Below are 115343 nucleotides of genomic sequence, written 5' to 3' on the forward strand. Positions count from 1 at the left end.
GTTGAAGTGCGGGCATGCGGGCGCCGAGGAGGGGGTGCCGGCCGCCGCCGGACGCGTACCGGATCTCCAGGCCGCTGACCATGGCGGCCAGATGGCGGGCGACCTCCGGGTACTGGGTGAGTTCGCCGAGCACGTGGCGCAGCGGCGCCACCTCGTCCCCGCCGAGGAAGATCAGCCCCTGGGCCCGGGTGTTCATCAGCAGCCGTTCGCCGACGGCGTGGCGTTCGGTGTGGTACGTGTCCAGGAGCGTTCCGGGGGCGGTGCCGCGTACGGTGCCGGCCAGTTTCCAGCCGAGGTTGACGGCGTCCTGGATGCTGGTGTTCATGCCCTGGCCGCCGGCGGGGAGGTGGATGTGGGCGGCGTCGCCCGCCAGCAGCACCCGGCCGCGGCGGTACTCGGTGACCTGTCGGGTGGCGTCGCCGAAGGCGCTGACCCAGACGGGTTCGGCGTGCGAGATGTCGATTCCGGTGAGGCGCTTCCAGGCGTCCGCGACCTCGCCGAAGGCGGGAGGCCGGGTGCGGCGCTGGGGCGGGGTGCCGCGCTCGCACACGATGATGCGGGTGATGCCGCCGGGCATCGGGCCGACCATGACCATGCCGCCGGGGAGGTTCTGGCCGATCATGCGGGGTTCGAGTTCGACGCCGCGCAGGTCGGCCAGGTACATCTCCATGGTGGCGGCGGTGCCGGGGAAGTCGAAGCCGGCGGCCTTGCGTACGGTGCTCCGTCCGCCGTCGCAGCCGACCAGCCAGCCGGTGCGCAGTTCCTCCTCGCCGTCGGGGCCGCGCACCGTGAGGGTGACGCCGGCGCCGTCGTCGTGGAGCGCGAGCAGTTCGCAGCCGCGGCGGATGTCGGCGCCGAGGCCGGCCGCCCACTCCTCCAGGACGGTCTCGGTCGTCGACTGCGGGATGGTCTTGGCGGCCTGGGCCGCGCCTTCCAGAACGCCGAAATCGATGGGTATTCCGCCGAAGTGGCCCTGGTCGCTGGTCTCCACATCGCCGAATCTGGCCAGCAGGCCACGCTGGTCGAACACTTCCATGGTGCGGGCGGTGAATCCCAGTCCCCGGGATTCTCCGGTGCGCTCGGTGAGTTTTTCCAGAACGGTGACGCCAACCCCCGCGATGCGCAGTTCGGCGGCGAGCATGAGGCCGGCGGGGCCAGCGCCCACGACGATGACGGAAGCGTCCATATACCTCTCCTCACAGGAGGGGGAACGGGCTGGTGGGGGAATCGGAGAAGCGGTGGAGGAAACGGTGTTCGGGCGGGCCGGCCGGTGTTGCGGGCAGGCGGGTGCTCTCATCCCGGGGAATGCCGGGCGGATGCGGTGTCAGCTCTCCGGAAATCCGGCGACGGTGCCGGGATCTGCGGGTGATAATCCTCGACGGGCAGCCTGTCGGGCACACCTCTGCGGAAGCTAGTGAAAATCTTCTTCGCGATGGTGCGGCGGCGTCAAGTGGCAATCTTCAAGAGATTGAAAACTTCTTGTCAGCGGCCTGAAATTCTGGGTCATGAGTTCAAGCACTCTGTGGTGCGGCACAAGGGAGTGAAAGTGCTCTTGAACGCTTCCGTCCGCGTCTCCTAGCGTCCAACGGTCGGTCAGATCGCCACTCCGTCCCCAGGGAGAACGCATGGCAAGGGTGAGGCTCTGTACGGGTTCCGGCTGCACGGCGCGGGAGAAGGGCGGGCATGGACGGCGGCGCGCGGTGGGCGGTGTGCTGCTGTGCCGCCCGTGCCGGGACGGGCTCGCCACGGATGTCGGGGAGTTGCCGGCGCTGCATGCCGCGTGCGGTCAGGTGCTGGGGGGCGGCCGGGCCGGGGACGGGGTGCGGGTCACCGGCGGCGGCCCCGGTGATCTGCCGTTCAACGAGGCCGCGAGCCGGGTGCGGGCGGACATCGTCACCACGCTCAGCTCCTGGACCGCGCTGCTCGCCGACGAACGGGGGCTGACGCCGCCGCGCCGCACGGTGCGGGCGATGACGGCCTTCGTCCTCCCGCACATCGACTGGCTGGCCGGCCACCGGGCCGCCGCCGAACTCACCGACGAGTTCGCCCGGCTGGCGCGCCGGGCCCGCCGGGTGTGCGACCCGGAGCCGACCCGGTGGGTGCCGGCCGGCTCGTGTCTCCATCCGCAGTGCACCGGGGCGCTGGCCGCCGCCGTACGCCCCGGGGAGCCGCGGCGGGAGACCGAGCTGCGGTGCGGGAGCGAACCGGCGCACCGCTGGGCCGGGGAGGAGTGGGGAAAGCTGATCCGGCGCGCGATGGGCCTGACCGACGCCGCGCCCGAGGAGGACGAGCGCCGGCCGATGTGGCTGTCCCCGTCGGACGTGGCGGCGTTGTGGAACGTACCGCTGGGCAGCGTCTACCGGACCGCCTGCCGCAGCGGCTGGCGCCGCCGCAGGCAGGGGCGGCTGACCTTCTATCACGGCCTGGACGTGGCCAAGGACCTGCGCGGGCGGGCGGCCGGTGCCGCCGGGGCGCGCGGGTGAGGCGGTTCAGCCCCGGTTGTCGTCCGTGCAGGCGAAGACGAACCCGATGCCCCGCACGGTGCGGATGCCACAGCTCTCGCCCAGCTTTCTGCGGAGCAGGCTCACATGGGTGTCGATGGTCCGGCTGGCCTGGAGCCCCCGCGAGCCCCCGTTGGCCACGGGGTGGCCCCAGATCTCCACCAGGAGCCGCTGCCGGGAGAGCACCACCCCGGGCCGGCCGGCCAGGTAGTGCAGCAGGTCGAACTCCCGCCGGCTCAGCTCGACGGGCACATCGTGGAGCCGCACCTCCCGGCACGAGCTGTCGATCCGCAGCGGCCCGTATTCCATGACGTCGGACGCGCCAGGACGCTTCTGTCCGGTGCGCCGCATCACCGTTTCAATCCGCGCCATCAGTTCCCGGAAACCGTAGGGCTTGTTCAGGCAGTCGTCCGCGCCCGCTTGCAGACAAAGGACCCGGTCTAATTCCGTGGCCCGCCCGGTGAAGGCGATGATCGGGGTATTGGAATTCTCCCTGATATTGCGGCACACCTGAAGGCCGTCCATATCGGGCAATTCCAGATCAAGCAGTATAAAATCCGCCGTGAAATGATCTCGCAGCGCCTGGAGCCCCGTGGCCACCGCCATGACCTCGAAGTTGCACCTTTGAAGGCCGGTGGCCAATGAATCGACTGCACCCTGCTCATGTCCGACTATGAGGATATGCATGATTCCCGCCCGCTTTCCTGTCCATATCGGTCGGTTGGCAGTGCATGATTAAGACGTCACCCCCCGTAACTCCCCAAGCCACTATAAACTCCGGATCGGCTTCCCGGAAGATTGATCGACTTCGCTGCCCGGCTGGTCAGCTGCCTTGCCCGTGGCAGACATGTCGAGGACATTGCAAAAATCCGTGACTCGGCCGAATCACCTTTATCAGCCGGAACCGACCGGCGGACCGCACGGAATGTAAACAGCAGGTGTCGCGGGACGGACGGGGTATCGCCGACACGACGGGGGCCGGGCACGGCGCCCTCGCGGCGCCGCCCCGGCCCCTCGGGGGTGTCTTCACCGTCCCGCCCGCCGGCCCTTCGGGCGGACGGCGCTACGGTGAAGACACCCCTCGGCCCTGCCGCTACTGCCCCGTGACCTCCGCCAGCAGTTCGTCCGCCGCCGCGTACGGGTCCAGGTCGCCGGTGACGATGCGGGCGGACAGGGCGGCCAGCCGGCGGTCGCCGCTCAGGTCGGCGATCCGGGCGCGCAGCGCCGTCAGGGCGATGGTCTCGATCTCCTTCGCGGCGCGGCGGGTGCGTCGGGCGGCGAGTTCGCCGTGTTCCTCCATCCAGGCGCGGTGCTTCTCCAGCGCCGCCACCATGTCATCGACGCCCTCGCCGCGCGCCGCGACGGTCTTGGTGACGGTGGGGCGCCAGTCGCCGGGGCCGCGCGGCGCGCCCAGGCCCAGCATGTGGTTCAGCTCCCGCACGGTGGCGTCGGCGCCGTCCCGGTCGGCCTTGTTGACGACGAACATGTCGCCGATCTCCAGGATCCCGGCCTTGGCGGCCTGGATGCCGTCGCCCATGCCGGGGGCGAGCAGCACCACGGTGGTGTCGGCCTGGGAAGCGATCTCCACCTCCGACTGGCCGACGCCGACCGTCTCCACCAGCACGATGTCGCAGCCCGCCGCGTCCAGCACCCGGACCGCCTGCGGCGCGGCCTCGGCGAGGCCGCCGAGCCGGCCGCGGGTGGCCATGGAGCGGATGTAGACGCCGGGGTCGGAGGCGTGGTCGTTCATCCGCACCCGGTCGCCCAGCAGCGCGCCGCCGGAGAACGGGGAGGAGGGGTCGACGGCGAGCACCCCGACGCGTTTGCCGGCCCGCCGGTACGCGCTGGTGAGCGCCGAGGTGCAGGTGGATTTGCCGACGCCGGGGGATCCGGTGAGGCCGATGACGTACGCCCCGCCGCTGTGCGGGGCGAGCGCCGCCATCACCTCCCGCAGCTGCGGGGCGCCGCCTTCCACCAGGGAGATCAGCCGGGCCACGGCCCGTGGCTCCCCGCGCCGGGCGCGGGCCACCAGGTCGGGCACGTCCACCCGCCGGGTCACGGGGGCGGGGACCGGTGCGCCCCGCCCGCCGGGTGGCGCCTGCGTGCCGTCCGTACCCTCCGTGCCGCTCATCAGCTGTCCTTCCGCGCCCCGGTCGTCCGTCCGGGCCGTCGTCCCTGCCGTCTTCGACGCGGGGTCCGTGTCCTCGTCGCCGGTCATCTCCCGGCCGTGCTCCGTACGATCGTTCGCGCCGCGGCCCCGCGTCCAGCGGGATGCGGCGCGGCCGGCGGTCAGCGGCGCGGTGAGCGCAGGATGAGTGCGTCGCCCTGGCCGCCGCCGCCGCACAGGGCCGCGGCACCCGTACCACCCCCGCGTCGGGCGAGTTCCAGGGCGAGGTGGAGGACGATCCGCGCCCCGGATGCCCCGATCGGGTGACCCAGGGCAATCGCCCCGCCATTCACATTCACTCGTTCGTGGCCAATTCCCAGATCCTTCATTGACTGGACCGCGACCGCCGCGAACGCCTCGTTGATCTCCACCAGGTCCAGGTCCGCCGCCTCAAGCGACTCCTTGCGCAGCGCGTGCAGGATCGCGTTCGAGGGCTGGGAGTGCAGCGAGTTGTCGGGCCCGGCCACATTCCCGTGGGCGCCGATCTCCGCGATCCACTCCAGGCCGAGCTGCTCCGCCTTCGCCCTGGACATGACCACCACCGCCGCCGCGCCGTCCGAGATCTGCGACGCCGAACCGGCCGTGATGGTGCCGTCCGGGCGGAACGCCGGCCGCAGCCGCCCCAGCGACTCCACCGTGGTCTCGGGGCGGATGCCCTCGTCCTCCGCCACGATCACCGGCTCGCCCTTGCGCTGCGGGACCGGGACCGGGGTGATCTCCGCCGCGAACAGGCCGTCCTTGCGCGCCCGCGCCGCCCGCAGATGGGAGGCGGCGGCGATCTCGTCCTGCTCCGCGCGCCCGATGCCCAGCCGGATGTTGTGCTGCTCGGTGGACTCCCCCATCGCGATGCCCTCGAAGGCGTCGGTCAGCCCGTCGTGCGCCATCGCGTCCAGCATCTCGATCGCGCCGTACTTGTAGCCGGCCCGCGACTTCGGCAGCAGGTGCGGGGCGTTCGTCATCGACTCCTGGCCGCCCGCCACGATCACGTCGAACTCTCCGGCCCGGATCAGCTGATCGGCCAGCGCGATGGCGTCCAGCCCGGACAGGCACACCTTGTTGACGGTCAGCGCGGGCACGCTCATCGGGATCCCGGCGTGCACGGCGGCCTGCCGCGCCGGGATCTGTCCGGCCCCGGCCTGGAGCACCTGGCCCATGATCACGTACTCCACCTGGTCACCCGTGATCCCGGCCCGCTCCAGCGCCGCCCGGATCGCGAAGCCGCCCAGCCGGGCGCCGCTGAAGTCCTTGAGCGAGCCGAGCAGCCGGCCCATCGGGGTACGCGCCCCCGCGACGATCACGGACGTGACGGGAGAGGCGTTGGCAGACATCATGGGGCTCCTTTGCCCGGGAACATGTGCTCGCGAACCTGCCGTGGTGAACGACCGTTCACATCACGGTGTAGTCAATGTACGCAGCGCGAGCCCGCAGGTCACCGTCACGGAAATGTGACGGTGCGCACGTTGCGCGGTCACCGCGCGTGGCGGTCCACTGATCCCATGCTGACGCGCATCGATCACATCGGAATCGCCTGCACCGACCTGGACGCCACCGTCGGGTTCTACCGGGCCACGTACGGCTTCGAGGTCTTCCACACCGAGATCAACGAGGAGCAGGGGGTACGCGAGGCGATGCTGCGGATCAACGGCACCGACGACGGCGGGGCCTCCTACCTCCAGCTTCTCCAGCCGCTGACTCCGGACACCCCGGTCGGTAAATGGCTGGCGAAGAACGGTGAAGGAGTGCATCACATCGCCTTCGGCACCGCCGACGTCGAGGCCGACGCCGAAACCGCCAGGCAGGCCGGGGTACGGGTGCTCTACGACACCCCCCGTACCGGCTCCATGGGCTCCCGGATCACCTTCCTGCACCCGAAGGACTGTCACGGAGTGCTCACAGAACTGGTCACCGCCGCGCCCTCCAAGGGTGTTGAAGGGCCCTCGGGCCACTGACGCAAGCTTCCCCGGCCGGTAGAGTGGCCGGGCCGGGGCATGGGACTCACTCCTTTGACCCCTGCCCGGCGACGAACTCCGACCGGCGGCAGCCCGTACTGGTGCTCCACTCCACGCGCCACACCACGGACGGCGGCCGGACCGGATCACCCTTAACCACGACCAGGGGACGGATGGGACCGCGCGGTGCGGGGCTACGACAGCGTGCAGGCTGACGACCACCTCTCTCGTTTCGAAGCCGAGATGGAACGGCTGAAGAAGGAGCGGGAGAAGGCGGTCGACCATGCCGACGACCTCGGCTACCAGGTCGAGGTGCTGCGCGCCAAGCTGCACGAGGTACGCCGCGTGCTCGCCGTGCGCCCCGCCTACGCCGACCCGGGCGGCCACGCCGAGCAGGTGCTGCGCAACGCCCAGCACCAGGCCGACGCCATGCGGGTGGACGCCGAACGCGAGCTGCGCGAGGCGCGCGGCCGGTCCCAGCGCGTCCAGCAGGAGCAGTCCGAGGCCCGGGCCCGGATGGAGGGCGAGCTGCACGCCGAGGCGGTCTCCCGCCGGCAGCGGCTCGACGAGGAGCTGGCCCAGCGCCGTTCCACCGTCGAATCCCACGTCAACGAGAACGTCGCCTGGGCCGAGCAGCTGCGCGCCCGCAGCGAGTCCCAGGCCCGCCGGCTCATGGAGGAGACCCGGGCCGAGCACGAGCGCACCATCGCGCAGGCCCGCGCCGAGGCGCACCGGCTGTCCGAGGAGACCCGGCAGCGCGCCGTCATGGAGGAGCGCACCGCCCGCGCCGAGGCCGAGGACCTGCTGCGCCGGTCCCGTGCCGACGCCGAGCGGATGCTGGCCCAGGCCACCACGCAGGCGCAGGAGGCGGCCGAGCACGCCGAGCGGCTGCGGACCGCCACCGCCCAGGAGGCGGAGACCGGCCGCCGCGAGACCACCGCGCTGGTCCGCAAGGCCGAGGAGCGCCTGGACCAGGCCAAGTCGGTGCTGCGCACCGCCAAGGAGGACGCCGAGCAGTTGCTCGCCGAGGCCACCGAGGAGGCCGACAAGCGGCGCGCGGCCGGCGAGAGCGAGTACGAGCAGCGCTCGGCCACCGCCAAGGCCGAGGTGGCCCGGATGGTCTCCGAGGCCACCCGGGACGCCGAGCGGCGCCGCACTGAGGCCGAGCAGGTGCTGGCCGACGCGCGGGCCAAGGCCGAGCAGCTGACGTCGGAGGCCGCGGAGGAGGCGCGTTCCAAGGCCGCCGAGGAGTACGCCGCCCAGCTGGCCGACGCCGCGCGCAGCGCGGAGGAGGTGCTGAACAAGGCCGCCAAGGAGGCCCAGGACACCACCAAGGCCGCCACCGAGGAGGCCGAGCGGCTGCGCGAGAGCGCCGAGGCCGAGGCCGACCGGCTGCGCGCCGAGGCGCACGATGTCGCCGAGCAGCTCAAGGGCGCCGCGCAGGACGACACCAAGGAGTACCGGGCCAAGACCGTCGAGCTCCAGGAGGAGGCGCGGCGGCTGCGCGGCGAGGCCGAGCAGCTGCGCGCCGAGGCGGTCGAGGAGGGCGAGGCGATCCGGGCCGAGGCCCGCCGGGACGCCGCGTCCAAGATCGAGGAGGCTGCCGCCCGCGCCGAGGAGCTGCTGGCGCAGGCCAAGTCGGATGCCGAGGAGACCCGGTCCGGCGCCACCGCCGAGAGCGAGCGGGTCCGTACCGAGGCCATCGAGCGCGCCACCACGCTGCGCAACCAGGCCGAGCAGTCGCTGGCCCGGGCCCGTACCGAGGCCGAGACGCTGGTGGCCGACGCGACCGCGCAGGCCGAACGCACCACCACCGACGCCGAGGACGCCGCCCGCCGGCTGCGCGAGGAGACCAAGGACGCCACCCGCGCCGAGCGGGAGGCCGCCCAGGCCGACCTCGACCGGCTGCGCGAGGAGGCCGAGAGCCGGGTCACCGCCGCCGAGGAGGCGCTGGGCGAGGCCAGGTCCGAGGCGGAGCGGCTGCGGATCGAGGCCACCTCGGAGGCGGAGCGGCTGCGGGCCGAGGCCGCCGAGCGGATCCGGCAGCTCACCGAGCAGGCCGAGGAGGCCGCCCAGCAGTTGCGGGACGCCGCCGCCGGCGACGCCGCCCGGGCCCGCGCCGAGGGCGAGGACTACGCGGTACGGCTGCGCGGCGAGGCCACCGCCGAGGGCGAGCGGCTGCGCCAGGAGGCCGAGACGGCCGCCGACCGGGTACGGGAGCGGGCCGCCGCCGCGGCGGAGCGCACCGCCGCCGAGGCGGGGCAGGCGCTGGCCGCCGCGCAGGAGGAGGCGGCCCGGCTGCGCGCCGAGGCCGATCAGCTGCTGGCCGAGGCGCACGACGCCGCGCACCGCGAGCGGGCCACCGCGCGCGAGCAGAGCGAGGGGCTGCTGGCCGCCGCCCGCGCCAAGGTGGACGACGCCGAGCGGCGCGCCGAGACGCTGGTGGCCGCGGCCGAGCACAAGGCCCAGCAGGAGCGCGACTCGGTCGCCGGGCTGCGCGAGTCCGCCGAGGCGGAGATGGCCACCCACCGGGCGGAGGCCGAGCGGGAGGCCGCCCGGGTGCTGCGCGAGTCCGCCGAGGAGAAGGAGGCCGCCTCGGCGCTGGCCGAGCACACCGTCAAGGAGGCGATCGCGGAGGCCGACCGGCGGCGTTCGGAGGCGGAGGCCGCGGCCGAGCGTACCCGCGCGGACGCCGACGCGATCGCCGACAACGCGCGCCGCGAGGCGTCCCGCAAACGCAACGAGGCCGCCGCGCAGGCCGACGAACTGCTGTCCAAGGCGCAGGAGGAGGCGCTGCGGATCGGCGCCACCGCCGAGGAGCAGTCCGACACCATGGTGGCCGCCGCCCGCAAGGAGGCCAACCGGCTGATCTCGGACGCCCAGGACGCCGGCGGCGAGCTGGTGGAGACCGCGCGCGCGGACGCCAACACGCTGCTGGAGGAGGCCCGCCGGGACGCGGCGGCGATCCGTGAGCGCACCGAGGAGCTGCGGACCCGGGTGGAGTCGGAGGTCGAGGCGCTGCACGACCGGGCCCGCCGGGAGTCCGCCGAGCAGACCCGGGCCGCCGGTGAGCGGGTGGACAAGCTCATGCGGGCCGCCGACGAGCAGCGCACCGAGGCGCGCCGGGCGGCGGAGAAACTGGTGGCCGACGCCAACTCCGAGGCGAGTAAGGTACGGATCGCCGCGGTGAAGAAGGCCGAGGGGCTGCTGAAGGACGCCGAGCGCAAGCGCTCCGAAGTGCTGCGCGAGGCGCAGAAGGTACGCGCCGACGCCGACCGCGACGCCAAACGGACCGTCGAGGAGAGCACGCGTGAGCTGGAGAAGCTCAATCGCCGGCGGGAGGACATCAACGCCGAGATCTCCCGGGTCCAGGATGTGCTGGCGGCGCTCGATTCCTTCGGGGAGCCCAAGGGCGCCGCGAAGCCGGGCGCCAAGGGCGGCGCTGGGGTCGGCAAGGGCGGCAAGGGGCCGGGGAGTTCCGGTGGTCCCGGCCCGCTCGGTACGGTCACGGCGGGCGCCGGTTCCGCACCGCGGCCCGGCGGAAAACCCTCACGGGGCTGACCCGTTATGAATTGCTCACCACTCGATCGAGCGTTTGGGGCGAACATTCTCCCTACGAAAGCGCGGATCGACTCGAAGACACGCCGCTTCGCCCCCTAGGATTGCTGAACGCCCAGGCCCATTCCCCAACTGACGCCCCCCGTCTGAATCGACAGGAACCCCATGAGCGAAACATCCTCCCCGTTCGGCTTCGAGCTTGTGCGGCGCGGCTACGACCGCGGGCAGGTGGACGACCGGATCACCAAGCTCGTATCGGACCGCGACAGCGCGCTGGCCCGTATCACTTCCCTGGAAAAGCGGATCGAGGAGCTTCACCTCGAAACGCAGAATGCCCAGGCCCAGATCACGGATTCCGAGCCGTCGTACGCCGGGCTCGGCGCGCGGGTCGAGAAGATCCTGCGCCTCGCCGAGGAAGAGGCGAAGGATCTGCGCGAGGAGGCCCGCCGGGCCGCCGAGCAGCACCGTGAGCTGGCCGAGGCCGCCGCCCAGCAGGTCCGCAACGACGCCGAGTCCTACGCCCAGGAGCGCAAGGCCAAGGCCGAGGACGACGGCGCCCGGATCATCGAGAAGGCCGAGGACGACGCGGCGGCCACCCGCGCCGAGGCCGACAAGAACGCGGCGGCGAAGCGGGAGGAGGCGGACGCCCTCTTCGAGGACACCCGCGCCAAGGCCGCGCAGGCCGCCACCGACTTCGAGACCAACCTGGCCAAGCGCCGCGAGCAGTCCGAGCGTGACCTGGCCTCCCGCCAGGCGAAGGCGGAGAAGCGGCTGGCGGAGATCGAGCACCGCGCCGAGCAGCTGCGCCTTGAGGCGGAGAAGCTGCGCACCGACGCGGACCGCCGGGCCCGTCAGACGGTGGAGACGGCCTCTCGCCAGGCCGACGACATCGTGGCGGACGCGAACGCGAAGGCCGAGCGGATCCGTACCGAGTCCGAGCGTGAGCTGGCGGCGCTGACCAACCGCCGCGACAGCATCAACGCCCAGCTGACCAACGTCCGCGAGATGCTGGCCACCCTGACCGGTGCCCAGATCGCGGCGGTCTCGCTGGACGACGACGAGGACGACGGCCTGAGCAAGGGCGTGCCGGCGCAGCAGTCCCGCTGACCGCGGTCCTTCCGCGCGGCACCGCACGGCGTTTCACCTGAACGGCGCAGCCGTCGCCGCCCCACCGGGCGGCGGCGGCTGCGCCGTTCTCCGGGGTTGTCTTCTCAGGAGCGCCGTCCGCCCGAAGGGCGGGCCGGGCGGCGTCCGGTGCGGTGCGTCGCAAGGCGGAGGGGCGTCCCCGCAGTGGGCTGCTCGGACGTCTCGACAACGCGGCGAGGTGCCGCGCCAGGCGTCGCCCGGCAGGCGGGACGGTGCAGACACCCGTAGCGTCGATCCATGATCGAGCTGGCGGGGCTGACCAAGCGGTACGGCGCGAAGACGGCCGTGGACGATCTGACGTTCGCGGTGCGGCCGGGCATCGTCACCGGGTTTCTGGGCCCGAACGGCGCCGGCAAGTCGACCACCATGCGGATGATGCTGGGGCTCGACCATCCGACCAGCGGTGCGGTGCTCATCGACGGCAAGCGCTACGACCAGTTGCGGGATCCGCTGCTGGCGATCGGGGCGCTGCTGGAGGCGAAGGCGGTGCACCCGGGCCGTACCGCGTACAACCATCTGCTGTGTCTGGCGCAGAGCAACGGCATCGCGCTGGAGCGGATCGACGCGGTGCTGGATCTGGTGGGGCTGAGCGCGGTGGCCCGTAAGCGGCCCAAGGGGTTCTCGCTGGGCATGGGGCAGCGGCTCGGTATCGCCAGCGCGCTGCTGGGCGATCCACGGATCCTGATGTTCGACGAGCCGGTGAACGGTCTGGACCCGGAGGGCATCCACTGGATTCGCAATCTGATGAAACGGCTGGCGGCGGACGGCCGCACCGTCTTCGTCTCCAGCCATCTGATGAGCGAGATGGCGCTGACCGCCGAGCATCTGGTGGTGATCGGGCAGGGCAGGCTGCTGGCGGACACCTCGATGGCGGCGTTCATCCGGGAGAACTCCCGCAGCTTTGTGCGGGTGCGCGGGCCGGAGCCGGGGCGGCTGCGGGCGGCGGTGGAGGCGGCCGGCGGGGCGGTGACGGTGACGGAGGCGGCGGACGGGGCGCTGGAGGTGGAGGGCGCGGAGCGGGCCCGGGTGGGTGAGCTGGTGGCCGGTCAGGGGCTGGTGCTGCATGAGCTGAGTTCGCAGCAGGCGTCGCTGGAGGAGGCGTTCATGCGGCTCACGCACGGCTCGGTGGAGTACGAGGCGCACCCGGACGGCGGTACGGGGGCCCCTCCCGGCACGTCCGGCGGCGGAGGCAGCGGCGGCGGCGAGGGCTGGGGTGCGGGCTGGAACTCCCGGCGCGACGGAAAGGGCGAGTGAGCGATGGCACAGACGGCCCGGGTGGTGCGCTCGGAGTGGACCAAGATCCGCTCGGTGCGGTCCACGGTGTGGACCCTGATGGCGGCCGTGGTGGTCACGGTGGCGCTGGGGATGCTGATCAGCCTGGTGGTGCGCAACACCTTCGCCGATCTGTCGGTGCAGGATCAGCTCACCTTCGATCCGACGCTGACCAGCTTCGCCGGGATGATCCTGGGTCAGCTGGCGATGATCGCGTTCGGCATCCTGGTGGTCTCCAACGAGTACAGCACCGGCATGATCCGCGCCTCGCTGGCCGCCGTGCCGCAGCGCGGTGTCTTCATGGCGGCGAAGCTGGCGGTGGCGACCGTGCTGGCGCTGGTGGTCGGGATGATCACGAGCTTTCTGGCATTCTTCCTGGGTCAGGCGGTGCTGGGCCAGTACCGTACGACGATCGGCTCGCACGATGTGCTGCGGGCGGTGATCGGCGGCGGGTTGTACATGGGGCTGATCGCGCTGTTCGCGATGGGCGTCACCTGGATTCTGCGCAGCCCGATGCTGTCGTTCGGGATTCTGATCCCGTTCTTCTTCATGATCTCCAGCATTCTCTCCAGCGTGCACGCCACGAAGAAGGTCGGCGACTATCTGCCGGATGTGGCGGGGCAGCGGATCATGGCGGTGGTGAACACCGGGGACCGCCCGTACGGCCCGTGGGGCGGGATGTTCATCATGCTGCTGTGGGTGGTGGCGGCGCTGCTGGCCGGCTATTGGGTGCTGAAGAGGCGCGACGCCTGATCCGATCGGTCCGGGAACCGAAACCACCCCGGCGCGGTCTTAGGTCGGAGCAACCGACCGAGCAGGGGCAGTCAGCATGATCGAGGCCATCGGCCTGACGAAGAGCTATGGCTCGAAGACAGCCGTATACAACCTTAGTTTCCAGGTGCAGCCGGGGAAGGTCACCGGGTTTCTGGGCCCGAACGGTGCCGGCAAGTCGACCACCATGCGGATGATGCTGGGCCTTGACCGGCCGACCAGCGGCACGGTGACCATCGCCGGACTGCCCTACCAGCGGCTGCCGAACGCGCCGCGCCAGGTCGGCGCGCTGCTGGACGCCAACGCCAAGCACGGCGGTCGCAGCGCCCGCTCCCATCTGCTGTGCCTGGCGCAGCTGTCCGGGATACCCGCGCGGCGGGTGGACGAGGTGCTGGGCATCGTCGGCCTCCAGGAGGTGGCGGGCAAGCGCTCGAAGAACTTCTCACTGGGCATGGGGCAGCGGCTCGGCATCGCCGGGGCGCTGCTGGGCGATCCGCAGGTGCTGCTGTTCGACGAGCCGGTCAACGGTCTGGACCCGGAGGGCATTCTGTGGGTCCGCAATCTGATGAAGCGGCTGGCGTCCGAGGGCCGTACGGTCTTCGTCTCCAGCCATCTGATGAGCGAGATGGCGCAGACCGCCGATCATCTGATCGTGATCGGGCGCGGCCAGCTGATGGCCGATCAGCCGGTGCGGGACTTCATCACCCACAACTCCACCGGCTTCGCCCGGGTGCGCACCCCCGAGGGTGACGCGGGGGCGCGGGAGAAGCTGGTACGGGTGCTGGCGGAGGCCGGCGGCCAGGTACTGCCGGAGGCGGACGGCGCGCTGAAGGTGATCGGCGTCGAGCTGCCGCGGATCAGCGAGCTGGCACACGGGGCGGATGTGCGGCTGTGGGAGCTGTCGCCGCACTCGGCCTCGCTGGAGGAGGCGTACATGCGGATGACGCAGGGCGCGGTGGACTACCGCTCGACCCAGGATCCGCGCGCCGCCGTACCGCAGCAGCACCCGCACCCCCAGCCGCACCCGCAGCAGTACTTCGCCGCTCCGGCCCAGCCCGCGTACACCCCCGAGGACGCCCGATGACCACCCCTCCCCCGCCGCAGCAACTCCCCTACCAGGCGCCGCAGCCGCAGCCGCAGCCGTACCAGGCCCCGCCGCAGCCGCAGCCGCCCGCGCAGCAGCCCGGATTCGCCTCCCCCATCCCGGTGCGCCGCGCGCATCTGGGCGACGCCCTGCTGTCGGAGTGGACCAAGATCCGCACCGTGCGCTCCACCATGTGGACGCTGGCCATCATGTTCGTGCTCACCGTCGGCATCGGGGCGCTGTACGGGCTCGCGCTCGGCGGGGAGGAGTACATCGGGGCGCCGCTGCTGTCCGGCACCTTCTTCGGGCTGATGCTCGGCCAGATCTGCGTGATCACCCTCGGCGTGCTGGTGATCAGCTCCGAGTACGGCACCGGCATGATGCGCACCACCCTCACCGCCAGCCCGCAGCGGGGCCGGGTGCTGCTGGCGAAGGTGCTGGTGTTCTTCAGCGTCTCCTTCACCGTGACGCTGCTGGCCACCGCGCTGAGCGGGCTGATCCAGTCGAGCCTGCTGGGCAGCCAGACGCTCGGCGACCACTACCTCGACCCGTACATGGAGAGTTCGATCGAGAACGGCGCCGTGGTGGCCACCGGCTCGCACTGGCTGGCCGCCACGGTCGGCGCCGCGCTGTACGTCTCGCTGCTCGGTGTGCTGGCGCTGGCGGTCGGTGCCCTGCTGCGGCACTCGGCGGGCGCCATCACCGCCATGATCGCGGTGATCCTGGTGCCGCTGCTGGCCGCGATGTTCATGTTCAGCAGCAGCATGGAGTCGATGCGCGACTTCCTGATCGACTACTCGGCGCTGAACGGCCTGGCGACGCTCTTCGGTCTGCCGATGGGCGCCGAGGACGGCATGTCGGGGTGGGGCCTGCTGGGGTTGCTGGCGGCGGTGACAGCGGCGGCGCTGACCGGCGCGTACGCGAAGCTCACCGGCACCGACGCCTGAGCGCGCGCGCCGTGCTCAGTGGCGCGGCGCGTTACGGGACCGCTGGGGCCGCACGCCCCGGCGGTCCCGCGCTTCCCAGCAGGACCGGTGCCAGTGCCGCCGGTCGTCCACCGCGCCCTCGCGCGGCCAGCTCACCACGTGCGGCACCCCGGGCGGGATCTCCTGGTCGCAGCCGGGGCACCGGTAGTGCTTGACGGCGGCCCCGCCGCTGATCCGGCGCACCACCCACTCCTCGCCGCGCCAGTCCTCGGTGCTCTCCAGCCCGTACCGGTCCCGGCTCTCGTCCTCGCCTGACCGGCGGGCGGGCTGCTGCTGGCCGCGAAAGCGGTTGCGACGCGGGGACACTTTCAACTCCTCGGAGTGGATCGGCACCGTCCTGGGGACAGACAAAAGTCTACGCATGCCAACCGGCCGGGAGATCATCGGAAAAACTTCTCGCTGGACCGTGCCTTTGGCACGTGTCAGGCGTTAATGCCGTCAGGGACGGAGTACCCGGACGAAGGGCAGAACCATGCGGATAGGCACTTTCGTACTCGCCGGCCAGTACCCCGAGCAGTCGGAGAGCGAGGCGTTGCGGCGCGCGGTGCGCTCCGCCGAGGTCGCCGAGGAGACCGGCCTCGACGCGGTCTGGCTGGCCGAACATCACTTCGTGCCGTACGGGCTGTGCCCCTCGGCGGTCACCCTGGCCGCGCTGTTGCTGGGCCGCACCCGGCGGATCGGCGTGGGTACCGCCATCGCCGTCCTGCCGACCGCCCACCCGGTGGCGCTCGGCGAACAGAGCGCGCTGCTGCATCTGCTCACCGGCGGCCGGTTCACCCTCGGGGTGGGGCGCGGCGGGCCGTGGGTGGATCTGGAGGTGTTCGGCGCCGGGGCACACGCGTACGAGCACGGCTTCCCCGAGTCGCTGGACCTGCTGCTGCGCTGGCTGCGCGAGCGCGAGGTCGGCGCGGACAGCGAGCGGTACCGCTTCCGCGAGGTCCCGGTGGTGCCGGCGGTCTGCGGCGCGGGGCCGCCGGTGGTGGTGGCGTGTACGTCGCCGGGCACCGTGCGGCTGGCGGCGGCGCGCGGGCTGCCGATGCTGCTGGGCATGCACATCGGGGACGGGGAGAAGGCCGAGATGGTGCGGCTGTGGCGCACCGCGGCGCGGGAGGCGGGGGTGGCCGGCGAGGTCATCGCCGGCGTGGACCATGTGTCGGCGGGCGTGGCACAGATCGGCGACAGCCACACCGAGGCCGTGCAGACGCTGCGCCGTTCGCTGCCGGGCTGGCTGCGGCAGGGCCTGGCCGCGCACCGCACCCTGGACGGCGGCCCGCGCCGGATGCGCGACCCGCTGGCGTACACCGAATTGCTGTGCGAGCTGCACCCGGTGGGCACCGCGCAGCTGTGCGCCGACCGGCTGGCGGCCACGGCGGAGCGCACCGGCATCACCCGGTTCGCCCTCATGGTGGAGGGCTCGGGGGGCGTGGAGTCGACGGAGCACAACGTGCGGCGGCTGGCCGCTGAGGTGGTGCCGCTCCTCCCGGCACCTCCGGGAGGAGCGGCAGCACCGGGGCCTGACGCTGCCTCAGCGGCGCCACGGGTGGCGCCGGCCGTCAGCAATCACGCAGCTCCGGCGACTGGTTGAGCAGCTGACCGCGTACGGAGGTGAACTTCTCCAGCCGGTCGTCGGAGGAGGCGTCCAGCGGGAACACCGCGACCCGGTGACAGTTCTGGAAGGCGAGCCTGACCCCGAAGTGACGCTCCAGGGCGCCACGGATGGCGTCGGAGGCGAGGGCCCGCAGCAGCTGACCACGGGCCTGCTCATCGGGCGGCGGCGTGGTGTTGTCCGCGAACTCACCGCCGTCCACCTTGAGCTGGGCCACCAGGGAGCTGATCATCTGCCAGGCGAAGGGGAGGGAGGTGCGGACGCAGTCGACGAAGTCGGCCTCGTCGACCTCGCCTCGCTCGGCCTGCGCAAGCAGTGCCGGTGAGACGTCGAGCGACATGGGACTCTCCTTTCGCGACCCCCGCGAAGGGGCCGGGCGAACGGGACACGGGGGCCCCGCCACCGCCGCCACCGCGTCTTCTCCGAGGTGTACCCGGACGGCGACGCCCCCTGAGGACCACCGTATGCCTGCTGACTCGCACACGTCAGTGGAATGAGCACATAACCGGCCACTCACCGGATCCCATGAATCCCTCCCATACCGCCAGCCATCGACTGCCCCGGGGACCACGTCGCGTGCGGCCCGTCAGGACGGGTAGCGTGAGTGACCATGCGCCTCGTCATTGCCCGCTGTTCCGTCGACTACGCCGGCCGGCTCACCGCACACCTCCCGTCCGCGCCCCGGCTGATCCTCGTCAAAGCGGACCAGTCCGTATCGATCCACGCCGACGACCGGGCCTACAAACCCCTGAACTGGATGTCGCCGCCGTGCACCCTGAAGGAGAGTGACGGCGCCGGTCAGGCCGTGTGGACCGTGGAGAACAAAGCAGGCGAAAAACTCATCATCACCATGGAGGAGATCCTGCACGACTCCTCCCACGAACTGGGCGTGGATCCGGGCCTGATCAAGGACGGGGTGGAGGCGCACCTCCAGGAGCTGCTGGCGGACCGGATGGAGACGCTGGGCGAGGGCTGGAGCCTCATCCGGCGCGAGTACCCGACGGCGATCGGCCCGGTGGACATCCTGGGCCGGGACGCGGACGGTACGACGGTGGCCGTGGAGATCAAGCGGCGCGGTGAGATCGACGGGGTGGAGCAGCTGACCCGGTATCTGGAGCTGCTGAACCGCGATCCGCGGCTGGCCCCGGTGAAGGGGGTGTTCGCGGCGCAGGAGATCAAGCCGCAGGCGCGGGTGCTGGCCACCGACCGCGACATCCGCTGCGTGACGCTGGACTACAACGGGCTGCGCGGTATTGAGGACGACAAGCTGCGGCTGTTCTGAGCCGAGCGGCACGGGGCGGGGCGGGGCGGGACCGTACGCGGTCCGCCCCGCCCCGCTCGCTGCTCAGGCCGGGCTGGTGGTGGCGGTCCCGGTGGCCGAGGGGTCGGGGTCGTCGGTGGGCGGCGGGGCGGCGGTGGTGTTGCTGTCACCGGCGGCGGCCCCTTCGCTGACGCCTCCCTCGTCGCCCCCGTCGTCGCCGCCGGGGTCCCCGTCCGCACCGCCGCCGCCGTTGTCCGCACCCGCGTCGGTCTCTCCCGAGCCGGCGTCCGCGCCGCCGTCCGGACTGCCGTTGCCGGGGCCGGGGCCGTTGTTACCACCCGTCGCGGTGTTGCCGCCGTTGGCGCCGCCGTTGCCACCGTTGCCGCCGTTGCCACCCGTGACCGGACCGCCGGTGGTCGGGTCCTGGCTGGTGGGCGGGGGCGCTTCCGTGGTGCCGGTGGTGCCGGAGCCGGCCGTGCCGGAGGTGGCCGGGTCGACCGGTTCGCCGGTCTCCGGGTCGGTGGGCGTCTCCTGGGACGGCTGCCCGGTCTCCGGGTCCGTGTCGGCGGTGGGGGTGGACGGGTCCGTCGAGGGCTCACCCGTCTCCTCGGCCGGCTCCCGGTCCCGGTCGGTGACCACGGGGCGGGTGGTGCGCTCCTCCTCGGGCCCGGCGGGGTCCTCGTCGGAGTTCATGCCCAGGGCCACCACGGTGCCCAGCACCCCGATCAGCAGTACCCCGGCGCCGGCCGCCGCCAGCGTGCGGCGCCCGGAGCGTTCGCCGCCGGCCCGGCCGCCGCCGCGCGGCTCGTCGTGCGGGGACAGGGACGGCAGTACGGCGGTCAGTTCACCGGTGGTGGCGGGGTCGATGTGCCGGGGGATGGCCTGGGTGCGGGCCTCGGACGCCGCGTCCCGTACCGGCGCGGCGGGCAGTCCCAGCGGCGGGGTGGCGGCGGTCAGCGGGGCGGGGGCGGGCGCGGCGGGCAGCGCGGGCGGCCCGGACAGGTCGCGGACCAGGGCGAGGGCACGGCGCCCGGCGGTCACGCCGCCCGCGTCGGCCAGCACGCCGCGCAGCGCTATCGACGCCTCCAGTTCGGCGCGGGCACGGTCCAGGCGGCCCTCGCACAGGGCGAGGATGCCGAGTTCGTGGTGGAAGTACGCCTGCTGGTTGACCTCGCCCGCCGCCCGGGAGGCTTCCTGTCCCGACCGCAGCACCCGTTCCCACACCGACCAGCGGCCGGCGGTGGCGATCAGCGGGGCGGCGCTGTGCGCGAGGTTGGCGGCGGCGGCCGAGTGGCCGGCCCGGTGGGTGGCCTGGATGACGGCCAGCAGTACGTCGCTCTCGGCGGCGACGCGGGCGGCGTCGACGGCCGGGTCCACCAGCCACCAGGTGTAGTGCTGGGCGGTGGCCAGGGCGCGGGCGCCGGCGCCTTCCTCGAAGCCGATGGCGGCCAGCGCGGGCACCACGGTGTCGGCGGCGCGCAGCCGGCCGCCGGCGGTGGTGAGCAGCCCGGATTCGGCGAGTTGTTCGTGGCCGGTGACGGCGCCGCCGGTGAGCGCGGGCAGTTGTTCGGCGCCGGGCAGTTCACCGCCGAGGGTGACGGCGAAGCGCAGCGTGTCCCGGTCGGCGTCGGGCAGGGCGGCGGCGAGGGAGGCGGTGAGCATCTCCTCGTCCGGCAGCGGCCCGGTGGGGGCGCCGGTGGCGGCGCCGGTGGCGGCGGTGACATCGCGGGCCCGCAGCAGGGCGGCGGCCTGCACGAAGCGGCGCGGGCGGCCCTCGGAGGCGATCCACAGGTCGGCGGCCCAGTCCGTCTCGGCGTCGGTGAGCGGGCGGGCGGCGGCGAACTCCAGGAGTTCCAGGGCGCCGGTGCGGCTGAGCCCGGAGAGGAAGACCTCTTCGATCCGGGAGGTGGGGGCGGGGGCGGCGGTGCCGGGGTGGGCGGAGAGCAGGAACGCGCACTCGGGGGTGGCGTCCAGCAGCTCGTCGAGGGCGGCGCCGCCGAATTCGAGGTCGTCGACGATGACGACGGCGCCGATCTCGCGGAGTCCGGCGTGCAGTTCGGTGGGTCCCGGCCGGTAGCCGGGGGTGTGCCGTACGGCGGCGTACAGCTCGTGCTGGAGGTCGGAGGGGGTACGGCGGTGGCCGGTGAGCCTGATCACGCCGTCCGGGGCGAGTTCGGCGCAGTCCTCGGCGACGGCGGCCAGCAGGGCGGTGCGGCCGGTGCCGGTGGGTGCGGTGAGCCGCACCGAACGGCCCCGGGCCAGCAGCCGGTGCAGCCGGCGCCGTTCCTCCTCGCGCTCCAGCAGCGGCGGGGCGAGCGGGTCGCGGGCGGGGTCCGCGCCGGTGCCCCTGGGTGCTTTGCGCGGGGATATGGGGCGCCGGCCGGGCGGGCAGGAGGCGATCTCGCTGCCGTCCACCGGGTTGATGGTCAGCAGAAAGTCGCCCGCGACCAACTCGGCGGTCCGTCCGGTGCCTGCGGGCTGCCGGGGCTGGTCACCGTGCGGGGCCGGCTGGCTGGAGTCCATCAAGGTGTCCTCTGGGTGCGGCGGGCTGATGCGGTGGGTGCGGCGCGGAGGCCGGGCTGGTTCCACGCTACTGGCCCGGCTCCCTGGGCATGGTAGGCGGCCCGGCGCTCCCGCCCCACCGGTCACCGGCGGCACAGTGGCCCGGCGGCCTCCTCCCGGGGTCCGGGAGGAGGCTCAGGAGGCGATGGTGAGGATGCGGTGCAGCCGGGTGGCCACCAGGACCCGCTGCATTTGCGGGGGCACATCGCGCAGGACGAGGCGGCGTCCGCACCGGCCGGCCCTGCGGTGCACCCCCATGATGACTCCGAGTCCGGTCGCGTCCCAGGAGTGGAGGTCTTTCAGATCGAGCACGAGATCCCCCTGCCCGGAGTCGACGGCGTCGTGCAACGCCGTACGGGCGTCCGCGGCGCTGCGGACGTCCAGGCGGCCTTCGACGACCAGCTCAGCGTGGTCGCCTTTGATGTGCATATAACACTCCCCGGAATTGCTTTCGTGTTGACTTCAACTGTCTCTCCACCTGACGGCTTCTATCCCCCGTCCGGTTGCCGTACGTAAGGGATCTGAAGCGAATTCACCCATGGGGGTGAGTGTGCGAATACGGCGGCCCGGATCAGTAGGAGTGGAAGCCGCGTCCGCTCTTGCGGCCCAGGTCACCGGCGTCGACCATGCGGCGCATCGACTCCGGCGGGGCGAACTTCTCGTCGCGGGATTCGGTGTAGATGTTCTCGGTGGCGTGGGTGAGCACATCGACGCCGGTGAGGTCGGCGGTGGCGAGCGGGCCCATGGCGTGGCCGAAGCCCAGTTTGCAGGCGAGGTCGATGTCCTCGGCGCTGGCCACTCCGGACTCGTGCAGCTTGGCGGCCTCCACGATCAGCGCGGAGATCAGCCGGGTGGTGACGAAGCCGGCCACGTCGCGGTTGACGACGATGCAGGTCTTGCCGGCGGACTCGGCGAACTCGCGGGCGGTGGCCAGGGTCTCGTCGCTGGTGTGCCGGCCGCGCACCAGTTCGCACAGCGCCATCATCGGCACCGGGGAGAAGAAGTGGGTGCCCACCACGCGCTCGGGGCGGGCGGTGGCGGCGGCGAGCTTGGTGATGGGGATGGCGGAGGTGTTGGAGGCGAGCACGGTGGTGTCCTTCACCAGGCCGTCGAGGGTGGCGAAGATGCCGGCCTTGATGTCGGCCTGCTCGAAGACGGCTTCGACGACGAGGTCGGCGTCGGCGGCGGCGTCGAGTTCGGTGCCGGTGCTGATCCGGCCGAGCGCGGCCCCGGCCTCCTCGGCGCCCAGTCTGCCCTTGCCGACGAACTTCTCCAGGGATGCCTCGATGCCGCCGCGGCCCCGGGCCAGTGCCTGCTCGGTGGTGTCCACCAGCGTCACGGTCCAGCCGCCGACGGCGGCGACCTGTGCGATGCCGGAGCCCATGAGTCCGGCGCCGACGACGGCGAGGTTCCTGGCCACGTGTGATCTCCTTTGATCCTTTACGGCGACCCCGAAGGGTCATGTCCCGGGGACCCTAGACCTTAGTGTCCGTCAGGTACCCCGTGGGGGTGAAGAGACGCGCATCACGCCGCTGCCCCCGGTGCGGCGGGTGCCGTACCGGGGGCAGCGGTGCTGCGGGTGGTGCGAATGGTGCCGATGGGGTGGGCGTGGCGGTGGCTAGGTCCTGTCTGACAAATGGCGCCGGTCAGGCCCGCGTTGTCTGGTGCAGGGGGGCACCTCCCGGCCGAAGGCTGGGGGCGCATCGCAAGGCGGAGGGACGGCCTCGTAGTGGGCTACTTGGGCGTCTCGACAACGCAGCGAGGTTCCCCCAGGCCCTTGGGGGCCCGGGAGGTGCCCCCTGTGCCAGGCGACGCGGGCCAGGCGGGATTTGTCAGACAGGACCTAGGTGCGGCTCAGGGAGACGTCGGCGAGACAGAAGGTGTACGGCTGTGCCTGTCCGCCGAGCTGGAAGCGCAGCCGGGCCGCGTCCAGTGAGCCGGTCGGGGTGAAGACGTAGGTGTGGCGCTGGTGCTCCCCGGTGATGCGGGGGAAGACGTTCAGCTGGGCGGGATGCGGATAGTCCGGGCTCTCCACGACGGCGCGGATGGTGTGCGCCGCCGTGGCGGTGGTGGCCGCGGTGAAACTCAGGGTGTAGCGGTCGCCGCTGGTCAGCGGGAGGTCGTCCTGGCCGATCAGGGCGTCCCAGGGCTGGCTGGTGCCACCCGCCACGGCCGTGCACAGCTCGCCGCCGGCGGGGGTGCCGGGGGTGGCCGAGCCGATCGGGTACCAGGGGGCGAGGCCGGCCGTGAAGTCGCCGTTGGTCAGCAGCTCCGTTCCGGTGCCCGGGCCGCTGTCGCCGGCCGGCTCGAAGAGTACGGCGTCGGCGATGGTGTAGCCGGGGCTGTCGGCCGAGATGGTCAGATTGTGGCCGGCGCCGGCGGTGAAGTCGTACGTGCCGAGCAGGCCCCAGTCACAGCCGCCGGTGCGCTGGTCCACCGTCAGGGCGGCGGTGCCGCCGGCGTGCTTGATGCTGATGGGTGCGGCGGCGGTGCGGTTGCTGTGGGGCGACCACCACAGATAGACGTTGTAGCGGCCCGAGGCGGGCAGGTCGGGGGTGAAGGTCGCGGTCTTGTCGGACGCGGTGCCGCTGCCGTCGTGCTTGTAGTCGGCGCCGTAGAAGCCGTGCGCGCTGGTGGCGGTGGCCCAGCCGCCGCTGTCGGAGTAGCCGGGTGAGGCGTTGTCGACCACGGTGCCGGTGCGGGACGGCGGGACGCCGAGGTTGTCCTCGACCCCGTCGGGGTTGTCGGCGCCGGGCTGGTTGTGGTCCTTGAGCTGTCCCAGCCAGTCCTTGATGAACTGGCCCTGGTGGGCGCCGCCCAGCAGGTTCCAGTTCTTGTCGAACATCTGGGGCTTCCAGTAGTTGTCGAAGACCCAGGCGGTCCAGCTGATCTCCGGCCGGGCGTCCAGGTAGTTGCGCAGCCCGTTGCCCCAGCACAGGGTGGTGCCCTGGGTGACGGCCGGGTCGGTGAACTCACCGGCCGGGTTCCAGCCGAACTCGGTGAGGATCACCGGGATGGTCCGCGCCGCGTTGCCGAACCGCTGGTCGAGGTTGGCGGTGCTGGAGGGACCCTGGTTGGGGTAGAGGTGGTAGACGTACGCCATGTTGGGGTCGGCGATGGGGTCGGCGGCTGCCTCGTTGACCATGGTGGACCAGTTGGGGCTGCCCATCAGGATCAGGTTGTCCGGGGCCACCTGGCGGATGGAGTCGACCACGGGGGTGATGTAGCTCTTCCAGGTCGCCCAGTTGTTGGGGGCCAGCGGCTCGTTGTACACCTCGAAGATCACATTGGGGATCCCGGCGTACTTGGGGGCCACGAAGTCCCAGAACTCCTTGACGATGGACTGCGGTACGCCGCCGGCCGTGTCGCCGTAGTTCTGCACCCGGTGGAAGTCGACGATCACGTAGATGCCGAGGTCGATGGCCTGCTGGACGTACGGGTCGATGTGCCGGGCGAAGTTCTCCGCCAGCGGCAGGGAGTCGTTCGGCGCCCATTCGGTGACCGGCAGCCGCAGCACCCGGCTGTTCCAGCCGGCCGTGGCGTCCGCCGACATGTCGATGAGTTCGGAGATCGGCTTGGGGTTGCAGTCGCCGCACTCGGCGTTGTGGCGTGGGGCCAGCACCGAGACGCCGCGCAGGGTGACGGGGCGGCCGGCCTCGTCCCGTATCTGGTTGCCGTCGACCTTCAGTTGCTGGATCTGGGCGGCGGCGGCCGGCGCGGTGGGGTGGTCGGCGCGGGCGGTGGTGGCGGGCAGGGCGAGGAGGGTGAGCGGGACGGCGAGGGCGGTCAGGGTTCTCAGAAGCTTCTTCGCTGTACTGAGCACGCGGCTCTCCTTGGACTGACGCTGCTGTTTCGGTGGGGGGTGGTGCCGTGCGGTGCGGTTATGCCTCCTTCGCGATCGTCAGGTCGACGGCCAGGGGGAGGTCCCGGCTGTCGAAGCCGAGGTGGGCCCGGAAGGTGCCGGGTTCGGTGTGCCAGCCGCCGTCGGCCCAGTGCTGGAAGGCGCGGTCGGGCAGCGGCAGGGTCACGGTGATCTCCTCGCCGGCCGCGGCGCGTACCGGTGCGAAGCCGGCCAGCCAGCGCACCGGGCGGTCGATGGCCGACCCGGGCCGGGCGAGATAGACCTGGAGGACCTGCTTGCCGGGGCGCTGCCCGGTGTTGCGTACGGTCGCGGTCAGCTCGGTGCCGGTGGCGGTGCCGGTGGCGGTGACGCCGGTCAGCTCCCAGTCGGTGTAGCCCAGGCCGAACCCGAAGGGGTACGCGGGTTCGGTGCCGGCCTTGAGCCAGGCGCGGTAGCCGATGTGGATGCCCTCGCCGTACACCAGTCGGCCGTCCGCCGGGGTGGTGGAGAGCACCGGGACGTCCGCCTCGGCGGCCGGCCAGGTGGTGGGGAGCCGGCCGCCGGGCTCGCGCAGCCCGAGCAGCACGTCGGCGAGGGCGTGGCCGTACTCCTGGCCGCCGAACCAGGTGAGCAGGATCGCGGCGACCTCCTCGCGCCAGGGCAGCAGCACGGGGGCACCGGAGTTGACGACCACGACGGTACGGGGGTTGGCGGCGGCGACGGCGCGGACGAGTTCGTCCTGGCGGCCCTGGAGGGCGAGGGTGGTGCGGTCGAAGCCCTCGCTCTCCACCTCGGCGCTGGTGCCGACCACGACGACGGCCACGTCGGCGGCGCGGGCCGCGGCCACCGCGTCGGCGATCAGCCGGTCTCCGTCCGCGGTGACCAGGTCGAAGCCGGCCACCAGGGTGACGCCGGACTCGGGGCCCTCGCGGTCGGGGATGGTCAGCTCGACGGTGAGGTCGAGCGCGGTCCCGGCGATCAGGTCCACGGCGGCGGAGGCGATCGGCGGGGCGACCAGGCCGCCGCCGAACTCCTCCCCGTGGTGGGTGAGTTCCTCGGCGATGGCCTCGGTGCCGTCGATCAGCACGCGCAGCGCACCGGCGGTGGCGACGCCGATCCGGGCCGGGCCGCTGTGCGCGGGGGTGTAGCGGGTACGCAGTTCGACGCGGGTGGCGTCGGCGAGCCGGGCGGTGCCCAGACGTACCAGGTTGGCGTCCCGGCGGCGTTCGTCGATGAGGACGGTGCCGTCCGCGCGGCGGGCGATGAGCCGTACGCCGCGCTCGCCGCTGACCGGGTCGGTCAGCTCGGTGCCGGGGAACGGGGCGATGCCGCGCTGCGCCTCGGCGCCCAGGTGCCAGCTGATGTCGGCGCCGGGCAGCGCGGCGCGCAGGCCGTCCAGCGGGGAGATCACGTGGTCGGGCTCCACGGAGGCACTGCCGCCGCCCTGGGTGCGGGCCAGGTAGGCGTTGTGCCCGATGACGGCGACCGAGCCCAGGGCCGCGGGCACCCAGGGGAGTTCGGCGGCCTCGTTGCGGACCAGGACCATGCCCTCGGCGGCGGCCTCGCGGGCGAGCGCCGGGCCGTCCTCGGCGGGCGGCGGGTCGGTGACGGCGGGCGCGAAGCCCTCCAGGGCACCGACCCGGGCGGCCAGCCGCAGCAGCCGCTCGATCTTCTCGTCGATCGCCGCCTGGGGTACCCGGCCGGCGCGTACGGCGTCCACCAGCTTCTCACCCCACGGCCCGTCGGGTCCCGGCATCACCAGGTCCTGCCGGGCGAGGGCGGCCGGCTCGGTGGTGCGGGCGGCCCACCAGTCGGAGACGACGACGCCGTCGAAGCCCCATGCGCCGCACAGTGGCTCGGCGAGCAGCGGGTTCTCCGTCATGGTGTGGCCGTTGACGGAGTTGTAGGCGGACATCACCAGCCACGGCCGCTCCCGCACGACGGTGTCCTCGAACGCGGCGAGATACAGCTCGCGCAGGGTGCGTTCGTCGATGCGGGCGTCGTAGGTGAAGCGGTCGGTCTCGGAGTCGTTGGCGACGTAGTGCTTGGGGGTGGCGCCGACCCCGCCGGCCTGCACGGCGCGCACATAGGCGGCGCACAGCCGGGAGGTGAGGAGCGGGTCCTCGGAGTACGCCTCGAAGTGCCGGCCGCCCAGCGGGCTGCGGTGCAGGTTGATGGTGGGGCCGAGGACGACGTCGGCGCCCATCCGGCGGGCCTCGACGGCCAGGACGGCGCCGTAGCGGTGCGCCAGGGACGGGTCCCAGGAGGCGGACAGGGCGGAGGCGGAGGGCAGGTTGAGGGCGGAGAACCGGCCGTCCCAGCTTTCGCCGCGGATGCCGCTGGGGCCGTCGGAGACGACGATGCGGCGCAGTCCGATGGCGGGTTCGGGGTGCAGGCTCCAGCTGTCGGCGCCGGTGAGCAGCCGTACCTTCTGCTCCAGGGTGAGCCGGTCGGCGAGGGTGCGCAGCGCTTCGCCGGTGGCGGCGGTCGCTTCGGTGGTGGCGGCGGCGGTGGTGGCGGTGGGGCGGGGCGTCATGGTGTCGGGGCTCCTGTCGGTTCGACGCCGGTCAGTTCGAGTTCGGTGCGGCGGTGGCAGGCCGTGAGCCTGCCGTCCTCGCCGCTGAGTTCGGGGGGTGCTCCGGCCACGTCGCAGACGCCGGGGACGGCGTAGCCGCACCGGGTGTGGAAGGAGCAGCCGTTCGGCGGGTGGGCGGGGTCGGGCAGATCGTCGGTGAGCCGGACGCGGCGTCCGGTGTCGCGCAGCCGGGGGTCGGGCCGGGGCACGGCGGACAGCAGCGCCTCGGTGTACGGGTGGTGCGGGCGGCCGTAGAGCTGTGCGGTGTCGGCCACTTCGGCGATCTTTCCCAGGTACATGACGGCGACGCGGTCGCAGACGCTTTCCACCACGGACAGGTCGTGGGAGATGAAGAGGTAGGTGAGGCCCAGCTCCTCCTGGAGGTCGCGGAGCAGGTTGAGGATCTGGGCGCGGACGGAGACGTCGAGCGCGGAGACGGGCTCGTCGGCGATGACCAGGCGGGGGCGGACGATGAGGGCGCGGGCGATGTTGACGCGCTGCCGTTCGCCGCCGGAGAAGGCGTGCGGGTAGCGGTGCAGATAGCGCGGGGAGAGGCCGACGCGGCGCAGCATGGCCGCGACCCGGTCCTCCAGTTCGCTGCCGGTGGCGATGCCGTACGAGCGCAGCGGGTCGCCGATGATCTGGAGCAGCGTCATGCGGGGGTTGAGGGAGGAGAAGGGGTCCTGGAAGACGACCCGGACCTCGCGCCGGTAGGCGCGCAGCGCGTTGCCCGACAGGGTGGCCACGTCCACGACGGTGCCGTCCGCGCGCCGGTAGGCGACGCGCCCGGCGGTGGGGTCGAGGACGCGGGCGAGTGAGCGGCCCAGCGTCGTCTTGCCGCAGCCGGACTCGCCGACCAGGCCGAGCGTCTCACCCTCCCGCACGGCCAGGTTGATGCCGTCGACGGCACGGAGGTGGCCGACGGTGCGCCCCAGCAGGCCGCGCTTGACCGGGAAGTGGACCCGTACTCCTTGGATGTCGAGCAGCGGCGGGGCGGTCGGGGGCGGCGGCGCGGTCATGCGGGGGCTCCTTCCGGCTGCGGGGCGTGCAGCACGCAGCGCACCCGGCGGTCGGGGGCGGTACGGATCTCGGGCGGCTCGGTGGTGTCGCACACCCCGGGGCGGGCGCGGTCGCAGCGTGGGTGGAAGGGGCAGCCGGCGGGGCGTTCGGAGGGGTGCGGGACGTTGCCGGGGATGGTGGTGAGGCGCTGTCCGGTGCCGGCGCCCATCCGGGGTACGGAGCCGAGCAGGGCGCGGGTGTACGGGTGCTGGGGGTCGTGGAAGATCGCGTCGACGGGGCCCTGTTCGGCGACCTTGCCGAGGTACATGACGACGACCTCGTCGGCGATCTCGGCGACCACGCCGAGGTCGTGGGTGATGAACAGCACGGACATGCCGGTCTCGGCCTGGAGTTCGCGCAGCAGGTCGATGATGCGGGCCTGGGTGGTGACGTCGAGGGCGGTGGTGGGTTCGTCGGCGATGAGCAGGGCGGGGTCGCAGGCGAGCGCGATGGCGATCATGGCGCGCTGGCACATGCCGCCGGAGAGCTGGAAGGAGTAGGCGTCCATGCGCTGTTCGGGGCGGGGGATGCCGACCCGGCGCAGCAGTCGCACGGCGCGTTCGCGGGCGGCGGCGCGGCTGAGCGGGAGGTGCAGTTCGATGGCCTCGGTGAGCTGGTCGCCGATGGTGTACATCGGGGAGAGCGCGGCCATCGGTTCCTGGAAGACCATGGCGATCTCGCCGCCGCGGATCGCGCGCAGTTCCTCGCCCCTGGGGTCGAGGGCGGCGAGGTCGAGGGGGGTTTCGCGGTGCGGCGGGTGCCAGTTGATGGTGCCGCCCTCGATGCGCCCGGGTTCGTCGACGAGGCCGAGGACGGAGCGGGCGGTCATGCTCTTGCCGCAGCCGGATTCGCCGACGACGCAGACGATCTTGCCGCGCGGCACGGTGAAGCTGACGCCGTCGACGGCGCGTACGGTGCCGTCCTGGGTGTGGAAGTGGGTGGTGAGGCCGGCGATGTCCAGCAGGGGGGCGTTGGCGTTCATGGGCGTGGCACCCGCTATTTCTTGTAGGGGTCGGCGGCGTCGCGCAGTCCGTCGCCCGCGAAGTTCAGGGCGAGGACGGCGAGGATGACGGCGAGGCCGGGGATCATCAGCCAGGGGGCGGTGGACAGGACGCGGATGTTCTGGGCGTCCTGGAGGAGTACGCCCCAGCTGACGACGGGGGCCTGGAGGCCGAGCCCCAGGAAGGACAGGGCGGTCTCGGCGAGGATCATCCCGGGGATGGACAGCGACAGGGACGCGATGAGGTGGCTGGAGAAGGACGGCAGCAGGTGCCGGAAGATCACCCGGGGCTGCCGGCAGCCGTCAAGACGGGCCGAGGTGACGAAGTCCTCGCCGCGCAGGGAGAGGAACCGGCCGCGTACGACGCGGGCGAGGTCGGTCCAGCCGATGATGGCGAGGATGACGGTGATGGCGAAGTACCGCTGGACGGGGCCCCAGTCGTAGGGCAGGGCGGCGGCCAGGCCCAGCCACAGCGGCAGGGTGGGGATGGACATGAAGAACTCGACGAGCCGCTGGATGACGGTGTCGGTCCTGCCGCCGAAGTAGCCGGAGACGCCCCCGAGTACCACGCCGAGGGCGAAGGCGAGGGCGACGCCGACCAGGCCGATGGTCATGGAGACCCGGGTGCCGTGGATGAGCAGCGACAGCAGGTCGTGGCCGGTGCGGTCGGCGCCGAGCAGATAGAACGGGGCGCCGGGTTCGGTGGGGCCGATGAGGTGGCGGTCGAAGGGGATGAGGCCGAGGATCTTGTAGTCCTCGCCCTTGACGAAGAAGCCGAGGGAGACGCGCTGTCCGGGGTCCTCGGTGTAGGTCTGCTCGTAGGTGTCGTTGTCGATGGTGGCGGTGTAGCCGTTGACGTAGAGGCCGTCGCCGTCGAGGTGGAGGGTCTGGGGCGGGGCGTAGGTGTAGTCGCCGTTGAAGTGTTCGGTGCCGAAGGGGGCGAGGAATTCGGCGAACAGCGCGACGAGGTAGAAGGCGAGGGTGACGACGGCGCCGGCCATGGCGAGCTTGTGGCGGCGGAACTTCCACCGGATGAGCTGCCACTGGGAGGCGGTGTAGCGCTTGTCGGTGTCCGGGCGTTCGGTCGTGGTTTCGGCTGACATGGTGGCGGCCCCCTACCGCTGTCCGAGCCGGACCCGCGGGTCGAGCCAGGCGAGCAGGATGTCGGACAGGAGTGTGCCGATCACGGTCAGCACACTGATGATGAGGATGATCGAGGCGGCCAGGTACATGTCCTGGCTGCGGAGCGCGCCGAGCAGCAGCGGCCCGGTGGTGGGCAGGGACAGCACCTGGGAGACGATGACCTCGCCGGAGACCAGCCCCGGCAGCACCCAGCCCACGGTGGACACGAACGGGTTGAGGGCGACCCGCAGCGGATATTTGCGGACCAGCCGGGCCTCGCTCATGCCGCGGGCGCGGGCGGCCACCACGTACGGCTTGCGGAGTTCGTCGAGCAGGTTGGCGCGCAGGATCCGGATGAGGCCGGCGGTGCCGGCGGTGCCGAGCACCACGATCGGCACCCACAGATGGCCGAGCAGATCGAGGAATTTGCCGAGGTTCCAGGCGGCGTCCTCGAATTCGGGTGAGAAGAGGCCGCCGACGCTCATGCCGAACACGCTGTGGCCGAGATACATCAGCAGCAGGGCGATCATGAAGTTGGGGATGGCGAGCCCGAGGAATCCGAGGGTGGTCGCCAGGTAGTCGCCGGCCGAGTACTGGCGGATCGCGGAGTAGATCCCGATGGGGAAGGCGATGAGCCAGCCGGCGAGGAGGGTGGTGAGGGCCAGCAGGATCGTCATCGGCAGCCGGTCCATCACCAAGGAGGAGACGGTCTTGCTGTATTCGAAGGACTGACCGAAGTCACCGTGGAAGAGGATGTTGCCGATCCATTTCAGGTACTGCTCGTGGATCGGATCGCCGAGGCCGTACCGTTCGCGCAGGGCGCTCATCTGGGCGACGTCCATGCGTTCGCCCTGGTTCTCCATCCGGGCGACCATGGTGGTCAGGAAGTCGCCCGGCGGCAGTTGGATGATGGCGAAGGCCACCACCGATATCCCGAAGAGGGTCGGGATCATGTAGAGGCACCGTCGTGCCACGTAGCTCAGCACCGCAGACCGTCCCGTTCAGCTTTCGGATGTCAGGCGTCGAAGAAGTACTGCTCGGGGTTGGTGACGCCCGGGTAGGGGAATTTCCCGGCGAAGTAGGTCTGCTGGACCATGTTGCGTACGTGCTCGCCGACGATGCCGTAGCCGGGCAGGGCGGTGGAGACGCCGATGGTCCAGAACTGTTCCTTGGCGATGGCCAGGACGTCCCGCATCAGGGCGTTGCGGCGGTCGCGGTCGGGTTCGGCGGCGATCCGGTCGTGGTAGATGCGGTACTGCTCCTTGGCGGGCTCGGGCGGCTCCTGGCCCTGGGCGCCGTCGCTCGACAGCCAGCTGAACCATTCGGGGCAGAATGCTGAATTGTCGCCCCATTCCGGCATGAAGAAACCGGGGGTGTTGACGGTGTCGAGGCCGCCGTCGCCGTCCCAGACCAGGGCCTGGTGCTCGTTGGCCTGGATGAGCTGGATGCGCAGCGTCTCGTCCTCGTTCTGCACCCGCATGTCGACGCCCACGGAGCGCCAGCCGGGGCGGATCAGCTCCAGGGCGTCGGCGAGTTCCGGCTTGCCGGCGCCGGTGCCCACCAGCACCCGGAAGGAGATGGGCTTGCCGTCCGGGCCCAGCCGGAAGCCGTCACCGTTGCGCCGGGTCCAGCCGGTGCGGTCGAGGTATTCGTTGGCGAGGTCGAGGTCGAACTCGGTGTACTGCTTGGCCATCTCCTCGTCGAACAGTTCGGATTCGCGCAGCGGCGCCACCTGCCAGGGCTCGCCCTGCCGGGCGTGCACGGTGGTGATGAGCTCGGGCCGGTTGATGGCGTGCGACAGCCCGATCCGGAAGTCGCGGTTCTGGAACACCTCCCGCTTGGCCGGGTCCTGGCAGGTGAGGTTGAACATGATGGTGAGCGTGTTGAGTTTGTCGGGGACGAGGTCGAAGAAGCGGTAGCCGCCGGCCTCGCGTTCGGCGGCCAGCACCGGCTTGTTGCGGGTGGTGTTGACGTGCCGGTCGAGCAGGTCGATCTCGCCCCGGAGGACGTTGAGCAGCAGCACCTCGGCGTCCTGCACCATGCCGAAGTCGATGCCGTTCAGGTACGGCAGCTGGTTGCCCTCCGTATCCACCTTCCAGTAGTAGGGATTGCGGGTGAAGCGCATGGTGGTGCCGTCGCCGACCGCCGAGGTGGGCAGCCAGGCGTGCAGCCGGGGCAGCCGCGGGTTGGTCCACAGGGCGCCGGCGTACATGGCGTCCTGGAGCAGTTCCATGGCGCCGGAGTAGTCCAGGTCCTTGGCGGCCTGTTCGGCGTCGTCGGCGTAGTCGGGGTGGAACCGGCTCAGGTAGTGCTTGGGCAGCCGGGTGAGGATGTCGGTGGGCCCGCCGGCCAGTTGCTCCAGGAACAGGGCGCGGGGCGCGGGGAAGACGAACGCGACGGTGAGATCGTCGATCCGCTCCAGGCGGGCCGGTTCGCCGTCCACGGCGAAGTGTCCCGGGGTGTCGGGGACGATGCTCTTGTTCATGGCGATGTCGTGGAAGGCGAACAGCACGTCGTCCACCGTGAACGGCTCGCCGTCCGACCACTTCATGCCCTCCCGCAGCACGAAGGTGAAGCGGGTGGCGTCCTCGTTGACCGTCACCGATTCGGCGACGTTGGGCACGGTGGTGGACCAGTCCAGGTCCCAGCGCACCATGTTCTCGTAGCCGAGGGTGTACTGGAGCCGGAAGGTGTCGCCGGCGCCGATCAGCGCGTTGCGCCAGGTGCCGCCGTACCGGCCGATCCCGTCCACCGGGGTGACCACCATGGGCGTGGCGGGGAGGCGTTCGGCCAGCGGCGGCAGCTTGCCCTCGTCGACGAGCCGCTTCAGCTCGGGGGCCTCGCCCTCGGCGTCCCCGGCGTGCCCGCCGCCGTCCTTGTCGCCGCCCGCCGGGGAGAGGCTGCACGCGCTGAGCGCGCCCAGCGCCGCGGCGCCCAGGGTGACGGCGCCGCCGGCGGCGAGGAATCTTCTTCGGTCGATGGGCCAGGACTTACGCGTCATTGCGTTCATGTCGGTTCTCCCAGTGGAACGGCGGGGGTGGTCAGTACCCCTGGACGTCGGGCCAGGCGAGTTCCACGCCGTGGCCGCTCAGCAGGGCGCGGTAGTCCGCGAGAAGCGTGGCGTCGGCGCGCACCTGGTGCGGGGTGGCGCGCTCACGCAGGCAGTGGGCGGCGAGCAGTCCGGCGGCCTCGCCGATGTTCCACTCGACGGGGTGCAGCCGGTAGCAGCCATTGGTGATGTGGGTGGTGCCGATGTTCTTGGCGGCCGGCAGCAGATTGGTGATCCGCTGCGGCAGCAGCGCCCCGAGCGGGATCTGGAAGGGGCAGGAGCCGACGTCGATGTAGTTGTCGCCGCCGGTGGAAGGGTGCAGGTCGATGCGGTACGAGCCGATGCCGATGGAGTCGGGGTGCCGGACGGCGCCCCGCTCGCCGCGTACCGCGAGCGAGACCTCCTGCTCGGTGATGGTGTGCAGGGCCTTGATGCGGCGCGATTCGCGGTGGTAGGGGCCCATGGTGAGGCCGTCGCGGGTGCCCACCACATCGGGGCGGGTGCGCAGCCCGGGCAGCCCCGTACCGCCGTCGGCGCGCGGCAGTTCGGTCTGCATCCAGTACAGGAAGGAGCGGGACATGGCGCGGGCGCCGGCCAGGTGGCGGGCGTCCTCCTCGGCGCCGCCGCCGAACAGCGGGCCCTCGACGTAGTCGATCATCGGCCAGTTGACGATGATGACGTCGGATTCCAGGGCTCCTGGGGTGAAGTTCTCCCGGGCGAGGATGCGGCGGAACGCCCACAGGTCGAGGTCGCCGGCGACGGGCGGCGGCGGGAGGGCGGGGTCGGGGTTGGGCTCCAGGATGCGGCGCATGGGTGCCAGACCCTGCGGCTTGGGGGCGAGCAGGCCGAAGAACGGGCCGGGCCAGTACGGGGGCTGGTAGTCGCGCCAGAATCCGTAGTCGTCGGGCTTGTCGATGGTGTGGTCCTCGCCGGCCCGGTGTTCCAGGGCCAGGCACCAGGAGGCGGCCTGGATGTTGCGCGGCTGGGCGGCTGCGGGGGCGCTGGGTTCGCCGGTGTCGGCCCGCGACTCGAAGCCGGTGACGTGCTCGGTGCCGGTGAGCGGCAGCAGTTCGCCGGTCTCGGTGGCGTCGAGGATGTACGGGGCGGTGACGGTGAACGGCTCGCCGTCGCCGTTGTGGCCGCCGACGGGGCGCAGGGTGACGCTGGTGACGGTGTCCCCGTCGGTGGTGGCGGACAGCGGGCGGTAGCCGGTGCGCAGGTCGAGGCGGCCGGCCGCCTGGTGCGGGGCGAGCATGGCGCGCAGCACGTCGTGGGCGACGCGCGGTTCGGCGCACAGCGCGGAGACCCGGCCGTTGCCGGGGTTGAGCGCCCGGTCGGCGCGGGCGGCGGCGGTGAGCGGGTACCAGCGCCGGTAGTAGTCGCGGATGCCCTCGCGCAGGGCGCGGTAGGAGGCGGTGGCGCCGAACTGCTCGATCCACGGGTGCTCGTCGGGCGGGGTGCCCTGCACGGTGAGCTGGCCGCCGACCCACGGGTACTCCTCGGTGAGCAGCACCCGCAGTCCGCTGCGGGCGGCGGCGAGGGCGGCGGCGACGCCGCCGAGGCCGCCGCCGATGATGGCGATGTCGGCGCTGGTGTCGGCGCTGGTGTCGGTCATGACTCTCCCCGGCGGTGGCTGGTGCCGCCGGCGCCGCCGGTGGGCGGCGCCGCGATGGTGGTGGGCGCGGGCGGCGTGCAGGGCAGCAGCAGCTGCCGGGCGCGCGGGGGCTCGGGTGCGGTGAGCATTTCGACGAGCAGGCGTACGGCGCCGCGGCCGATCTCGTTGCGCGGGATGCCGAGCGAGCTCCACCCGGTGCCGGGGCGCGGGCCGCCGGTGGTGTCGCGCAGCGTGATGATGGAGAGGTCGGCGGGGATGGTGAGGCCGCGGTGCGCGGCGAACTCGGCGAGCCGGTCGGTGAGCGACTCCTCCTCGGTGACGAAGGCGGTGATGCCGGAGCCGGTGGCGAGGTCGAACCACTCCTGGCGCAGCTCGTACGGGTTCATCAGTACGGGCAGCGGCGGGAGTCCGGCGGCGGCGCAGGCGGCGCGGTAGCCGGCCTCGCGGTCGGTGAGCGGCTCGGTGCGGTCGGTGAGGCCGAGGTAGCCGATCCGGGTGTGGCCGGCGTCGATGAGGGTGCGTACGGCGTCGTGGGTGCCGGCGGTGTAGTCGGCGCTGACCCAGGCGAGGTCGCCGGCGTCGGAGACCTCGCGGCGGCCGATGTGGACGAAGGGGTAGCCGTCGCGGCTGAGCCGGGCCACGTCGGAGTGGTCGTGGGTGATACCGAGCAGCACGCTGCCGTCGGCGACGTTGAGCCGGTTGCTGCCGTCGCGGTAGAGGCGGCGTTCGCCGTTCACGTCCTCGGTGGAGGTGAAGAGCACCAGGTCGTAGCCCTCGGCGACGGCCTGTTCCTCCACCCCGATGAGGAACTCGTGGTAGAAGTCGCGGCTGCTGATCGGGAAGACCGCTTCGAAGGTGTGCACGCCCAGGAGGCGGTTGCCCTTGCCCTTGAGGGAACGGGCGGCGGGGTTTGCCGTATAGCCCAATGCGCGGATGGCGTCCCTGACGGTCCGTTCGGTTTCGGCCGGAATCCGGCTGCTGGCCGCCCGGCCGTTGACCACGGCCGAGACCGTCGCCTGGGACACCCCTGCGCGGCGCGCGACATCCGACTGGGTCGGCGCCTGCCGGTGGCGGTTGACTGGCACTGCATCCCCTCGCTGTTTCGTATCAGCAACTGATAAGCAGGAACGATGTGTTGTCTGCTGATTCGTTGCAGCGACGGTAGGTACTGCGGGAAAGAGCGTCAAGGGAGCGGACCGGAAAAGTTTCGGGCGGATGATGAGAGGGATACCGGTGTCAGCCGGCCGGCCGATCGCGACCGACCGGAACCAGCCGACCGTGTACCCCGGAGGAACCCATGACCGCGCCAAGGGAATTGACGAAAGCGAACGCCCAGAGGGTGGATCTCTTCCATGACTTCCCCTTCGACCCGACCTACGGCTACGACCTGGCCACCCTGTTGACGGTGGGCGCCCCCACCGCCCCGGAGGGCTTCGCCGCGTTCTGGCGCGCGCGGTACGCCGCCGCCAGGCGCACGCAGGTCGCGCCGCGTCTGGGCCCGGTGGAGCGGGAGACGGACGGGGTACGCGTCCACCGGCTCGACTACGGCTCGGTGGGCGGCCGGCGGATCGGCGGCTGGCTGACGCTGCCCGCCGACGGACGCGTCACCCGGGGCTGTGTGGCCACTCACGGCTATGGCGGTCGCGAATTCCCGGAACTGCGGCTGCCACCGCCCGGCACCGCCACCATCTGGCCGGTGCTGCGCGGCCTCGGGGCGCTCAGCCGCTTCCCCGACCTCCCCGAGCGGGGCGGGGAACACGTGCTGCACGGCATCGGCTCCCGCGACACCTATGTGCACGGGGAGTGCGCGGCGGACATCTGGTGCGCGGCCACCGCGCTGCTGGAACTGGTGCCGGGCGCGGCGCGCGGGCTGACGTACCACGGGGCGAGCTTCGGCGGCGGGATCGGCCCGCTCGCGCTGCCCTGGGACGACCGCTTCACGGCGGCGACCCTGGTGGTGCCGAGCTTCGGCAACCATCCGCTGCGGCTGACGCTGCCGTGCGCGGGCAGCGGGGAGCCGGTACGGCTGCGGCACGCCCAGGACCCGCGGGTGGCGGGGGTGCTCAGCTGGTACGACGCGGCGACGGCGGCGGCGCACCTGCGGATTCCGGTGCATGTCGGGGCCGCGATGTTCGACCCGGTGGTGCCGCCGCCGGGGCAGTTCGCGGTGTACAACGCGCTGGCCGGGCGGCGGGAGCTCTTCGTGCTGACCGCCGGGCACTTCGACCACCCGGCGGCGCCGATGGAGGAGACGGCGCTGATCGGCGCCCAGCACCGCTTCCTCGCCTCGTTGGGCTAGCGCAGATGTGCAATGGCTCCCCCGTGCGGGCGACTTACACCCACACGGGGAGGGGCGGGCGGGAAGCGCAGGGTACATCTGTCGCTGTCTTCTCAACCCCACCTCGGAGAAACCGGAGAACCCCATGACCCACGTCAGCATCCGCGCCGGAGTCCTGGGGGCGGTCGCCGCCGCCGCCCTGACCCTCACCGCCGTCCCGGCCCTGGCCAGCGCCCCGGTCGCCGCTGACGCCCCCCGCACCCTGCCGATCGCCGACCCGGGCATCGTCCAGCCGGCGGACGGCACGGCGCAGGAGGTGGCCGCGCAGCCGCAGCACTGGAACTCCGGCTCGCCGATGGCGGACCGGCTGGCCCGGCTCGCCCAGCGCGGCACGGCCGTCGCCCCGCACGAGGCGCCGTCGGCGGTCGGTGCCCCCCACGACGCCACGACGGCGCAGACCGTCTCCGGCGCCCCCTTCCTCCCGGTCCACTAATCCGCGCCGTGGCCGCTTCCCGCGGGGAGCGGCCACGGGCCGGCCGTGAAGCCGATCCAGCTGTCGGGCGGGGCCTGCGGGCGGCCGGGCACCGGGCGGTGCTCCTCGGTCCACCCGCCGGGGCCGCCCAGTTCGGCGGCCACGGTGCGCCAGAACCGCACGGCCGTGGGGTTGTTGTCCTGGAAGGCGACCTCCCAGCGTCCCGGATGCCGGGCCACCACCTGTCGTACGGCGGCCATCCCCACCCCGGCCCGGCGGGCGCCGCGCACGACGAAGAAGGCGTTGAGCACCCGGACCGGGGTGTCCAGGGCCCGGACGAGGGCGAAGCCGGCCGGGCGGTCCCCGCTGAGCGTCAGATAGGCGGCCCAGCCCGGGTCGCGGAGCGCCGACGCGAGCCGGTCGCTGCGGAAGGTGCCGTCGGGGGCGGGCAGTTCGCCCCGGAACCCGGACAGATCGTGGCGGAACATCAGCCACAGCCGTGCCAGCACGGGATGGTCATCGGCGCCGGCCCGGCGCACGGTCACTGCGGACAGCTCGGTGTCGGTCATGAAACAAAGCCTCCCGGCCGGAGATCTCCGGCCGGGAGGCTTTGTACGCGTTGCGATGATTCTACCGGGTGCCGATGATGACCGTGGCGTCGGCCTCCTCGTCGGTCACCACCCGGGTGGCCAGCCCGTACCCGGCGAACACCCCGGCCGCCCGCGCCGCCTGCCGCCCGGTGGTCTCCACCAGCAGCCGCCCGCCCGGCGCCAGCCAGCGCCCGGCCCCGGCGGCGACCCGGCGCAGCACGTCCAGCCCGTCGGCGCCGCCGTCCAGCGCCACCAGCGGCTCATGCTCGCGCGCCTCGGCCGGCAGCAGGCCGACCTCACCACTGGGTACGTAGGGCACGTTCGCGGTCAGCACCGCCACGACGCCGCGCAGCGCGGGCGGCAGCGGCGCGTACAGGTCGCCCTCGTACACCCGCCCGCCCGCCGGGGTCACATTGCGCCGGGCGCACCGTACCGCCGCCGGGTCGATATCGGCGGCGTGCAGGGCCACCCCCGGTACGGCGGCGGCGATCGCGGCGCCCACCGCGCCGGAGCCACAGCACAGATCCAGCACCACCTGCCCGCGCCGGGCGCCGGCGACGGCCTCCCGTACCAGGAGTTCGGTACGCCGCCGGGGGACGAACACCCCCGGCTCGACGGCGATCCGCAGCCCGCCGAACGCGGCCCACCCCACCACCTGCTCCAGCGGCAGCCCGGCGACCCGCCGCGCCACCATGGCGCCCAGCTCGGCGCCGCTGCCTGCGGCGCCCGTGATCAGCCGCGCCTCATCCTCGGCGAACACACATCCGGCGGCGCGCAGCCGCTCGACCACTTCCAAATCCATCGACAGACGACCTCTCGGAACACCCCGGGGCCACCCACGGCGGCACCCCACCAACACCAGCGGTAATGGGTCCCACCTCCTTCGTCCGTCACTCCGGCCCTCACTGTAACGGGAGCCGGGGCTGTACCGCCGAGGGCCGGCCCTGTCAGCCGGTGAGGCGGCGCAGGACCGTGCGGGCCAGTTCTCCGGGGTCCTCGCCGGGCTCTTTCGCCAGGGCGCCGTTCAGCCACAGGGCGGCGAAGCCGTGCACGATGGACCAGGCGGCGAGCCGGGCCGGACGGCCCTCGCCGCCGGGGTCAGGGAGGGTGCCGAGCGCGTCGGTGAGGGCCTGGTCGGAGCGGGTGCGGGCGGCGGCGGCCTCGGGGTCGTCGGGGTGGTAGAGGCCGGGCTGGAACATCACCTCGAAGTGCGCCGGGTGCCCGATGGCGAACCGGACGTAGGCCACCCCGGCCTCCAGCAGATCGCCGCCGGCCGCGTCGATGGCGTCCGCGAGCAGGTCGAAGCCCTCGGCGGCCAGGGCCGTCAGCAGTCCGGGCTTGTCGCCGAAGTGGTGGGCGGGCGCGGCGTGCGAGACGCCCGCGCGCCGGGCCAGGCCGCGCAGGCTGAGGGCGGCGGTGCCGTGCTGCTCGATGGCCTCGGCGGCGGCGGACAGCAGGGTGCGGCGGAGGTCTCCGTGGTGATACGGCCGGTCGGTCATGGGACCAGCCTATCTTTGCGTTGACAAGATGTACCGCCATGGGCTTATCTTGCTAGTGACAAGTTTCCGTCCCGGAGGTCCCCGTGGAACCCCTCATCGCCTTGATCATCGGCACTCTCGCGGCCCGCCTCGCCGGAGTGGCCGGCGTGGACGCCCTCGACGCCTGGCACCCGGCCGTCCGCGTGGGCGTGGCGGTGATGTTCCTGCTGACCACCTTCGCGCACTTCCAGCCCAAGCTGCGGGCCGATCTCGTCGCCATGGTCCCGCCGGCGCTGCCCCGCCCGCATCTGCTGGTCACTCTCACCGGCATCCTGGAACTGGCCGGCGCGATCGGCCTGCTGATCCCGGCCACCTCCCGCTGGGCGGCGGCGTGCCTGATCCTGCTGATGCTCGCCATGTTCCCGGCCAATGTCTCGGCCGCCCGCCGCAAGACCGCCCAGGGCACCCCGCTGCTGCCCCGCACCGCCCTCCAGGTGCTCTTCATCGCCGCCACGGCCGTGGCGCTGCTGTGAGCGGTGCCGCCCGCCCTCAGCGGGGGCGGCGGGCGTAGTCGAGCAGCCGCGGGCTCATCAGGGACTGTGCCGTCGCCAGTTTCACCAGGACGTCCGCGGCCACCTTCTCCACGGGCAGGTGCTGGAGCGAGCCGACCACCGCCGTCCGGAAAACCAGCCCCTGGACGCCGGAGAGATGCACCGAGACGGCCTCCGGCATCGGGTCCCCGGGATCGGCACCGGTCTCCCCGCGCAGCGTGTCGGCCAGCCGCTCCGCGGACTCGTACTGCATGTTCATCGTCCGCGCGAGCAGGGTGGGAGCGCCGTGCACCACCCGCATGAACGCGTCGATCCCCCCGGCCAGTCCGGCCGCCGGGCTGCGCCGCTCGATGTCCTCGCGCAGCCCGCGCAGGATCGCCTCGGCGGCCGACTCCCCCGGCAGCCGCTCGCGCACCCGCCGGGAGGGACGGTCGATCATCTCCGCCGACCGGTCCAGGAAGAGATCCTCCTTGGCCGGGAAGTAGTTGTAGACGGTGTTCACCGAGACGTCCGCCGCCTCCGCGACCTCCGCCACCGTCACCGCGTCGAAGCCCCGTTCCAGGAACAGCCCGGTGGCCACGTCGGAGATGTGCTGCCTGGTCTGCTGCTTCTTGCGTTCCCTGAGCCCGGCCATGGCGTCATCCTAGAGCGTCCTTGACCAACTTAAAACTTGGGGCGATTGCATTTTTTCAGCGACCCTGGTTCGCTGTCCGGCATGGCACCGATCCTCACCACCCACGACCTGGCCCACACCTTCACCACCAAACGCGGCACCGTCGAAGCCGTGCGCGGCATCGACATGAGCGTCGAACCCGGCGAGATCCTCGGGTTCCTGGGCCCCAACGGCGCGGGCAAGTCCACCACCCTGCGCATGCTCACCACCCTGCTCGTCCCCACCCGGGGCACCGCCACCGTCGCCGGGCACGACCTGGCCACCGAGCAGGCCGCCGTACGCCGCGCCATCGGGTACGTCGCCCAGTCCGGCGGCACCGACCCGGGCGAGACGGTCCGCGACGAGCTCACCCTCCAGGCCCGGCTCTACCGGCTCTCCAAGAACGAGGCGACAGCCCGGGTCGGCGAACTCGCCGCCGAACTCGACCTCACCGACCTGCTGGACCGCAAGTGCGCCGCCCTCTCCGGCGGCCAGCGGCGCCGCATGGACATTGCCATGGCGCTCACCCACCGCCCGCGCGTCCTCTTCCTCGACGAGCCCACCACCGGCCTCGACCCGGGCAGCCGCGCCGACCTGTGGGACCTCATCCGCCGCATCCGGGCCGAGGACGGCACCACGATCTTCCTCACCACCCACTACCTGGACGAGGCGGACGCCCTCTCCGACCGGCTGATCGTCGTCGACGACGGCCGGATCGCCGCCGAGGGCACCCCGGCGGAGCTGAAGCTCCGGTACGGCGGCGCCCCGGACGCCTCCCTCCAGGACACCTTCATCGCCATCACCGGCCGCGGCCCGCAGCCCGACGCGGACCGCGCCCCCATCGCCGTATGACCCGCCCCGTCCCCACCCGATCCCACCCGGACAGACAGACAGGAACCACTCCCACCATGTCCACCGTGCTCTCGGACACCGGACTGATATTCCAGCGCCATCTGCGCCAGACACTGCGCTCCCGGGTCAGTGTCGTCTTCGGGCTCATGCAGCCCCTGCTCTTCCTCGCCTTCTTCGGCCCCCTGCTGAAGGACATGCCGCTCGGCGGAAAGGGCGACTCCTGGCAGACCCTGGTGCCCGGGCTGCTGATCCAGCTCGGACTGTTCTCGGCCGCGTTCGCCGGCTTCGGCATCATTATGGAGAAGCAGTTCGGCGTCGTCGAACGGATGCGGGTCACCCCCGTCAGCCGGCTCGCCCTGCTCCTCGGCCGCATCCTGCGCGACGCCCTGCAACTCCTCGTCCAGTCCATCCTGGTGGTGCTGGCCGGCCTCGCCTTCGGACTGCGCGCCCCCGTACTCGGCGTCCTCATCGGCTTCCTCATCGTCGGCCTGCTGGGCGCCTCGCTCGCCTCGCTCTCGTACGCGCTGGCCATGCGGGTCAACACCGTCCAGGAGTTCGCCCCGGTCATCAACTCCATCAACATGCCGATGATGCTGCTCTCCGGCATCCTGCTGCCGATGGCGCTCGCCCCCGCCTGGCTGAACGTCATCTCGCACTTCGTGCCGTTCCGCTATCTGGTCGAGGCCGTCCGCGCCGCGTTCGTCGGCGACTACGGCTCCACCCTGCTGCTCGGTACGGCGGTGGCCCTCGCCCTGTCCGCCATCACCATCACCCTGGGCGCCCGGCTCTTCACCAAGGCCGGCGCCTGAGGGCTACCCTCGGCCCATGGTCAATCTCACCCGGATCTACACCCGCACCGGAGACAAGGGCACCACGGCGCTCGGCGACATGAGCCGCACCGCCAAGACGGATCTGCGGATCGCCGCCTACGCCGACGCCAACGAGGCCAACGCGGTGATCGGTACGGCGCTGGCCCTGGGCGAACTGCCCCAGGAGATCGGCGCCGTACTGGTCCGGGTGCAGAACGATCTCTTCGACGTCGGCGCCGACCTGTGCACCCCCGTCGTACCGGACCCCGAACACCCGCCGCTGCGCGTCCTCCAGAGCTACATCGACCGGCTCGAAGCCGACTGCGACCACTTCCTGGCCGATCTCGACAAGCTGCGCAGCTTCATCCTCCCCGGCGGCACCCCCGGCGCGGCCCTGCTGCACCAGGCCACCACCGTGGTACGCCGCGCCGAGCGCTCCACCTGGGCGGCGCTCGCCGAGCACGGCGACAGCATGAACGAACTGACCGCCACCTACCTCAACCGGCTCTCCGACCTGCTGTTCATCCTGGCCAGAAGCGCCAACAAGGAGCAGGGCGACGTGCTCTGGGTCCCCGGCGAGAACCGCTGACCGGCGGGGCCTACACCACCCGCAGCCGCTCCCCGGCGGCGGTGGCCAAGGCGGCGAGCCCCGCCGCCGTGGCCTCGTCCGCCGGGAGGTACACCAGCAGCCGCTGATCGTCGTCCACCGGCAGCGACAGCGTCTCGTACGCCAGCCGCAGCTCGCCGCTCAGCCGCGGGTGCGCCATCCGCAGCACCCCGCCGGCGCGCGGCGGCCCCGACACCGACGCCTCCCGCTCGGCGAACGCCGCCCCGGCCGTCAGCGTGAGTTCGTCGGCGAGCCGCGCCAGATGCGGATCGGCCCGGAACGGCCCGTCCTTGAGCTCCGCCACCCGCTCGTCCGCGAGCCGGTCCCAGTCCGGGAACGCGGCGCGGGCCCGCTCGTCGGCGAACACATAGCGCACCAGGCTGGGCGGCGAACCCTCCAGCATTCCCACCGGCCGGGCGAGCCGGTCGAAGCCCTCGGTCCAGGCGAGAAGGTCGCTCAGCCGGTTCAGCAGCACGGCCGGGGCCGGCTCCAGCTGGTCCAGCAGCGCGCGCACCGTGCCGCGTACGGTACGGGCCGGCTCGGCGGTGTCCGCGCCGCACGAGTAGCCGGGCTCGGCGGCCTTGGTGAGCCGGTGCAGATGGATGCGCTCGCCCATGCCCAGCCCCAGCGCCTCGGCCAGCGCGGACAGCACCGAGGCGGACGGCCTCCGGTCCCGGCCCTGTTCGAGCCGGGTGACGTACTCGACGCTCACCCCGGCCAGCATCGCCAGCTCCGAGCGGCGCAGCCCGGGGGTACGGCGCCGGGGCCCGGCGGGCAGGCCGGCGTCCGCCGGGGTGACGGCCTCGCGGCGGTCCCGCAGAAATCGGCCCAGCTCGTTCTCGCTCACCCACCGAACGTAACAGGGCCGGGCGCGGCGGATCGTGGCCCTGCCGCTACCGGTCTCAGCCCGGTCTCCCCGGCGGCGCGCGCGGCGGGCACGGTCGGAGCATGACCACAGAGCACAACACCCCACTGCGTCTCGCCGTAATCACCGGAAGCGTCCGGGAGGGCCGCTTCGGCCCCGTGGTGGCCCGCTGGATCACCGAACAGGCCCAGGAACACGGCCGCTTCACGGTGGACGCCATCGACCTGGCGGAGATCCCGCTGCCGCTCGCCCTGCCGCCCGTACCGCCCGCGCTCCAGCCGGACCTGGACCGGCCGGCCGAGATGGCCGGCCTGACCGGGCGGCTGAAGGCCGCCGACGCGTTCATCGTGGTGACCCCGGACTACAACCGCAGCTTTCCGGCCTCGCTGAAGGCCGCCATCGACTGGCACTACACGGAGTGGCAGCACAAGGCGATCGGCTTCGTCGGCTACAGCGGTTTCAGCGGCGGGCTGCTGGCCATCGAGGGCCTGCGGCAGGTCTTCAACGAACTGCACGCCCACACGGTCCGCGACTGCGTGCTGTTCCCCCGCTACTACCAGCTGTTCGACGAGAACGGCGCCCTGCGGGAGCCGAAGGAGCCCGGCGACGCCGCCCGGGCCATGCTCGACCAGCTCCACTGGTGGGCAGCGACCCTCCACGACGCCCGCCGCGACCGCCCCTACCCCGGCGTCTGACCCCCCGCCGCCGGGTCGGGTGACCCGGCGGCCGGGTCCTTCTTCTGCCAGATCGTGTACGACAGCGCGATCAGTCCGTGGATGCCCATGATCCGCAGTGCCGCGCCCTGGGTGCCGCGCAGGATGTCACTCACCTCGGGGCGGTCGACCAGCCAGATCATCAGCTGGGCCGCCGCCAGCGAGACACCCATGCCCACCAGGGTCAGCCGCCACAGCCGCCACTCGTGCCGGGCCCGGGGCCAGCCGTGGCGCGGGGGCTGGGCGGGGCGCGGCGCGCCCGCCCAGCGGTGCGCCGCCCACCGGTCCGCCCAGCCGATCAGCTGGTGGCCGTAGCCGACCGTGAAGCCCAGATACAGCACCGCCAGCGTGTGCGACCACTGGGGCTCCGCGCCGCCGCGCAGATCGAGCGCGGTGGCCGTCAGCAGCAGCACGTCGATCAGCGGCACACCCAGCAGCAGCACCCCGCCCGCCCGGGGCCGGCGCAGTGCGTAGCGCACCGCGAGGCCGGTCGCCAGCACCACCCAGAAGGCGATCTCGGCACCGACGATCAGGGAGACGATCACAGCGGGGGCTCCTTCCACACCCCTCCAGACTGCCGCCCGTCCTTCCGCCCGGCGTCGTCATTCCCGACGAGATCCGGCGCGCCCGACTGCACACTTCGATGGAGTGGCGTCGGCCGGCGGGTGGGTGGGGCCGCCGCCCGGAGCACCGGATTTTCCGCTGCCGGGTGCGGATCCGGCCGTATCCCGTGCTGGCGGACCGCCCCCGGCGTGCTGTGATGGGCGCATGCCCGCACCGCTCCGCCCCCACCGTTTCGATGTGGGGGTCGCCGTCGCCGGGCTGCTCGGCGGGCTGACCGGCGTACGGTACGACGTCTTCTCGGTGATCAGCGTCGGCCCGTACTCCCCGGTGGCGCTGTCCGGGCTGCTGGTGATGTGCGGCGCGGAGCTGCTGCGCCGCTCCGCCCCCGGCTGGTGTCTGGTGCTGGGCACCGCCGCCGTGGCCTGGGACGCGGTGACCGGGGGGCTGCTGGCCGTGCTGCTGATGTACACCGATGTGGTGTACGCCGCCGTGCTCTACGGCGGGCCCCGGCTCAGCCGCGCCGTGTTGCGCGGCACGGTGGCCTTCACCATCGCCGTCACCGTGGGCACCCTCGCCTGGCTGCGCGATCCGCAGGCGCTGGCGCTCGGCGCGGTGGCCGCCGCCGTCACCGCCACCCCGGCCTGGACCGCCGCCATCATCCGGGGCCATCGCGAGGACGCGGCGAACGCCCGGCTGCGCGCCGAGCAGACCGCGCTGCTGGCCGAGATGGACCGGGTGCAGGCGGTCACGGACGAACGCGCCCGGATGGCCCGCGAGCTGCACGACGTGGTCGCCAACCATCTGTCGGCCATCGCCATCCACTCCACCGCCGCCCTGACCCTGGACGACCCCGCCGTCACCCGGGACGCGCTCACCGTGATCCGGGAGAACAGCACCCAGGGGCTGGCCGAGATGCGCCGGCTGATCGGCATCCTGCGCGCCGCCGGCCCCGACGCCGCGCCCGAGGCGCTGCCGGGCCTCGATTCCCTGGACGCGCTGGTCGAGCGCGCGGCGCGCAGCGCCGCCGGCCGGCTGCGCATCACCACCCGGGACCTGCGCACCGGACGGCCGGCGCCGCCCGCCCCGGTGGAGCTGGCCGCGTACCGGATCGTGCAGGAATCGCTCACCAACGCGCTCAAGCACGCCGCGCCGGGCGAGGTCGAGGTCCGGCTCGACCAGGACGAGCGGGCGCTGACGGTACGGGTCACCAGCCCGTACGCCGCGCCCGGCCAAGAGCGCTCCCACCCCCGCGCGCCGGGCTCGGGCGCCGGACTGACCGGCATGCGCGAACGGGTCGCGCTGCTCGGCGGTACGCTCAGCGCCGGCCCGCACGGCGCCGCCGACGACGACGGCGACGGCGACCGTGACGGCGCCGGCCGCTGGCGGGTGCTCGCCCGCCTTCCGCTCACCGAAGGGACCCCCGCCCCGTGACCATCCGGGTCGTCATCGCCGAGGACCAGTCAGCGGTACGCCTGGGCCTGGTCCTCATCCTGCGCAGCGCCCCCGGCATCGAGGTGGTCGGCGAGGCGTCGGACGGCCTGGAGGCGGTCCGCCTGGCCCGCGAACTGCGCCCCGACGTGGTGCTGATGGACATCCAGATGCCGCGCCTGGACGGGGTGTCGGCGACCCGGGAGATCACCGCGGAGGGCACCGCAGACGTACTGGTGCTGACCACCTTCGACCTGGACGAGTACGTGTTCGGCGCGCTGCGGGCCGGGGCCGCCGGTTTTCTGCTCAAGGACAGCGACGCCGCCACCCTGATCGACGCGGTGCGCACCGTGACGGCCGGCGAGGGGCTGATCGCGCCGGCCGTCACCCGTCGGCTGATCAGCGAGTTCGCCCGTGCCAGCCGGCCCCCGGCCGCGCCCGCGGTGGATCCGGCCGCGCTGGCCTCGCTCACCCCACGGGAGCGCGAGGTGCTCGCTCAACTCGGCGCGGGCCGCTCCAACGCGCAGATCGCCGCCGAGCTCTCGATGGCGGAGGCCACCGTGAAGACCCATGTCAGCCGGCTGCTCGGCAAGCTCGGGCTGCGCAGCCGGGTGCAGGCGGCCGTCCTCGCCCAGGCGGCCCGGATCCGCCCGGCCGCCCCCGGTCCCGGCTCGCCCAACCGGCCGTCCTCAACGCAGACTTAAGGCCGTCGCAAGCCAGACTTTTCTAGGTACGGACCCCCTTGCCCACTGGTCCAGACCTCTCTACGCTCCCAGCCAGTTCCCCCACATCTTCCTGAGCTAGGAGCGACCCGTGAGCAAGGGACTGCACCGTTCCCTGAGCAGCACCAAGCGCAAGGTCATCGCCATCGCGGCGGCCCTGACGCTGCCGCTGGGAGGCGCGCTGGCGTTCGCCACCACCTCCCAGGCCGACGAGGACCCCACCACCCCCACCATCGTCGCCACCGACACCGACCCCACCGCCGCCCAGGACGTCAAGCTCGGCTACTTCGCCGAGTGGGGCGTCTACCAGCGCAACTACCACGTCAAGAACATCGTCTCCTCCGGCTCAGCCGACAAGATCACCCACATCAACTACGCGTTCGGCAACGTCCAGAACGGCGAATGTACGATCGGCGACTCCTACGCCGCGTACGACCGCTTCTACAGCGCCGCCGAATCCGTCTCCGGCCAGGCCGACACCTGGGACACCGGTGCGCTGCGCGGCAACTTCAACCAGCTGCGCCAGCTCAAGGAGCTCAACCCCGACCTCAAGGTCCTGTGGTCCTTCGGCGGCTGGACCTGGTCCAAGGGCTTCGGCGAGGCCATGCAGAACCCGCAGCGGTTCGCCCAGTCCTGCTACAACCTGGTCAACGACCCCCGCTGGGAAGGTGTCTTCGACGGCATCGACCTCGACTGGGAGTACCCCAACGCCTGCGGCGACAGCTGCGACAGCTCGGGGCCGGCCGTCTTCGGCGACATGATGCGCGCCTTCCGCGGCGTCTTCGGCGACCAGTTGGTGACCGCCGCCATCACCGCGGACGGCTCCAACGGCGGCAAGATCGACGCCGCCGACTACGCGGCCGGCGCCCAGCACGCCGACTACCTCGCCGTCATGACGTACGACTTCTTCGGTGCCTGGGCGCCCTCCGGGCCCACCGCCCCGCACTCCCCGCTCACCTCCTACGACGGCATCCCGCAGGCCGGGTTCAACAGCACCGACGCCATCACCAAGCTCAAGGCCCAGGGCGTGCCGAGCGAGAAGCTACTGCTGGGCATCGGCTTCTACGGCCGCGGCTGGACCGGCGTGAGCCAGGCCGCCCCCGGCGGCACCGCCTCCGGGGCCGCACCGGGTACGTACGAGGCCGGCATCGAGGACTACAAGGTGCTCGCCGCGACCTGCCCCGCCACCGGTACGGTCGCCGGCACCGCGTACGCGCACTGCGGCAGCCAGTGGTGGAGCTATGACACCCCGCAGACCGTCACCCAGAAGATGGCCTGGGCCAAGCAGCAGGGCCTGGGCGGTGCCTTCTTCTGGGAGTTCTCCGGCGACTCCGCCGACGGCGCCCTGGTGAACGCCATCCACACCGGTCTGAACTGACCCACCGGTACCAGCACCACCGTGCCGACCGGGCACGGCCGGGGACCCCATGGCCCCCGGCCGTGCCCGTCCGCCGTCGCGCGGGCGACTGCCCCGCGCCGGATGATGGCAGAAAGCCGCGTTCCTTGGTTTGCTTGGCCCTCCGGCGGCGAGGGCGCCTCGCGCGCCCCGGGATCGCCTCACCACTGACAGAGGATCGCCTGATGGCACGTGGCCACAGCACAGACCTTCGGCAGGACGGCGGCGGGGGGCAGCGCGGCGGCGCCCGGCGCACCGCAGCCGCGACCCCGGCCGTACGCGGGATGCTCGCCCTCCAGGGCTCCGCGGGCAACGCCACCGTGCAGCGGGCGCTGCGGCGGGAGCGGGAGAACCATACGCACGGCGCGGGCTGCGGCCACGAAGCCGCCGTGCAGCGCTCACCGGTGGACGACGCGCTGCGCGCCCGGGCGGCCGGCGGCCCGCAGATCCAGCGCACCACACAGCACTACGCCACCGGCAAGACCGAACTCGACCCGGCGGACGACAACTACGACTCGGAGGACGACAACTTCGACACCAGCTTCTACGGCCATCTGCCGCGGCCGACCTCGGAGTCCACCGTCAAAGGGCTGGTCGAGGAGCGCTCCAGCTCCGAGGTCACCCTGTGGCGCGGCGAGTTCCCGCTCCGGGCCGCCGCCATGGAACTGGCCGGCAGCGCGGGGGGCGTGGCAGCGGACCGGAGAACCTCCGCCCCCAGCCGCCGGGAGGCCAGGGCGCAGGCCCAGTCGGGCAGGCAGCTGCCCGAATTCACCACCAGCAGAGACACCGGCAGCCAGTTCAGCCGGAACAGCACACTGCTCGTGGTGAAGATCGCGGCAAAGTATCTGACCAAGGGCAGCGGCGCGCCCGAGGACGGCTGGGTGGCCCGTCCCGACGCCCCGCTGAAGGTCATCGCCCTGGTCGACAGGACCCGCGGGCAGGTTATGGGCCCGCAGGCCAACGCCTCCTGAGGGCGGCGAAGCACGGCCGGTCCCGGCCCGCGCCCTGCGGTACGGCACCACCGCCGGCTCGTCTCCTGTGGATCTTCGCGGATCGGGCCCTGTCGCCCCCGGCCTTCGGCCGGACGGCACCCCCGGTAGCCGGCGGCGCGGCCCCGCGAGGAGGTGAAAGTGACGGCCTACGCCACGTTCACCCGCTGGCCGGGCGGGGCCGCCTCCAGCCAGGCGAGAAAGCCGGTCAGCGCGTCCTCGCTCATCGCCAGCTCGATATCGTCGCCGTCGTGCCGGCAGGAGAGGACCACCGCGCCGGACAGCAGCGCCAGTTCCTCCTCGCCCTGCGGCTCGCGCCGCTCCCGCACCTGGATGCGGTCGCGCTGCAAAGCACGACGGGGCCGCACCGCGTACGAGAAGACCCGGAACCACTCGACCCGGTCTCCGTTGTAGCGTGCGACCCCATAGATCCAGCCCTTGCCCAGCGACTGGCCCGGTTTGGGCGCCCGGAAGCGCCCCGAACAGTCAAAGGTGCCGCCCAGCCGCTGGATCAGCCGCCGGCGTACCCCGAAGCCGAGCAGCCCCAGTACGACCAGCGCGAGCACCGCCCCGACCACAACCAACGCGAGGACCATCTCAACCGACCTCCTCGCCCCGTTGTGTGTCCGTTGTGCGGATCAGCGCCCCGCCGCCACGGAACGCAGCCGGACGTCCGCGCGCCGTTCGGCGTGGGAGTCCGCGTCCGCCTTGGCCTGCTCCAGGGAACGCTCCGCCCGCTCGACGTCGATCTCCTCCGCCAGCTCGGCGATCTCCGCGAGCAGCGACAGCTTACCGTCGGTGTACGACAGGAATCCGCCGTGCACCGCCGCGACGACCGTGCCGGTCCCGCTGTCACCGGTGGTCCGGATGATCACCGGGCCCGATTCCAGCACACTGAGCACCGGCTGATGCCCGGGCATGATCCCGATGTCACCCGAAGAGGTGCGCGCGACGACCAGGCTGGCCTCGCCCGACCAGACCTTGCGGTCCGCGGCGACCAACTCGACGTGCAGCTCAGCCACGATGGCTCCTCATCCCCTGGATATGTGAAGAATAGATGGCCGGTGCACCGGAGGCGGGGGCACCCCCCGCCTCCGCGCGCACCACGGGCGTACCGGTCAGGAGACGCCCAGCTCCTTGGCCTTCGCCTTCAGGTCGTCCAGACCACCGCACATGAAGAACGCCTGCTCGGGGAAGTGGTCGTAGTCGCCGTCCGCGATGCCGTTGAACGCGGCGACCGACTCGTCCAGCGACACGTCCGAGCCGTCCATACCGGTGAACTGCTTCGCCGCGTGGGTGTTCTGCGACAGGAAGCGCTCGATCCGGCGCGCCCGGCTGACGGTGAGCTTGTCCTCCTCGCCCAGCTCGTCCATACCGAGAATGGCGATGATGTCCTGGAGGTCCTTGTACTTCTGGAGGATTCCCTTGACCCGCATGGCGGTGTCGTAGTGGTCCTGCGAGATGTAGCGCGGGTCCAGAATCCGGGACGTCGAGTCCAGCGGGTCCACCGCCGGGTAGATGCCCTTCTCGGAAATGGGCCGGGACAGCACCGTGGTGGCGTCCAGGTGGGCGAAGGTGGTGGCCGGCGCCGGGTCCGTCAGGTCGTCGGCGGGCACGTAGATCGCCTGCATCGAGGTGATGGAGTGACCACGGGTGGAGGTAATGCGCTCCTGGAGCACACCCATCTCGTCCGCCAGGTTCGGCTGGTAGCCCACGGCCGAGGGCATCCGGCCCAGCAGGGTGGACACCTCGGAACCGGCCTGGGTGAAGCGGAAGATGTTGTCGATGAAGAACAGCACGTCCTGCTTCTGCACATCGCGGAAGTACTCCGCCATGGTCAGCCCCGCCAGCGCGACCCGCAGCCGGGTCCCCGGCGGCTCGTCCATCTGACCGAAGACCAGCGCGGTCTGCGGCAGCACGCCCGAGTCGGCCATCTCCTCGATGAGGTCGTTGCCCTCACGGGTACGCTCGCCGACCCCGGCGAACACGGAAACGCCCTCGTGCAGCTTCGCCACACGCATGATCATTTCCTGGATCAGCACGGTCTTGCCGACACCGGCACCACCGAACAGACCGATCTTGCCGCCCTTGACGTACGGGGTCAGCAGGTCGACGACCTTCAGGCCCGTCTCGAACATCTCGGTCTTGGACTCAAGCTGGTCGAAGGCCGGCGCCTTGCGGTGGATCTCCCACCGGTCGGTGACCTCGGACTCGGCCTCGGGCTCGTTCAGGATCTTGCCCAGGGTGTTGAAGACCCGGCCCTTGGTGACATCGCCCACCGGCACGGTGATGCCCGCGCCGGTGTCGGTCACCGGCGACTGCCGGACCAGACCGTCGGCGGGGCCGAGCGCGATGGTGCGCACCATGCCCTCGCCGAGGTGCTGAGCGACCTCAAGGGTCAGCGTCGTGGTGACGCCCGGCTGCGCCGGGTCATCGACCTCGACGGTCAGCGCGTTGTAGATGTCGGGAATCGCGTCGACGGGGAACTCCACGTCGACGACCGGGCCGATGACCCGTGCGACCCGACCCGTGGCTGCGGCCTGCTCGGTGGCCGCCTCGGCAGCAGTAGTCATGATTATCGGTCACTTCCCGCGGTCGCGTCGGCCAAGGCGCTCGCGCCACCGACGATCTCGGTGATTTCCTGGGTGATTTCGGCCTGACGGGCCGCGTTGGCAAGCCGCGACAGCGACTTGATGAGCTCCTCCGCGTTGTCGGTCGCCGACTTCATCGCCCGCCGGGTGGCCGCGTGCTTGGACGCGGCGGCCTGGAGCAGGGCGTTGTAGATACGGCTCTCGACATACCGGGGCAGCAGGGCGTCCAGCACCCGCTCCGCCGAGGGCTCGAAGTCGTACAGGGCGTGCGCCTGCGCGCCCTGCGCGAAGACCCGCGCGGACTCCTCCGCCGACTTCTCGAAGGACAGCGGCAGCATCCGCCGCTCCACCGGGGTCTGCGTCATCATCGACACGAACTCGGTGAAGACGATGTGCAGCTCGTCCACCCCGCCCTCGTCGGTGTCCCGCTCGATGGCCTCGATGAGCGGCGCGGCGATCATCTTGGCGTCCGCGTAGGTCGGGCTGTCGGTGAAGCCGGTCCAGGATTCGGTGATCGCCCGCTCCCGGAAGCCGTAGTACGCCACACCCTTGCGGCCGACGATGTACGTGTCGACCTCCTTGCCCTCACTCACCAGTTCGCTGGTCAGATGCTCCCCGGCCTTGATGGCGTTCGAGGAGTATCCGCCGGCCAGGCCGCGGTCGCTGGTGATCAGCAGGACCGCGGCCCGCCGCGGGCGCTCCGCCTCGGTCGTCAGCGGGTGCTTGACGTCCGAGCTGTGCGCCACGGCGGTGACCGCGCTGGTCAGCTCGTCGGCGTACGGCGCGGACGCCGCCACCTTGCGCTGCGCCTTGACGATGCGCGAGGCGGCGATCATCTCCATCGCCCGGGTGATCTTCTTAGTGGCGGTGACGGACTTGATCCGGCGCTTGAGGACACGAATCTGAGCGCCCATGATCAGCCCTCGCCCAGCAGCTTGCCGCCCGAGGTCTCGAACTGCTGCTTGAACTTGGACACGGCGCCGGCGATCGCCTGGAGCGTGTCGTTGGACATCTTGCCGCCCTCCCGGATGGAGGTCAGCAGGTCCTTGTTCTCGCGGCCGAGCCAGTCCAGCAGCTCGCGCTCGAAGCGGCGGATGTCCTCCACCGGGATGTCGTCCATCAGACCGTTGGTGCCGGCCCAGATGGAGACGACCTGGTGCTCGGTGGGGTACGGGTTGTACTGGTCCTGCTTGATCAGCTCGACCATGCGCTTGCCGCGCTCCAGGGCGGCCTTGGAGGCCGCGTCCAGGTCGGAACCGAAGGCGGCGAACGCCTCCAGCTCGCGGTACTGCGCGAGGTCGACCCGGAGCGAACCGGTGACCTGGCGGATCGCCTTGTGCTGGGCGGAGCCACCGACCCGGGAGACCGAGATACCCACGTTCAGCGCCGGCCGCTGGCCCGCGTTGAACAGGTCGGACTCCAGGAAGCACTGGCCGTCGGTGATGGAGATGACGTTGGTCGGGATGAACGCCGACACGTCGTTCGCCTTGGTCTCCACGATCGGCAGGCCGGTCATGGAGCCGGAGCCCAGCTCGTCCGACAGCTTGGCGCACCGCTCCAGCAGCCGGGAGTGCAGGTAGAAGACGTCACCGGGGTACGCCTCGCGGCCCGGCGGGCGGCGCAGCAGCAGGGAGACGGCGCGGTAGGCGTCGGCCTGCTTCGACAGGTCGTCGAAGATGATCAGGACGTGCTTGCCCTCGTACATCCAGTGCTGGCCGATGGCCGAGCCGGTGTAGGGGGCGATGTACTTGAAGCCGGCCGGGTCGGACGCGGGAGCGGCGACGATCGTCGTGTACTCCAGCGCGCCGGCCTCCTCCAGGGCGCCGCGCACGGACGCGATGGTGGAGCCCTTCTGGCCGATGGCGACGTAGATGCAGCGGACCTGCTTCTTCGGGTCGCCCGAGCGCCAGTTGTCGCGCTGGTTGATGATCGTGTCGACCGCGAGGGCGGTCTTGCCGGTCTGCCGGTCGCCGATGATCAGCTGACGCTGGCCACGGCCGATCGGGGTCATGGTGTCGACGGCCTTGTAGCCGGTCTCCATGGGCTCGTGCACCGACTTGCGCTGCATGACGTCGGGCGCCCGCAGCTCCAGGGCGCGGCGGCCCGAGGTCTCGATGTCGCCGAGGCCGTCGATCGGGTTGCCCAGCGGGTCGACGACCCGGCCCAGGTAGCCCTCGCCGACCGCGACCGAGAGCACCTCACCGGTGCGGCGCACCGGCTGGCCCTCCTCGATGCCGCTGAACTCGCCGAGGACGACCGCACCGATCTCGCGCTCCTCCAGGTTGAGGGCGAGACCGAGGGTGCCGTCCTCGAACTGAAGCAGCTCGTTCGCCATGGCCGAGGGCAGCCCCTCGACCTTCGCGATGCCGTCACCGGCAACGCTGACCGTCCCGACCTCTTCCCGCGAGGCCGCGTCCGGGGTGTACGACTGGACGAAATCCTCCAGTGCGCTCCGGATCTCATCCGGCCGGATCGTGAGCTCCGCCATCTGGGTTCCCTGCTCTCCTTGTTGGGCCCGTAAGTTCGTGCGCTACGGCCCAACTCGGGCCGCTCGTCGTGCTTCTTGAGTTGGTGGTGCGGCGGGCGTTCCCGCCCGCCGCGTCAGCCGGCCAGCCGGCGGGTGACCTCGTCCAGGCGGTCCGCGACGGTGCCGTGGATGACCTCGTCGCCGATCCGGACCGAGATCCCGCCGAGGACCTCGGGGTCGATGTCGAGGTTCAGCTGGATGTCCCGGCCGTACAGCCGCGCCAGGGCGTCGCCCAGGCGCTGCCGCTGGGTGTCACTGAGCGGCACCGCGGAGGTGACGACCGCGACGGAGCGGCTGCGCCGGGTGGCGGCCAGCGTGTACAGCGCTTCCAGCCCACCGTCCAGGCTACGTCCCCGCGGATGTTCCACGAGGCGGGTGATCAGCCGCTCGGTGACGGCGTCGGCGCGTCCGCCCAGCAGGCGGTGCGCCAGCGCGCTCCGGGCGGCGGTGGCCCGGCCGGTGCTGTCCTTGCCGGTCAGCGCGGCCCGCAGCTCCGGGGAGCCGGCCAGGATCCGGGTGAACCGGAACAGCTCGTCCTCCACGGCGTCCAGCGTCCCGGCCCGCTCGGCGGCGATGAGGTCGGCGGTGTCCGCCAGCTCCTCCACCGCGTCCACCAGGCCGCGGGACGCGGACCAGCGGGAGCGGACCATGCCGGAGACCAGGTCGAGGGCTTCCCCGCCGACCTGGCCGCGCAGCAGCCGGCCGACGAGGTCGGCCTTGGCCTGGCCGGACTGCGCCGGGTCGGTGAGCACCCGGCGCAGGGAGACCTCGCGGTCGAGCAGCGCGGTGACCGCCGCCAGGTCACCGGCGAGCGCGGCCGGGTCGACGGCCGTGCTGTCGGTGAGGGCGTTCAGCGCGCCGCGCGCCGCCTCCAGGGCTTCGCGGCTGGCGCCCGAGGTGCTCACCGGGCCGCCTCGGCGGCGTCACCGGAGGACGTGGCAGCGGCCTTGTCCTCCAGGTCGGCCAGGAAGCGGTCGATGGTACGGCTCTGGCGGGCGTGGTCCTCCAGGGACTCCCCCACCAGCCGGCCGGCCAGCTCGGTGGCCAGCCGTCCGACGTCCTGCCGCAGCGCCTCGGCGGCCTGCTTGCGGTCGGCCTCGATCTGGGTGTGGCCGGCGGCGATGATCTCCTCGCGCTGCCGCTGGCCTTCCTCACGCATCTCGGCGATGAGCGCGGCGCCCTGCTCCTTGGCCTCCTGGCGCAGCCGGGCGGCCTCGTGGCGGGCCTCGGCGAGCTGCTCCTTGTAGCTCTCCAGCGTCTGGCGGGCCTCGGCCTGGGTGGCCTCGGCCTTCTCCATGCCGCCTTCGATGGCCTCGCGCCGCTCGTCCAGCACCTTGTTGATGCTGGGCAGCAGCTTCTTGTAGAAGACGAAGAAGATGACGCCGAAGCAGAACAGACCGATGAAGACCTCGGGCCACACCGGCAGCAGGGGGTTCTGCGGCCCCTCAGCAGCCATGTTGATCATGATCGTGGACCTCTCGTCGGTGATGACTTCGGGAGGGACTTCAGATGGCGAACGCCAGCACGAAGCCCATCAGCGCCAGCGCCTCGATGACGGCCATGCCGAGCAGCATGTTCTGGCGGACGATACCGGCGGCCTCGGGCTGCCGGGCGATCGCCTGCACACCGTTGCCGAAGACCAGGCCGACGCCGACACCGGGGCCGATGGCGGCCAGGCCGAAGCCGATGGTGTTCAGGCTGCCCTTGAGGTCGATGGTGGTGGCGGCGAGGTCGAGAGCTGCGGACATGTCCGTGGTTCCTTCTCTGTGGTGGTTCGGCGGAGCGATGTGTCCACCGGGTGTGGTGCGGTCGGGGGGTGGTGCGGGGCCTGTCTCAGTGGGCTTCTTCGAGCGCCTGCTGGAGATAGGTGGCGGTCAGCACGACGAAGACGTACGCCTGGAGCGCCTGGATGAACATCTCGAACACGGTCAGCAGCAGCGCCATGAACAGCGAGCCGGCCGCGTAGAAGGTGCCGAGGACGGTGCCCATCATGTACCAGGCGCCGATGATGAAGAGCAGCAGCACCAGGTGGCCGGCGAACATGTTGGCGAAGAGCCGGACCGCCAGCGTGAACGGGCGCAGGAAGACGTTCGAGATGAACTCGATCGGGGTCAGGATGAGGTAGATCGGCTTGGGCAGCCCGCTGGGGATGCACAGGTTCCTGATGCCGCCGACGAAGCCGTTGGTCTTGAACGTGACCGTCATGTAGGTGACCCACACGACCAGCGCGAGCCCGGCCGGGAAGGCGATGGCCGAGGTGACGGGGAACTGGGCGAACGGCACGACCGCCCAGAGGTTCATGATCCATACGAAGAAGAACAGCGAGACCAGCAACGGGACGAAGGGCTCGGCCTTCTTGTTGCCGATGATGTCGCGGGCGACGCCCCGGCGGATGAAGTCGTAGCCGGCCTCGGCCACCATCTGGAGCTTGCCGGGCACCACCTTCGGGCGGGCGAACGCGGCCCAGAAGAAGCTCACGATCGCCACGGTGCCGATCAGCGCCAGCAGCATGGCCTTGTTGAACTCGATCCCCCCCCAGGGAAGGGTGAAGATCGGATCGAAGACGAACGACCACACTGACGGAGCGGGGAAGCCGCACTCCTGGAACAGATGACAGTCGGTCTCGAAGGCGAGCACCTGGTCATTCATCACCGTGAGCTCCTTCGGCGTGACGCATGGATACGGCAACCTCGGTGTGTCGGCGTGGCTGCATGCCACAGGACGGCACTGGACTGGGTGGGGTGGGAGCGGTACCGGTCAGCGCGCCCGTGGCGCGCCCCGGCCGGAGTCAGAGCGTCGGGTGCGATCGTCCCGCACGATCCGCACGCCACGGCTTTCCCGGCTCCCGGCGACGGACGATAGCAGTCCTCGGTGACATCCCGTATGCCGCCCCCGGGGCAACCGGAGGACTCGCCGCCGCTGGTCATGACCCGCCGCCGCTGGGCGTCTTGGCGGACTCCGGTACGACATAAGGGGTCTTGGCGGCCAGATGACCCCGTACCTGGCCGCCCAGCCAGGCGACGAGGCCGACCACGACACCGATCGCGAAGGCGCGGTTGTCGAGGAAGGAGGCGTCCCGCAGCAGGACGAGCAGCAGGAACAGCCCGATCATCTGTGTGGTGTAGATCACAAGGGCCGCGCCCAGGAGCAACTCCTGGTAGCGGTTGCCGACATGAATCAGACTCAGCTGACCTGCGGCGAAGAAGAGCCCGGCCACCAGCACGCCGAGGGCGGTGCTGAGCGCCCCCCCGGCACCCGCCAGCAGGGCCGCGGCCACGGTGGCCACCGCTCCGGCCGCCGCAGTGGGGATCGCGGCGCCGCGGAGTATCCGGGCGTCGTTGGACTGCATGGAAGTGTTCTCCGGCGGGCTGTGGGGACTGTCGTCATTGACGAGGGGAAGAGCGGCCCGGGCCCGACGACAGAGCGCGTCGGTCCGAGTCTCGTGAACGCTATCACAAACTATTTGATGAGGTCTTTACCCAGTTCGTGTGTAGGACCTCACACGAAAGAGCTAATCGGTGCGTCGCCATGCTGACCGGCGACGGTCGGTCTGTTAGTGGGTGTCGATCTTGCGGCGCCGGGCGAAACGCTGCCGCTCCCCCACCGCGGTGGCCCCGTTCAGACCGTGCTTGCGGGTCACCGTGGCCACCGGCGAGGGCTCGCCGGCGCTCTCCCCGTCCGGCACGGCGACGGCCTGCGCCGCGCCCCGCGCACCCTCCGCACCCTCCGGAGCCGGCGAGAGCGCGCCGGCCGGGGCCGGGCGCCGCCACCGCTGGGGCAGCCCCACCGGGATCCGGGGCAGCAGCAGCACGATCAGCCCGACCGCGCTCAGCCCCACCACCCCCGGCACGATCCACGCCCCGACCCCCTGCACCGAGAACCCCACCACACCGAACGCGATCAGCCCCGACCAGAAGTACATGACCAGCACCGCACGCCGGTGCGAGTGCCCGATCTCCAGCAGCCGGTGGTGCAGATGCCCCCGGTCCGCCGCGAACGGCGACTGCCCGTTCCAGGTACGCCGCACGATCGCCAGCACCAGATCGGCGAACGGCACCGCGATGATCGTCAGCGGCAGCAGCAGCGGAATGTAGACCGGCACCATCTCGTGCACCGCGCCGCGCACCGAACCCGTGAACAGCTTCATCGCGTCCGGGTCCACCTGCCCGGTGATCGACACCGCGCCCGCCGCCAGGATCAGCCCCAGCAGCATCGACCCCGAGTCGCCCATGAAGATCCGCGCCGGATGCAGATTGTGCGGCAGGAACCCCAGGCACATCCCCATCAGCACCGCCGCGAACAGCGTGGCCGGCGCCGCCGACTCGATCGCGTAGCCGTACCAGATCCGGTACGAGTACAGGAAGAACGCCGCCGCCGCGATGCACACCATGCCCGCCGCGAGACCGTCCAGGCCGTCCACGAAGTTCACCGCGTTGATGGTCACCACCACCAGCGCCACGGTCAGCAGCGTGCCCTGCAACGGGGTCAGCGCCACCACCCCCACACCCGGCACCGGCAGCCACAGAATCGTCAGCCCCTGGAGCACCATCACCCCGGCCGCGACCATCTGGAGGCCCAGCTTCACCAGGGCGTCCACGCCCCACTTGTCGTCCAGCACCCCCAGCAGCCAGATCAGCGCCGCCGCCGACAGCAGCGCCTTCGGCTCGTCGAACTGCCGGAACACCTGGGAGGTGTTGGACAGCTGCGAGGCCACCAGCAGACCCGCGCACAGCCCGCCGAACATCGCGATACCGCCGAGCCGCGGGGTCGGCTCCCGGTGCACGTCACGGGCCCGCACCGCGGGCGCGGCCCCCGCCGCGATGGCGAACTTCCGTACCGGTCCGGTCAGCAGATACGTGACCGCAGCCGCGACACAGAGCGTCAGGAGATATTCACGCACAGGCTGCCCCAGAAGTCTCGCCGGTCCTCAGCGCAACACCTTCTCATGCCCGCCGGCCTCCCCCACCGCTCAGGTCCGGTCCCACGGCGCGGGCACCCCGGTCAGCGCGGTGACCACCGGATCCAGCGCCGCCCTGATCTCCTCGCCGATGCTGCGGAAATACGGGATCGGCGCCCCGTACGGGTCCTGCACCTCGTCCGCCTCGGCGGTCGGCGCCAGCAGCCAGCCGCGCAGCGCCGCCGCCGCGCTGGCCAGCGCCCGCGCCCGGTGCACCAGCGCCTCCGGCGAACCACCGGCCGGCAGCGTACTGACGTCGATCGCCCGGACCAGCCGGGTGAACTCCTTCAGCGTGAAGGTACGCAGCCCCGCCGAGTGGCCCATCGCGATCACCTGCTGCCGGTGATCGCGGGTGGCGGTCAGCACCAGATCGGCGTGGATGACATGCTCATCGAGAAGTTCGCGGCCGAAGAACCCGGCCGCGTCCGCCCCGTACTCGGCCAGTACCTGCGCCGCGTGCTCCTCCATCGGGGCACCCTCGTGCCCCCAGGTGCCCGCGCTCTCGACCACCAGCACATCGCCGAACCCGCCCAGGCGCTGGGTCAGAGCCTGCCTGGTGAGCCGTTCGGTGATCGGTGAGCGGCACACATTCCCCGTACTGACATGCAGAATCCGGAAGACCGGGCGGACCCCGCCGGCCGGCTCGGTCGGCTCCGGTTGCCGTATGCCACTGTCCGCAAGCGCGGTCAATGGGAGATCTCCAGGTCGGGCACGACCTTGCGCAGCTCCTCCTCGCTCACCGCACCGGCGCGCAGCAGCCGGGGAACCGGCCGGGTGACATCGATGATCGACGAGGGCACCGTGTCCGGGGTGGGGCCGCCGTCCAGGTAGACCGCGACGGAGTCGCCCAGCATCTCCTGGGCGGCGTCGCACACCTGGGGCGCGGGGTGACCGGTGAGGTTGGCGGAGGAGACGGCCATCGGGCCGAAGTCCTTGAGCAGTTCGAGGGCGACCGGGTGCAGCGGCATCCGCACCGCCACGGTGCCCCGGGTCTCCCCCAGGTCCCAGGTGAGGGACGGCTGGTGGCGGGCCACGATGGTCAGCGCGCCGGGCCAGAACGCGTCCACCAGCTCCCACGCCTGCTCGGAGAAGTCGGTGACCAACCCGTGCAGCGTGTTCGGCGAGCCCACCAGCACCGGGGAGGGCACCCCCCGGCCACGGCCCTTGGCCTCCAGCAGATCGCCCACGGCGGTCGTGTTGAACGCGTCCGCGCCGATCCCGTACACCGTGTCGGTCGGCAGGACGACGAGATCGCCGCGCCGTACGGCGGACGCCGCCTCGCGCAGCCCGTGCTTACGGTCGACCACGTCCGTGCAGTCGTAACGCCGTGCCATCAGTGAACGTCCTCCTTGGTCATCGGTTGACCCTGCGGGCGGTGGCGAACCGCGGTCGGTTGTTGAGATCGGGGTGATCGGCGGCATCCGCCCAGCCGCGGTCCTCGGTGAAGATCCACGGCACCTGGCCGCCCTGGGAGTCGGCGTGCTCGACCACCACGATGCCGCCGGGGCGCAGCAGCCGGTGCGCGGCGCGCTCCAGGCCCCGGATGGTGTCCAGGCCGTCCTCGCCGGAGAACAGCGCCAGCTGCGGGTCGTGGTCGCGGGCCTCGGGTGCCACGTGCTCCCACTCGGTGAGCGGGATGTAGGGCGGATTGGAGATCACCAGATCGACCTGGCCGGCCAGCTGCGGCAGGGCGGTCAGGGCGTCGCCGTGGTGCAGCACCACGCGGGAGCCCTCGGCGTTGCGCCGGGCGTACTCCAGGGCGCGTTCGTCCAGCTCCACGCCGTGCACCCTGGAGCGCGGCACCTCCTGCGCCAGCGCGAGCGCGATGGCGCCCGAGCCGGTGCACAGATCGACGATCAGCGGCTCGGCGACATCCATCGCCCGTACCGCGTCTATCGCCCAGCCGACCACCGACTCGGTCTCCGGGCGGGGCACGAACACCCCTGGCCCCACATGGAGTTCGAGATAGCGGAAGAACGCCCGCCCGGTGATGTGCTGGAGCGGCTCACGCGCCTCGCGGCGGGCGATCGCCTCCCAGTAGCGGGCGTCGAACTCGGCGTCGTCGACGGTGTGCAGCCGGGGACGCTCCGTGCCGTGCACGTACGCCGCCAGTTCCTCGGCGTCGAAGCGTGGCGAGGGCACCCCCGCGTCGGCGAGCCGCTGGGTGGCGCGGGCCACCTCGGCGAGCAGCAGGGAACGGGGGTAGGAGGATGGCCCGGCGGCGGATGACCCGGATGATGACGTCACGTTCCCCACCCTACGGTCACTGCGCCGCCGCGAGCTTGGCGGCGGAGTCGGCATCGACGCAGGCCTGGATGACGGCGTCGAGCTCGCCGTCCAGGACCTGGTCGAGGTTGTACGCCTTGAAGCCCACGCGGTGGTCGGAGATGCGGTTCTCGGGGAAGTTGTAGGTGCGCACCCGCTCGGAGCGGTCCACGGTACGCACCTGGCTGCGCCGGGCGTCCGACGCTTCCCTGTCGGCCTCCTCCTGGGCGGCGGCCAGCAGCCGGGCGCGCAGGATGCGCAGCGCCTGGTCCTTGTTCTGGAGCTGGCTCTTCTCGTTCTGGCAGGAGACGACGATGCCGGTGGGGAGGTGGGTGATGCGCACCGCGGAGTCGGTGGTGTTGACGGACTGGCCGCCGGGCCCCGAGGAGCGGTAGACGTCGATCCGCAGGTCGTTCGGGTTGATCTCGACGTCGACGTCCTCGGCCTCGGGCAGCACCAGCACGCCGGCGGCGGAGGTGTGGATGCGGCCCTGGGACTCGGTGGCGGGCACCCGCTGCACGCGGTGCACCCCGCCCTCGTACTTCAGGCGGGCCCACACGCCGGAGCCGGGCTCCGCGTTGCTCTTGGTCTTGACGGCGACCGAGACGTCCTTGTAGCCGCCGAGGTCGGACTCGTTGGCGTCGATCAGCTCGGTCTTCCAGCCGACGCGCTCGGCGTAGCGCAGATACATCCGCAGCAGATCGCCGGCGAACAGCGCGGACTCGTCGCCGCCCTCGCCGGCCTTGATCTCCAGGATGACGTCCTTGTCGTCGCTGGGGTCGCGGGGCACCAGCAGCAGCCGCAGCCGTTCGGTGACGGCCTCGCGGGCGGCGGTCAGCTCCTTGACCTCGGCGGCGAAGTCCGGGTCTTCCTGGGCGAGTTCGCGGGCGGTGTCGATGTCCTCGCCGTACTGCTTCCAGGAGTGGTACGCGGCGATGACCGGGGTCAGCTCGGCGTACCGCTTGCTCAGCTTCCGCGCGGTGGCCTGGTCGGCGTGCACCGCGGGATCGGCGAGCCGCCGTTCGAGGTCGGCGTGCTCGCCGATCAGTTCCTCGACCGCCTCGAACATCGTGTGCTCCTGAAGGAAGGATGGGACCGCGGGGACAGCGGGACAGGGGGACAGCGGGACAGCGGGACAGCGGGGACATGAAAGGCGCCGGTCCGGCCGCCTCCGCACGCAAGCGGGAGGCGTCCGGCCCGGCGCCAGGGGTGGGGCTACTTCTTCGCGGCCCCGGCGTTCTTGCCGAAGCGCGCCTCGAAGCGGGCCACCCGGCCACCGGTGTCGAGGATCTTCTGCTTGCCGGTGTAGAAGGGGTGGCACTCGGAGCACACGTCGGCGCGGATGCTGCCCTCGGTCATGGTGCTGTGCGTGGTGAACGACGCCCCACAGGTACAGCTGACCTGGGTCTCGACGTACTCCGGGTGAATGTCGCGCTTCATGGGTCTCTCCTTGCGTTCTGGAGGGCGCCGGGTCGGCACGCCGGATGCGTGCCGTGAACCGGAGCCGGCGGCTCAGTCTGCCAGCAGTGTCCGCTGCGTCCAAAACGAGGGTGCCCGGGCCGTTATTCCCGGCCTCCCGCGCCGACCGGCCCGCCGGGTGCCGGCCGGTCCGCGGTGTCGGCGTCGCGCACCGAGGCGGGCACCGGCTCGTCCTCCTTGAGGGCCCGCCACAGCTGCTCGCTCTGCGGGTCCAGGGGCACCACCCGGTTGGGGTCGCTCTCGTCGTGGCCGACCGGCACGGTGATCAGGTCCAGCTGGTCGGGCCCGATGTCCTTGAGGGTACGGGCCAGGCCGGTCAGCTCGGAGACGGAGGCCAGCGCGGAGTCGGTGGTGAGGGAGGAGGTGGCGGTGTTGGCCAGGTCGTACAGCTTCTTGGGGTTGCTGAACACCCCGACGCTGCCGACCTGCTCCGACAGGGCGCGCAGGAAGGCGTGCTGGAGCTGGATGCGGCCCAGATCGCTGCCGTCGCCGATGGCGTGCCGGGTACGGACCAGGGCGAGGGCCTGCGCCCCGTCGAGGGTGTGGGTGCCGGCGGCGAGATCGAGGCGGCTGTCGGGATCGCGCAGATCCTCACGAGTGGTGATCCTGACGCCACCGAGGGTGTCGATGATCTTCTCGAAGCCCTTGAAGTCGATCTCGATGTAGTGGTCCATCCTGATGCCGGTCAGCGACTCGGTGGTCTTGACGGCGCAGGCGGGTCCGCCGATCTCGTACGCCTCGTTGTACATGGTGCGCGGCGCCTGCGGGGCGGTGGAGCCGTCGGCGCGGTCGCAGGCGGGCCGGGTGACCAGAGTGTCGCGCGGGATGGAGACCACGGTGGCGGCGTCGTGGTCCTCGTTGATGTGCACGATCATCGCGGTGTCGGCGCGGGCGCCCTCCCCGGAGCCGTAGACGCCGTTCTCCCCGGCCCGGGAGTCCGAGCCGAGTACCAGGATGTCCAGGGAGCCGTGCGGGGCGTCCTCGGGGCGGTCACCGCCGAGCGCGGAGTCGATGTCGAGGCCGGCGATGTTGCCGTCGAACTTGACGTAGAGGGCGACCCCCGCCGCGGCGGTCACCGTGCACGCCGCGGCGACGGTGAGGGCGGTGCCGCGCAGTCTGCGGCGCCGGCGGCGCGCGCGGGCGGCGACCGCCGACGCGCCGGGCGGCAGAGCGTCATCCGCTTCCGCTGGATCATCCGCCATTGCCCCAGTTTCACCCGATACGGCGAGGGCCGCATCACCACAATGGGTGATGCGGCCCTGACCAGGGTGTTCCGTTCCGGCCGGAAGATCAGTCCTGGCCGGGGGTGGTCTTCTGGATCTGGAGCAGGAACTCCGCGTTGGACTTGGTCTTCTTCATCTTGTCCAGCAGCAGCTCCACGCCGGCCTGGGAGTCCAGGGCGTGCAGCACCCGGCGGAGCTTCCAGACGATGGCCAGCTCCTCGGCGCCCATCAGCAGGTCCTCCTTGCGGGTGGCCGACGCCTCGACATCCACCGCCGGGAAGATCCGCTTGTCGGACAGCCTGCGGTCGAGCTTGAGCTCCATGTTGCCGGTGCCCTTGAACTCCTCGAAGATCACCTCGTCCGCCCGCGAGCCGGTCTCCACCAGCGCGGTCGCCAGGATGGTCAGCGAGCCGCCGTCCTCGATGTTGCGGGCCGCGCCGAAGAACTTCTTCGGCGGGTAGAGCGCGGCGGAGTCGACACCACCGGACAGAATCCGGCCGGAGGCGGGCGCCGCCTGGTTGTAGGCGCGGCCGAGCCGGGTGATGTTGTCGAGCAGCACCACCACGTCGTGCCCCAGCTCCACCAGCCGCTTGGCGCGCTCGATGGCGAGCTCGGCGAGGGTGGTGTGGTCCTCGGCGGGACGGTCGAAGGTCGAGGAGATGACCTCGCCCTTGACGGCCCGCTGCATGTCGGTGACCTCTTCGGGCCGCTCGTCGACCAGCACGACCATCAGGTGGCACTCGGGGTTGTTGCGGGTGATGGCGTTGGCCACCGCCTGCATGATCGTGGTCTTGCCGGTACGCGGCGGGGCCACGATCAGACCGCGCTGGCCCTTGCCGATCGGCGAGACCAGGTCGATGATCCGGGTGATCAGCTGGTTGGGCTCGGTCTCCAGACGCAGCCGGTCCTGCGGGTACAGCGGCGTCAGCTTGTTGAACTCGGGGCGCGCGCGGCCGTGTTCGGCGGGCATGCCGTTGACCGAGTCGAGCCGGACGAGGGCGTTGAACTTCTCCCGCCGCTCGCCGTCCCGGGGCTGGCGGACCGCGCCGGTGACGTGGTCGCCCTTGCGCAGGACGTTCTTGCGGACCTGCGCGAGCGAGACATACACGTCGTTGGGGCCCGGCAGATAGCCGGAGGTGCGCACGAACGCGTAGTTGTCGAGGATGTCGAGGATGCCCGCGACGGGGATCAGCACATCGTCGTCGGCGACCTGCGGCTCGTTGAAGCCACCGGACTCCTCGCGCCCGCCGCGCCGCCCGCGCCGGTCGCGGTAGCGGCCCCGGCGGCCACGCCGGCCGTCGCCGAACTCGTCGTCGCCGCCCCGGTTGTCACGGTCGCGGTTGCCGTCCCGGCCACCGTCGCCACGGCCGCCGCCATCACGGTCCCGGTCACGATCGCGGTCCCGGTTGCCCCGGCCGCCGCCCTGGCCCTGGTTCTGACCCTGACCCTGGCCCTGGTTCTGGTTCTGCTGGCCCTGACCGCCGCCGTTCTTGCCACGGCGCTCACGCTCACGCTTGGGCCGCTCGGCGCCCTCGGCCTGACCGCCCTCGGCGTCCTTGGTGTCCTTGGCGGAAGCGGTACGACCGCCCGCCTTGCCGCTACCGGCATCGTTACCGGAGCCGGAGCCCTCGGCCTGGACCGGGATGTCGATCTGCTGCTGCCGCTGCTCGGCGGCGCGCTGCCCGTCGGCGGACTCACCCGTACGCGCCCGGGACGTGGTCCGGCGCTTGGGCTTGTCAGCGCCGCTCCCCTCGGACGCGGCGTCGGCCGCCTTGGTGTCCGGGGCGGGCGCCGGAGCGCCGCCGCCGGAGGAGCCGGCCTGCTTCTCCTTGATGACCTCGATCAGCTGGCTCTTGCGCATCCGCGCGGTGCCCCTGATCCCGAGGCCCGAGGCAACCTGCTGCAACTCGGCCAGCACCATGCCGTCGAGGCCGGTGCCGGAACGCCGGCGCTTGGGCGCGGCAGAGGCGGCGGGAGCGTCCGTGGCGGAGGCTGTGGCATCACCGGCGGTCTTGCCGGCGCTGTCGGCACTCACACCCATCAGATCGGTGGTGTCGCTCACGAAGGGTCCTTCCCTGGAGCGGGCGTCGGCCTGTCTGGCTCGGCGACCGGTTGTGCTGTCCGGCTGCGGTCCCCAGTGAGCGGGCCGGCCGGGCGGTGGTTCCGCCGGTGCGACATGGCGGAAGGAATCAATGCAACGTGCGATGCGGGGGAATCACGGAGAAGCACGGGGAATCGCCGCGAAACGACGCCGCACCCATTCCGGAGCGGACTCGGCATGCCCGGCAGGCTGCGCAGGCAGATGAGTGAAGGCTCCCGGAAGAATCGGATGGTCCCGTGGACGGGACCCCGGAATACCGTTCCCCTGGAGAAGTCCATCGGGACGGTACGTGCAGACTTGAGATTAACACTACCGGATACTGCCTTCATTCCCCCACTCCTGGTACGGAAATCCCGTGCCCGCCGTACCTCACCTGGCGGGTCCCGGGGATCCGCCGAGCGGCAGCACACTGGCTCCCGACAGGTCCAGGGCCAGCCGGTTGGCCGTCCAGTCGGCACCGGCCAGCCGCGCCGTCTTGTCGGCCGCGTCGTCACTCACCAGCGCCAGCACGGTCGGCCCGGCGCCCGAGATCACCGCCGGCACCCCGTCGGCGCGCAGCCGGCGCACCAGATCCATGCTCTCGCTCATGGCCGGCGCCCGGTAGTCCTGGTGCAGCCGGTCCTCGGTGGCCGGCAGCAGCAGCTCGGGGCGCCGGGTCAGCGCCTCGACCAGCAGCGCGGCGCGCCCCGCGTTGAGCGCGGCGTCCGCGTGCGGCACCTGGCGCGGCAGCAGCCCGCGCGCGGTGGCCGTCAGCAGCGGCCTCGACGGCACGAACACCACCGGCACCACCCCGTCCGCCGGCTCCATGCGGATCGCCCGCACCGCGCCGGTCTCGCCCCAGGCGAGGGTGAAGCCGCCCAGCAGACAGGCGGCCACATTGTCCGGGTGGCCCTCGATCTCGGTCGCCAGCTCCAGCAGGGCGGCGTCGTCCAGCCGGCTCTCGCCGCCCGAGGTCACCGCCCGCGCCGCCATCAGCCCCGCGCAGATCGCGGCCGAGGACGAGCCGAGGCCCCGGCCGTGCGGGATGCGGTTGGCGCACACCACCTCCAGGCCGCGCGGCTGGCCGCCGAGCGCCTCGAAGGCGGTGCGCAGCGAGCGGACCAGCAGATGCCGCTCGTCGCGGGGCAGCGTCTCGGCGCCCTCGCCGGCGATGTCGATGTGCAGCCCGGACTCCGCCACCCTGACGACGACATCGTCGTACAGCCCCAGGGCCAGCCCGAGGGCGTCGAATCCGGGGCCGAGATTGGCGCTGGTCGCCGGGACCCGCACGCGGACGGCGGCGGCACGGAAGGCGGGATGGGCCATCGCTCGATGACTCTCCTTGGTGAGATGTGCGGCATGCCCCGGAGGCCGACCTGTCTCGCGATCGCGCTGCACGGGGTGAATACCAGCCTATCGAAGGAAGGTTCAGACGCGATACAGGGTGGCGGGGTGTCGCCCCGGGCCGCGTGCCCCGGGCCTTGCGCCCGGGGCACGCGGGGCGACTCAGGCCAGCCCGAGCCGCTCGGCCGCGGCGTCCGCGTCCACCGGCACCGTGACCGGCTGCGGAGCGCCGGCCACCGCCCAGTCCGGGTCCTTCAGGCCGTTGCCGGTGACGGTGCACACGATGCGCTGCCCCGGATCGACCTTGCCCTGCTCGGCGGCCTTCAGCAGCCCGGCGACCGAGGCGGCCGAGGCGGGCTCGACGAAGACACCCTCCCCGGCGGCCAACAGCCGGTAGGCGGACAGGATCTGCCGGTCGGTCACCTCGTCGATGAGGCCGCCCGACTCGTCCCTGGCGCGCTCGGCGAACGTCCACGAGGCCGGGTTGCCGATCCGGATGGCGGTGGCGATGGTGGTGGGGTTGCGCACCGGCTCGCCCCGTACGATCGGCGCCGAGCCGGACGCCTGGAAGCCCCACATCCGGGGGGTACGGGAGGCGGGCCCGGTGGCCGCGTACTCCTGGTAACCCTTCCAGTACGCGGTGATGTTCCCGGCGTTGCCGACCGGCAGGACGTGGATGTCGGGGGCGTCGCCGAGCATGTCGACGATCTCGAAGGCGGCGGTCTTCTGCCCCTCGATGCGCACCGGGTTCACCGAATTGACGAGCGCCACCGGGTACTTGTCGGACAGCCCGCGGGCCAGCTCCAGGCAGTCGTCGAAGTTGCCGTCCACCTGGAGGATCTTCGCCCCGTGGACGAGGGCCTGCCCCATCTTGCCCAGCGCGATCTTGCCCTGCGGGACGAGGACGGCGCACACCATGCCCGCCCGTACCGCGTAGGCGGCGGCGGAGGCGGAGGTGTTGCCGGTGGAGGCGCAGATGACGGCCTTGGCGCCGGCCTCCTTGGCCTTGGAGATGGCCATGGTCATGCCCCGGTCCTTGAACGAACCGGTGGGGTTGGCGCCCTCGACCTTCAGATGCACCTCGCAGCCCGTGCGCTCGGACAGCACCTGCGCGGGTACGAGCGGGGTGCCGCCCTCGCGCAGCGTCACCACGGGCGTCCGAGCGGTGACCGGCAGCCGGTCGCGGTACTCCTCGATGACCCCACGCCACTGACGGCTGGTGCTGGTCGCGTCCAAGATGCTCACGGTGTCGTCCTGTTCACTCTCTGGGATGGGGCGGCTACTCGCCCTCGACGCGCATGATGCTGGCCACATCATGCACGGTGTCCAACTCGCGCAGCGCCTCGACGGTGGCGGTCAGCGCGGCGTCCGGGGCCCGGTGGGTGACGACGACCAGCGACGCCTCGCCGTCCTTGCCGGACTGCCGCACCGTGTCGATGGAGACACCGTGATCGGCGAAGACCATGGCGCACTGGGCCAGTACACCCGGTTTGTCGGCGACGTCGAGGCTGATGTGGTAGCGGGTGACGACCTCGCCCATCGGGCTCACCGGCAGCCGGGTGTACGCGGACTCCCCCGGGCCGCGCCCGCCGCCCAGCTTGTTGCGGCAGACGGCGACCAGGTCGCCCAGTACGGCGGAGGCGGTGGGCGCGCCGCCCGCGCCCGGCCCGTAGAACATCAGCTGGCCGGCCGAGTCGGCCTCGACGAACACCGCGTTGTAGGCGCCCTTGACGGAGGCCAGCGGATGGCTGAGCGGGATCATCGCCGGGTGTACCCGGGCGGTGACGGAGCGGCCGTCCTCGGCGCGCTCGCAGATGGCCAGCAGCTTGACGGTGCAGCCCATCCGGCGGGCGGAGGCGATGTCGGCCGTGGTGACCTCGGTGATGCCCTGGCGGTGCACGTCATCCAGGCCGACCCGGGTGTGGAAGGCGATCCCGGCGAGGATGGCGGCCTTGGCAGCGGCGTCGAAGCCCTCCACGTCGGCGGTGGGGTCGGCCTCGGCGTAGCCGAGGGCGGTGGCCTCGTCCAGGGCCTCGCCGTAGCCGGCGCCGGAGGATTCCATCCGGTCGAGGATGAAGTTGGTGGTGCCGTTGACGATGCCCAGTACCCGGTTGACCTTGTCGCCGGCCAGCGATTCGCGCAGCGGGCGCAGCAGCGGGATGGCGCCGGCGACGGCCGCCTCGTAGTAGAGGTCGGCGCCGTACTCGGCCGCTATGGCGTGCAGGGCGGGGCCGTCCTGGGCGAGCAGCGCCTTGTTGGCGGTGACCACTCCGGCGCCGTGCTCGAAGGCGGTGGCAATCAGGCCGCGGGCGGGCTCGACCCCGCCGATGACCTCCACCACGACATCGATGTCACCGCGGGAGACAAGGCCCTCGGCGTCCGTGGTGACGAGTGCGGGGTCGATGCCGGCCCGCACCCGGTCGGGGCGGCGGACGGCCACCCCGGCGAGTTCGAGCGGGGCGCCGACGCGGGCGGCGAGGTCTTCGGCGTGCGTCGTCATCAGGCGAACCACCTGGGAGCCGACCACGCCGCAGCCCAGCAGTGCCACCTTCAGCGGACGAGTACGCACCATTCGACCTCGCCTTTCCATGTCCGTTGCGAACCTCAGTCTTATGCAGGCGGGGGCGGCCCCCCGCCTGCGTTCAGTATGCGGACTCGGCGCCGGGCTCAGCCAACGTCGAGCCGCAGCAGATCGTCCTCGGTCTCGCGGCGGACGATCACCCGGTCGCCGCCGTCGGCGACGGCGACGACGGGCGGGCGGGGCACGTGGTTGTAGTTGCTCGCCATGGAACGGCAGTAGGCGCCGGTGGCGGCGACGGCGATCAGATCGCCCGGGGCCAGGTCGGCCGGGAGGTACGCGTCGCGGACGACGATGTCGCCACTCTCACAGTGCTTGCCGACGACCCGCACCAGCATGGGCAGCGCGTCGGAGGCGCGGGAGACCAGTGCCACCGAGTACTCGGCGTCGTAGAGCGCCGTCCGGATGTTGTCCGACATCCCCCCGTCCACACTGACGTACGTGCGCAGCCCCTCCAGCGGCTTGACGGTGCCGACCTCGTACAGGGTGAACGCGGACGGCCCGATGATGGCCCGCCCCGGCTCGACGGACAGCCGGGGCGCCGGGAGGCCGGCGGCGGCGCACTCGCGCTCGACGATGTCGCGGAGCGTCTTGGCGATGTCATGGGGTTCGAGCGGATCGTCGGTGGACGTGTAGGCGATCCCGAGCCCGCCCCCCAGATCGATCTCGGGCAGCGTCACCCCGAACTCGTCCCGGACCGAGCCGAGCAGCCGCACCACGCGGCGGGCGGAGACCTCGAACCCGGCGAGGTCGAAGATCTGCGAGCCGATGTGGGAGTGCACCCCCAGCAGCTCCAGGGCGTCCGGCTCGGCCAGGACCCGGCGTACCCCTTCGAGGGCGGCCCCGTCGGCCAGCGCGAGGCCGAACTTCTGGTCCTCGTGGGCGGTGGCGATGAACTCGTGGGTGTGCGCCTCGACGCCCACGGTCACCCGGACCAGGACCGGCTGGCGTACGCCGTGCTCGCGGGCGACGCGGGCGACCCGCTCGATCTCGTCATACGAATCAACAACAATCCGCCCCACCCCGACGGAGACGGCCCGCTCGATCTCGGTGAGGGACTTGTTGTTCCCGTGGAAGGCGATGGCGGCGGCGGGCATCCCGGCGGCCAGGGCGGTGGCCAGCTCGCCGCCCGAGCAGACATCGAGATTGAGCCCCTCCTCGCGCAGCCAGCGCACGACGGCGCGGGAGAGGAACGCCTTGCCGGCGTAGAACACATCGGCACCGTCCCCGAACGCCTGTCGCCAGGCGCGGCAACGGCCGCGGAAATCCGCCTCGTCGAGCACATAGGCGGGCGTCCCGTGCGTACCGGCGAGCTGATCGACGCCGACACCGGCGACGGAGACCACCCCGTCGTCGCGCCGCCGAACGGAGTGGGCCCAGACCTTGGGGTCGAGGGCGTTGAGATCGGTGGGCGGGGCGCTGTAGTGCCCCTCGGGCAGCACATCGGCGTGGCGGGGCCCGGCGGGGTGGGCGGAACGGCTCATGAAAGACCTCTGGTGGTGCGAGAGCTAAAGATACGGGGGGGCACTGACGCCCAGCCGGGACAGACCGCCGGCCAGCACCGTCGCGGTGGCCTGGGCGAGGGCCAGCCGCGCGCGGTGGGCGGTCCCGGGTTTCTCGTCGCCGACGGGCAGGGTGGCCCGTACGGATTCGGCGGCCAGCCAGGCGCCGGCGGTGGCGACGAGCCGCTGCGGACTGTTCCCGGCCGCGGCCCACTGCCCGAGCGCGTCCAGCAGCGCGCGCTCGGCGGGATGCGCGGCGGCGCCGGGCTCGGCGGCGAGCCCGAAGGCGGGGGCCCAGCGCAGCTGGGCACGGCAGCGGGCGTGCGCGTACCGCACCCGGAACAGCGGATTCTCCACCCGCTGCACCAGGAACCGGCCGGGATCACCGCCGGTGGCCTGGGCCCAGCGCGAGCTGTCACGCCGGGGATCGTCGGGGAGGGCGGGGGGGACGGTCAGCCCGATCAGGTGGGCGAGCAGCGCGGCATCCCCGCCCCCCGGGAGCCGGACGGTGAGAAACCCGTCCCGTACCCGTACGTCCTGGACCCCGTCCGCCACGCGGAGGGACTCCCGCAGCAGGTCGGCGACCTCGGCGGCGGTGCGCCCGGCCGGCCCGGCGAGCTGGTGGGCGACGGCGGTGGACCACCCCCGCTCCCCGTGCGGGGCGGGCCGCAGCACCACCCGGTCGGGAACGGCGGCACCGGGCAGCTGTCCGCTCTCGACGGCCCGGCGCACATGGCGCAGGACGAGACGGGACAGCTGGTCGGGGGTCACCCGGCCAGGGTACGAGAGGAGGCGGGCACCGGATGTCCCCGCCCCTCGGCGCGCAGCCGCCGTACCTCGCGTACGAGGGCGGCCGGCTCGAAGGGCTTGCCCAGCACGGCGTCCACCCCGGCGGGCGGGTGCTGGCCGGCGCTGGCGGTGACGAGGACGAGCGGGATGGGCGAGGTCCGCGGATCGATGCGCAGCCGGGAGACGGTGCGCAGCCCGTCGAGGCGGGGCATGGCGACATCGAGGGTGATGACATGCGGCCGGAACCGGTGCACGGCCTCCAGACATTCGGCGCCGTCGGACGCGGTCACGACCTCGAAGCCGTCGAGTTCGAGGTTGACCCTGATGAGCTGCCGGATGACCTGGCTGTCGTCGACGACAAGGACCCGGCCCGAAACGCCTGGCACCCCGCCAGAGTAAGCGCGTACCCCGCCCCCCGTCCGGCCCTTTCGCAAACTCCCACCCCGCGAGAACCCGGTACGGAGGCCCGCCGTGAAGCTGGTAATGTTCTCGGTGTCGCCAAGACAACCGCCAAGCCCCCGTAGCTCAGCGGATAGAGCATCGGCCTCCGGAGCCGTGTGCGCAGGTTCGAGTCCTGCCGGGGGCACATCGAGTGAAGGATGCAGTGCCTGCGGGCGCTGCATTTTTGTTTCTGTCTCTCTCCCGCCTTCGCATGGCGGCCGATCCGCCATAGGCTGCGCGGAAGGTTCTGGGGGAGGGCGTATTGCGTCACCACGCGATGTCGGTGCTCGGACTGTCGGCGGCCGAAGAAGAGATCTACCGGCACTTCCTGCGCAATCCCCGCACCTCCCCGCGTGAGATCCATGTCGTGCTGCGCTCCGGGCGCGCCGAGGCGCGGGACGCGGTGGAACGGCTGCGGGAACTGCGGCTGTTGCGGGGGGACGACGAGCACACCTGGGCCGCTGAGCCGGACACCGCGGTGCCACGGCTGGCCGAGGACCGGCTGGAGCGGCTGCATCAGGAGATGCGGCATCTCACCCAGACCAGGACCATCGTCGACTCACTGCACCGGGAACGCCCGGGCCCGGCGGCGGAGGGGTCGCCGGCGGGTGGCATCGAGCGGCTGGAGGATCTGCGGCTGGTGCGCAACCGCATCGATGATCTGTCGTTCTTCGCGCACTCCGAGGTGCTGTCCGCCGAGCCGTACGACGCGCTGACGAAGGAGAACATCGAGCACGCCCGGCCGCTGGACCTGCGCTGTCTGCGGCGCGGGGTGCGGATCCGCAATCTGGTGCGGGCCGCCGCGCTCACGGACGCCCCCACGCTCAGCTATCTGCGCGAACTCACCGCCCATGGCGCGCAGATCCGGATCGCCGAGGAGTTCTCCGAGCTGATCCTGGTGTACGACCGGCACACCGCGCTGGTCCCCATCGACCCCGCCAACACCTCGCGCGGCGCGCTGTGCGCCCGGGAGAGCGCCCTGGTCGGCAACATCATCACGCTGTTCGAGCGGTTGTGGGAGGCCGCGCGGGACTTCGGCACGCTGGTGGACTCCCCCGACCGGCTCAACCCCGAACTCTCGCAGGCGCAGCGGCAGGTGCTCCAGCGGATGTGCACGGTCAGCAAGGACGAGACCGGCGCCCGCGAGGTCGGGGTGTCGCTGCGCACCTACCGCCGGCACATCGCCGATCTGATGCAGTTGCTGGGGGCCGAGAACCGCGCCCACGCGGCGCTGCTCGCCCGCGACCGCGGCTGGATCTGAGCGTTCAGCGTTCCCCCGGCGTCAGCCGCCAGCGCCGCAGCGCCGGATCGGCCAGCGCGGCCTCCACCGTCGCCCGTACGGTGTGTCGGTCCGCCGGGCTGCCGGTCCGGACCCACAGCACGATGGCGGACGCCGACACCTCGTGCCGGTACGACCAGTGCGCGGGCAGCAGGCTCAGCAGCCGTACGAGCGCGATCTCGCCGTCCCGTGCGCTCTCGCCGGTGAAGGTGAGAGCGATCTCCGCACCGGTCATGCCCGCCCCGTGCGGACCGGGGCGACGGCGCGTACGCCGCCACCCGTCGCCCGTTTCATCGCCGTGCCGTCCCGCGCTCCCTCACTGCCAGCCGTTGGCGCAGGGGGTCTCACGTTCCTCGCGATTGCACTTTTCCCCGGGACGGGGGTGGGGCGGGAGCAGGTCACGGTCGAGCCGGTCCGCCGGATCGGCGAACTCGGTGCCCGCGAGCTGCGCCCAGCCGCCCGAGGCGCCGCCGCCCCCGCTGCTGCCGCCCCCGCCCTGGTGTGCGGTGGCCGCTCCCGCGCCGCCCAGGGCCAGCAGTCCGGCCAGGGCCAGCACCGAAACCCGCGCGGCGAAGCGCCGGCGCCGATTACGTGTGGTGTTCATCCATCTCCTCCTCGACTGTGGGGTGTTGGTGTGCACCCGGTGAATCTGTCAGGTTCCGCGGGCCGGTGGGAAGGGCCGCGACGGCAGCTCACTGCACCTGCCCGGCAGGATCCTGCCGCCCGAGCAACTGGGTGGCGGCCAGCCGCCGGTACAGTTCGTCGCGCGCCATCAGCTCCGGGTGCGTCCCCCGGTCGCGCACCCGGCCGCCGTCAAGGACCACGATGTGATCGGCGTCCACCACGGTGGAGATGCGATGGGCGATGGCGATCACCGCGCACCGCCGCGCGACCCGGGCCAGCACCTCGCGCAGCGCCGCCTCGGTGTCCGAGTCCAGGTGCGAGGTCGCCTCATCGAGCAGCATCACGGCGGGCCGCTGGAGCAACGCCCGTGCGATGCACACCCGTTGCCGCTGGCCGCCGGACAGCCCGGTGCCGTGGTCGCCGAGGACGGTGTCCAGCCCCCGGGGCAGGTCGGCGACCACCTGGGTGAGACCGGCCATCGCCACGACATCCAGGAGTTCGGCCTCGGTCGCGTCCGGGGCGGCGTAGGCGATGTTCTCGCGCAGGGTGCCGCGCATGGCGGTGCTGTCCTGCTGGACGTAGCCGACCCGCCCGCGGACCCGGGACAGCGGCAGGGCCGCGATGTCGTGGCCGTCCACCAGCACGGTGCCCTCGCGCGGCCGGTAGAACCGTTCGATCAGCTGGAAGGCGGTGGTCTTGCCGGCGCCGGACGGACCGACCAGGGCGGTCAGGCCGCGGGCCGGGACGGCGAAGGAGACCCCGTCCAGGACGTCCCGGCCGTCGTCGCCGTATCCGAAACGCACCCGGCGGAATTCGACGGCGGGACGGGCGGTACCCGTGTCCGTACCCGTACCCGTACCCGTATCCGCATCCGTATCCGTATCCGTACGGTCCTGCGGAGGCTCCGCCGGGCCGTCCTCCTGCGGCAGCCCGACGAGTTCGTCGACCCGGGCCATCGCGGCGCGGCCCTGCTGGTAGGCGCCGATGCTCATGAACACCAGCACCAGCGGCGACACCAGATAGAAGAGGTACATCACAAAGGCCGTGAAGTCCGCGAGCCCCAGCGAGCCGGTGGCGACGCGGGCCATGCCGGCGCCGACGACGGCGGCGAGCGACGCCTGGAGCCCCACGTTCATGGTCGGGGTCAGCAGCGAGGCGTACGCGGTGACCCGTACCCCCGAGCGCCGCGCCGCGTCCGCCAGCAGTCCGATGCGGTGCTGCTCGCGGTCCTCGGCACGGGCCGCCTTCACGGTGGGCAGGGCGGCCAGGACCCGATGCAGATCGGCGCCGAACTCCCCGGTGTCCGCCCGGTTGCGCACCGCCGCCAGCCGCAGCCGGCGGGCCAGCCACAGGGAGAGGACACTGGCGGCGCCGATGCAGCCGAGTGCGAGCAGCAGCAGCCACAGGTCGAGCCACGCCATCATCGCCACACAGCCGATGACCACCAGGCCGTTGACGATGATCTGCGCCAAGGACTGGGAGAGCGCGATCTTCACCAGGGAGGTGTCCGAGACCAGCCGGGTGTGCACGTCCCCCTGCCGTCTGGCCTGGTACGCGGCGAGGTCGCTGCGGAGCACCCGGCCGGTGAGGAACGTACGGGAGTCGCGGACGATGTTCTCCCCGGCCCGGCCGATGAGATAGCCCTGGGTGGCGGAGAGCGCGGCGTCGGCGAGGAGGAGCGCGGTGAGCAGCACGATCAGCCAGGTCACCGGGTTTCCGGCGCCGGCCGCCTCGATGAGGCCGGCGACGATGACCGGCTGGACGAGGGTGGAGGCGACGCCGACCACGCCCAGCAGCACACCGCCGCCGAGCAGCAGCCGGTGGCGGCGGGCGATGCCCCAGATGGTGCCCGGTGGTGGTTCCCGGTCACCGGCCATCGTCCGCACCCCCTCCCGCGACGGTCCGGCCGGCGTGGACGTAGCGGCTGATGTACAGCGGGCTGCCGGCCTCGTACGGGTTGCCGAACCAGTCGGTCTGCCGCCCGGCCGGTACCAGACCGGCGTCGGCCGCGTACCCGTCGACCTCCTCGGGGGTCGTCAGCCGGCTGGTCTCCTGGCCCGTACGGGTGGCCCCCGGCTCGTGCCACAGGTGCGACGCCTGCCACAGCACGCTGTCCGGCGGCAGGGTGGAGTACGTCTGGAGTCCGGTGTGCGGCTCCGGATAGGGCGTGAACCAGGAGGTGTGCCGGCGGCCTTCGTGCAGGGCGCGGATGAACGCCGGGTTGTGGCTCTCCACCACCAGCGTGCCGCCGGGCGCCAGCCGCTCGGCGGCGCGGGCGATCGCCGCCCGCTGTTCGCCGGCCGTCAGCAGGATCGACAGCGTGGCGCACACGCAGTACACCAGCCCGTACCGCCGTTCGTCCGTGTACGTCCTGATGTCGCCGCGCACCGGGGTGACGGGCGCCCCGGCGTCCGCCACGGCGGTGCGCAGCAGGGCGAGCATCTCGGGAGAGGAGTCGACGCCGGTGACGGGGCCCGCGAGGTGCGCCAGGGGGACGGCGATGCGGCCGGTGCCGACGCCGAACTCCAGTGTGCCGCCGCCGGGATGCCAGCCGGCCAGCACTTTGGCGGTCAGGTCCGCGTACCGGTCCTTGGGGAACAGCCGGTCGTAGAAGCCGGCGAAGACGCTGCCGTAGGCGGTGGCGCTGTCGTTGGGGGCGATGTTCATCGGGCCCGCTCCTTGCCCCGCGTCGGATGCCAGGGGTTGTAGGGGGAGACGAAGACGATGTCGGGCTCCTCCGCCTCGTCGTATCCGGCCACCCGGACCATCGTGAACTGGAAGCCCTTGACCCCCTCCGTCCCGGCACGTTCGATCCGGTCCCGGACGAAGGCGCTCATCAGCCGGTAGGCCGGCTGCCGGGTGACCACGTCGAAACCCTTGTCGAGGGCCATCAGGATCTCGCTGCCCACGTCGAAGACCGCCTTCTCGGGTCGCCGTCCGGGGAACCACACGATCTGCCGGGGCCGGCGGCCCTGGATGACCTCCACCGGCTGCCAGCCGGAGGTCTCGCCCGTCTCGCTGAGCGTGCGGTAGAAGAACTCGAAGTCGTGCTGGGCCGGGTTCGGGGCGAAGAAACGCCAGTTGGGGAACGCGGAGTTCAGCCGGTCCCAGCGCATCACCCGGTGGAAGGACTGGTGCGGGTGCTGGCCGGCCAGGGTACCGAGCAGCATCAGGCCCACGGCGATCCGGGCCGCGCCGTCCGCCGCCCTCATGACAGCTCCCGGGCGGCGCCGGCACTCGCTTGGGCGGGCCGGGCGGATCCGGCCGCGCGCAGGAAGGACACGATCCGCTGCCCCGTCGGCAGGGCGAACTCCGCCTTCGTCAGCAGCGAGTCGTGGTCCGCGCCCTCGATCACGGCTTCCTGTACGAGATGGCCGGGGCCGGCGGCCCGGTGGGTGTCCGCGAGTTCGCGGTGCAGCAGCAGCTGCTCCGGGTCGCGGTCCACGGTCTGCTGCGCGGAGATGACCAGGGCGTGCGCGGCGACCGGGGGCAACGGCCCGTCATGGGCGCGGAAGTCCGCCTCGGTGGCCCGCCATTCACGCAGCCCGGCCGTCCACATGCGGGCGTCGGCGTACTGGTGCATCGCCTTGGCCCGGAACGGGCGCGGCAGTTGGTCGACCCACTCCGGGCGGGTCAGCAGCACGCCGAGGCCGGCCCGGAGGCTGTTGGTGAAAGTACCGATCGCGTCGGTGAGCCGCTCGGCGGACTCGCTCTGCTGCTCCGAGCGGCGCAGTTCCGCCGGGTGCGAGCTGTCCAGGTGGATCAGTGCGTGCAGCCGTTCCCCGAGCGACGGCGCGGCCCGGCGGGCGAGTTCGCCGCCGAGCGAGTGCCCGGCGAGTACGACCTGCCGCCCGGCCGGCACCGCCCGCTCGATCAGGTCCAGCAGATCGTCGACCGACTCCTGGAGGGTGTACGGGCGGCCACCCGCGTACCGGCTGGGCCCGTACCCGGCCCGGCTGTAGGTGATCAGCTGCTGGCCGTCGCCGTGGGTCCGCAGCGCCTGGGCGAGCCAGCCGAAATGCTCCGGGAGCGCCGTCAGGCCGTGGACGAACACCACGACGGGGCCGGTGCCTTCGGGGGTGACGGTGGTGTCGTAGCCGAGCCGGTTGCCGTGCCGGGTGGTGACGTACTCGGTGCCGTACCAGCCGTCGCCGGCCCGCATCCGGCGGGCCGCGGCCAGCGCGCCCGCCACGGCGACGCCGCCGGCCAGCACCACGGCGACGGCGCGCAGCGCGCGGTCGTCGCGGCCGGCGATCGCCGGGTGGTCCTTGGGCGCGCTGGTGTAGGCGACCATCGGGTGCATCGAGGCGAAGGAGGTGACGAAGCGGCCCAGGCCCATGACGAAGCCGTTGGCCACGTGGAAGGAGAGCGTGGTCGCCAGCACCGGGCGGGCGAGCTTGCCGCCCTTGAGGTAGAGCACCGGGAACAGGCACTCCAGGGCCAGCACCCCGTGGGCCACCGCCCGGCCGGTGCGCGGGTAGCGCCGGGTCAGCCGCCACAGGCGGCGTTCGCCGTACGTGCGGGTCCGCAGGACTCCGCCGAGCGCCGTACCGCTGCGCCAGTCCTTGCCGAGCAGCTTGATCCAGCCGGAGACCAGATAGGACATGTTGGACTGGAGCGCCACGTACCACAGCAGCGCGTCCTGGGTCTGTTCCGAGGTGGCGAGGCGGGCGAGTCCGGTGGCGGTCTGGACCATGCCGGAAGCCTGGTCGGAGCCGTCGGAGCCGAGCCGGTGCAGTGGGTACATGGCGGCGCCCGACAGCCCGAGGAAGAGGTTGGCGGCGCCGCGCCAGCGGCCGTTGCCGGGCAGCAGCAGGGCGGCGCTGGTGGCGGCGCGGGCGGCGTACAGGGCGGTGGCGGCCTTCTCGTGGGCGAGGAGGTCAAGCGCCTTGCGGGTGGGCCGGGAACAGTCCGCGTACAGCTCGCGGTTGATCGACCAGTCGTTGAGGCCGCCGGGCCGCTGCTGCCGGCGGTCGCTGAGGAATTCGAGGGAGGCCACCAGGGAGGTGGCGGCCGACAGCCGCTCGGACAGCCCCATCGCCTGGCGGCGGCCGACGGGGACCGGGCCCAGCAGTGCGGCGAGCAGCTTTCTCGGCTTGGTGGACTTGGTGGAGGGGGGTCTCATCATCGCCTTCCGGGGGCCGGGAGAGCCGGGGAGCCGGGGGGGAGCCGGGGGGGGAGGGGCCCGGTCGGGCCGGATCGGATCCGAGGATCGGCCCGGCCCGACCGGGGACGGTGACCGCCGTGCGGGGCGGTCAGCTCATGATCGGTTCGGTGGTGCCGCCGGCCGTGCGGCCCGCCTCGAAGGCGGCGACGATGGCGCTGCCGGCGGCCACCCCCGCCCCGAACGCGACAATGGTCACCGGGGTGGCCAGCACGGGCCGGGCGGGCGCCAGCCGGCCGGTGCGGTCGTGCACCGGAATGCTCGCCATGGCCGGCGAGTCATCGAGGTAGGCAGCGATTCTGGACATGCGCGCGGAATCCTTCCGAGGTCAGGGGGAACGGTCGGGGCGCCGGTGTCACAGCCGGATTTCCGAATCCCCGGTGGAAACGGTGACGCAGACCGCGATGAAGGCGCTCGTGTGCAGGCAGAGCACGGCGTCGCCGGTGACGCCGGCCCGGCCCCCGTCCTCCTCGGTCAGCTCACCGCCCAGGCTCACCAGGACGGCGGGGACCCGGTCGGCCACGGTCACTGGATCACCGGCTCGGTCTCGCCACCGACCATCCGGCCCACCTCGAACGCGGCTACCGCGATGGCCATCGTGGCGGCAACGGCCAGCGGCGTGGCGAGTACGGCGGTGGCGCTGCGGGGTGCCCGGCCGGCGGAGTGCTCGGTGAGTGCGCCCAGTTCGCGCAGGGCGGGGACGCGCGCGGCGGCCGTCACTGGATCACCGGCTCGGTCTCGCCACCGACCATCCGGCCCACCACGTACGCCGACACCACGATGGTCATGCCGGCCGCGAAGGCGGAGGGCGTGGCCAGGACGGGCGATCCCGCTCTGCCGACCACTCCGGGGGAATTCTCGCGCAGTGGGCCGAGTTCGGCCCACCGCCTGGAAAGACTGGCTCCCGCCATGGGGAATCCTCCTGCGGTCTTTTCGGCGGCGGCATGTCCGCCGCCCAAAAGACGATCCCCCGCCGGGCCGACGCCACGGAAGCGCGGGCGGTGGCACGAGGCTGCACCCGAACGGCAGCATCGTGCAGGAGCGCCGACCGGCGGACACCGACCTGCGAAGCCCTCGCGCCCGGGGTGCAATGGTGACATGGGTGATTTCATCGGCTCATGGGCCGCGCGGCTGATCGAGTGGTCAGGCGGAGCGATCGACGAGCAGCGCGCGCGGACACTGGTGACGCAGATCTACGAGGCGGCGGCCGATCGCGCCGTACGGCAGCACGAGGAGGAGGTCGCGCTGCGGGAGGCCGAACGCGAGGAGTGAGCGGGTCAGGGAACGTACGTGGCGCCCTCGGCGGTCGCCACCGCCCGCGCCCCGTCCGCCGCGCCCAGCCGCCCGTCCCGCACCCATCGATCGACGGTGGCCCGTACCCGTTCCAGCAGCGCGTTCTTGTCGGCGAACGGGGCGCCGGCCCAGATCTCGTCGAGCAGGGTGGTGCCGTCGGGGCGGGTGGGGTTGGCGACGCCGGAGTCGGTGTTGCCGAAGACGAGCCGGGGTTCGTGGCGGCGCAGATAGGCGTGGGTACGGTCCTGGGTCCCCTCGTGGAACGGCACGAGTTCCACCCCGTCGAGTGTGTAGTGCAGCGGCCGGCCCGTCACCGGGGTGAGGGAGGGCAGCAGGTCGCCGGAGAGCGCGGCGTTGCGGTAGAGCGAGACGGACAGGTGACTCGTACGGTCGTCGCGCGCGACGAGGTTGACCGGGCCGAGGAACAGGCTCTGGAGCCCCGGATCGTCGGGCGTGCTCTCGGCCCGCAGCCGGAAGGGGATGGCGATCCGTACCGTGTCGCCCTGGCTCCAGGTGCGGGAGACGGCGAAGTAGCTGCCGGCGGTGGGGGTGCCGGCGGCCTCGGTGCCGTTGACGGTGACGGTGAACCCGTCCCCCGCCCAGGACGGCACGCGCAGCAGCAGCCGGAAGGTGGCGGCGCCGCCGGTGACGGTGAGGGTGGAGCCGGCCTCCCGGGGATAGCCGGTGGTCTGGGTGACGGTGACGCCGTGTTCGGCCCAGCGCACGGTGGAGGGGCTGTAGAGATTGACGTAGAGCGCGCCGCCGTCGGCGGCGGCGAAGTAGATGGATTCCTGGTACTTGGTGGCGCTCTCGATGCCGGTGCCCTCGCAGCAGGTGGTGCCCTGCTTGGGGGTGTAGTTCCGGATGTGGCCAGGAGTGAGGCCGATGAAGTAGGTGACCAGCGGCTTCTCGGCGTCGGGCCGGTCCTGCTTGGAGCCGAGGATCTGGTTGTGGAGGGCGCGCTCGTAGTAGTCCATGTAGCGCGGATCCTGGTCGTGGAAGAAGAGCGTCCGGCTCAGCTTGAGCATGTTGTACGCGCAGCAGGTCTCGGCGGTGGCGTCGCCGAGGGTGCCGGCGATGACGTTGCGGGCCCGCCAGAACTCGCCGCTGCTGGTGCCGCCGATGCCGTACATCCGGGTGGGCACGACCATGCCCCAGAAGTTGCGGGCGGCGTCGAGGTAGCGCTGCTCGCCGGTGGCGTCGTGCAGCCGCAGCAGACCGGTGAAGATGGGGATGTGCTGATTGGCGTGCAGCCCGTCCAGCACATCGGTGTCGGCGGCGCAGGCGTCGATCAGCGCGTCGAGGTCGAAGAGCCTGGCGAGCGCGAGATGGTGGGCGGCGCCGGTCCGCGTGTACAGCTCGACGATCGCCTCCACGATCCCGCCGAACTCCCCGCTGGAGAAGAGCCCCCACATCCGCTGGAGCGTGGCGCGGGGCAGCGCGGAGAGCCGGGAGTGCATCCAGTCGGCCAGGCCGGCCGCGAGATCGAGCGCCCGTTCGTCACCGGTGTGGGCGTGGGCGTCGAGCAGCCCTTGCAGGATCTTGTGCGCCGTGTAGTACGGGGCCCAGACGGTGTAGTAGTCGCTGCGGGTCATCGACTCCAGGGTGATGAACTGCGTCTCCGGGTAGGCGGCGAGGAACCCCGGATGACTGGGCCCGCCCCAGGTACGCCGCAGCGTGCCGTGCAGTCCGCGCCCGGAGGTGTCGGCGATGGTCCCACCCGTGGCCTCGTCAAAGGCGTAGGAAGCGAGATCCCCGCGGCCCGGGGAGTTCTGCAACGCCCCGATCTCACCGGCGGTCAGAGCCCGCCCCCACACATGGACGTCGTCGAACCCCCCGGCGAACACCGGATCAGAGCCGAAGGCCGACCGCCCCAGCCAGACATGCCGGGGCGTGCCGAGCGAGGCGGGGGTGAGCGTCAGCGCGTCGTGGCGCCCGGCCTCCTGGCCGTTCACGTACAGCACGCCGGTGTTTCCGCGGATCGTCACGGCGAGATGGCTCCACTGGTGGAGCGGCAGCGGCGCGGTGCCGTTGATGGACTGCTCTCCCCCGGGCCCGCTGAGGGTGATGGCGAACCGTGGCACTCCGGCGGCGTTGCGGGCGGCGAGATACAGATAGCGGGTGGTGTCGTCGCCGCAGTCGAAGACGCGGGCCCAGTCGCCGTGGTGGGTGGGCCGCACCCAGGCGGACAGGGTGATCTCGGCGGCTCCGCCGAGGACGGCCGGGGGCAGTTCGACGTACTGGTAGGACCCGCGGGGATTCTCGACGGCGGTGCCGAACCGCCCCGGCACGCCGAGCACGGCGGGCGCGGCCCGCAGCGCCGCCCGCACCTCGACGAGCGCCCCGACGATCTGGCGCGCCTTGTCGGCGAACACCCGCTCCCCGGTACCGGCGTAAGCCTGGGACAGCATGGTGAGGAAGTGTCCGGTGTAGTGCCCGCGCAGATTCCCGTTGGCCTCCCCGTCCAGCCCCTCCCACCCGCCGGGCGCCACCGCGCCCCCGGTGTCCAGCCCGGCGTTGGCCCGGAAGACCTGCACCAGCCGGTTGACGTCGTAGCCCCGCGCGTGATCGAGCAGGAGTCGCCGCTTCTCGGCGAAGATCCCCTCCCCCAGCGCCACCTCCCCCAAGGCGAACGGCCGCACCCCCCAGGCCGTCTCCACCGCGCCGGCCCCAGCGCCGGCCCGCCCCCCGCCCGAAACCCCGGAACCCAACGACGGCACCGCCCCGAACACGGCGGCAGCCCCCAGCACAACCCGCCGCCCAGGCCCAACACCCACGACGCCCCACCCTCTCCCGTTCGGCATATCGACCACAGTCCGGTCAATCGGTCAGAACGTAGAAGCAGGCAGCGGGTCCGTCAATGCCATGGGATCCCGTGAACTCAGCTACTCAACGGGGTATTCCAGAGTTGTCCGGCGCGGCGCGCCGGTCGCCCGCCGGGATCAGCTCGCGCAACATCGCCTGTGTCTCGTTGTCGGTGGAGAACACGACGGTGCCTGCCATGCCACGGGTAAGCAGGACCTTGTAGGTGTTGCGCACGAGACGATCGAATGTGCGTGGGTCGACGCCTGCCAGACTCCCGTCCTTGCTCGCGGCCGGGTCCGCCCGCCAGTGGCCACTGCGCCATACGAGATCCTTTCCGAAGATCACCCCGTTCCAGTCGTATTCGAAGCCCTGAGCGGTGTAGATGCATCCGATCTGGCCGAACCCCGCAGGGTCGGTCGCCCAGAATTCGGAGACCGGCGCTCCGGCGACCGGCCGCTCGCCCCGCAGATTCCAGGGCTTGCGCCAGCCGTCGATGTCTATGTCGTTGACAAGACGTCCTTGTGAGGGGCCGCTCCACTTCCAGCAGAAGCCGGCCGTCATACGGGCGGTACTGTCCGGCCCCTGCCGCTGCCGCTGCCGCAGCAACTCCTCCATCTCTTCCGGGGAGTCGGCGACGGTGAGCTGGAAGCGTCTATCGCCGACCCAGCCGACCGGCCCGCCCTGCTGCAGGTCAAGGAGCCGCAGGACCCACGCGTCGTACGCCTGGCTACCTCCGCTGCGATACTGGTTGTCGAGTGGCACATGCCGGACTTTTATCCCCAGAGTCAGGGCTGCCGCGCGGATGGAGTCGACGGAGCCCATCTCATTGGGGCGCACGACCTGATAGTCGTCCAATAGGAACACTGGCACCCGGGCGGCGTTGAGGAGCTCCACAACCTGTGGGCGGTTGTGTCGGGCGTTGGGGGAATGGTGTCGTATCCGATGCGCCTCATCGCATATCAGGATGTCGAGCTCGTTGGGATGAGCGCTGGAGAAGTCCATGAAGTACTTGAAGACGCTCGTGACCCGAGGTTCGTTGCCGCCCAGGTGACGGGAGAGCGTTTTCGTGAACGCCTTCGATCCGGTGGCGTGGGTTACCGAGCGCCCCTCACGTGCCAGCTCTCTCAGCAGGTGCAGGGCAATGACGCTCTTGCCGGAGCCCGGGCCGCCGGAGACGATGATGGCTTCTTTCTGATCCGCTCGGTGTGACAGGCTCGCCAACCGCTTCACCAGCGAGACGGCGACCTGTTGCTCGTCGAGCAGCACGAACCGGCGGTTGTCGGCGATCTCGTCTGCGGTGGTCCGTAGCAGCGGACGGTTCGGGGCGACCGGGCTGTCCAGCAGCCGATCGGCTGCCGACGCGCCGCTCCGGGGGGCCAGCCTGAGCTGCAGTTGCTCGATGAGGGCGCCACGCGTGGTATCGGTGAACAGCAGCCGGTGCTGACCGCCCGACATCTGGAACAACTGCGCGACATCGTCATTCTTGGCGTTGTGCAGGTAGGCGAAGCCGGCAAGGTTCTCTTCGTCACCGTCGAGGACCGCGGTGAAGTCCGACAAGTAGTCACAGTAACGGGACACCTGAGCCAGCGGGTGCAGCAGAGGTGTGTTCTTGGTCCTACTGACCAGACACAGATCCTCACTGTCGGGCACCAACCGCGCGTCGCTCCACTGTTTGAGCTCGATCACCACGTATGAATCCCTGTCGGTCTTCGGGTGCAGGCCGGCCAGCACGACATCCGCCCGCAGGCTAGACAGCGGGAGCTGTTGTTCCACGAGCACTTCGACCTCGCCGAGCTTGGCATCCATGAGCACCTCACCGAGAGCTCGCAGGCTGTAGCGCCAGGCATCCTGCTCGGGGGTTGAGGGGGAGCGCAGAAAGCGAGCCCGATACCGCTCGGTCAGTTCTTCGGTGAGGGCATCGGACTGACTGCGCTCGTAGAACACCTGAGCTGACTTGCGGAGGAGGGTCATGGATCTTTCTCCGGAATGAGGGGTCCACCTCACGCCTGCATGATGTGAGGGCCCGGCGCATCCGAGCCGATCACCATATCTATAGCGATCGCAAAAATCCAGATCCTGGCCAAGTTACGACATGTTCGATGCGACTTCGCCCACAATTGATCAACATGAGGTAGCCTGTCGAACGCTCGTTTGGCAACAGCAGACTTCCGTCAACGGACGGACACGTCTTCCGCCTACACACGGAGCGCAGACATGCCTTCCTCCCTTCCCGACGGCCACCCTCCGCGACCTACTGGTCTGCGAGGCCCGTCGATCCCGGACAGCGATCAGGCGTCAGACCCGGCTTCGAGCCGCCGCCGTCATCCGGCTTTCTGACCAACGCCCGATCCGCCATTCACCCGACAGCCGTGGCGACGGACGCATCCGTCTTCCCGTCGACGCGCCTTCGAAGGGACTGTCGTGCTGTCCGAACCCGTCCTCGTCCTGGCCTGTGCGGGCGCGGTGACCACAGTGACCTGCTGCCTGTGCGTCTGCGTCACCGTCCTGCGCATCGCCACCACCGCACTCCGTGGCAGCCGGTCCACCGATCGGCCGCAGATCATCCGCGCGTTGGCCCTCCTGTTCCGGCGTTTTCTCCGGCCCTGGTGGAAGCGCACATGACACAAGAGCCAGCCCTACAACGGAGATAGTGTTGATACCGATATCCACGCGGCCCGCCGGGCTTCCGTCCCAGGCGGGCACCTCCCGACCCGGGCCAGAAGGACACGCCCCCACCCGCATCAGCAGTTCCACGCTGTCCGGGGGTTTCCCTTGCTGATCCGTGCGTCCGCCGCCTCGCTCATGACCCGCAGTCTGTCCCGTCAGCTCTACCTCGACCTCACCGACCGCTTCTCCCACACATACGGCCACCGGCCCTCACCCGGCGAGAGCCGCTCATGGGAGAACTCCATCCCAGCGCTGCTTCAGGCGTTGCTGGAGGCGGACCTCGACGAGGTGGAGGTCATGCTCGAATACGCCCTGCCGCTCTCGAGCAAACGGGCCGATGCCGTGCTCGCCGGAGTGCATCCCCGGACGGGCGAGCCCTCGTATGTGGTCATCGAGCTGAAGCAGTGGACGCGGGTGACCCCCGACCGCGCGAATCACACGGTCTGTCATGTCGATGGTATGGGTGGCGAGGAGCAGCTGAACCCCCTCGTCCAGGTCCGGGGCTACTGCGATTACCTGGCACAGTTCAATGGATCACTCGACGGCCATGAAGACCGGATCGCCGGTGCCGCCTACCTGCACAACGCCGGTAACGCTGCCGCCGCTCTGGATGACGCGGGCCAGGACGCTCATGGCCGGCTGTACACAAAGACCACCAGGAACGGGTTCAAGGAGTTCCTCCGGGAACGGCTGTCCGCGCAGTCCGGGTCGGCAGCCGCCGACGCGTTGCTGAACGGAGTCAGCAAACCGTCCACTCAGCTCATCACCGTCGCGGCTGATGAGATCCGCAATCGCGAGCAATTCGTGCTGCTCGCCGAACAGCGCCTGGCGTACGAGCTGGCGCTCAAGGCGGTGCGCGACGCCCGACAGTCCGACAACAAGCAGGTCATCGTGGTCAGTGGCGGGCCCGGCAGCGGCAAGAGCGTGATCGCGCTGTCGCTGCTCGGCGAGCTCTACCGTCAGGGACGTGCCGCGCTGCACGCCACCGGGTCCGCCTCCTTCACCAAGACGATGCGGAAGGTCGCGGGGGCCCGGAAGCGCGAAGTGCAGGATCTCTTCAAGTACTTCAACAGCTTCATGACCGCCGGCCGCAATGAGCTGGACGTGCTGATCTGCGACGAGGCACATCGCATGCGGGAGACCTCCGCCAATCGCTACACACCGGCGACGCAACGCACGGGCAAGGCTCAGGTGGAGGAGCTGATCGATGCGGCCCGGGTGCCCGTGTTCCTGCTGGACGATCACCAGATCGTGCGGCCCGGCGAGATGGGATCGGTCAAAGCGATCCAGGCCGTTGCCGAGAAAAAGGGCCTGCGGTGCGTCGTGGTCTCCCTCGACGGGCAGTTCCGCTGCGGTGGCAGCGAGGCGTATCTCCAGTGGGTGACAGCGCTCCTGGAACTGGACGGCGGACGCCCGGTCCGGTGGGAGGGCGATCCGAAGATGCAGCTTCGGATCGCAGACAGTCCACAGGAACTGGAGGAGTTCTTGGCACAGCGCCGCGCCGAGGGCTATGGCGCACGCATGACGGCCGGGTACTGCTGGAAGTGGACCACGAAGACCAAGCCCGGCGAAGCGCTGCCCAACGATGTGGTAGTTGGCGACTGGGGCCGGCCGTGGAATGTCTACGGGGACCGGGCCGTCGGAGGCGCTCCCCCGGCCGCGCTGTGGGCGACGGAGCCGGAGGGGTTCGGCCAGGTCGGGTGCGTCTATACGGCGCAGGGCTTCGAGTACGACTGGAACGGCGTCATCCTCGGTCCCGACCTGGTGTGGAGAGGTGATCGCTGGGTCATCGACCGGACGGCTTCCAAGGACCCGGTGTTCAAGAAGTCGACACCCGACGCCGATGTGGACCGACTCATCCGCAACACGTACAAGGTGCTGCTGACCCGGGGCATGGTGGGCACAGTGCTCTACTCAACCGATGCGGAGACCCGGGCGAAGCTACGCGAACTCATCGGCGCCGAAGACCGGGTACCCGCCCCGGTGTAAGTCCCGGCAGCTCCTCCTCACCCGCCGTCCTTGATCGACAGGGCTCCGGGTGAGGAGGTTCGGGTTTCACTCAGCCGCATCCCTGCTGCGTTTCTGCCTCAGGGATGCCTTCGCATAGGGCAGTTCATCAGGCCGGCGGCGAAGTCGCGCCAGCCGCCAGGCACTCTCGTACGGGAGCCGACCGCCAGAATTCCTCATCAGCCGACGCGTGCGCAGGGCGCTGCGCGGGGCCAGAAGCCAGCGCACGGTGGTCACCTTCATGGCCGCACTTTCCCAGCCCTCGACCGATAAACGGGCTGATCGTAGCCAATGTGGGTTAACTCATTTTCATCCCGGATAAATGGTTTGATTCGACCATCTCTACGGTCACGGCCTCGGCTGCCTTCACTCCTGGTTCAGGTGCGAATGAAGTGACTCAACAACAGAACGGTGCGTGGCCGCACCATCTCCTTCTCGCCGCGATCGAATGGCCAGTTTCAAAGGGAAGAACAGGGTTCGTCCGATATCTGTAATGGCCACGCGGTCACCGGCCGCTCGCTGTGCCGGAACCGCGCCAACCGCTTCCCAACGAGGGGGATTCATGGCAACGCCGACAGACGTCGTCACACTCGCGGCGGGCGCCGCGCTCGGGTCGGTGGGAACCGATCTCTTGCGCTCCGCACGGGACAGGTTCGCAAAGATCTTCCGCCGCCATGCCACCCGCGAGGAGCGGACCGCTCTGCTGGTACGGCTGGACGGCTTCGAGCGGGATCTGCTGGCCCTGCCGGTCGAGGATCGCGCGAGCGCGGCCCAGTTCTACTCCCAGGGATTCGCCTCTGATCTGCGGCCATTGGCCGAGCGCAGCCCGGAAGTTGTTGCCGAACTGCGTCGGCTGGCCGAAGAACTGGGCGCCGCCACGCGGGGGGAAGCGCAGGGTTCCGGTGTAGTCAACCGTGATGTCCGGATCACGAACAACACGGTCCAGGGCGACCTCAACTACGGCGGGCACACGAACTCGGTGGTCCGGCCGTGACGTCGCACGACGGAGCGGATGACCCCGCCGTCGAGCAGCCCGCCGCCGTACCGCAGGCCGACGCCGGCCCGGCTCGGGAAGAAGGCATGGGGGCTGCCCCGAAGGACGCCCAGGAGCCGGGCCGTACCGTCATCAGCGGCAACGAGGTCGGCCGCGACCTCAATTTCGCCGACAAGATCGTCAGCACTACCTACATCACGCGGCTCGCGCATCTTCAGCCCCACCCGGTCAGCCGCGACGGCATCATCCGGCGTGAGATGTTCGAAGCACCGGCCGAGTTCGATGACGCGCGAAAAGCCCTGACCACCGAGCCGGGTCAGGGCATGAGCGCCGGTGTACTCGTCCTCGTCGCCGAGCCGGGTATCGGGGCGCGGACCCAAGCGCTGCGGCTGCTCGACGACTGTCTGCCCGATGACGGCCGCGTCTTCGAGCTCTTCCCCGACTGGGAAGAGCCCGATGTCTCCCGGATCCCCAGCGAAGAGAACACCGGTTATGTGCTCAACCTCGTGGGTGAGAGCGAGGTGCTCGGTGAAACGTTCCGCGACCGACTCGGTGAGTACGGCGCGGCGGCAAGAGAGCACGGCACCCGGCTCATCGTGCTCACCCACGCACGGAGCTGGGGTTCACTGATTTCGGGCGTGTCCTTCCCCACTCCACCACTCGTGGTGATGCGGGCCGGCGGCCCCAGCATCGCCGGCATCACCGAGCGCCGTCTCAAGGCCCGGCCTGGCACGGCGCATCGCGTCTCCTGGCTGCACGACGGCGACAGCGTCTTCACCAAGCTGCTCAGCCCCACCACCGCTCCCAGGGCGGCAGTGCGTCTCGCGGAGATCATCGGCAAGGCCACGAATCCCAAGGACACCCGGGCCCGCGACGAATATCTGGGGTGGCAGGATCTGCTGAAGACCTGGTTCGGTGGCGGTGAGCCCGCCTCCGCGGCGCCACGGGCCCTGCGAATCTCCGCAGCCCTCCTCGACGGTTGTCCCGCACGCGCCGTCCTCGACGCCACCGATCAGCTGCTCGGCGCCCGGGAGATCGCCTGGCAGCGGGAGAAGGGCGGAGTGCTGGGCGGTCCGGACGCCGAGACCCGGTGTGGCGAAGCCCATATCGCTTTCCGCCCGGACGGCAGCGTCTCCCTCAGCAAGAACTATCCCGGCATCGACCAGGCACTGCTTCCGCACATCTGGCATACCCGTCCGCAGCTCGTTCCGGTACTGACCCGGTGGCTGGGCCGGATCAGCGCAGTCGGCGGTCCGGCGGCGCCCCATCTGGACCGGCTGGCCAGAGCCTTGACCTCCCTGGCTCCGTCCCAAGGGCCGGCGCCCATCCTCGATCTGGTCGAGAAATGGGTCACGGAGGAGAAGCAGCGCAACCTCGCCGTCCAGGTTCTGGAAGACCTCGCCGTCCACCCCGAGATCGGCGCCGCCGTGCGCACGTCGCTCAGCAACTGGGCCAGGGTCGGCAGCAAGACGGCACGGCAGCAGGCGGTCGCCGCCATCTGTGGGCGCAGGTTCGGTACGGACTTCACGCGGGTGGCGCTCAACCGGCTGCGCGACGTACTCGACAAGAGCGGTGGGCCGGGGCCCGAGCAGGAAGCCCTGAAGTCGCTCCGGGCGCTGCTGAGCGGCGAGGAGACCACGGCCCGGACACTTGACGCGGTCGTCGATTGGGCGACACGACCCGGCGGCAAGGGGACTGCGGCCAGTGCGTGCGCCTTCGTCCGGCTGCTGTCCCTCCCCCGCCCCGGGGCAAACGTCGGCCCCGAACCGGACCGAGCCCTGGCCGTGGAGCTGGTCCATACCCTGCTCACCCTGGAAGGAGCCGAGGGCGAGGCGGTGCGGGAACTGCTGCGGAAGGGCTGGCGCACCAGCTGGCGGGACCCGGCCCTGCGACCCGGTGCCTCCCTTGCCCTGGACAGCTGGTGTCATGCGGTCGAGAGCGGCGAACTCCCGTTCGCGCCGTTCCGGGCGGTGGCCTACGTGATCTTCGATGAGGAGGCCAACTCCTTGGGCGACGACCTCAACCGGATCATCGGCGGCGGCAGCCCGCTCCGCAGGAGGCTGCGTTTCGACTACACCGAAACCATCCGGCGGGTGAGAGACCGGCAGCCCAAGGCCGGGGACGGAATACATCGGTGAGGTTCTCCCGACGCTCCCGGCGGGGCGGGCAGGCTCCGGCCGCCGCCCCCGCCGGGGGTACCCCCGTACCGGAAGTCCATAGCCACTTCGACTGCCAACTGCGGAGCGCGCGTCCGGGGATCTGCTTCACGGCCTCCATTGCGTACACGTTCATGCTCACGCCCGATCTCCCTGACCCGCCGCTGCATCCCCACTCCCTGGCCCGCTCCCTGCTGCGGGAGCGGGCGGGCGATCGTGCGGCAGAGTTCCACCCGTTGGAGGTGCGGGAAGCCGAGGACGCTGTCAACGCCTCGCTGTCCGAACCGGTGCGTGTTGACCCACGCATCACCATCGAGGCGTCGGTCTGTCTGACCCTCGATCCGGACACCGAGTCCCTGGCCCGGCGCCAGGACGAGACGGAACAGCGGCTCGTCTCCCTCAACCACGACGAATCCGTCCGCCTCGATCTGCTGCGTGCCCGGCTGCTGGACCCCAGCCTCGGATTGGTGTGGTGGCTGGAGCGGCATGCGGAGACCCTGTACGCATGCGAGGCCCCGGAGAAACGGACCGGGGAGGTGATCGCCTCGTTCCAGGCCCTGCGCACGGCGCTGGTCCGCGGCCGGAGCAAGAACCCCGAGACCGAGAGCATGCTGCTGCGCGCCCGGGTGGACGAGTTGCTGACCATCCTGGAGGACCCGAGGACCGCCGGGTACGCGGCGGGCATTCTGGAGCAGCTGGTGCAGATCATCCACGGGGAGTCCCGCACGGGCTGTTCCTCCTCTTGAGGCTTCCGCTCCCGACTCACCGATGTCGCACCGACCCGATACGATTGGGGTCTTTCTCTCATGAGAGACAGGTACCTCTCATGAACGTTTACGAGCGGGGGCCGGGGCATGCGGGACGGACGGTGGATCACGGTCACCGAGTCCGAGTTCCAGCATGAGCAGCGGGGCCTGGACGCCATCCGGCAGCGGCTCCCGGACAGCGAGCCGTGGCGGGCCTGGTCGAACTTCACGTTCACCGCCGCCAGCGGCCATGTCCGGGAAGTCGATCTGCTGGTGGTCTCCCCCGCCGGCGTCTTCCTCATCGAGCTCAAGGACTGGCACGGCACGGTCGAGTCCACCAATGGCACCTGGCTGCAGACCCGCCCCGGCCCGGGGGGCCAGAAGGTCCCCCACAGCAACCCGCTGCACCTGGCGAACAAGAAGGCCAAGGAACTGGCCGGCCGGCTGGCCGAACACGGCGAGCGGGTATGGGTGGCGGAAGCCGTGTGCTTCACCGCCCCCGACCTGACGTACCGGCTGTCCGTCCATGACCAGCAGGGCGTCCACACCGTGGCCCGGCTTGCCGAGATGCTCAAGCAGCCGCCCCATGACGAGCGGCGGCGGATCAACGCCACCCGCTCCGGGGCCATCGCCCGGGCGCTGAAGCGGATCGGCATCAAGCCCAGCGACGCCGAGTACCAGGTCGGCCCCTACCGGCTCAAGGGCAAGTCCTTCGACTCGGGCCCGACCTGGGCGGACTATCTGGCCCACCACAGCGAGCTTCCCGAGGCGGCCCGGATCCGGATCTATCTCCCGGAGCACGGCGCGGACGCGGCGCTGCGCGAGTCGGTGGAACGCGCCGCGCGACGAGAGGCGCGCGTACTGCGGCGCTTCCGGCACCCCGGCGTCGTCCAGCTGAAGCAGTACGACCCGTCCGGGCATTCAGCCGGGCCCGCTGGAGCGGCGTCGGGCTGTCCCGGATCGCCTCTTACGAGCTGTCCCGGGCGGTGCGGGAGGTACTGCTGGGTGCCACTCCCCCGGTGCGGCTGACGCGGCGCGCCGAGGATGCTCTCGCGCAGGCTCGCGAGGACGACGCCGAACTGGTACGGGATGGCACGAGCGTGGTCGTACGCGGCGGACACGACACCGGTGTGCGCTGGTGAACGTGGGCCAGCTATCGGGCCAACGCGACCCCCGCCGCGACCCTCTCCACCATCGCCGACCCGCTGCAGCGCCCCACCGACGCCTATGTGCGGCTGCGGGAGAACCTCACCGTTCAGGAATGGAAACAGGCCCTGGGGGAGGCGATCGGGCGCCCGTGCCTCCCCGCTGTGGACCCGCGGGCCCTCAACGGCCTCAAATTCAGCGCCGCTCTGCCGAGACGACTGGCGGAGGCCACCCTCGCCAGTCGGCTGGCGGACCCCGACGGAGCCGATGCGGCGCTTCGCGAGCGTGTCATGTTTACATCGCTCGGCGGGACCTCCGGGGCAACAGGCCAGTGAGCGGGCTCACCCACCGGTGAGCAGAAACTTCAGGTGGTGGAGGTAACGGAGGCGCCGGTGGGCGCGATGGGCGTCTGCCAGAGCGGATCGCAGTTGAATCAGGTCGCCCAGCCGACCGGTGAGCAGGGCGTGCTGCTGTTGGAACTCCGCCCGGCGACGGGAGGCATCCACACCGGAAAGCTCACGGTGGTCTCCACGAGACCACCCGCGCCGTCGGGCACCTTCTTCACCCGGTTGTCCACCCGAGCAGGGTTGTTGGCGACCTCGCTGAGCGGCACCAGATCACGGCCGGCGAGGGTGCCAGCGAAGGCGGAGCCGACCTGGTGTCCATATCCGACCACTCCCACATGGAAGTAGTCACGGCCCCCTTCTTCTTTGGCGCACTTGACCGACAGTTCGGTGAGAAGACGGTTGATGCAGTCGGAGACGACGTCAGCCTTCTTCTTCGGGTTTTCATCGCCGATCTCGTCGGTCATGGAAGTGGACTAATCGATGAGGGAGATGAAGCAGCCCGGATTGGTCCGGCTGATCTCTGCGGAATATGGCATGAGTGCGCTCGGCTCCCGCCTGCAGGTACCGGTGGGTGCTCGTGCCATAGCGGACAGGCCCCCCTGATGCGGACAGATGTTAGTCCATAAGAGGGACTCAAGGTAGGCGTGCGGGAACCATGCGTAGCTGACGGGCCGTTGGAACGGCGGTCAGGTCTCCGGAGTCAGGAGGACGAAGTCGGCTCCGTTGGGGTCCTGGCAGACCGAGAGGCGGCCCACGCCCTCCGCGGTTTCCGGGCCCATCTGGATCGTGCCGGCGTTCTCCGTCACTTTTGCCGTGGCCGCGTCGCAGTCGGGGGTGGCGAAGACGGGGTGCCAGTAGGCGGCGCCGTTGGTCAGGGTCAGGGCGGTTGGGGGGAGTTGCATCAGGCCGCCCTGCATGCGGGATTCGTCCTGGTCCGGTGGGGTGATCAGGGTGTACGAGCCGCCGTCACCGGGGAGGGGCATGTCCTGGTAGGTCCAGCCGAAGACCGCCGTGTAGAAGGTCTTCGCCGCCGCGCCGTCCGGGGTGTACAGCTCGGTCCAGGAGAGCGAGCCGGGGGTGTCGACCGCGTCCAGGCCCTGGTCGGTGCGGGCTTCGAAGACCGCGAACTGGCCGCCCTGGGGGTCGGTGAACTGGGCCATCAGGTGTGCGTCGTCCATGGCCGCCGTCGGGGGGACCCGTACCGTGCCGCCCGCCGCCGTGACGGCCCGGGCCGTGGCTTCCGCGTCGGTCGTGGTGAAGTAGATCATCCACGCCGAACGGGCGCCCTCCTCGGTGAGCGGGCCCAGGCCCGCGACCGTACGGCCGGCGTTCTTCAGGACGCCGAAGCCGCCGGAGTCGGGGCCCATCGGTTCGAAGGTCCAGCCGAGGACGGCGCCGTAGAAGCCGGCGGTGGTCGCCGGGTCCGGGGCGCCGAGGTCCAGCCAGCAGGGGGAGCCGGGGACGAAGTCGGTGGTCAGCACGGTTCCTCCCTTGTCGCGTCAGCCTCCTCGGCCAGCGTGACAGCACCCGCCGCCGGCCGCCACCTCAGCGATAGACCTTGCCCGGCTCGGGTACCCCCGGTGCCATCAGCTGCGGGACGGTGACGAAGGTGTAGCCGTCCGCCTTCAGGGCGTCGATGATGCCGGGGACCGCCGGGACGGTGCCCTCGTAGATGTCGTGCAGCAGGATGATGCCGTCGCGGTCGGCCTGGTCCAGGACGCGCTCGGTGATGAGGTCCGAGTCGGTCGTCGAGTAGTCCTTGGCGGTGACCGACCACAGGATCTGGGACATCCCCAGTTCCTCGCACACCTCGGTGACCGTGTCGTCCGTGCGGCCCTGCGGCGGGCGCATCAGGGTCGGGGTCTTGCCGGTCAGTTCCTCGATGGCCTCGTTGGTGCGGACCAGCTGGTTACGGACCTCCTCGCGGTCCACGTCGGTGAGGTTGGGGTGGGTCCAGGTGTGGTTGGCGACCTCGTGGCCCTCGTCGGCGATCCGGGTGACCAGCTCCGGGTAGGTGTCGATGTGTTTCTTGCCGAGGAGGAAGAACGTCGCCGGTACCTCTTCGGCGGCGAGGATGTCCAGCAGCTCGGCGGTGTACGGGCCGGGGCCGGCGTCGAAGGTGAGGGCGATGCACTTGGCCTCGCGGCAGTCGACCGAGCCGAACGCGCCGCCCGCTTTCTCGTCCGCCTTGTTCCGCACGTTCTCCGGGGAGATCCGCTCGGCGGAGCAGCCGGTGAGGGCCAGGGTCACCGCGGCGGCCAGGGCGGCGGCCGGTTTTCTGAGCTGCATGGAAAGCGAGTCCCCCCGTTTGGCATCGTCACACACGCCCCCTCGTCCGGACCGGTAAGGGGATCAAACGACCATACGTTCCGGGGGCGCGGCGGTACCCACCGGGGGTACCTGTAGGGTGGCGGGCGTGAACCGGGTCCGTGGCGCTGTGCTGATCCTGGCGGTGCTCGCCGGGGTGTTCGCCATGCACGGGCTCGCGCCGGGGGCGGTGGTCATCGCCCCCGCGCACCACATGGAGCTGGGCGCGCCCGCCCCCGCGCCCGCGCAGGATGCCGGTGGCGCGGCGCATCTCGATCACGCCGATCCGGACTGTGTGGCGGGCGGGGTCACCGGGGCACCGGTCCCGGCCGGTGCCGGCGCCGGTGGTGGCAGTGGGGTGGCGGACGACGTGACGGTGGCGCCGCTCGGCGTTCTTCCGTCGGTGGCCGCGGGGCCGGGTCCGCCCCATGGGGCGGCGCCCTCGCTGAGTCGCTTGCAGTTGCTGCGCATATAGGCGCGTCCGGAGGTCAGACGCGTCCGACACTCTCAGCAGCACCGCACAGAAGGCTCTCTTCCCACCATGAACTCGTACCGTTTTGCGGCGCGGGCGATCAGCGCCGCCGCCGTCGTCTCCCTTGTGCTGTTCACCGCCGCCTGTGGCGGTGATTCCGCGGATTCCGGAACGGAATCCGCGCATTCCGCGCACGGTTCGGGTGCCGGTTTCAATGACGCGGATGTCGCGTTCGCCCAGGGCATGATTCCGCACCACGAGCAGGCCGTCGAGATGGCCGAACTGGCCCTGGAGCGGGCCGGGTCCGATGAGGTCCGGGTCATCGCCGAGGAGATCAAACAGGCTCAGGGTCCGGAGATCGAGACACTGCGCTCCTGGCTTTCCGACTGGCAGGTCGGGGCGGGCGACCATGGCGGACACGACATGGCCGGCATGGTTTCCGAGGAGGAAATGGGGGAGCTCGAAAGCTCTTCCGGTACGGAATTCGACGCCGCTTTTCTGCGGCTGATGATCGTGCATCACGAGGGCGCGGTCGAGATGGCGCGGGAGGTGGAGCGGGAGGGGTCCGCCGCGCCCGCGCGGGAGATGGCGCGGGACATCATCTCCTCCCAGTCCACTGAGATCGATCAGATGAACGAGCTTCTGGACTGACTTTCGATCCCCTGAGGGGTGGGTGGCCCGCATGGCGGGCCACCCACCCTTTTTATATGCCCAGGGCGCCCGGGAGCGCCGTGCGCGCCCCCCGCGTAACCCCATTGGCCTATTCGATCTTCATAAGGCAGGCTTCAACCGCGCATCCGGAACACACAATCCCCATAAACACCCGTGGGGCCGTGATCGGCCTGCGCTTGTCCTTGAGGGGGGTTCTCGTTCCGCGTTCCGTCATGCCACTCGACTTCATTATGCGCATATCTGTTCTTCAGATTTTCCTGTCCTTACCCCGGCGTTGTCCCCCAACGGGCTGACCAGGATTCCCGCTCGAATCACCTGATCCGCCCCGGCGCCATCACCCAAGGATTCTCACGATGGATTCCATGCACCACCCTGTCCCCGTCCCCGCCTCCGAAGACGCGTTCGCCATCGTCGGCATCGGATGCCGGCTGCCCGGCGGCGCCAGTGACTACCGGACCTTCTGGCGCAACCTCCTCGACGGCAAGGACTGCATCACCGACACCCCCGCCGACCGCTACGACACCCGCACCCTCGGCAGCCGCGACAAGGCCAAGCCCGGCCGGCTGGTCGGCGGCAGGGGCGGATACATCGACGGCTTCGACGAGTTCGACCCCGCCTTCTTCGGCATCAGCCCGCGCGAGGCCGAGCACATGGACCCCCAGCAGCGGAAACTCCTCGAAGTCGCCTGGGAGGCCCTGGAGGACGGCGGGCTGCGGCCCCACGGGCTGGCCGGCACCGATGTCGGGGTGTTCGTCGGCGCGTTCACGCTCGACTACAAGATCCTCCAGTTCGCCGACCTCGGCTTCGAGACCCTGGCCGCCCACACCGCCACCGGCACCATGATGACGATGGTGTCCAACCGGATCTCGTACTGCTTCGACTTCCGCGGACCCTCCGTCTCCCTGGACACCGCGTGCAGCGGCTCCCTGGTCGCCGTCCATCTCGCCTGCCAGAGCCTGCGCCGCCGCGAGACCTCCGTCGCGCTGGCCGGCGGCACCCTGCTGCACATGGCGCCCCAGTACACCATCGCCGAGACCAAGGGCGGCTTCCTCTCCCCCGACGGCCGCTCGCGCGCGCTGGACGCCACCGCCAACGGCTATGTACGCGCCGAGGGCGTCGGCATGATCGCCATCAAGCGGCTCGCGGACGCGCGGCGCGACGGCGACCCCGTCCACGCCGTCATCATCGGCAGCGGCGTCAACCAGGACGGCCGTACCAACGGCATCACCGTCCCCAACCCGGACGCCCAGGTCAGCCTCATCGAACGGGTCTGCGCCGAGGCCGGCATCGCGCCCGGCAGCCTCCAGTACGTCGAGGCGCACGGCACCTCCACCCCCGTCGGCGACCCGCTGGAGGCCAACGCCCTCGCCCGCGCCCTGGCGATCGGCCGCGAGCCCGGCGCCAAGACCTACGTCGGCTCGGTGAAGACCAACATCGGGCACACCGAGGCCGCCGCCGGCATCGCCGGGCTGATCAAGACCGTGCTGAGCCTGAAACACAAGGTCATCCCGCCGCACATCAACCTGGAACGGCTCAACCCGCAGATCGACGAGGCGGCACTGCCGTACGCGATCCCCCGCGAGCCCACCCCGTGGCCCGAGCACACCGGGCCGGCCAGGGCCGGGGTCAACTCCTTCGGCTTCGGCGGGACCAACGCCCATGTGCTGCTCCAGGAGGCGCCGCCGGTCACCGAGGTGACCCACCCGGCTCCCACCGACGGCTACTCCGTGCTGCCGCTCACCGCCCGTGACCCCGAAGCCTTCGCCGCCCTCGCCGCCGGGCTGCGCGAGCGGCTCGCCGAGGGCGCACCGCTCCGCGACGTCGCGTACACCCTCGCCCACCGGCGGCAGCATCTTGAGCAGCGGCTCTCCGTGGTGTACGACTCCCCCGCGTCCCTCGACGACGTGCTCGCCGCCGTCGCGCGCGGCGACACCCATCCGCGCGCCGTCGCCGGCACCCGGCGCGAGGGCCTGGAGCGGCGCCTGGTGTGGGTGTTCACCGGCATGGGCCCGCAATGGTGGGCCATGGGGCGGCAGTTGTACGCGGCCGAGCCCGTCTACCGCGAGGTCATCGACCGCTGCGACCGCGAGATCGCCGCGCTCACCGGCTGGTCCCTCACCCAGGAGCTGAACGCCGACGAGGCCGATTCCCGGATGAGCGAGACCTGGCTCGCCCAGCCCGCCAACTTCGCCGTCCAGATCGCGCTCGCCGCCCTGTGGCGCAGCAGGGGCATCCGCCCCGACGCCATCACCGGGCACAGCACCGGCGAGGTCGCCGCGTTCTACGAGGCCGGGGTGTACACCCTCGCCGAGGCCGTGAAGATCGTGGTGCACCGCAGCCGGCTCCAGCAGAAGCTCATCGGCACCGGCTCGATGCTGGCCGTCAGCCTCACCGAGGCGGAGGCCGCCCGCCGGGTGCGCCCGCACGGCGACCGGGTCTCCATCGCCGCCGTCAACAGCCCCACCTCCATCACCCTGGCCGGGGACACCGAGGCGCTGGAGCTGATCGCCGCCGAGCTGGGCGCGGAGGACATCTTCGCCCGCTTCCTGGAGGTCGGCGTCCCCTACCACAGCCCCCGGATGGAGCTGATCAAGGACGAACTCCTGTCCTCGCTCGCCGATCTCAAGCCGCAGCCCGCCCAGTTGCCGCTGTATCTGACCGCCCGGCCGGGCGCCGTGGCGCACGGCGGGGAGCTGGACGCCGACTACTGGTGGCGCAATGTCCGCCAGGCCGTGCACTTCCGGGCCGCCGTGGACCGGCTGCTGGACGACGGCTACGGCGTCTTCCTGGAGATCGGCCCGCACCCCGTGCTCGCCCACTCGCTGCGCGAATGCTGCGAGGCGCGCGAGGCACAGAGCGTCACGCTGCCCTCCATCCGCCGCAAGGCCGACGAACGCGAGCGCTTCACCCTCTCCCTGGCCGCCCTGCACGGTCTGGGCTTCCCGCTCGACTGGCACGCCCTGCACCCCGCCGGGCGGCCGGTGGAGCTGCCGCGCTACCCGTTCCGGCGCGACCGCTACTGGGTCGAGCCGGCCCCGGTCGAGCAGATCCGGCTCGGCCACCGCGACCATCCGCTGCTCGGCCGGCGCACCACGGGCGCCGAGCCGGTGTGGGAGGTGAAGCTGGACGCGGAGGCCGCCCCGTATCTGGAGGACCACCGCATCCAGGGCACCGTGCTCTTCCCGGCGGCCGGCTATCTGGAGATGGCCGCCCAGGCGGTACGGTCGCTGACCGGCGGCGCGGACACCACCGCCGCGCTGGCCGGCATCGAGCTGCGCAAGGCGCTGTTCCTCCCGGACGGCGAGCCGCAGACCGTGCAGCTGGCGTTCTCCACGGACGCCGCCGCGTTCTCCATCGCCACCGTGGGCGCCGCCGGCGCCGAGCCGACCGTGCACGCCACCGGTACGGTACGGGCCGGGCAGCGCCGCAATCTCACCGCGCCGCTGGACCCCGGCGCCGTACGGGCCCGCGCCGCGCGCCATCTGACCGGCCCCGACTGCTACACGGAGCTGGCCGCGCTCGGGTACCACTACGGCCCGGCCTTCCAGGGCATCGAGGAGGTGTGGATCGGCCCCGGCGAGGCGCTGGCCAGGATCCGGCCGCCGGACGGGCTCGGCGGCGACGCCGCCGCCCACCACATGCATCCGGTGCTGCTGGACTCCTGCTTCCAGGCGCTGCTCACCCCGCAGTTGCTCACCGCGCCCGGCGCCCCGGACGGCACCGGCATCCGGCTGCCGCTGTCCATCGCCGAGGTACGGCTGGACCCGGTCGGCGACCGCGAGTTGTGGGTGCACGCCACCGTAACCGCCGACGACGAGGGCGAACTCACCGGCGACATCGCCGTGTACGACGGGGCCGACCGTACGCCGCTGGGCCGCATCGCCGGCTTCCGCGCCGCCGATGTGGAGAAGGCCGCCACCACGGTGGGGCTCTCCACCATCGACAGCTGGCTCACCGAGCTGAGCTGGGTGGCACGGCCGCTGCCCGGGCCCGAGCCGGAGTCCGCGATCCAACTCGACGGGCGGCTGGTGCTGTTCGCCGACGCCGGCGGGGTCGGTGAGCGGCTGGCCACGCTGATCGACGCGGCGGGCGGCGAGGCGTATCTGGTACGGCCCGGTGGCTCGTACGGCCTGGACCGGGCGGCGCGTACCGCCACCGTCACCCCCGGGGACGCCGGTGAGCTGCGACGGCTGCTCGCCGAACTCGGGCCGGTGGCCGCCGTCGTCCAGCTGTGGAACCTGGACCGGCCCGCGCTCGCCGACGCGCCGCGCGCGCGGTTCGGCGACATCGCCACCACCGGCGCGTACGCCCTGATCGCCCTCACCCAGGCGCTGCTCGACAGCGCGCACGGCGACACCGCCCTGCACATCGTCACCCGGGCCGCCCAGCCGGTGGCACTGGGCGACCTGGTGGAGCCGTTCGGCGCGCCCGCCTGGGGCATCGGCCGGGTGCTGTGGCAGCAGGAGCTGGCGGGGCGCGGCGGCAAGCTGATCGACCTGGCCGCCGACGGCACCGTGGCGGGCGACGCCCACGCGCTGCTGCGCGAGCTGGCGGACGCCACCGAGGCGGGAGAGCGCGAGGACGAGATCGCGCTGCGCTCCGGGGTGCGGCACACCAGCCGGCTGGTGCCCGCCCAGGGGCTGAGCCGGCCGCTGCCGCTGCGGCTGCGCCCGGACGGCAGCTATCTGGTGACCGGGGCGTTCGGGGCGCTCGGCCGGCTGTTGTGCCGCACGCTGGTGAGGCGCGGGGCCCGGCGGCTGATTCTGGTGGGACGCACCCGGCTGCCGGAGCGGGAGCGCTGGGCGGACCAGGACCCTGGGTCGCCGGCCGGGCGGCAGGTGGCCTTCCTCAAGGAGCTGGAGGCGCTGGGCGCGCAGCCGATTCTCGCGCCGCTGGACATCACCGACGAGGACGCGCTGGCCGGCTGGCTGGCCGGGTACCGGCGGGCCGAGGGGCCGCCGATCCGCGGGGTGTTCCATCTGGCCGGGCAGGTACGCGACACGCTGGTGCCGGAGATGGAGCGGGACGTCTTCGACGCCGTCCACGATCCGAAGGTGGTGGGCGCGGCCCTGCTGCACCGGCAGCTGAGCGGCGAACCGCTGGAGCACTTCGTGCTGTTCGCCTCGGTCGCTGCCTGGCTGACCACCGCCGGTCAGACCAACTACGCGGCGGGCAACGCCTTCCTGGACGCGCTGGCGCACCACCGCCGCGCCCATGGGCTGCCGGCGCTGTCGCTGGACTGGGGCCCGTGGGCCACCGGCATGATCGAGGAGCTGGGCCTGATCGACCACTACCGCAACAGCCGGGGCATGTCCTCGCTGGCGCCCGAGGCGGGCATGGCGGTGCTGGAGCGGGTCATCGGGCAGGACCGGGCGCAGTTGCTGGTGGCCACCGTCGTGGACTGGCCGGTTTTCATGTCCTGGTACGCGGCGCCGCCGCGGCTGGTGAGCGAGCTGGCGGTGGCCGCGCAGGGGCCGGGGAGCGAGGGCGGCGGCAGCTTCCTGGACGCGTTCCGGGAGGCGACCGAGGACAAGCGGCGGCTGCTGCTGGCCGAGCGGTTCACCGCGCTGGTGGCCGGGGTGCTGCGGGTGCGGGCCGAACAGGTCGATCCGGCGGTGAGCCTGAACGGTCTCGGGCTCGATTCGCTGCTGGCGATGGAGCTGCGGGCCCGGGTGGTGGCCGAGGTCGGGATCGCGCTGCCGGTGGTGGCGCTGCTGTCCAGCGCGCCGGCCGGGGAGCTGATCGCGCAGTTGCACGAGGGGCTGCTGGAACTGCTCGCCGAGGAGGGCGGCGGCCCGGCGGTGGCGGCCGTGGAGCGGTTCGAGGACGAGTCCGAGTTCCCGCTGACGCAGAACCAGAAGGCGCTGTGGTTCCTGAAGCAGCTGAACCCGGACGGTTTCGCGTACAACATCGGCGGCGCGGTCGAGGTGCGGGTGGCGCTGGAGCCGGAGCTCATGTTCGAGGCGTTCCGCCGGCTGCTGGCCCGGCATCCCGTGCTGCGGGCCAACTTCCTGCTGGTGGAGGGGCAGGCGGTGCAGCGGATCTCGCCGGAGATCAAGGAGGACATCGCGCTCTTCGACGTCGAGGACCGCGCGTGGGACGACATCTACCGGATGATCATCGCGGAGTACCGCAAGCCGTACGATCTGGCGCACGATCCGCTCATCCGGTTCCGGCTCTTCCGGCGCGGCCCGGACCGCTGGGTGATCACCAAGGCCGTGCACCACATCATCTCGGACGCCATCTCCACCTTCACCTTCATCGAGGAACTGCTGTCCCTCTACGAGGGGCTGCGGCAGGGCCAGGACGTTCAGCTGCCGCCGGTGGCCGCCCGCTACCTGGACTTCCTCAACGAGCAGAACGCGTTCCTGGCCGGCCGTGCGGCGCGCAGGATGCTCGGGTACTGGACGGATCACCTGCCGGACGAGGTGCCGGTGCTGGCGCTGCCCACCGACAAGCCGCGGCCGGCGGTGCTCACCCACAACGGGGCGTCGGAGTTCTTCGCGCTGGACGCCGAGCTGAGCGCCCGGGTGCACGCGCTCGCCCGGGAGCACAACGTCACCGTCTTCATGGTGCTGCTGAGCGCCTACTATCTGCTGCTGCACCGCTATTCGGGGCAGGACGACATCATCGTCGGCTCCCCGGTGACCGGCCGCACCCAGGAGGAGTTCGGCGCGGTCTACGGGTACTTCGTGAACCCGCTGCCGCTGCACGCCTCGCTGGCCGGTGATCCCACGGTCGCCGAGCTGCTGGACCAGGTGCGCACCACGGTGCTGGGCGGTCTGGACCACCAGGAGTATCCGTTCACGCTGCTGGTGGAGCAGCTGGGGCTGGCGCACGACCCGAGCCGGTCGGCGGTCTTCCAGGCGATGTTCATCCTGCTGCACCACAAGGTGGCCACCGAGAAGTACGGCTACAAGCTGGAGTACATCGAACTTCCGGAGGAGGAGGGCCAGTTCGATCTGACGCTGTCCGCGTACGAGGAGGAGGCGGACGGCCGGTTCCACTGCGTCTTCAAGTACAACACCGACCTGTTCGAGGCGGCCACCATGCGGCGGCTCGCCGGGCACTATCAGCAGCTGCTGCGGGCGCTGACGGCCGCGTCCGGCGATACCGCGACCAGCGGGCTGCGGATGCTGTCGGGCGGCGAGCGGCAGCGGATTCTCACCGAGTGGAGCGGCGCCGGGCACACCGCCGGGGCCGACCCCGTACCGGTGCACCGGCTGATCGCGCGCGCCGCGCACCGTACCCCGGAGGCCGTCGCCGTGGCGGCGCCCGCCGAGAGCGGCGAGACCCGGCGGCTCACGTACGGCGAGCTGGAGCGGCGGGCGCGGGAGCTGGCCGGGCGGCTGCGGGCACGCGGCGTGGGCGAGGGCACGGTGGTCGCGCTGTGCCTGGAGAAGTCGCCCGAGCTGATCATCGCGCTGCTCGCGGTGCTCAAGGCGGGTGGCGCCTATCTGCCGCTCGACCCCGACCATCCGGCCGACCGGCTGGCGTACATGGTGCGCACCGCCGGCGCCACGCTGGTGATCGGCGGCGAGCGGGCGGGTGAGGGGCTGCCGGCGCCGGTCCTCACCCTGGACGCCTTGCTCGCGGGGGCGACGGAGGACGGCCCGGACGCCGAGCCGGGGCCCGACTCCCCCGCCTATGTCATCTCCACCTCGGGCTCCACCGGCCGCCCCAAGGCGGTCGCGGTCAGCCACGGCAACCTGGCCTGCGCCCAGGCCGGCTGGCGCGACACCTACCGGCTGGCGGACGGCGACATCCGGGTCCATCTCCAGATGGCCTCCCCCGCCTTCGACGTCTTCACCGGCGACCTGACCCGCGCCCTGTGCACGGGCGGCACGCTGGTGCTGATCGGCCGGGAGCTGCTGTTCAACACGGCCCGGCTGTACGAGACGATGCGCGCCGAGCGGGTCGACTGCGGCGAGTTCGTGCCGGCCGTGGTGCGCACCCTGATGCGGCACTGCGAGGACACCGGCGCCCGGCTGGACTTCCTGCGGCTGCTGATCGTGGGCTCCGACGCCTGGAAGGCCGAGGAGTACGAGCGGCTGCGCGCGCTGGGCGCGCAGCGGCTGGTCAACTCGTACGGGCTGACCGAGGCGACCATCGACAGCGCCTGGTTCGAGGGGCCGGCCGACACCCTGGAGGGTGCCCGGATGGTGCCCATCGGGCGGCCGTTCCCGGGCAGCGCGCTGTACATCCTGGACGCGCGCGGCGAGCCGGTGCCGCCGGGTGTCCCGGGCGAGCTGTGGATCGGCGGCGCCGGGGTGGCGCTGGGCTACCTCGGTGACGACACGCTGACCGGGGAGCGGTTCCGCACCCGCCCGCTCGGCGACGGGGAGCCGGTACGGCTGTACCGCACCGGCGACCTCGCGCACTGGGACGCGGCCGGCACCGTCCATCTGCTGGGCCGGGCCGACTCGCAGATCAAGGTGCGCGGGCACCGGATCGAGATCGGCGAGATCGAGTCCCAGCTGGCGGCCTGCCCGGCGCTCGCCCAGGCGCGGGTCACCGTACGGGCCGAGGCCGGCGGGGAGAACGTGCTGTGCGCGTACGGGGTGGCCGCGCCGGGAGCCGATCTCGACTGGCGCGAGGTGCGGCGGCAACTGGCCGACTACCTGCCGACGTTCATGATCCCCACCCACTTCACCGAACTGCCCGCGCTGCCGCTCACCCCGAACGGCAAGGTGGACGTGGCCGCGCTGCCCGCCCCCCGGGCGAACGGCGGCCCGGCGTACGAGGCGCCGGTCACGCTCTACGAGACCCGGATGGCCGACCACTGGCAGCGGCTGCTCGGCATCGAGGCCCCCGGGCCCGGTCTCAACCACGACTTCTTCGAGACCGGCGGCAGCTCGATCCGGCTGATCGAGCTGATCTACCACCTCCAGGCCGAGTTCGGGATCTCCATCCCGGTCAGCAGGCTCTTCCAGGTCACCACGCTGCACGGGATGGCCAAGACCGTCGAACGGATCGTCACCGGGGAGATCGAGGGCTCGCTGCCGTATCTGCGGTTCAACGAGAACGGCCCGGCGGGTGTGCTCTTCTGCTTCCCGCCGGCCGGCGGCCACGGCCTGGTCTACCGGGAGTTCGCGGCGCGGCTGACCGAGTTCGAGTGCCACGCCTTCAACTACCTGATGGGCGAGGACAAGGTGGCCCGGTACGCCGACCTGGTCGAGGGGCGGCGGCCGGCCGGGGACATCGATCTGCTCGGCTACTCGCTGGGCGGCAACCTCGCCTTCGAGGTGGCCAAGGAGCTGGAGCGGCGCGGGCGCACCGTACGCCACGTCGTCATCATCGACTCGCTGCGGGTCGTGGACTCCTACGAGCTGGGGCCCGAGCATCTGGCGGTCTTCGAGCGGGAGCTGGCCGAGCATCTGCGCAAGCACACCGGCTCGGCGCTGGTGGCGGAGAAGACCAGGGAGCAGGCCAGGGACTATCTGGAGTTCACCGGCCGCACCGCCAACCCCGGCTCCACCGGCGCCCGGATCGCGGTGATCAGCGACGAGGCCAACGCGGACGCCTACGCCGGCGGCGCCGAGGGCAGCTGGCACGGCGCGTCCCGTACCCGTACCGACGTGCTGCGCGGGGTGGGCCGGCACGCCGACATGCTCGATCCGGGGACGGTCGAGCACAACGCGCGCCTGGCGCGCGGCATTCTCACCGGCGGCGGTGGCGAGGCATGACGCCTGTCGCTCAACCGGCGGTCGACACCAAGGAGAACAGCGCCATGTCATCCCCCACCCCCAACCCCACCCCACATTCCCTTGCGGGCCGGCCGGGCAGGCAGTCGATGATCGTCATCGGCGGCGGCCTCGGCGGCCTGTCCACCGGCTGCTACGCGCAGATGAACGGCTACGCGTCGCGGATCTTCGAGATGCACGAGATCCCGGGCGGTTCCTGCACCGCCTGGGAGCGCGGGGACTTCACCTTCGACTGGTGCGTCAGCTGGCTGCTGGGCAGCGGGCCCGGCAACGAGATGCACCAGATCTGGCTGGAGCTGGGGGCGTTGCAGGGCAAGGAGATGCGGCAGTTCGACGTCTTCAACATCGTGCGGGTGCGCGGCGGCCAGCCGGTGTACTTCTACTCCGACCCGGACCGGCTCCAGGCGCATCTGCTGGAGATCTCGCCGGCCGACGCCCGCCGCATCAAGAACTTCTGCGACGGGGTGCGCACCTTTCAGAAGGCCCTCGCGGTCTATCCGTTCCTCAAGCCGGTGGGGCTGATGGGGCGGTGGGAGCGGTGGCGGATGCTGGCGTCGTTCCTGCCGTACTTCAACGCCATCCGCAAGTCCATCACCGAGCTGATGACGGACTATGCCGCCAAGTTCCGGCATCCGGTGCTGCGCGAGGCGTTCAACTACGTGCTGTACGAGAAGCACGCCGACTTCCCGGTGCTGCCGTTCTGGTTCCAGCTGGCCTCGCACGCCAACGGTTCGGCGGGGGTGCCGGAGGGCGGCTCGCTGGGTCTGGCGCGCTCGGTGGAGCGGCGCTACCGGGAGCTGGGCGGGGAGATCACCTACAACGCCAAGGTGGTGAAGATCCTCGTCGAGCACGACAAGGCGGTGGGGGTGCGGCTGAGCGACGGCCGGGAGTTCCGCGCGGACATCGTGGTGTCGGCGGCCGATGTGCACACCACCGCGATGGACATGCTCGGCGGCCGGTATCTGAACGACACCTGGCGCAAGCTGCTCACCGAGACGATCGACGAGGTGGGCACCCTCTCCCCCGGCTATGTGTCGCTGTTCCTCGGGCTGCGCCGGCCGTTCCCGGAGGGCGAGCCGTGCACCACGTATCTGCTGGAGGAGGGCATGGCGGCGAAGCTCACCGGCATGCGGCATCCCAGCATGAATGTGCAGTTCCGCAGCTGCCACTACCCGGAGCTGTCGCCCGAGGAGACCACGGTCGTCTTCGCGACGTACTTCTCGGAGGCGGCGCCCTGGCGGGAGCTGCGCAACGGGGCGCCGGAGCAGGCCGACCGGGTGCGGCGCGGGCAGGTGCTGCACACCCTGCCGGTGCGGCACGGCAAGGAGTACACCCAGGCCAAGCGGCGGGCCCGGATCACCATCGAGAACTTCCTGGAGGAGCGGTTCCCCGGCATCAAGGACGCCGTCAAGGTGCGTGATGTCTCCACGCCGCTGACCCAGGTGCGGTACACGGGCACCTACAACGGGGGGTTCCCCGGCTGGCAGCCGTTCGTGGACGGCGGCGAGACCGTGGAGCAGGAGATCAACAAGAACGGCCCGGTGCTGCCGGGGCTGGACAACTTCTATCTGGCCGGGGTGTGGGTCACGGTCGGCGGGCTGATCCGGGCGGTGGCCTCGGGGCGGCAGGTCACCCAGGTCATCTGCCGGGACGACGGGCGGGAGTTCACGGCGGGCATCGACGAGAGCGCGCCGTTGCCCACCCAGGTCCACATCCCGGTGGGCAAGCAGCCGGGCGCGCCGGATCTGTCGGCCGGGTTTCCCGCCCAGGCCGTTCCCGCCGCCGGTGCCACCAACACCGTCACATCATCGAGGAGTGTGTAGTGCAGGTACACAAATGGGTGATCGCCGAGCATGTCCCGGGGGTTCCGGACACCGACCGGATCTACCGGAAGGTGACCGAGGAGCTGGATACCGCCGCGCTGGCGGAGGATCAGATGCTGCTGCGGACCCGCTATGTGTCGGTGGACCCGTATCTGGTGGGGCTCTCGCTCCAGACCCCGATCGGGGACACGGTGCGCGGGGACACCATCATGGAGGTGATCGAGGCCGGGCCGCGCGCCCGCTTCCGGGTCGGCGATCTGCTCCAGGGGTACGGCGGCTGGTGCAGCCATCTGGTGTCCACCGGCGGCCCGAGCGGATGGGACGACGAGGACGGCGAGTTCCCGGTGGAGCTGCCGCCGTTCCGGAAGCTCGATCCGCGGCGGTACGACGCGGAGCTGCCGCTGTCCACGGCCCTGGGTGTGATGGGGACGCCGGGGATCACGGCGTTCGGCGCGCTCAAGACGTTTCTGACGGTGCGGCCCGGTGACACGGTGGTGATCAGCGGGGCGTCCGGGACGGTGGGCACCCTGGTGGGGCAGCTGGCGAAGCGGGCCGGGGCCCGGGTGGTGGGCACCACCTCCTCGCCGGGGAAGGCGGCCTATCTGACGGAGCTGGGCTTCGACGCCGTGGTGCACTACCGGCAGGGCGACGACCTGGACGCGGTGCGCGGGGCGCTGGCGGTGGCGGCGCCGGACGGGGTGGACAAGTACTTCGACAATCTGGGCGGCACCGTGACGGACGCGGTGTTCACGATGCTCAACACGCACTCCCAGGTGGCGGTGTGCTGGCAGTGGTCCACCACGGTCAACGGCGACTGGACGGGGCCGCGGCTGCTGCCGTACATCATGTTCCCGCGCACCACGATCCGGGGGATCTTCGCCGAAGAGTGGTACACGGAGGAGATGCTCGACGCGCTGCACGCGGAGGTGGGCGGGCTGATCCGCAAGGGTGAGCTGAGCTACCACCAGACGATCCACCGGGGCTTCGACGCGCTGCCGGGGGCGTACCGCTCGCTGTACTCGGGGCAGGAGGGCAACCGGGGGAAGGTGCTGGTGGAGTTGTAGCGGCGGTCCCGGCGCGTACGGCGGCCCCCGCTCCCCGGGTGCAGGGGGGCGGGGGCCGCCGGCGTAGGGCTGGGTGGTCGCTCACCAGGCGACGGGCAGTTCGTGCAGCCCGTTCATGAAGTGGCCTTCCTTCCACTTGAACTCGTCCTCACGGACGGCGAGTCGCAGGTCGGGGAAGCGCTGGGAGAGCGCCTCCAGCACCACCTGGAGTTCGATCCGGGCGAGATGGGCGCCGATGCAGAAGTGCGGGCCGTGTCCGAAACCCAGCTGCGCGGCGCCGCCCCGCTCGATGTCCAGGCGCCCGGCGTCCGGGTAGACGTCGGGGTCGCGGTTGGCGGCGGCGATCACCGGGATGACGGCCTCGCCCCGCCGGACGGTGACGCCGCTCAGCTCCACGTCCTCGGTGGCGTAGCGGGGGAAGGAGAAGCCGGAGAGGATGGGCACCAGCCGCATGAGTTCCTCGACCGCGTCGGGGATCAGCTCGGGCTTGTCGGCCAGTGGCCGGAGCCCTTCGGGGTGGATCAGCAGGGTGGCGGTGAAGTTGGCGATCTGGTGGGCGGTGGAGACGAACCCGGCGCTCAGCAGGTCGGCGGCGAGCGCGTGCACCTCCGCCTCGCTGATGCGGTCCTCCTCGTCGCAGGCCCGCACCAGCATGCCCAGCATGTCGTCGGTGGGATGGCGGCGCCGCTCGGCGACGATGGCGCCCATGTAAGCGGTGAAGTCCTCGAACCGCTTGATGAGATCGGCGGGTCGGGTCTCGTTGGACAGGATGGTCTCGGCCCAGCCCCAGAACAGGTGGTGGTCCTGTGCGGGCACGCCCATCATTTCGCAGACCACGCTGGTGGGCATGGGGACCGCGAGGTGGGTGACGAGGTCGGCGGGCGATCCGGCGGCGGCCAGCCGGTCCAGGCCCTGGTCGGTCAGCTCCCGCACCCGGGCGCGCAGCTTCTCCACCCGGCGCGGGGTGAAGTCCCGGCCCAGCACGGAGCGCAGCCGGGAGTGCTGGGGCGGGTCCATGGAGAACAGGCCGTTGCCGACGCGGGCGCCGGCCCGGGTGCGCGGCTGGTCCTGGCCGAGGGAGGCGACGATCGAGAACCGGGGGTCGGACAGCACGGTCTTCACATCGGCGTACCGGATGGCGAGATAGGCGTCGTCGCCGTACGGCAGCCGGACCTTGGTGAGCTGGCGCTCGTACAGCTCGTGGTAGACGGGAGGGAAGTCAAGGCCCGTGGATTTGAAGGGGAAGGTGAGCAGATCCTGCTGATGCTGCTGTCCGGGCATGGGGGTGCTGTCGCCTTTCGTGGCTGGGACATGGTGCGGCGCGTGCCGCCGGCGCGGTGGCGGAGGGGGAGCTGGAGGGGGCCGGGGTCCGTGGGACGACGGGGCCGGCCGGGCGCCGGGGCGGCACACGCCTTCTTCAGCATGCGGCCCGGGGCCCCGCCGCCGGGGTCCCGGACGATCAAGATCACTCCAAAGAGCGAGCGCGCGAGTACATTGTGTTACGTGCGCCGGGGCTTCACTGTCCGATTTCACGCCCGGCGCGCACGTACCCCGGGAACTCCTCGGGCGCGCACCGCACCTCCCGCCAGCCGGGCCCGGTGACGGTGCCCCCGCCGAGCAGTTGCCGCCACTCCCCCGGCGGCACATACAGGTCGCGGCGCCCGCCCGGCTCCAGCAGCGGCGCCACCAGCACATCGGGCCCCAGCAGATACTGCAACTGGGCGTCGCGCGCGCAGCGGTCCTCGGGGAAGGCGAGCGGCATCGGCCGGATCAGCGGCGGGCCGCCCTCGGTGGTGGCGGTGGCGGCGCAGGCCGCGACGTACGGGGCCAGCCGGCTCCGCAGCCGGCACGCCGCGATGGCGGCGGACCGGGCGGGCTCCGGGTAGGCGGTCGGCTCCCGGCGGCCCATCCCGTGGAACCGCATGATCGGCGAGAACGCCGCCCACTGCGCCCACCGCCCGTACAACTCGGGCTCCACATCGGCCGGTACGGCGTCGGGCGTCATCTTCTCGCGCACCACGGAGGCCAGCTCGTAGGACTCGGGGGTGTAGTAGCCGCCGGCGTCATAGGTCACCACGGAGCAGCCGCTGAGCGCCATCGACAGCACGGCGCGCAATGTGGCCGCCAGGCCGCTCCAGCTGGAGGGCATGTCCCCGGCCCAGTGCGCCGGGTTGCGCTGCGATCCGGCGGTGCCGGAGCGGGCGATGGCGGTGAAGTCCCCGGCCCGGGCGCGCAGCCCGGCCTCGCGCACCACCTCCTGGTAGATCAGCGCGAAGGAGTTGCGGCGCTGCGCGCCCCGGCTGCCGTCGGCGAAGACCGCGTCGAAGGGGATCTCCTCGCCGAAGTCGGCGAGCACGGCGCTGTTGTGTTCCTCGCGCAGGGTGGCGGCCAGGCGTTCGCACCACCATTCGCGGGCCTGCGGGTGGGTGAAGTCGACGACCAGGGAGTCCTGGTTGTCGGCGGTGGACGCCGGGGCGCCGTTCGGGTCGAGGACGAGATAGCCGCGCCGGGTCAGCTCGTCGGCGAGCGGGGTGCCCCGGGTGACGTACGGGTTGATCCACAGGCTGGTGCGTACCCCGCGCTGGGCCAGTGGCCGGGCCCAGTCCTTCGGGAAGCGGCGGCGGTCGGGCCCGTACGTCCAGGCGGCGGCCTCCAGCACATTGCCGGCCAGCCACTCGTCGACGTGGATCACGTCCACCGGGCAGCCGGCGGCCTGGAGTTCGTCCACGGTGCGGACCATCTCGTCGGCGGTGAAGTAGGAGGAACGGCTCATCCACACCCCGAACGCCCAGTCGGGCAGCGGGTGCGGGCGGCCGGTGAGGGTGAGGTAGCGGTCCAGGATGGTGGGGGCGTCGCCGCTGATGAGGAAGAGGTCGAGGTCGTCGCCCTCGATCTCGATCCGGGCCGCCTCGGAGTGGGTGGCGCCGATGTCGGCGTCGACCGGCCCGCCGGTGTGCGCGAACAGGCCCCAGCCGGCGTCGGACCACAGCAGCGGCACATTGAGGTAGGCGGTGTCGCGTCCGGCGGCCCGGTTCTCCTCGGTGTTGCGCAGTGTGCGGCGCCGGCCGCGCAGGTCGATGCCCTGGTAGCTCTCGCCGCCGCCGTAGACGGCGGCGCCCGGGTTGAGGTGGATGGTCTCCACCCAGGAGGCGGTGCGGCGGTGCCGGCTGGCGGGCCGGTACCCGGAGCGGAACGGCGCGATGGCCGCCTCCGGCTCGCTGAAGCGGTGGTAGGCGCCGAAGTGGAAGCCCTGCCGGCCACCCCGCTCCCAGTACGCGGCCACCCCGGGACCGGTGATCTCCACGCCGCGGTCGGTGGCGTGCAGGCGGGCCGGGCGGTGCGGGGCGTCCAGCAGCACCGGGGAGTCCGGGCGCGGGGCGGGGCGGTCGGCGAGCCGCAGCCGCAGCACTCCGTCGAGCGGCACGGTGCACTCGATGCGGACGGTGGTTCCGGAGGCGAGGGTCACCCGCAGATACGGGCCGTCCGCCTCCGGACCGGCGGCTGCGTACGGGTCGCTGTGCCTGGTCATCCGCCGCGGGTACCCGGGGCGGCGGGGCGGAAAACCGCCGGTCAGAGGCTGTTGCCGGCCTCTTTGATCATCTGGAGCGACTGCTGCTGGTCGAGGGCGCTGGAGAGCAGATCGTTGAAGGCGTCCCCGTACTTCTCCACGTCGTCGGGGCGGCGGGTGATGCCGGAGCCGGCGAGGTTCTCCAGATAGACGATGGGACGCATGCCCTGCTGGCGGAAGCGGATCACCACGAACGGGCCGCTCATCCCGGCGTGCGCGCCGGAGCTGAAGGGGACCACCAGGACCCGGATGTGCGGCTGGCCGGCGGCCAGCTCGGCGATGTGGGCGAGCTGGCCGCGCATCACCTCGGGGCCGCCGACGGGGCGGCGCAGCACGGCCTCGTTGACGATCGCGGTGAGCTTGGGGGCGCCCTCGCCGCGCAGTACCTTGCTGCGGGTCATGCGCACGGCGGTGAGGCGTTCCACGTGGTCGGCGGAGAGGTCGGCCGGGCCCAGCTGGTGGACGGCGCGGCTGTACGCCTCGGTCTGGAGCAGCCCGGGCACGTACTCGGACTGGTAGCTGTGCAGCTGGGCGGCGCTGGCCTCCAGGGCGAGGTACGCCTGGAAGCCGGGGGAGATCACCGAGCGGTATTCGGGGGACTGCCACCAGTCGCGCTTGGTCTTGGTGACGACGGCGTAG

The 115343-nt window shown here is 71.6% G+C and carries 99 protein-coding genes, 1 tRNA gene and 1 pseudogene (2 of these 101 running past the window's edge); 35 read left to right on the forward strand and 66 right to left on the reverse strand.

Annotated elements, in window-relative coordinates; genetic code table 11:
• A protein-coding gene (locus tag AC5WRL_RS19310; protein ID WP_496089849.1) for an FAD-dependent monooxygenase crosses the window boundary here: on the reverse strand, positions 1–1186 show its 5' portion. 290 nt of this gene lie to the left of the window's left edge; only the first 1186 of its 1476 coding nucleotides appear in the window; the start codon lies at positions 1184–1186; its stop codon lies off the left edge, out of view.
• Positions 1187–1625: 439 nt separating this feature from the next.
• Here AC5WRL_RS19310 and AC5WRL_RS19315 point away from each other — a divergent pair, with 439 nt between their 5' ends.
• Positions 1626–2483, forward strand: coding sequence for a hypothetical protein (locus AC5WRL_RS19315; protein ID WP_496089850.1), 858 nt, complete (start codon positions 1626–1628; stop codon positions 2481–2483).
• A gap of 6 nt (positions 2484–2489) precedes the next feature.
• Here the strand turns inward: AC5WRL_RS19315 and AC5WRL_RS19320 are convergent, their stop codons facing one another.
• The 3 genes from AC5WRL_RS19320 to AC5WRL_RS19330 form a co-directional block, all read right to left on the reverse strand.
• The gene (locus tag AC5WRL_RS19320; RefSeq protein WP_496089851.1) at positions 2490–3188 is read right to left on the reverse strand and encodes a response regulator transcription factor; all 699 of its coding nucleotides are present in this window, start codon (positions 3186–3188) and stop codon (positions 2490–2492) included.
• 406 nt (positions 3189–3594) lie between these two features.
• Positions 3595–4548, reverse strand: coding sequence for a methylmalonyl Co-A mutase-associated GTPase MeaB (meaB, locus tag AC5WRL_RS19325; protein WP_496089965.1), 954 nt, complete (start codon positions 4546–4548; stop codon positions 3595–3597).
• Between the two features lie 242 nt (positions 4549–4790).
• Positions 4791–5999, reverse strand: a complete 1209-nt coding sequence (locus AC5WRL_RS19330) for an acetyl-CoA C-acetyltransferase (protein WP_496089852.1) — start codon at positions 5997–5999, stop codon at positions 4791–4793.
• A gap of 165 nt (positions 6000–6164) precedes the next feature.
• On the opposite strand from AC5WRL_RS19330, the gene mce reads away from it, so the two are divergent.
• The 7 genes from mce (at position 6165) to AC5WRL_RS19365 (ending at position 15395) form a co-directional block, all read left to right on the forward strand.
• Positions 6165–6617, forward strand: a complete 453-nt coding sequence (mce, locus tag AC5WRL_RS19335; protein WP_496089853.1) for a methylmalonyl-CoA epimerase — start codon at positions 6165–6167, stop codon at positions 6615–6617.
• A gap of 186 nt (positions 6618–6803) precedes the next feature.
• Positions 6804–10178, forward strand: coding sequence for a polarized growth protein Scy-related protein (locus AC5WRL_RS19340; protein WP_496089854.1), 3375 nt, complete (start codon positions 6804–6806; stop codon positions 10176–10178).
• Positions 10179–10340: 162 nt separating this feature from the next.
• The gene (locus tag AC5WRL_RS19345; protein ID WP_496089855.1) at positions 10341–11282 is read left to right on the forward strand and encodes a cellulose-binding protein; all 942 of its coding nucleotides are present in this window, start codon (positions 10341–10343) and stop codon (positions 11280–11282) included.
• A gap of 276 nt (positions 11283–11558) precedes the next feature.
• Positions 11559–12575, forward strand: a complete 1017-nt coding sequence (locus AC5WRL_RS19350; protein ID WP_496089856.1) for an ABC transporter ATP-binding protein — start codon at positions 11559–11561, stop codon at positions 12573–12575.
• Positions 12576–12578: 3 nt separating this feature from the next.
• Positions 12579–13346, forward strand: a complete 768-nt coding sequence (locus AC5WRL_RS19355) for an ABC transporter permease (RefSeq protein WP_496089857.1) — start codon at positions 12579–12581, stop codon at positions 13344–13346.
• A gap of 76 nt (positions 13347–13422) precedes the next feature.
• Positions 13423–14448 carry an ABC transporter ATP-binding protein gene (locus AC5WRL_RS19360; RefSeq protein WP_496089858.1) on the forward strand — a complete coding sequence of 342 codons (1026 nt, stop codon included), beginning with the start codon at positions 13423–13425 and terminating at the stop codon, positions 14446–14448.
• Positions 14445–15395: an ABC transporter permease gene (locus AC5WRL_RS19365; protein WP_496089859.1), complete on the forward strand. Its 951-nt coding sequence runs from the start codon at positions 14445–14447 to the stop codon at positions 15393–15395. The genes AC5WRL_RS19360 and AC5WRL_RS19365 overlap by 4 nt, the downstream gene beginning before the upstream one ends.
• A 15-nt stretch (positions 15396–15410) precedes the next feature.
• Here AC5WRL_RS19365 and AC5WRL_RS19370 read toward each other — a convergent pair whose 3' ends face one another.
• Positions 15411–15740 carry an Rv1322 family protein gene (locus tag AC5WRL_RS19370; protein ID WP_496089860.1) on the reverse strand — a complete coding sequence of 110 codons (330 nt, stop codon included), beginning with the start codon at positions 15738–15740 and terminating at the stop codon, positions 15411–15413.
• 166 nt (positions 15741–15906) lie between these two features.
• Here AC5WRL_RS19370 and AC5WRL_RS19375 point away from each other — a divergent pair, with 166 nt between their 5' ends.
• Positions 15907–17019 carry an LLM class flavin-dependent oxidoreductase gene (locus AC5WRL_RS19375; RefSeq protein ID WP_496089861.1) on the forward strand — a complete coding sequence of 371 codons (1113 nt, stop codon included), beginning with the start codon at positions 15907–15909 and terminating at the stop codon, positions 17017–17019.
• On the opposite strand, the gene AC5WRL_RS19380 is transcribed toward AC5WRL_RS19375, so the two are convergent.
• A complete protein-coding gene (locus AC5WRL_RS19380) occupies positions 16988–17380 on the reverse strand; it encodes an SCO5389 family protein (protein ID WP_496089862.1) in 393 nt (130 codons plus the stop codon). The genes AC5WRL_RS19375 and AC5WRL_RS19380 overlap by 32 nt on opposite strands.
• Positions 17381–17650: 270 nt before the next feature.
• Here AC5WRL_RS19380 and nucS point away from each other — a divergent pair, with 270 nt between their 5' ends.
• Positions 17651–18322, forward strand: a complete 672-nt coding sequence (gene nucS / locus AC5WRL_RS19385) for an endonuclease NucS (RefSeq protein ID WP_496089863.1) — start codon at positions 17651–17653, stop codon at positions 18320–18322.
• A 63-nt stretch (positions 18323–18385) separates the two neighbouring features.
• On the opposite strand, the gene AC5WRL_RS19390 is transcribed toward nucS, so the two are convergent.
• From AC5WRL_RS19390 to AC5WRL_RS19445, 12 genes are all read right to left on the reverse strand, one after another.
• Positions 18386–20824: an ATP-binding protein gene (locus AC5WRL_RS19390; RefSeq protein ID WP_496089864.1), complete on the reverse strand. Its 2439-nt coding sequence runs from the start codon at positions 20822–20824 to the stop codon at positions 18386–18388.
• A gap of 174 nt (positions 20825–20998) precedes the next feature.
• Entirely contained in the window at positions 20999–21292 is a 294-nt protein-coding gene (locus AC5WRL_RS19395) for an STAS domain-containing protein (RefSeq protein WP_496089865.1), read from the reverse strand.
• A gap of 142 nt (positions 21293–21434) precedes the next feature.
• A complete protein-coding gene (locus AC5WRL_RS19400) occupies positions 21435–22283 on the reverse strand; it encodes a 3-hydroxyacyl-CoA dehydrogenase family protein (RefSeq protein WP_496089866.1) in 849 nt (282 codons plus the stop codon).
• Between the two features lie 423 nt (positions 22284–22706).
• Positions 22707–24686, reverse strand: coding sequence for a cellulase family glycosylhydrolase (locus AC5WRL_RS19405; protein ID WP_496089867.1), 1980 nt, complete (start codon positions 24684–24686; stop codon positions 22707–22709).
• Positions 24687–24744: 58 nt separating this feature from the next.
• Positions 24745–27240 carry a beta-glucosidase family protein gene (locus AC5WRL_RS19410; protein ID WP_496089868.1) on the reverse strand — a complete coding sequence of 832 codons (2496 nt, stop codon included), beginning with the start codon at positions 27238–27240 and terminating at the stop codon, positions 24745–24747.
• Positions 27237–28298, reverse strand: a complete 1062-nt coding sequence (locus AC5WRL_RS19415; protein ID WP_496089869.1) for an ABC transporter ATP-binding protein — start codon at positions 28296–28298, stop codon at positions 27237–27239. Before AC5WRL_RS19415 ends, AC5WRL_RS19410 begins: the two co-directional genes overlap by 4 nt.
• The gene (locus AC5WRL_RS19420; RefSeq protein WP_496089870.1) at positions 28295–29320 is read right to left on the reverse strand and encodes an ABC transporter ATP-binding protein; all 1026 of its coding nucleotides are present in this window, start codon (positions 29318–29320) and stop codon (positions 28295–28297) included. The genes AC5WRL_RS19415 and AC5WRL_RS19420 overlap by 4 nt, the downstream gene beginning before the upstream one ends.
• 14 nt (positions 29321–29334) lie before the next feature.
• Positions 29335–30441, reverse strand: coding sequence for an ABC transporter permease (locus AC5WRL_RS19425; protein ID WP_496089871.1), 1107 nt, complete (start codon positions 30439–30441; stop codon positions 29335–29337).
• A gap of 12 nt (positions 30442–30453) precedes the next feature.
• Positions 30454–31446: an ABC transporter permease gene (locus AC5WRL_RS19430; RefSeq protein ID WP_496089872.1), complete on the reverse strand. Its 993-nt coding sequence runs from the start codon at positions 31444–31446 to the stop codon at positions 30454–30456.
• Between the two features lie 29 nt (positions 31447–31475).
• On the reverse strand, positions 31476–33470 hold the full coding sequence (locus tag AC5WRL_RS19435) for an ABC transporter substrate-binding protein (RefSeq protein ID WP_496089873.1): 1995 nt from the start codon (positions 33468–33470) through the stop codon (positions 31476–31478).
• Positions 33471–33501: 31 nt separating this feature from the next.
• Complete coding sequence (locus AC5WRL_RS19440) at positions 33502–35124, reverse strand: FAD-dependent oxidoreductase (protein ID WP_496089874.1); 1623 nt, start codon at positions 35122–35124, stop codon at positions 33502–33504.
• Positions 35121–36209, reverse strand: coding sequence for a LacI family DNA-binding transcriptional regulator (locus AC5WRL_RS19445; protein ID WP_496089875.1), 1089 nt, complete (start codon positions 36207–36209; stop codon positions 35121–35123). Before AC5WRL_RS19445 ends, AC5WRL_RS19440 begins: the two co-directional genes overlap by 4 nt.
• Before the next feature lie 212 nt (positions 36210–36421).
• Between AC5WRL_RS19445 and AC5WRL_RS19450 the strand changes: the two genes are divergently transcribed.
• On the forward strand, positions 36422–37423 hold the full coding sequence (locus tag AC5WRL_RS19450) for an acetylxylan esterase (RefSeq protein WP_496089876.1): 1002 nt from the start codon (positions 36422–36424) through the stop codon (positions 37421–37423).
• Between the two features lie 124 nt (positions 37424–37547).
• Positions 37548–37895, forward strand: a complete 348-nt coding sequence (locus tag AC5WRL_RS19455) for a hypothetical protein (protein ID WP_496089877.1) — start codon at positions 37548–37550, stop codon at positions 37893–37895.
• Here the strand turns inward: AC5WRL_RS19455 and AC5WRL_RS19460 are convergent.
• The 3 genes from AC5WRL_RS19460 to AC5WRL_RS19470 form a co-directional block, all read right to left on the reverse strand.
• On the reverse strand, positions 37892–38443 hold the full coding sequence (locus AC5WRL_RS19460; RefSeq protein WP_496089878.1) for a GNAT family N-acetyltransferase: 552 nt from the start codon (positions 38441–38443) through the stop codon (positions 37892–37894). The two genes, AC5WRL_RS19455 and AC5WRL_RS19460, sit on opposite strands and share 4 nt — an antisense overlap.
• Positions 38444–38504: 61 nt before the next feature.
• Positions 38505–39266, reverse strand: a complete 762-nt coding sequence (locus AC5WRL_RS19465) for a putative protein N(5)-glutamine methyltransferase (RefSeq protein ID WP_496089879.1) — start codon at positions 39264–39266, stop codon at positions 38505–38507.
• Between the two features lie 145 nt (positions 39267–39411).
• On the reverse strand, positions 39412–39963 hold the full coding sequence (locus tag AC5WRL_RS19470) for a TetR/AcrR family transcriptional regulator (RefSeq protein WP_496089880.1): 552 nt from the start codon (positions 39961–39963) through the stop codon (positions 39412–39414).
• Between the two features lie 83 nt (positions 39964–40046).
• Here AC5WRL_RS19470 and AC5WRL_RS19475 point away from each other — a divergent pair, with 83 nt between their 5' ends.
• Positions 40047–40475 (forward strand): DoxX family protein, encoded by a 429-nt coding sequence (locus AC5WRL_RS19475; protein WP_496089881.1) that lies wholly within the window; start codon positions 40047–40049, stop codon positions 40473–40475.
• Between the two features lie 16 nt (positions 40476–40491).
• On the opposite strand, the gene AC5WRL_RS19480 is transcribed toward AC5WRL_RS19475, so the two are convergent.
• Complete coding sequence (locus AC5WRL_RS19480; protein WP_496089882.1) at positions 40492–41127, reverse strand: TetR/AcrR family transcriptional regulator; 636 nt, start codon at positions 41125–41127, stop codon at positions 40492–40494.
• An 81-nt stretch (positions 41128–41208) separates the two neighbouring features.
• Here AC5WRL_RS19480 and AC5WRL_RS19485 point away from each other — a divergent pair, with 81 nt between their 5' ends.
• From AC5WRL_RS19485 to AC5WRL_RS19495, 3 genes are read left to right on the forward strand one after another with little or no spacing between them, the layout of a single operon-like run.
• Entirely contained in the window at positions 41209–41997 is a 789-nt protein-coding gene (locus AC5WRL_RS19485; RefSeq protein ID WP_496089883.1) for an ABC transporter ATP-binding protein, read from the forward strand.
• Positions 41998–42053: 56 nt separating this feature from the next.
• On the forward strand, positions 42054–42806 hold the full coding sequence (locus tag AC5WRL_RS19490; RefSeq protein ID WP_496089884.1) for an ABC transporter permease: 753 nt from the start codon (positions 42054–42056) through the stop codon (positions 42804–42806).
• Positions 42807–42822: 16 nt separating this feature from the next.
• Positions 42823–43395, forward strand: coding sequence for a cob(I)yrinic acid a,c-diamide adenosyltransferase (locus AC5WRL_RS19495; protein WP_496089885.1), 573 nt, complete (start codon positions 42823–42825; stop codon positions 43393–43395).
• 10 nt (positions 43396–43405) lie between these two features.
• Here the strand turns inward: AC5WRL_RS19495 and AC5WRL_RS19500 are convergent, their stop codons facing one another.
• The gene (locus tag AC5WRL_RS19500; protein ID WP_496089886.1) at positions 43406–44260 is read right to left on the reverse strand and encodes a helix-turn-helix domain-containing protein; all 855 of its coding nucleotides are present in this window, start codon (positions 44258–44260) and stop codon (positions 43406–43408) included.
• A gap of 101 nt (positions 44261–44361) precedes the next feature.
• Here AC5WRL_RS19500 and AC5WRL_RS19505 point away from each other — a divergent pair, with 101 nt between their 5' ends.
• On the forward strand, positions 44362–44973 hold the full coding sequence (locus AC5WRL_RS19505) for an NADPH-dependent FMN reductase (protein ID WP_496089887.1): 612 nt from the start codon (positions 44362–44364) through the stop codon (positions 44971–44973).
• On the opposite strand, the gene AC5WRL_RS19510 is transcribed toward AC5WRL_RS19505, so the two are convergent.
• Complete coding sequence (locus tag AC5WRL_RS19510) at positions 44958–45536, reverse strand: hypothetical protein (RefSeq protein ID WP_496089888.1); 579 nt, start codon at positions 45534–45536, stop codon at positions 44958–44960. The two genes, AC5WRL_RS19505 and AC5WRL_RS19510, sit on opposite strands and share 16 nt — an antisense overlap.
• A gap of 223 nt (positions 45537–45759) precedes the next feature.
• On the opposite strand from AC5WRL_RS19510, the gene AC5WRL_RS19515 reads away from it, so the two are divergent.
• The 4 genes from AC5WRL_RS19515 to AC5WRL_RS19530 all read left to right on the forward strand — a co-directional run bounded on the left by AC5WRL_RS19515 (position 45760) and on the right by AC5WRL_RS19530 (position 50072).
• Positions 45760–46986 carry a sensor histidine kinase gene (locus tag AC5WRL_RS19515; RefSeq protein ID WP_496089889.1) on the forward strand — a complete coding sequence of 409 codons (1227 nt, stop codon included), beginning with the start codon at positions 45760–45762 and terminating at the stop codon, positions 46984–46986.
• Complete coding sequence (locus AC5WRL_RS19520) at positions 46983–47687, forward strand: response regulator transcription factor (RefSeq protein WP_496089890.1); 705 nt, start codon at positions 46983–46985, stop codon at positions 47685–47687. The genes AC5WRL_RS19515 and AC5WRL_RS19520 overlap by 4 nt, the downstream gene beginning before the upstream one ends.
• A 109-nt stretch (positions 47688–47796) precedes the next feature.
• Complete coding sequence (locus AC5WRL_RS19525; protein WP_496089891.1) at positions 47797–49083, forward strand: glycoside hydrolase family 18 protein; 1287 nt, start codon at positions 47797–47799, stop codon at positions 49081–49083.
• A 203-nt stretch (positions 49084–49286) separates the two neighbouring features.
• The gene (locus AC5WRL_RS19530; RefSeq protein WP_496089892.1) at positions 49287–50072 is read left to right on the forward strand and encodes a DUF4765 family protein; all 786 of its coding nucleotides are present in this window, start codon (positions 49287–49289) and stop codon (positions 50070–50072) included.
• A gap of 167 nt (positions 50073–50239) precedes the next feature.
• Here AC5WRL_RS19530 and AC5WRL_RS19535 read toward each other — a convergent pair whose 3' ends face one another.
• The 24 genes from AC5WRL_RS19535 to AC5WRL_RS19650 all read right to left on the reverse strand — a co-directional run bounded on the left by AC5WRL_RS19535 (position 50240) and on the right by AC5WRL_RS19650 (position 73811).
• Entirely contained in the window at positions 50240–50686 is a 447-nt protein-coding gene (locus AC5WRL_RS19535) for a DUF2550 domain-containing protein (RefSeq protein WP_496089893.1), read from the reverse strand.
• Between the two features lie 42 nt (positions 50687–50728).
• Entirely contained in the window at positions 50729–51112 is a 384-nt protein-coding gene (locus AC5WRL_RS19540; RefSeq protein WP_496089894.1) for a F0F1 ATP synthase subunit epsilon, read from the reverse strand.
• Positions 51113–51208: 96 nt separating this feature from the next.
• Positions 51209–52663, reverse strand: coding sequence for a F0F1 ATP synthase subunit beta (gene atpD, locus AC5WRL_RS19545; protein WP_496089895.1), 1455 nt, complete (start codon positions 52661–52663; stop codon positions 51209–51211).
• Between the two features lie 2 nt (positions 52664–52665).
• Complete coding sequence (locus AC5WRL_RS19550) at positions 52666–53595, reverse strand: F0F1 ATP synthase subunit gamma (protein WP_496089896.1); 930 nt, start codon at positions 53593–53595, stop codon at positions 52666–52668.
• 2 nt (positions 53596–53597) lie between these two features.
• A complete protein-coding gene (gene atpA / locus AC5WRL_RS19555) occupies positions 53598–55169 on the reverse strand; it encodes a F0F1 ATP synthase subunit alpha (RefSeq protein ID WP_496089897.1) in 1572 nt (523 codons plus the stop codon).
• Positions 55170–55282: 113 nt separating this feature from the next.
• Positions 55283–56113 (reverse strand): F0F1 ATP synthase subunit delta, encoded by an 831-nt coding sequence (locus tag AC5WRL_RS19560; protein ID WP_496089898.1) that lies wholly within the window; start codon positions 56111–56113, stop codon positions 55283–55285.
• The gene (locus AC5WRL_RS19565; protein WP_496089899.1) at positions 56110–56673 is read right to left on the reverse strand and encodes a F0F1 ATP synthase subunit B; all 564 of its coding nucleotides are present in this window, start codon (positions 56671–56673) and stop codon (positions 56110–56112) included. Before AC5WRL_RS19565 ends, AC5WRL_RS19560 begins: the two co-directional genes overlap by 4 nt.
• A gap of 40 nt (positions 56674–56713) precedes the next feature.
• Positions 56714–56956 (reverse strand): ATP synthase F0 subunit C, encoded by a 243-nt coding sequence (gene atpE, locus AC5WRL_RS19570; RefSeq protein ID WP_496089900.1) that lies wholly within the window; start codon positions 56954–56956, stop codon positions 56714–56716.
• A gap of 85 nt (positions 56957–57041) precedes the next feature.
• Positions 57042–57857 (reverse strand): F0F1 ATP synthase subunit A, encoded by an 816-nt coding sequence (gene atpB / locus AC5WRL_RS19575; RefSeq protein ID WP_496089901.1) that lies wholly within the window; start codon positions 57855–57857, stop codon positions 57042–57044.
• 274 nt (positions 57858–58131) lie between these two features.
• On the reverse strand, positions 58132–58557 hold the full coding sequence (locus tag AC5WRL_RS19580; protein WP_496089902.1) for a Cg1360 family ATP-synthase-associated protein: 426 nt from the start codon (positions 58555–58557) through the stop codon (positions 58132–58134).
• A gap of 204 nt (positions 58558–58761) precedes the next feature.
• Positions 58762–60108 carry an MraY family glycosyltransferase gene (locus AC5WRL_RS19585; RefSeq protein WP_496089903.1) on the reverse strand — a complete coding sequence of 449 codons (1347 nt, stop codon included), beginning with the start codon at positions 60106–60108 and terminating at the stop codon, positions 58762–58764.
• Between the two features lie 69 nt (positions 60109–60177).
• Positions 60178–60855, reverse strand: coding sequence for an arsenate reductase/protein-tyrosine-phosphatase family protein (locus AC5WRL_RS19590; protein WP_496089904.1), 678 nt, complete (start codon positions 60853–60855; stop codon positions 60178–60180).
• Positions 60852–61499 (reverse strand): L-threonylcarbamoyladenylate synthase, encoded by a 648-nt coding sequence (locus AC5WRL_RS19595; protein WP_496089905.1) that lies wholly within the window; start codon positions 61497–61499, stop codon positions 60852–60854. The genes AC5WRL_RS19590 and AC5WRL_RS19595 overlap by 4 nt, the downstream gene beginning before the upstream one ends.
• Before the next feature lie 19 nt (positions 61500–61518).
• Positions 61519–62412, reverse strand: coding sequence for a peptide chain release factor N(5)-glutamine methyltransferase (prmC, locus tag AC5WRL_RS19600; RefSeq protein ID WP_496089906.1), 894 nt, complete (start codon positions 62410–62412; stop codon positions 61519–61521).
• Positions 62413–62428: 16 nt separating this feature from the next.
• Positions 62429–63499, reverse strand: a complete 1071-nt coding sequence (gene prfA / locus AC5WRL_RS19605) for a peptide chain release factor 1 (protein ID WP_496089907.1) — start codon at positions 63497–63499, stop codon at positions 62429–62431.
• A gap of 146 nt (positions 63500–63645) precedes the next feature.
• Positions 63646–63870 (reverse strand): 50S ribosomal protein L31, encoded by a 225-nt coding sequence (gene rpmE, locus AC5WRL_RS19610; RefSeq protein WP_496089908.1) that lies wholly within the window; start codon positions 63868–63870, stop codon positions 63646–63648.
• 122 nt (positions 63871–63992) lie between these two features.
• Positions 63993–65111 (reverse strand): LCP family protein, encoded by a 1119-nt coding sequence (locus tag AC5WRL_RS19615; RefSeq protein ID WP_496089909.1) that lies wholly within the window; start codon positions 65109–65111, stop codon positions 63993–63995.
• Between the two features lie 88 nt (positions 65112–65199).
• A complete protein-coding gene (rho, locus tag AC5WRL_RS19620) occupies positions 65200–67194 on the reverse strand; it encodes a transcription termination factor Rho (RefSeq protein WP_496089910.1) in 1995 nt (664 codons plus the stop codon).
• Positions 67195–67602: 408 nt separating this feature from the next.
• A complete protein-coding gene (gene thrB, locus AC5WRL_RS19625) occupies positions 67603–68538 on the reverse strand; it encodes a homoserine kinase (protein ID WP_496089911.1) in 936 nt (311 codons plus the stop codon).
• A gap of 180 nt (positions 68539–68718) precedes the next feature.
• Positions 68719–69792, reverse strand: coding sequence for a threonine synthase (thrC, locus tag AC5WRL_RS19630; RefSeq protein ID WP_496089966.1), 1074 nt, complete (start codon positions 69790–69792; stop codon positions 68719–68721).
• 43 nt (positions 69793–69835) lie between these two features.
• Positions 69836–71128: a homoserine dehydrogenase gene (locus tag AC5WRL_RS19635; RefSeq protein WP_496089912.1), complete on the reverse strand. Its 1293-nt coding sequence runs from the start codon at positions 71126–71128 to the stop codon at positions 69836–69838.
• A gap of 95 nt (positions 71129–71223) precedes the next feature.
• Complete coding sequence (gene lysA / locus AC5WRL_RS19640; RefSeq protein ID WP_496089913.1) at positions 71224–72618, reverse strand: diaminopimelate decarboxylase; 1395 nt, start codon at positions 72616–72618, stop codon at positions 71224–71226.
• A 24-nt stretch (positions 72619–72642) separates the two neighbouring features.
• Entirely contained in the window at positions 72643–73407 is a 765-nt protein-coding gene (locus AC5WRL_RS19645) for a DALR anticodon-binding domain-containing protein (RefSeq protein WP_496089914.1), read from the reverse strand.
• Positions 73404–73811, reverse strand: a complete 408-nt coding sequence (locus AC5WRL_RS19650) for a response regulator (RefSeq protein WP_496089915.1) — start codon at positions 73809–73811, stop codon at positions 73404–73406. Before AC5WRL_RS19650 ends, AC5WRL_RS19645 begins: the two co-directional genes overlap by 4 nt.
• Before the next feature lie 128 nt (positions 73812–73939).
• Between AC5WRL_RS19650 and AC5WRL_RS19655 the strand changes: the two genes are divergently transcribed.
• Both AC5WRL_RS19655 and AC5WRL_RS19660 read left to right on the forward strand, forming a co-directional pair.
• Positions 73940–74011: transfer RNA gene (locus tag AC5WRL_RS19655), tRNA-Arg, on the forward strand.
• 132 nt (positions 74012–74143) lie between these two features.
• The gene (locus AC5WRL_RS19660) at positions 74144–75127 is read left to right on the forward strand and encodes a helix-turn-helix transcriptional regulator (RefSeq protein ID WP_496089967.1); all 984 of its coding nucleotides are present in this window, start codon (positions 74144–74146) and stop codon (positions 75125–75127) included.
• 4 nt (positions 75128–75131) lie between these two features.
• On the opposite strand, the gene AC5WRL_RS19665 is transcribed toward AC5WRL_RS19660, so the two are convergent.
• From AC5WRL_RS19665 to AC5WRL_RS19710, 10 genes are all read right to left on the reverse strand, one after another.
• A complete protein-coding gene (locus AC5WRL_RS19665; RefSeq protein WP_496089916.1) occupies positions 75132–75380 on the reverse strand; it encodes a hypothetical protein in 249 nt (82 codons plus the stop codon).
• An 81-nt stretch (positions 75381–75461) separates the two neighbouring features.
• Positions 75462–75749, reverse strand: coding sequence for a hypothetical protein (locus AC5WRL_RS19670; protein WP_496089917.1), 288 nt, complete (start codon positions 75747–75749; stop codon positions 75462–75464).
• A gap of 88 nt (positions 75750–75837) precedes the next feature.
• Positions 75838–77646, reverse strand: a complete 1809-nt coding sequence (locus AC5WRL_RS19675) for an ABC transporter ATP-binding protein (protein ID WP_496089918.1) — start codon at positions 77644–77646, stop codon at positions 75838–75840.
• Positions 77636–78436 (reverse strand): class I SAM-dependent methyltransferase, encoded by an 801-nt coding sequence (locus AC5WRL_RS19680; RefSeq protein ID WP_496089919.1) that lies wholly within the window; start codon positions 78434–78436, stop codon positions 77636–77638. The genes AC5WRL_RS19675 and AC5WRL_RS19680 overlap by 11 nt, the downstream gene beginning before the upstream one ends.
• On the reverse strand, positions 78433–78981 hold the full coding sequence (locus AC5WRL_RS19685) for a hypothetical protein (RefSeq protein WP_496089920.1): 549 nt from the start codon (positions 78979–78981) through the stop codon (positions 78433–78435). Before AC5WRL_RS19685 ends, AC5WRL_RS19680 begins: the two co-directional genes overlap by 4 nt.
• On the reverse strand, positions 78978–80897 hold the full coding sequence (locus tag AC5WRL_RS19690; RefSeq protein WP_496089921.1) for an alpha/beta fold hydrolase: 1920 nt from the start codon (positions 80895–80897) through the stop codon (positions 78978–78980). Before AC5WRL_RS19690 ends, AC5WRL_RS19685 begins: the two co-directional genes overlap by 4 nt.
• Positions 80898–81024: 127 nt before the next feature.
• Positions 81025–81240, reverse strand: a complete 216-nt coding sequence (locus AC5WRL_RS19695; protein WP_496089922.1) for a hypothetical protein — start codon at positions 81238–81240, stop codon at positions 81025–81027.
• Positions 81241–81288: 48 nt separating this feature from the next.
• On the reverse strand, positions 81289–81462 hold the full coding sequence (locus tag AC5WRL_RS19700) for a hypothetical protein (protein WP_496089923.1): 174 nt from the start codon (positions 81460–81462) through the stop codon (positions 81289–81291).
• Entirely contained in the window at positions 81459–81653 is a 195-nt protein-coding gene (locus AC5WRL_RS19705; protein WP_496089924.1) for a hypothetical protein, read from the reverse strand. Before AC5WRL_RS19705 ends, AC5WRL_RS19700 begins: the two co-directional genes overlap by 4 nt.
• Positions 81650–81844 carry a hypothetical protein gene (locus AC5WRL_RS19710; protein WP_496089925.1) on the reverse strand — a complete coding sequence of 65 codons (195 nt, stop codon included), beginning with the start codon at positions 81842–81844 and terminating at the stop codon, positions 81650–81652. Before AC5WRL_RS19710 ends, AC5WRL_RS19705 begins: the two co-directional genes overlap by 4 nt.
• A gap of 187 nt (positions 81845–82031) precedes the next feature.
• Here AC5WRL_RS19710 and AC5WRL_RS19715 point away from each other — a divergent pair, with 187 nt between their 5' ends.
• Entirely contained in the window at positions 82032–82205 is a 174-nt protein-coding gene (locus AC5WRL_RS19715; protein ID WP_496089926.1) for a hypothetical protein, read from the forward strand.
• A 5-nt stretch (positions 82206–82210) separates the two neighbouring features.
• Here the strand turns inward: AC5WRL_RS19715 and AC5WRL_RS19720 are convergent, their stop codons facing one another.
• Entirely contained in the window at positions 82211–85030 is a 2820-nt protein-coding gene (locus tag AC5WRL_RS19720) for a beta-L-arabinofuranosidase domain-containing protein (protein ID WP_496089927.1), read from the reverse strand.
• Between the two features lie 85 nt (positions 85031–85115).
• Positions 85116–87002, reverse strand: a complete 1887-nt coding sequence (locus tag AC5WRL_RS19725) for a DNA/RNA helicase domain-containing protein (protein WP_496089928.1) — start codon at positions 87000–87002, stop codon at positions 85116–85118.
• A 450-nt stretch (positions 87003–87452) separates the two neighbouring features.
• Here AC5WRL_RS19725 and AC5WRL_RS19730 point away from each other — a divergent pair, with 450 nt between their 5' ends.
• The 6 genes and pseudogenes from AC5WRL_RS19730 to AC5WRL_RS19755 form a co-directional block, all read left to right on the forward strand.
• The gene (locus AC5WRL_RS19730) at positions 87453–87653 is read left to right on the forward strand and encodes a hypothetical protein (RefSeq protein WP_496089929.1); all 201 of its coding nucleotides are present in this window, start codon (positions 87453–87455) and stop codon (positions 87651–87653) included.
• A gap of 150 nt (positions 87654–87803) precedes the next feature.
• Positions 87804–89687 carry a DNA/RNA helicase domain-containing protein gene (locus AC5WRL_RS19735; RefSeq protein WP_496089930.1) on the forward strand — a complete coding sequence of 628 codons (1884 nt, stop codon included), beginning with the start codon at positions 87804–87806 and terminating at the stop codon, positions 89685–89687.
• A 580-nt stretch (positions 89688–90267) separates the two neighbouring features.
• Positions 90268–90699, forward strand: coding sequence for a hypothetical protein (locus AC5WRL_RS19740; protein ID WP_496089931.1), 432 nt, complete (start codon positions 90268–90270; stop codon positions 90697–90699).
• Positions 90696–92837, forward strand: coding sequence for a hypothetical protein (locus AC5WRL_RS19745; protein WP_496089932.1), 2142 nt, complete (start codon positions 90696–90698; stop codon positions 92835–92837). The genes AC5WRL_RS19740 and AC5WRL_RS19745 overlap by 4 nt, the downstream gene beginning before the upstream one ends.
• Positions 92838–92989: 152 nt before the next feature.
• Entirely contained in the window at positions 92990–93601 is a 612-nt protein-coding gene (locus AC5WRL_RS19750) for a hypothetical protein (RefSeq protein ID WP_496089933.1), read from the forward strand.
• A 108-nt stretch (positions 93602–93709) separates the two neighbouring features.
• Positions 93710–94537 (forward strand): annotated as a pseudogene (locus tag AC5WRL_RS19755) (NERD domain-containing protein); the annotation flags it as partial.
• Between the two features lie 643 nt (positions 94538–95180).
• Here the strand turns inward: AC5WRL_RS19755 and AC5WRL_RS19760 are convergent.
• The 3 genes from AC5WRL_RS19760 to AC5WRL_RS19770 all read right to left on the reverse strand — a co-directional run bounded on the left by AC5WRL_RS19760 (position 95181) and on the right by AC5WRL_RS19770 (position 97383).
• Positions 95181–95558, reverse strand: coding sequence for a hypothetical protein (locus AC5WRL_RS19760; RefSeq protein WP_496089934.1), 378 nt, complete (start codon positions 95556–95558; stop codon positions 95181–95183).
• 222 nt (positions 95559–95780) lie between these two features.
• The gene (locus tag AC5WRL_RS19765; RefSeq protein WP_496089935.1) at positions 95781–96575 is read right to left on the reverse strand and encodes a VOC family protein; all 795 of its coding nucleotides are present in this window, start codon (positions 96573–96575) and stop codon (positions 95781–95783) included.
• 64 nt (positions 96576–96639) lie between these two features.
• Positions 96640–97383: a polysaccharide deacetylase family protein gene (locus AC5WRL_RS19770; RefSeq protein WP_496089936.1), complete on the reverse strand. Its 744-nt coding sequence runs from the start codon at positions 97381–97383 to the stop codon at positions 96640–96642.
• A 127-nt stretch (positions 97384–97510) separates the two neighbouring features.
• Here AC5WRL_RS19770 and AC5WRL_RS19775 point away from each other — a divergent pair, with 127 nt between their 5' ends.
• The 5 genes from AC5WRL_RS19775 to AC5WRL_RS19795 all read left to right on the forward strand — a co-directional run bounded on the left by AC5WRL_RS19775 (position 97511) and on the right by AC5WRL_RS19795 (position 111136).
• Positions 97511–97876, forward strand: a complete 366-nt coding sequence (locus AC5WRL_RS19775; RefSeq protein ID WP_496089937.1) for a DUF6153 family protein — start codon at positions 97511–97513, stop codon at positions 97874–97876.
• A 66-nt stretch (positions 97877–97942) separates the two neighbouring features.
• The gene (locus AC5WRL_RS19780; protein WP_496089938.1) at positions 97943–98524 is read left to right on the forward strand and encodes a DUF305 domain-containing protein; all 582 of its coding nucleotides are present in this window, start codon (positions 97943–97945) and stop codon (positions 98522–98524) included.
• A 374-nt stretch (positions 98525–98898) separates the two neighbouring features.
• The gene (locus tag AC5WRL_RS19785; RefSeq protein WP_496089939.1) at positions 98899–108231 is read left to right on the forward strand and encodes a non-ribosomal peptide synthetase/type I polyketide synthase; all 9333 of its coding nucleotides are present in this window, start codon (positions 98899–98901) and stop codon (positions 108229–108231) included.
• Between the two features lie 44 nt (positions 108232–108275).
• Positions 108276–110072: a phytoene desaturase family protein gene (locus tag AC5WRL_RS19790; protein ID WP_496089940.1), complete on the forward strand. Its 1797-nt coding sequence runs from the start codon at positions 108276–108278 to the stop codon at positions 110070–110072.
• Positions 110072–111136, forward strand: coding sequence for an MDR family NADP-dependent oxidoreductase (locus tag AC5WRL_RS19795; RefSeq protein ID WP_496089941.1), 1065 nt, complete (start codon positions 110072–110074; stop codon positions 111134–111136). Before AC5WRL_RS19790 ends, AC5WRL_RS19795 begins: the two co-directional genes overlap by 1 nt.
• Before the next feature lie 81 nt (positions 111137–111217).
• Here AC5WRL_RS19795 and AC5WRL_RS19800 read toward each other — a convergent pair whose 3' ends face one another.
• The 3 genes from AC5WRL_RS19800 to AC5WRL_RS19810 all read right to left on the reverse strand — a co-directional run.
• Positions 111218–112417 (reverse strand): cytochrome P450, encoded by a 1200-nt coding sequence (locus AC5WRL_RS19800; protein WP_496089942.1) that lies wholly within the window; start codon positions 112415–112417, stop codon positions 111218–111220.
• A gap of 235 nt (positions 112418–112652) precedes the next feature.
• On the reverse strand, positions 112653–114665 hold the full coding sequence (locus AC5WRL_RS19805) for a glycoside hydrolase family 31 protein (protein ID WP_496089943.1): 2013 nt from the start codon (positions 114663–114665) through the stop codon (positions 112653–112655).
• 41 nt (positions 114666–114706) lie between these two features.
• Positions 114707–115343 carry the 3' portion of a helix-turn-helix domain-containing protein gene (locus AC5WRL_RS19810; RefSeq protein ID WP_496089944.1) on the reverse strand. 242 nt of this gene lie beyond the right edge of the window, so the window shows 637 of its 879 coding nt (coding positions 243–879); its start codon lies beyond the right edge, outside the window; its stop codon occupies positions 114707–114709.

It is taken from the genome of Streptomyces sp. NTD107 (assembly GCF_059510435.1).

What these genes read in the sequence shown, in the direction of transcription:
- AC5WRL_RS19470 (WP_496089880.1), bottom strand. Translation starts at nt 39,963, where the DNA reads ATGACCGACCGGCCGTATCACCACGGAGACCTCCGCCGCACCCTGCTG.
- AC5WRL_RS19495 (WP_496089885.1), top strand. Translation starts at nt 42,823, where the DNA reads ATGGTCAATCTCACCCGGATCTACACCCGCACCGGAGACAAGGGCACC.
- AC5WRL_RS19565 (WP_496089899.1), bottom strand. Translation starts at nt 56,673, where the DNA reads ATGATCAACATGGCTGCTGAGGGGCCGCAGAACCCCCTGCTGCCGGTG.
- AC5WRL_RS19675 (WP_496089918.1), bottom strand. Translation starts at nt 77,646, where the DNA reads ATGGCCGGTGACCGGGAACCACCACCGGGCACCATCTGGGGCATCGCC.
- AC5WRL_RS19690 (WP_496089921.1), bottom strand. Translation starts at nt 80,897, where the DNA reads ATGATGAGACCCCCCTCCACCAAGTCCACCAAGCCGAGAAAGCTGCTC.
- AC5WRL_RS19760 (WP_496089934.1), bottom strand. Translation starts at nt 95,558, where the DNA reads ATGACCGACGAGATCGGCGATGAAAACCCGAAGAAGAAGGCTGACGTC.
- AC5WRL_RS19550 (WP_496089896.1), bottom strand. Translation starts at nt 53,595, where the DNA reads ATGGGCGCTCAGATTCGTGTCCTCAAGCGCCGGATCAAGTCCGTCACC.
- AC5WRL_RS19770 (WP_496089936.1), bottom strand. Translation starts at nt 97,383, where the DNA reads ATGCAGCTCAGAAAACCGGCCGCCGCCCTGGCCGCCGCGGTGACCCTG.
- thrB (WP_496089911.1), bottom strand. Translation starts at nt 68,538, where the DNA reads ATGGCCCATCCCGCCTTCCGTGCCGCCGCCGTCCGCGTGCGGGTCCCG.
- AC5WRL_RS19660 (WP_496089967.1), top strand. Translation starts at nt 74,144, where the DNA reads ATGTCGGTGCTCGGACTGTCGGCGGCCGAAGAAGAGATCTACCGGCAC.
- AC5WRL_RS19580 (WP_496089902.1), bottom strand. Translation starts at nt 58,557, where the DNA reads ATGCAGTCCAACGACGCCCGGATACTCCGCGGCGCCGCGATCCCCACT.
- prfA (WP_496089907.1), bottom strand. Translation starts at nt 63,499, where the DNA reads ATGTTCGAGGCGGTCGAGGAACTGATCGGCGAGCACGCCGACCTCGAA.
- AC5WRL_RS19715 (WP_496089926.1), top strand. Translation starts at nt 82,032, where the DNA reads ATGGGTGATTTCATCGGCTCATGGGCCGCGCGGCTGATCGAGTGGTCA.
- AC5WRL_RS19330 (WP_496089852.1), bottom strand. Translation starts at nt 5,999, where the DNA reads ATGATGTCTGCCAACGCCTCTCCCGTCACGTCCGTGATCGTCGCGGGG.
- atpA (WP_496089897.1), bottom strand. Translation starts at nt 55,169, where the DNA reads ATGGCGGAGCTCACGATCCGGCCGGATGAGATCCGGAGCGCACTGGAG.
- AC5WRL_RS19450 (WP_496089876.1), top strand. Translation starts at nt 36,422, where the DNA reads ATGACCGCGCCAAGGGAATTGACGAAAGCGAACGCCCAGAGGGTGGAT.
- AC5WRL_RS19505 (WP_496089887.1), top strand. Translation starts at nt 44,362, where the DNA reads ATGACCACAGAGCACAACACCCCACTGCGTCTCGCCGTAATCACCGGA.
- AC5WRL_RS19635 (WP_496089912.1), bottom strand. Translation starts at nt 71,128, where the DNA reads ATGGTGCGTACTCGTCCGCTGAAGGTGGCACTGCTGGGCTGCGGCGTG.
- AC5WRL_RS19720 (WP_496089927.1), bottom strand. Translation starts at nt 85,030, where the DNA reads ATGCCGAACGGGAGAGGGTGGGGCGTCGTGGGTGTTGGGCCTGGGCGG.
- atpD (WP_496089895.1), bottom strand. Translation starts at nt 52,663, where the DNA reads ATGACTACTGCTGCCGAGGCGGCCACCGAGCAGGCCGCAGCCACGGGT.
- AC5WRL_RS19790 (WP_496089940.1), top strand. Translation starts at nt 108,276, where the DNA reads ATGTCATCCCCCACCCCCAACCCCACCCCACATTCCCTTGCGGGCCGG.
- AC5WRL_RS19490 (WP_496089884.1), top strand. Translation starts at nt 42,054, where the DNA reads ATGTCCACCGTGCTCTCGGACACCGGACTGATATTCCAGCGCCATCTG.
- nucS (WP_496089863.1), top strand. Translation starts at nt 17,651, where the DNA reads ATGCGCCTCGTCATTGCCCGCTGTTCCGTCGACTACGCCGGCCGGCTC.
- rpmE (WP_496089908.1), bottom strand. Translation starts at nt 63,870, where the DNA reads ATGAAGCGCGACATTCACCCGGAGTACGTCGAGACCCAGGTCAGCTGT.
- AC5WRL_RS19315 (WP_496089850.1), top strand. Translation starts at nt 1,626, where the DNA reads ATGGCAAGGGTGAGGCTCTGTACGGGTTCCGGCTGCACGGCGCGGGAG.
- atpE (WP_496089900.1), bottom strand. Translation starts at nt 56,956, where the DNA reads ATGTCCGCAGCTCTCGACCTCGCCGCCACCACCATCGACCTCAAGGGC.
- AC5WRL_RS19390 (WP_496089864.1), bottom strand. Translation starts at nt 20,824, where the DNA reads ATGGACTCCAGCCAGCCGGCCCCGCACGGTGACCAGCCCCGGCAGCCC.
- AC5WRL_RS19535 (WP_496089893.1), bottom strand. Translation starts at nt 50,686, where the DNA reads ATGGTCCTCGCGTTGGTTGTGGTCGGGGCGGTGCTCGCGCTGGTCGTA.
- AC5WRL_RS19360 (WP_496089858.1), top strand. Translation starts at nt 13,423, where the DNA reads ATGATCGAGGCCATCGGCCTGACGAAGAGCTATGGCTCGAAGACAGCC.
- AC5WRL_RS19350 (WP_496089856.1), top strand. Translation starts at nt 11,559, where the DNA reads ATGATCGAGCTGGCGGGGCTGACCAAGCGGTACGGCGCGAAGACGGCC.
- AC5WRL_RS19420 (WP_496089870.1), bottom strand. Translation starts at nt 29,320, where the DNA reads ATGAACGCCAACGCCCCCCTGCTGGACATCGCCGGCCTCACCACCCAC.
- mce (WP_496089853.1), top strand. Translation starts at nt 6,165, where the DNA reads ATGCTGACGCGCATCGATCACATCGGAATCGCCTGCACCGACCTGGAC.
- AC5WRL_RS19320 (WP_496089851.1), bottom strand. Translation starts at nt 3,188, where the DNA reads ATGCATATCCTCATAGTCGGACATGAGCAGGGTGCAGTCGATTCATTG.
- AC5WRL_RS19670 (WP_496089917.1), bottom strand. Translation starts at nt 75,749, where the DNA reads ATGAACACCACACGTAATCGGCGCCGGCGCTTCGCCGCGCGGGTTTCG.
- AC5WRL_RS19685 (WP_496089920.1), bottom strand. Translation starts at nt 78,981, where the DNA reads ATGAGGGCGGCGGACGGCGCGGCCCGGATCGCCGTGGGCCTGATGCTG.
- AC5WRL_RS19780 (WP_496089938.1), top strand. Translation starts at nt 97,943, where the DNA reads ATGAACTCGTACCGTTTTGCGGCGCGGGCGATCAGCGCCGCCGCCGTC.
- AC5WRL_RS19805 (WP_496089943.1), bottom strand. Translation starts at nt 114,665, where the DNA reads ATGACCAGGCACAGCGACCCGTACGCAGCCGCCGGTCCGGAGGCGGAC.
- AC5WRL_RS19480 (WP_496089882.1), bottom strand. Translation starts at nt 41,127, where the DNA reads ATGGCCGGGCTCAGGGAACGCAAGAAGCAGCAGACCAGGCAGCACATC.
- AC5WRL_RS19615 (WP_496089909.1), bottom strand. Translation starts at nt 65,111, where the DNA reads ATGGCGGATGATCCAGCGGAAGCGGATGACGCTCTGCCGCCCGGCGCG.
- AC5WRL_RS19695 (WP_496089922.1), bottom strand. Translation starts at nt 81,240, where the DNA reads ATGTCCAGAATCGCTGCCTACCTCGATGACTCGCCGGCCATGGCGAGC.
- AC5WRL_RS19375 (WP_496089861.1), top strand. Translation starts at nt 15,907, where the DNA reads ATGCGGATAGGCACTTTCGTACTCGCCGGCCAGTACCCCGAGCAGTCG.
- AC5WRL_RS19710 (WP_496089925.1), bottom strand. Translation starts at nt 81,844, where the DNA reads ATGGCGGGAGCCAGTCTTTCCAGGCGGTGGGCCGAACTCGGCCCACTG.
- AC5WRL_RS19800 (WP_496089942.1), bottom strand. Translation starts at nt 112,417, where the DNA reads ATGCCCGGACAGCAGCATCAGCAGGATCTGCTCACCTTCCCCTTCAAA.
- AC5WRL_RS19380 (WP_496089862.1), bottom strand. Translation starts at nt 17,380, where the DNA reads ATGTCGCTCGACGTCTCACCGGCACTGCTTGCGCAGGCCGAGCGAGGC.
- AC5WRL_RS19485 (WP_496089883.1), top strand. Translation starts at nt 41,209, where the DNA reads ATGGCACCGATCCTCACCACCCACGACCTGGCCCACACCTTCACCACC.
- AC5WRL_RS19595 (WP_496089905.1), bottom strand. Translation starts at nt 61,499, where the DNA reads ATGGCACGGCGTTACGACTGCACGGACGTGGTCGACCGTAAGCACGGG.
- AC5WRL_RS19725 (WP_496089928.1), bottom strand. Translation starts at nt 87,002, where the DNA reads ATGACCCTCCTCCGCAAGTCAGCTCAGGTGTTCTACGAGCGCAGTCAG.
- lysA (WP_496089913.1), bottom strand. Translation starts at nt 72,618, where the DNA reads ATGAGCCGTTCCGCCCACCCCGCCGGGCCCCGCCACGCCGATGTGCTG.
- AC5WRL_RS19415 (WP_496089869.1), bottom strand. Translation starts at nt 28,298, where the DNA reads ATGACCGCGCCGCCGCCCCCGACCGCCCCGCCGCTGCTCGACATCCAA.
- AC5WRL_RS19460 (WP_496089878.1), bottom strand. Translation starts at nt 38,443, where the DNA reads ATGACCGACACCGAGCTGTCCGCAGTGACCGTGCGCCGGGCCGGCGCC.
- AC5WRL_RS19515 (WP_496089889.1), top strand. Translation starts at nt 45,760, where the DNA reads ATGCCCGCACCGCTCCGCCCCCACCGTTTCGATGTGGGGGTCGCCGTC.
- atpB (WP_496089901.1), bottom strand. Translation starts at nt 57,857, where the DNA reads ATGAATGACCAGGTGCTCGCCTTCGAGACCGACTGTCATCTGTTCCAG.
- AC5WRL_RS19435 (WP_496089873.1), bottom strand. Translation starts at nt 33,470, where the DNA reads ATGAACGCAATGACGCGTAAGTCCTGGCCCATCGACCGAAGAAGATTC.
- AC5WRL_RS19665 (WP_496089916.1), bottom strand. Translation starts at nt 75,380, where the DNA reads ATGACCGGTGCGGAGATCGCTCTCACCTTCACCGGCGAGAGCGCACGG.
- AC5WRL_RS19750 (WP_496089933.1), top strand. Translation starts at nt 92,990, where the DNA reads ATGCTCACGCCCGATCTCCCTGACCCGCCGCTGCATCCCCACTCCCTG.
- AC5WRL_RS19425 (WP_496089871.1), bottom strand. Translation starts at nt 30,441, where the DNA reads ATGTCAGCCGAAACCACGACCGAACGCCCGGACACCGACAAGCGCTAC.
- AC5WRL_RS19345 (WP_496089855.1), top strand. Translation starts at nt 10,341, where the DNA reads ATGAGCGAAACATCCTCCCCGTTCGGCTTCGAGCTTGTGCGGCGCGGC.
- AC5WRL_RS19680 (WP_496089919.1), bottom strand. Translation starts at nt 78,436, where the DNA reads ATGAACATCGCCCCCAACGACAGCGCCACCGCCTACGGCAGCGTCTTC.
- AC5WRL_RS19785 (WP_496089939.1), top strand. Translation starts at nt 98,899, where the DNA reads ATGGATTCCATGCACCACCCTGTCCCCGTCCCCGCCTCCGAAGACGCG.
- AC5WRL_RS19455 (WP_496089877.1), top strand. Translation starts at nt 37,548, where the DNA reads ATGACCCACGTCAGCATCCGCGCCGGAGTCCTGGGGGCGGTCGCCGCC.
- AC5WRL_RS19395 (WP_496089865.1), bottom strand. Translation starts at nt 21,292, where the DNA reads ATGCACATCAAAGGCGACCACGCTGAGCTGGTCGTCGAAGGCCGCCTG.
- AC5WRL_RS19740 (WP_496089931.1), top strand. Translation starts at nt 90,268, where the DNA reads ATGGCAACGCCGACAGACGTCGTCACACTCGCGGCGGGCGCCGCGCTC.
- AC5WRL_RS19365 (WP_496089859.1), top strand. Translation starts at nt 14,445, where the DNA reads ATGACCACCCCTCCCCCGCCGCAGCAACTCCCCTACCAGGCGCCGCAG.
- AC5WRL_RS19410 (WP_496089868.1), bottom strand. Translation starts at nt 27,240, where the DNA reads ATGACGCCCCGCCCCACCGCCACCACCGCCGCCGCCACCACCGAAGCG.
- AC5WRL_RS19465 (WP_496089879.1), bottom strand. Translation starts at nt 39,266, where the DNA reads ATGGATTTGGAAGTGGTCGAGCGGCTGCGCGCCGCCGGATGTGTGTTC.
- AC5WRL_RS19355 (WP_496089857.1), top strand. Translation starts at nt 12,579, where the DNA reads ATGGCACAGACGGCCCGGGTGGTGCGCTCGGAGTGGACCAAGATCCGC.
- AC5WRL_RS19440 (WP_496089874.1), bottom strand. Translation starts at nt 35,124, where the DNA reads ATGACCGACACCAGCGCCGACACCAGCGCCGACATCGCCATCATCGGC.
- AC5WRL_RS19530 (WP_496089892.1), top strand. Translation starts at nt 49,287, where the DNA reads ATGGCACGTGGCCACAGCACAGACCTTCGGCAGGACGGCGGCGGGGGG.